At 39.9% G+C, this 115,343-nt stretch carries 98 protein-coding genes, 1 other RNA gene, 3 pseudogenes and 1 riboswitch (1 of these 103 running past the window's edge); of the genes and pseudogenes, 73 read left to right on the top strand and 29 right to left on the bottom strand.

Annotated elements, in window-relative coordinates; genetic code table 11:
- The 4 genes from D2908_RS05785 to pheT form a co-directional block, all read left to right on the top strand.
- A protein-coding gene (locus D2908_RS05785) for a phosphatase PAP2 family protein (RefSeq protein ID WP_117305572.1) crosses the window boundary here: on the top strand, positions 1–76 show its final stretch. 575 nt of this gene lie to the left of the window's left edge; the window shows 76 of its 651 coding nt (coding positions 576–651); its start codon lies beyond the left edge, outside the window; it ends in the stop codon at positions 74–76.
- A 272-nt stretch (positions 77–348) separates the two neighbouring features.
- Positions 349–1,395, top strand: coding sequence for a phenylalanine--tRNA ligase subunit alpha (pheS, locus tag D2908_RS05780; protein ID WP_117305632.1), 1,047 nt, complete (start codon positions 349–351; stop codon positions 1,393–1,395).
- Positions 1,395–1,904 (top strand): GNAT family N-acetyltransferase, encoded by a 510-nt coding sequence (locus tag D2908_RS05775; RefSeq protein ID WP_117305571.1) that lies wholly within the window; start codon positions 1,395–1,397, stop codon positions 1,902–1,904. Before pheS ends, D2908_RS05775 begins: the two co-directional genes overlap by 1 nt.
- A gap of 76 nt (positions 1,905–1,980) precedes the next feature.
- Positions 1,981–4,386, top strand: coding sequence for a phenylalanine--tRNA ligase subunit beta (gene pheT / locus D2908_RS05770; protein WP_117305569.1), 2,406 nt, complete (start codon positions 1,981–1,983; stop codon positions 4,384–4,386).
- A 116-nt stretch (positions 4,387–4,502) separates the two neighbouring features.
- Here the strand turns inward: pheT and D2908_RS05765 are convergent, their stop codons facing one another.
- Positions 4,503–5,408, bottom strand: coding sequence for an alpha/beta hydrolase (locus tag D2908_RS05765; protein WP_117305567.1), 906 nt, complete (start codon positions 5,406–5,408; stop codon positions 4,503–4,505).
- A 439-nt stretch (positions 5,409–5,847) separates the two neighbouring features.
- On the opposite strand from D2908_RS05765, the gene D2908_RS05760 reads away from it, so the two are divergent.
- From D2908_RS05760 to D2908_RS05735, 6 genes are all read left to right on the top strand, one after another.
- Positions 5,848–6,741 carry an ABC transporter ATP-binding protein gene (locus tag D2908_RS05760; RefSeq protein WP_117305566.1) on the top strand — a complete coding sequence of 298 codons (894 nt, stop codon included), beginning with the start codon at positions 5,848–5,850 and terminating at the stop codon, positions 6,739–6,741.
- Positions 6,738–7,937, top strand: coding sequence for an ABC transporter permease (locus D2908_RS05755; RefSeq protein WP_117305564.1), 1,200 nt, complete (start codon positions 6,738–6,740; stop codon positions 7,935–7,937). The genes D2908_RS05760 and D2908_RS05755 overlap by 4 nt, the downstream gene beginning before the upstream one ends.
- Positions 7,938–8,152: 215 nt before the next feature.
- Positions 8,153–8,599: a 50S ribosomal protein L13 gene (gene rplM / locus D2908_RS05750; RefSeq protein ID WP_001044624.1), complete on the top strand. Its 447-nt coding sequence runs from the start codon at positions 8,153–8,155 to the stop codon at positions 8,597–8,599.
- Between the two features lie 18 nt (positions 8,600–8,617).
- On the top strand, positions 8,618–9,010 hold the full coding sequence (rpsI, locus tag D2908_RS05745; protein ID WP_000075973.1) for a 30S ribosomal protein S9: 393 nt from the start codon (positions 8,618–8,620) through the stop codon (positions 9,008–9,010).
- Between the two features lie 316 nt (positions 9,011–9,326).
- A complete protein-coding gene (locus D2908_RS05740; protein ID WP_033678269.1) occupies positions 9,327–10,442 on the top strand; it encodes a hypothetical protein in 1,116 nt (371 codons plus the stop codon).
- An 82-nt stretch (positions 10,443–10,524) separates the two neighbouring features.
- The gene (locus tag D2908_RS05735) at positions 10,525–11,967 is read left to right on the top strand and encodes a HEPN domain-containing protein (protein WP_117305562.1); all 1,443 of its coding nucleotides are present in this window, start codon (positions 10,525–10,527) and stop codon (positions 11,965–11,967) included.
- A 347-nt stretch (positions 11,968–12,314) separates the two neighbouring features.
- Here D2908_RS05735 and D2908_RS05730 read toward each other — a convergent pair whose 3' ends face one another.
- From D2908_RS05730 to D2908_RS05720, 3 genes are all read right to left on the bottom strand, one after another.
- Complete coding sequence (locus tag D2908_RS05730; RefSeq protein ID WP_117305560.1) at positions 12,315–13,523, bottom strand: ATP-binding protein; 1,209 nt, start codon at positions 13,521–13,523, stop codon at positions 12,315–12,317.
- A 404-nt stretch (positions 13,524–13,927) separates the two neighbouring features.
- Complete coding sequence (locus tag D2908_RS05725) at positions 13,928–15,466, bottom strand: helix-turn-helix domain-containing protein (RefSeq protein ID WP_117305559.1); 1,539 nt, start codon at positions 15,464–15,466, stop codon at positions 13,928–13,930.
- Entirely contained in the window at positions 15,447–17,117 is a 1,671-nt protein-coding gene (locus D2908_RS05720; protein WP_117305557.1) for a histidine kinase, read from the bottom strand. Before D2908_RS05720 ends, D2908_RS05725 begins: the two co-directional genes overlap by 20 nt.
- A gap of 202 nt (positions 17,118–17,319) precedes the next feature.
- On the opposite strand from D2908_RS05720, the gene D2908_RS05715 reads away from it, so the two are divergent.
- From D2908_RS05715 to D2908_RS05690, 6 genes are all read left to right on the top strand, one after another.
- The gene (locus D2908_RS05715; RefSeq protein WP_000861541.1) at positions 17,320–18,237 is read left to right on the top strand and encodes an ABC transporter permease subunit; all 918 of its coding nucleotides are present in this window, start codon (positions 17,320–17,322) and stop codon (positions 18,235–18,237) included.
- 17 nt (positions 18,238–18,254) lie between these two features.
- Complete coding sequence (locus D2908_RS05710) at positions 18,255–19,163, top strand: carbohydrate ABC transporter permease (RefSeq protein WP_117305555.1); 909 nt, start codon at positions 18,255–18,257, stop codon at positions 19,161–19,163.
- Positions 19,164–19,172: 9 nt separating this feature from the next.
- A complete protein-coding gene (locus D2908_RS05705) occupies positions 19,173–20,738 on the top strand; it encodes an extracellular solute-binding protein (protein ID WP_117305554.1) in 1,566 nt (521 codons plus the stop codon).
- Between the two features lie 205 nt (positions 20,739–20,943).
- Positions 20,944–21,588 carry a YesL family protein gene (locus D2908_RS05700; protein WP_117305552.1) on the top strand — a complete coding sequence of 215 codons (645 nt, stop codon included), beginning with the start codon at positions 20,944–20,946 and terminating at the stop codon, positions 21,586–21,588.
- Positions 21,585–23,798 carry a TIM-barrel domain-containing protein gene (locus D2908_RS05695; protein WP_117305551.1) on the top strand — a complete coding sequence of 738 codons (2,214 nt, stop codon included), beginning with the start codon at positions 21,585–21,587 and terminating at the stop codon, positions 23,796–23,798. The genes D2908_RS05700 and D2908_RS05695 overlap by 4 nt, the downstream gene beginning before the upstream one ends.
- A gap of 388 nt (positions 23,799–24,186) precedes the next feature.
- A complete protein-coding gene (locus D2908_RS05690; RefSeq protein WP_165847449.1) occupies positions 24,187–25,659 on the top strand; it encodes a peptide MFS transporter in 1,473 nt (490 codons plus the stop codon).
- Positions 25,660–25,791: 132 nt separating this feature from the next.
- Here the strand turns inward: D2908_RS05690 and D2908_RS10125 are convergent, their stop codons facing one another.
- Complete coding sequence (locus D2908_RS10125; RefSeq protein WP_117305549.1) at positions 25,792–25,995, bottom strand: hypothetical protein; 204 nt, start codon at positions 25,993–25,995, stop codon at positions 25,792–25,794.
- Between the two features lie 168 nt (positions 25,996–26,163).
- Here D2908_RS10125 and D2908_RS05680 point away from each other — a divergent pair, with 168 nt between their 5' ends.
- The 8 genes and pseudogenes from D2908_RS05680 (at position 26,164) to D2908_RS09880 (ending at position 31,395) form a co-directional block, all read left to right on the top strand.
- Positions 26,164–26,850, top strand: coding sequence for an XRE family transcriptional regulator (locus D2908_RS05680; RefSeq protein ID WP_117305547.1), 687 nt, complete (start codon positions 26,164–26,166; stop codon positions 26,848–26,850).
- A 3-nt stretch (positions 26,851–26,853) separates the two neighbouring features.
- A complete protein-coding gene (locus tag D2908_RS05675) occupies positions 26,854–28,269 on the top strand; it encodes a Y-family DNA polymerase (protein ID WP_117305546.1) in 1,416 nt (471 codons plus the stop codon).
- On the top strand, positions 28,266–28,631 hold the full coding sequence (locus tag D2908_RS05670; protein WP_117305544.1) for a hypothetical protein: 366 nt from the start codon (positions 28,266–28,268) through the stop codon (positions 28,629–28,631). Before D2908_RS05675 ends, D2908_RS05670 begins: the two co-directional genes overlap by 4 nt.
- Positions 28,621–28,911, top strand: coding sequence for a DUF5960 family protein (locus D2908_RS05665; RefSeq protein WP_049497177.1), 291 nt, complete (start codon positions 28,621–28,623; stop codon positions 28,909–28,911). The genes D2908_RS05670 and D2908_RS05665 overlap by 11 nt, the downstream gene beginning before the upstream one ends.
- Before the next feature lie 155 nt (positions 28,912–29,066).
- Positions 29,067–29,351: pseudogene (locus tag D2908_RS05655) on the top strand (helical hairpin domain-containing protein); the annotation flags it as partial.
- A 169-nt stretch (positions 29,352–29,520) separates the two neighbouring features.
- Entirely contained in the window at positions 29,521–31,071 is a 1,551-nt protein-coding gene (locus tag D2908_RS05650) for a BCCT family transporter (protein ID WP_276308507.1), read from the top strand.
- Between the two features lie 9 nt (positions 31,072–31,080).
- Positions 31,081–31,188, top strand: a pseudogene (locus D2908_RS05645) (LysR family transcriptional regulator); the annotation flags it as partial.
- Positions 31,189–31,194: 6 nt separating this feature from the next.
- Positions 31,195–31,395, top strand: coding sequence for a LysR family transcriptional regulator (locus D2908_RS09880; RefSeq protein WP_133297850.1), 201 nt, complete (start codon positions 31,195–31,197; stop codon positions 31,393–31,395).
- Between the two features lie 172 nt (positions 31,396–31,567).
- Here the strand turns inward: D2908_RS09880 and D2908_RS05640 are convergent, their stop codons facing one another.
- The 6 genes from D2908_RS05640 to D2908_RS05615 form a co-directional block, all read right to left on the bottom strand.
- Entirely contained in the window at positions 31,568–37,318 is a 5,751-nt protein-coding gene (locus tag D2908_RS05640; RefSeq protein ID WP_117305539.1) for an alpha-L-fucosidase, read from the bottom strand.
- A gap of 338 nt (positions 37,319–37,656) precedes the next feature.
- The gene (locus D2908_RS05635) at positions 37,657–38,133 is read right to left on the bottom strand and encodes a glutathione peroxidase (RefSeq protein ID WP_117305537.1); all 477 of its coding nucleotides are present in this window, start codon (positions 38,131–38,133) and stop codon (positions 37,657–37,659) included.
- The gene (locus D2908_RS05630; RefSeq protein WP_117305535.1) at positions 38,130–38,708 is read right to left on the bottom strand and encodes a DUF3278 domain-containing protein; all 579 of its coding nucleotides are present in this window, start codon (positions 38,706–38,708) and stop codon (positions 38,130–38,132) included. Before D2908_RS05630 ends, D2908_RS05635 begins: the two co-directional genes overlap by 4 nt.
- 26 nt (positions 38,709–38,734) lie before the next feature.
- Positions 38,735–39,061: a hypothetical protein gene (locus D2908_RS05625; RefSeq protein ID WP_117305533.1), complete on the bottom strand. Its 327-nt coding sequence runs from the start codon at positions 39,059–39,061 to the stop codon at positions 38,735–38,737.
- 10 nt (positions 39,062–39,071) lie between these two features.
- Complete coding sequence (locus D2908_RS05620) at positions 39,072–39,614, bottom strand: DUF3278 domain-containing protein (protein ID WP_117305531.1); 543 nt, start codon at positions 39,612–39,614, stop codon at positions 39,072–39,074.
- A gap of 15 nt (positions 39,615–39,629) precedes the next feature.
- Positions 39,630–39,824 (bottom strand): helix-turn-helix transcriptional regulator, encoded by a 195-nt coding sequence (locus tag D2908_RS05615; protein ID WP_001082470.1) that lies wholly within the window; start codon positions 39,822–39,824, stop codon positions 39,630–39,632.
- Between the two features lie 165 nt (positions 39,825–39,989).
- On the opposite strand from D2908_RS05615, the gene rsmH reads away from it, so the two are divergent.
- The 5 genes from rsmH (at position 39,990) to D2908_RS05590 (ending at position 47,329) form a co-directional block, all read left to right on the top strand.
- Positions 39,990–40,940, top strand: a complete 951-nt coding sequence (rsmH, locus tag D2908_RS05610) for a 16S rRNA (cytosine(1402)-N(4))-methyltransferase RsmH (protein ID WP_117305530.1) — start codon at positions 39,990–39,992, stop codon at positions 40,938–40,940.
- A 9-nt stretch (positions 40,941–40,949) separates the two neighbouring features.
- On the top strand, positions 40,950–41,267 hold the full coding sequence (gene ftsL / locus D2908_RS05605) for a cell division protein FtsL (RefSeq protein ID WP_000227824.1): 318 nt from the start codon (positions 40,950–40,952) through the stop codon (positions 41,265–41,267).
- A gap of 3 nt (positions 41,268–41,270) precedes the next feature.
- Positions 41,271–43,523, top strand: coding sequence for a penicillin-binding protein PBP2X (gene pbp2X / locus D2908_RS05600; protein ID WP_117305528.1), 2,253 nt, complete (start codon positions 41,271–41,273; stop codon positions 43,521–43,523).
- Between the two features lies 1 nt (position 43,524).
- Positions 43,525–44,505 (top strand): phospho-N-acetylmuramoyl-pentapeptide-transferase, encoded by a 981-nt coding sequence (gene mraY / locus D2908_RS05595; protein ID WP_117305526.1) that lies wholly within the window; start codon positions 43,525–43,527, stop codon positions 44,503–44,505.
- 718 nt (positions 44,506–45,223) lie between these two features.
- The gene (locus D2908_RS05590) at positions 45,224–47,329 is read left to right on the top strand and encodes an ATP-dependent Clp protease ATP-binding subunit (RefSeq protein ID WP_117305525.1); all 2,106 of its coding nucleotides are present in this window, start codon (positions 45,224–45,226) and stop codon (positions 47,327–47,329) included.
- Between the two features lie 58 nt (positions 47,330–47,387).
- Here D2908_RS05590 and D2908_RS05585 read toward each other — a convergent pair whose 3' ends face one another.
- Positions 47,388–47,870 carry an S-ribosylhomocysteine lyase gene (locus D2908_RS05585; RefSeq protein WP_117305523.1) on the bottom strand — a complete coding sequence of 161 codons (483 nt, stop codon included), beginning with the start codon at positions 47,868–47,870 and terminating at the stop codon, positions 47,388–47,390.
- 94 nt (positions 47,871–47,964) lie between these two features.
- Positions 47,965–49,449 carry a DUF1846 domain-containing protein gene (locus D2908_RS05580; RefSeq protein WP_117305521.1) on the bottom strand — a complete coding sequence of 495 codons (1,485 nt, stop codon included), beginning with the start codon at positions 49,447–49,449 and terminating at the stop codon, positions 47,965–47,967.
- 152 nt (positions 49,450–49,601) lie between these two features.
- Here D2908_RS05580 and D2908_RS05575 point away from each other — a divergent pair, with 152 nt between their 5' ends.
- The 5 genes and pseudogenes from D2908_RS05575 (at position 49,602) to D2908_RS05545 (ending at position 58,046) form a co-directional block, all read left to right on the top strand.
- Positions 49,602–51,209, top strand: a complete 1,608-nt coding sequence (locus tag D2908_RS05575) for an alpha-glucosidase (protein ID WP_117305519.1) — start codon at positions 49,602–49,604, stop codon at positions 51,207–51,209.
- A 194-nt stretch (positions 51,210–51,403) separates the two neighbouring features.
- On the top strand, positions 51,404–53,362 hold the full coding sequence (locus D2908_RS05565; protein WP_117305516.1) for a peptide ABC transporter substrate-binding protein: 1,959 nt from the start codon (positions 51,404–51,406) through the stop codon (positions 53,360–53,362).
- Positions 53,363–53,693: 331 nt separating this feature from the next.
- On the top strand, positions 53,694–54,791 hold the full coding sequence (gene glf / locus D2908_RS05555) for a UDP-galactopyranose mutase (protein WP_117305512.1): 1,098 nt from the start codon (positions 53,694–53,696) through the stop codon (positions 54,789–54,791).
- 24 nt (positions 54,792–54,815) lie between these two features.
- Positions 54,816–55,867: pseudogene (locus D2908_RS05550) on the top strand (galactofuranosyltransferase).
- Between the two features lie 199 nt (positions 55,868–56,066).
- Entirely contained in the window at positions 56,067–58,046 is a 1,980-nt protein-coding gene (locus D2908_RS05545; RefSeq protein ID WP_117305511.1) for a peptide ABC transporter substrate-binding protein, read from the top strand.
- Positions 58,047–58,182: 136 nt separating this feature from the next.
- Here D2908_RS05545 and pbp1a read toward each other — a convergent pair whose 3' ends face one another.
- Positions 58,183–60,378, bottom strand: a complete 2,196-nt coding sequence (gene pbp1a / locus D2908_RS05540) for a penicillin-binding protein PBP1A (protein ID WP_117305509.1) — start codon at positions 60,376–60,378, stop codon at positions 58,183–58,185.
- Positions 60,375–60,971, bottom strand: coding sequence for a Holliday junction resolvase RecU (recU, locus tag D2908_RS05535; RefSeq protein ID WP_117305507.1), 597 nt, complete (start codon positions 60,969–60,971; stop codon positions 60,375–60,377). Before recU ends, pbp1a begins: the two co-directional genes overlap by 4 nt.
- Before the next feature lie 66 nt (positions 60,972–61,037).
- On the opposite strand from recU, the gene D2908_RS05530 reads away from it, so the two are divergent.
- The 8 genes from D2908_RS05530 to D2908_RS05495 all read left to right on the top strand — a co-directional run bounded on the left by D2908_RS05530 (position 61,038) and on the right by D2908_RS05495 (position 68,275).
- On the top strand, positions 61,038–61,565 hold the full coding sequence (locus D2908_RS05530; RefSeq protein WP_117305506.1) for an SLOG family protein: 528 nt from the start codon (positions 61,038–61,040) through the stop codon (positions 61,563–61,565).
- A 72-nt stretch (positions 61,566–61,637) separates the two neighbouring features.
- The gene (gene gpsB, locus D2908_RS05525) at positions 61,638–61,967 is read left to right on the top strand and encodes a cell division regulator GpsB (protein WP_165847448.1); all 330 of its coding nucleotides are present in this window, start codon (positions 61,638–61,640) and stop codon (positions 61,965–61,967) included.
- 20 nt (positions 61,968–61,987) lie between these two features.
- Positions 61,988–62,369, top strand: an RNA gene (rnpB, locus tag D2908_RS05520) — RNase P RNA component class B.
- A gap of 84 nt (positions 62,370–62,453) precedes the next feature.
- Positions 62,454–63,611, top strand: coding sequence for a class I SAM-dependent RNA methyltransferase (locus tag D2908_RS05515; RefSeq protein ID WP_117305503.1), 1,158 nt, complete (start codon positions 62,454–62,456; stop codon positions 63,609–63,611).
- Positions 63,612–63,623: 12 nt separating this feature from the next.
- On the top strand, positions 63,624–65,033 hold the full coding sequence (locus D2908_RS05510; protein ID WP_117305501.1) for a cell division site-positioning protein MapZ family protein: 1,410 nt from the start codon (positions 63,624–63,626) through the stop codon (positions 65,031–65,033).
- A gap of 75 nt (positions 65,034–65,108) precedes the next feature.
- Positions 65,109–66,533: an NADP-dependent phosphogluconate dehydrogenase gene (gene gndA, locus D2908_RS05505; protein ID WP_117305499.1), complete on the top strand. Its 1,425-nt coding sequence runs from the start codon at positions 65,109–65,111 to the stop codon at positions 66,531–66,533.
- Positions 66,534–66,544: 11 nt separating this feature from the next.
- The gene (locus tag D2908_RS05500) at positions 66,545–67,234 is read left to right on the top strand and encodes a response regulator transcription factor (RefSeq protein ID WP_117305498.1); all 690 of its coding nucleotides are present in this window, start codon (positions 66,545–66,547) and stop codon (positions 67,232–67,234) included.
- Between the two features lie 99 nt (positions 67,235–67,333).
- Positions 67,334–68,275 carry an N-acetylmuramoyl-L-alanine amidase family protein gene (locus D2908_RS05495; protein WP_117305496.1) on the top strand — a complete coding sequence of 314 codons (942 nt, stop codon included), beginning with the start codon at positions 67,334–67,336 and terminating at the stop codon, positions 68,273–68,275.
- Here the strand turns inward: D2908_RS05495 and D2908_RS10120 are convergent.
- Complete coding sequence (locus tag D2908_RS10120; protein ID WP_117305494.1) at positions 68,247–68,510, bottom strand: hypothetical protein; 264 nt, start codon at positions 68,508–68,510, stop codon at positions 68,247–68,249. The two genes, D2908_RS05495 and D2908_RS10120, sit on opposite strands and share 29 nt — an antisense overlap.
- Positions 68,511–68,549: 39 nt before the next feature.
- Here D2908_RS10120 and mvk point away from each other — a divergent pair, with 39 nt between their 5' ends.
- The 8 genes from mvk to tig all read left to right on the top strand — a co-directional run bounded on the left by mvk (position 68,550) and on the right by tig (position 76,209).
- Entirely contained in the window at positions 68,550–69,428 is an 879-nt protein-coding gene (mvk, locus tag D2908_RS05485; protein WP_117305492.1) for a mevalonate kinase, read from the top strand.
- On the top strand, positions 69,410–70,363 hold the full coding sequence (gene mvaD, locus D2908_RS05480; protein WP_117305491.1) for a diphosphomevalonate decarboxylase: 954 nt from the start codon (positions 69,410–69,412) through the stop codon (positions 70,361–70,363). Before mvk ends, mvaD begins: the two co-directional genes overlap by 19 nt.
- On the top strand, positions 70,350–71,357 hold the full coding sequence (locus tag D2908_RS05475; protein WP_117305489.1) for a phosphomevalonate kinase: 1,008 nt from the start codon (positions 70,350–70,352) through the stop codon (positions 71,355–71,357). The genes mvaD and D2908_RS05475 overlap by 14 nt, the downstream gene beginning before the upstream one ends.
- Entirely contained in the window at positions 71,341–72,351 is a 1,011-nt protein-coding gene (gene fni, locus D2908_RS05470) for a type 2 isopentenyl-diphosphate Delta-isomerase (protein ID WP_117305487.1), read from the top strand. The genes D2908_RS05475 and fni overlap by 17 nt, the downstream gene beginning before the upstream one ends.
- Positions 72,352–72,427: 76 nt before the next feature.
- Complete coding sequence (gene liaF, locus D2908_RS05465) at positions 72,428–73,126, top strand: cell wall-active antibiotics response protein LiaF (protein ID WP_117305485.1); 699 nt, start codon at positions 72,428–72,430, stop codon at positions 73,124–73,126.
- Positions 73,123–74,118 carry a sensor histidine kinase gene (locus D2908_RS05460; RefSeq protein ID WP_117305483.1) on the top strand — a complete coding sequence of 332 codons (996 nt, stop codon included), beginning with the start codon at positions 73,123–73,125 and terminating at the stop codon, positions 74,116–74,118. The genes liaF and D2908_RS05460 overlap by 4 nt, the downstream gene beginning before the upstream one ends.
- A gap of 13 nt (positions 74,119–74,131) precedes the next feature.
- A complete protein-coding gene (locus D2908_RS05455) occupies positions 74,132–74,764 on the top strand; it encodes a response regulator transcription factor (RefSeq protein WP_117305481.1) in 633 nt (210 codons plus the stop codon).
- Positions 74,765–74,925: 161 nt separating this feature from the next.
- Positions 74,926–76,209 (top strand): trigger factor, encoded by a 1,284-nt coding sequence (gene tig, locus D2908_RS05450; RefSeq protein ID WP_117305479.1) that lies wholly within the window; start codon positions 74,926–74,928, stop codon positions 76,207–76,209.
- 47 nt (positions 76,210–76,256) lie between these two features.
- On the opposite strand, the gene D2908_RS05445 is transcribed toward tig, so the two are convergent.
- From D2908_RS05445 to rnhC, 3 genes are all read right to left on the bottom strand, one after another.
- Positions 76,257–78,623: an ATP-dependent RecD-like DNA helicase gene (locus D2908_RS05445; protein WP_117305477.1), complete on the bottom strand. Its 2,367-nt coding sequence runs from the start codon at positions 78,621–78,623 to the stop codon at positions 76,257–76,259.
- A gap of 278 nt (positions 78,624–78,901) precedes the next feature.
- Positions 78,902–79,516, bottom strand: a complete 615-nt coding sequence (lepB, locus tag D2908_RS05440) for a signal peptidase I (RefSeq protein ID WP_004245100.1) — start codon at positions 79,514–79,516, stop codon at positions 78,902–78,904.
- A 3-nt stretch (positions 79,517–79,519) separates the two neighbouring features.
- Positions 79,520–80,401, bottom strand: a complete 882-nt coding sequence (gene rnhC, locus D2908_RS05435) for a ribonuclease HIII (protein WP_117305476.1) — start codon at positions 80,399–80,401, stop codon at positions 79,520–79,522.
- 86 nt (positions 80,402–80,487) lie between these two features.
- Here rnhC and zapA point away from each other — a divergent pair, with 86 nt between their 5' ends.
- From zapA to D2908_RS05400, 7 genes are all read left to right on the top strand, one after another.
- Positions 80,488–80,790: a cell division protein ZapA gene (zapA, locus tag D2908_RS05430; RefSeq protein ID WP_117305474.1), complete on the top strand. Its 303-nt coding sequence runs from the start codon at positions 80,488–80,490 to the stop codon at positions 80,788–80,790.
- Complete coding sequence (locus D2908_RS05425; protein WP_117305472.1) at positions 80,787–81,335, top strand: CvpA family protein; 549 nt, start codon at positions 80,787–80,789, stop codon at positions 81,333–81,335. The genes zapA and D2908_RS05425 overlap by 4 nt, the downstream gene beginning before the upstream one ends.
- Before the next feature lie 218 nt (positions 81,336–81,553).
- On the top strand, positions 81,554–83,890 hold the full coding sequence (locus tag D2908_RS05420; RefSeq protein WP_117305470.1) for an endonuclease MutS2: 2,337 nt from the start codon (positions 81,554–81,556) through the stop codon (positions 83,888–83,890).
- A 163-nt stretch (positions 83,891–84,053) separates the two neighbouring features.
- Positions 84,054–84,142, top strand: a riboswitch (glycine riboswitch).
- A 91-nt stretch (positions 84,143–84,233) separates the two neighbouring features.
- Entirely contained in the window at positions 84,234–85,556 is a 1,323-nt protein-coding gene (locus D2908_RS05415; RefSeq protein ID WP_117305468.1) for a sodium:alanine symporter family protein, read from the top strand.
- 131 nt (positions 85,557–85,687) lie between these two features.
- Complete coding sequence (locus D2908_RS05410; RefSeq protein ID WP_000206768.1) at positions 85,688–86,236, top strand: carboxymuconolactone decarboxylase family protein; 549 nt, start codon at positions 85,688–85,690, stop codon at positions 86,234–86,236.
- A 14-nt stretch (positions 86,237–86,250) separates the two neighbouring features.
- Positions 86,251–87,315, top strand: a complete 1,065-nt coding sequence (locus D2908_RS05405; protein WP_117305466.1) for an acyl-CoA dehydrogenase family protein — start codon at positions 86,251–86,253, stop codon at positions 87,313–87,315.
- A 106-nt stretch (positions 87,316–87,421) separates the two neighbouring features.
- Positions 87,422–88,321: a TDT family transporter gene (locus D2908_RS05400; protein ID WP_117305464.1), complete on the top strand. Its 900-nt coding sequence runs from the start codon at positions 87,422–87,424 to the stop codon at positions 88,319–88,321.
- A gap of 24 nt (positions 88,322–88,345) precedes the next feature.
- On the opposite strand, the gene serS is transcribed toward D2908_RS05400, so the two are convergent.
- From serS to D2908_RS05385, 3 genes are all read right to left on the bottom strand, one after another.
- Positions 88,346–89,620, bottom strand: coding sequence for a serine--tRNA ligase (gene serS / locus D2908_RS05395; RefSeq protein ID WP_117305462.1), 1,275 nt, complete (start codon positions 89,618–89,620; stop codon positions 88,346–88,348).
- 213 nt (positions 89,621–89,833) lie between these two features.
- Positions 89,834–90,205: a DUF956 family protein gene (locus tag D2908_RS05390; protein WP_033689300.1), complete on the bottom strand. Its 372-nt coding sequence runs from the start codon at positions 90,203–90,205 to the stop codon at positions 89,834–89,836.
- Between the two features lie 2 nt (positions 90,206–90,207).
- Positions 90,208–91,572, bottom strand: a complete 1,365-nt coding sequence (locus tag D2908_RS05385) for an aspartate kinase (RefSeq protein ID WP_117305460.1) — start codon at positions 91,570–91,572, stop codon at positions 90,208–90,210.
- 211 nt (positions 91,573–91,783) lie between these two features.
- On the opposite strand from D2908_RS05385, the gene D2908_RS05375 reads away from it, so the two are divergent.
- From D2908_RS05375 to D2908_RS05315, 13 genes are all read left to right on the top strand, one after another.
- Positions 91,784–92,569 (top strand): enoyl-CoA hydratase, encoded by a 786-nt coding sequence (locus D2908_RS05375; RefSeq protein WP_117305457.1) that lies wholly within the window; start codon positions 91,784–91,786, stop codon positions 92,567–92,569.
- Between the two features lie 94 nt (positions 92,570–92,663).
- Entirely contained in the window at positions 92,664–93,098 is a 435-nt protein-coding gene (locus D2908_RS05370; RefSeq protein ID WP_049497085.1) for a MarR family transcriptional regulator, read from the top strand.
- Positions 93,098–94,072 (top strand): beta-ketoacyl-ACP synthase III, encoded by a 975-nt coding sequence (locus D2908_RS05365; RefSeq protein ID WP_117305455.1) that lies wholly within the window; start codon positions 93,098–93,100, stop codon positions 94,070–94,072. Before D2908_RS05370 ends, D2908_RS05365 begins: the two co-directional genes overlap by 1 nt.
- Positions 94,073–94,131: 59 nt before the next feature.
- Positions 94,132–94,356 carry an acyl carrier protein gene (locus D2908_RS05360; RefSeq protein WP_000257838.1) on the top strand — a complete coding sequence of 75 codons (225 nt, stop codon included), beginning with the start codon at positions 94,132–94,134 and terminating at the stop codon, positions 94,354–94,356.
- Between the two features lie 116 nt (positions 94,357–94,472).
- Positions 94,473–95,447: an enoyl-[acyl-carrier-protein] reductase FabK gene (gene fabK / locus D2908_RS05355; protein ID WP_117305453.1), complete on the top strand. Its 975-nt coding sequence runs from the start codon at positions 94,473–94,475 to the stop codon at positions 95,445–95,447.
- Complete coding sequence (gene fabD, locus D2908_RS05350; RefSeq protein ID WP_117305451.1) at positions 95,440–96,363, top strand: ACP S-malonyltransferase; 924 nt, start codon at positions 95,440–95,442, stop codon at positions 96,361–96,363. Before fabK ends, fabD begins: the two co-directional genes overlap by 8 nt.
- A 40-nt stretch (positions 96,364–96,403) precedes the next feature.
- Complete coding sequence (fabG, locus tag D2908_RS05345; protein ID WP_117305450.1) at positions 96,404–97,135, top strand: 3-oxoacyl-[acyl-carrier-protein] reductase; 732 nt, start codon at positions 96,404–96,406, stop codon at positions 97,133–97,135.
- Positions 97,136–97,156: 21 nt separating this feature from the next.
- A complete protein-coding gene (gene fabF, locus D2908_RS05340; protein ID WP_117305448.1) occupies positions 97,157–98,392 on the top strand; it encodes a beta-ketoacyl-ACP synthase II in 1,236 nt (411 codons plus the stop codon).
- Between the two features lie 2 nt (positions 98,393–98,394).
- Positions 98,395–98,880, top strand: coding sequence for an acetyl-CoA carboxylase biotin carboxyl carrier protein (accB, locus tag D2908_RS05335; protein ID WP_117305446.1), 486 nt, complete (start codon positions 98,395–98,397; stop codon positions 98,878–98,880).
- On the top strand, positions 98,877–99,299 hold the full coding sequence (fabZ, locus tag D2908_RS05330; protein ID WP_117305444.1) for a 3-hydroxyacyl-ACP dehydratase FabZ: 423 nt from the start codon (positions 98,877–98,879) through the stop codon (positions 99,297–99,299). Before accB ends, fabZ begins: the two co-directional genes overlap by 4 nt.
- An 11-nt stretch (positions 99,300–99,310) precedes the next feature.
- Complete coding sequence (accC, locus tag D2908_RS05325; protein ID WP_117305443.1) at positions 99,311–100,678, top strand: acetyl-CoA carboxylase biotin carboxylase subunit; 1,368 nt, start codon at positions 99,311–99,313, stop codon at positions 100,676–100,678.
- Between the two features lie 185 nt (positions 100,679–100,863).
- The gene (gene accD, locus D2908_RS05320; protein ID WP_117305441.1) at positions 100,864–101,727 is read left to right on the top strand and encodes an acetyl-CoA carboxylase, carboxyltransferase subunit beta; all 864 of its coding nucleotides are present in this window, start codon (positions 100,864–100,866) and stop codon (positions 101,725–101,727) included.
- Positions 101,727–102,494 (top strand): acetyl-CoA carboxylase carboxyl transferase subunit alpha, encoded by a 768-nt coding sequence (locus D2908_RS05315; RefSeq protein WP_117305439.1) that lies wholly within the window; start codon positions 101,727–101,729, stop codon positions 102,492–102,494. The genes accD and D2908_RS05315 overlap by 1 nt, the downstream gene beginning before the upstream one ends.
- A gap of 226 nt (positions 102,495–102,720) precedes the next feature.
- On the opposite strand, the gene nusB is transcribed toward D2908_RS05315, so the two are convergent.
- The 7 genes from nusB to gatC all read right to left on the bottom strand — a co-directional run bounded on the left by nusB (position 102,721) and on the right by gatC (position 108,866).
- Positions 102,721–103,146 (bottom strand): transcription antitermination factor NusB, encoded by a 426-nt coding sequence (nusB, locus tag D2908_RS05310; protein ID WP_117305438.1) that lies wholly within the window; start codon positions 103,144–103,146, stop codon positions 102,721–102,723.
- Positions 103,139–103,528 carry an Asp23/Gls24 family envelope stress response protein gene (locus D2908_RS05305; protein ID WP_049497064.1) on the bottom strand — a complete coding sequence of 130 codons (390 nt, stop codon included), beginning with the start codon at positions 103,526–103,528 and terminating at the stop codon, positions 103,139–103,141. The genes nusB and D2908_RS05305 overlap by 8 nt, the downstream gene beginning before the upstream one ends.
- A gap of 21 nt (positions 103,529–103,549) precedes the next feature.
- Complete coding sequence (gene efp, locus D2908_RS05300; RefSeq protein WP_049497062.1) at positions 103,550–104,110, bottom strand: elongation factor P; 561 nt, start codon at positions 104,108–104,110, stop codon at positions 103,550–103,552.
- A gap of 376 nt (positions 104,111–104,486) precedes the next feature.
- A complete protein-coding gene (locus D2908_RS05290; protein ID WP_117305436.1) occupies positions 104,487–105,530 on the bottom strand; it encodes a 2,3-butanediol dehydrogenase in 1,044 nt (347 codons plus the stop codon).
- 125 nt (positions 105,531–105,655) lie between these two features.
- Positions 105,656–107,098 carry an Asp-tRNA(Asn)/Glu-tRNA(Gln) amidotransferase subunit GatB gene (gene gatB, locus D2908_RS05285; RefSeq protein WP_117305434.1) on the bottom strand — a complete coding sequence of 481 codons (1,443 nt, stop codon included), beginning with the start codon at positions 107,096–107,098 and terminating at the stop codon, positions 105,656–105,658.
- Positions 107,098–108,564 (bottom strand): Asp-tRNA(Asn)/Glu-tRNA(Gln) amidotransferase subunit GatA, encoded by a 1,467-nt coding sequence (gatA, locus tag D2908_RS05280; RefSeq protein WP_117305432.1) that lies wholly within the window; start codon positions 108,562–108,564, stop codon positions 107,098–107,100. The genes gatB and gatA overlap by 1 nt, the downstream gene beginning before the upstream one ends.
- A complete protein-coding gene (gene gatC / locus D2908_RS05275) occupies positions 108,564–108,866 on the bottom strand; it encodes an Asp-tRNA(Asn)/Glu-tRNA(Gln) amidotransferase subunit GatC (RefSeq protein WP_117305431.1) in 303 nt (100 codons plus the stop codon). Before gatC ends, gatA begins: the two co-directional genes overlap by 1 nt.
- 165 nt (positions 108,867–109,031) lie before the next feature.
- On the opposite strand from gatC, the gene D2908_RS05270 reads away from it, so the two are divergent.
- The 3 genes from D2908_RS05270 to D2908_RS05260 all read left to right on the top strand — a co-directional run.
- Positions 109,032–109,724: a TIGR02206 family membrane protein gene (locus tag D2908_RS05270; protein WP_117305429.1), complete on the top strand. Its 693-nt coding sequence runs from the start codon at positions 109,032–109,034 to the stop codon at positions 109,722–109,724.
- Between the two features lie 141 nt (positions 109,725–109,865).
- Complete coding sequence (locus tag D2908_RS05265) at positions 109,866–111,410, top strand: peptide chain release factor 3 (RefSeq protein WP_117305427.1); 1,545 nt, start codon at positions 109,866–109,868, stop codon at positions 111,408–111,410.
- An 872-nt stretch (positions 111,411–112,282) separates the two neighbouring features.
- Positions 112,283–115,343 (top strand): accessory Sec-dependent serine-rich glycoprotein adhesin (locus tag D2908_RS05260; protein ID WP_117305426.1); only part of this gene is annotated, 3,061 nt, incomplete at its 3' end.

The raw sequence follows: 115,343 nt of genomic DNA, 5'->3' as shown, positions 1-115,343 counted from the left end.
GGGAGTCTTGTTTATCGAATTCCCCTTCTATGACAAGCTTCGCTTCCAATGGCGATTTAAAGGCAAGCAGAAGTGAGATAGGTCTTGCAAGAATAGTAAAAATCTGATAAACTAAGTAGTAATTGAATAGGAATCTGCAAGACTAGTAGCCCAAGGGAAGTATATCAGGGAGGAGAGCCGTGACTGCAAGCTCTCTATATGAAAGCTGGGTGAATTCACTTGCCTATGGATTCAGAAATAAAGGTCTGACTTGTCAGATAAAAACGGATGGTACCGCGTGTCAACGCTCCGAGTGGAGTTTTTGGCATGTGGTTTTCTTTTTATCTACGAGCGACTGATGGAGGAATTATGTCAACTATTGAAGAACAATTAAAAGCGCTTCGTGAAGAAACGCTGGCTAGCTTGAAGCAGATTTCTGCTGAAAAAGAAAAAGAGCTGCAAGATTTGCGTGTCTCTGTCCTTGGAAAAAAAGGTTCGCTTACGGAGATTCTTAAAGGAATGAAAGATGTCTCTGCTGAGATGCGTCCAATCATTGGGAAACACGTCAATGAAGCTCGTGACGTCTTGACAACAGCCTTTGAAGAAACAGCTAAACTCTTGGAAGAAAAGAAAGTAGAAGCTCAACTAGCTAGCGAGAGCATCGATGTGACACTTCCAGGTCGTCCAGTTGCGACTGGTCACCGTCACGTTTTGACACAAACAAGTGAAGAAATCGAAGATATCTTCATTGGGATGGGTTATCAAGTCGTGGATGGTTTTGAAGTAGAGCAAGACTACTATAACTTTGAACGTATGAACCTTCCAAAAGACCACCCAGCCCGTGATATGCAGGACACATTCTATATCACTGAAGAAATCTTGCTTCGTACTCATACATCTCCTGTGCAGGCGCGTGCTATGGATGCCCATGATTTTTCAAAAGGTCCTTTGAAGATGATCTCACCAGGGCGTGTCTTCCGTCGTGATACGGACGATGCGACCCACAGTCACCAGTTCCACCAAATTGAAGGCTTGGTTGTTGGGAAAAACATCTCTATGGCTGACCTTCAAGGAACGCTTCAGTTGATTGTGCAAAAAATGTTCGGTGAAGAGCGTCAGATTCGTCTGCGTCCATCTTACTTCCCATTCACAGAGCCATCTGTTGAGGTGGATGTTTCCTGCTTTAAGTGTGGCGGAGAAGGCTGTAACGTATGTAAGAAAACAGGTTGGATCGAAATTATGGGGGCTGGTATGGTTCACCCACGTGTCCTTGAAATGAGTGGTATCGATGCGACTGTTTACTCTGGATTTGCCTTTGGTCTTGGACAAGAGCGTGTAGCTATGCTCCGTTACGGAATCAACGATATCCGTGGATTCTACCAAGGGGATGTCCGTTTTTCAGAACAGTTTAAATAATGATTAGAAAAGTAGGAATGGCCGATGTTGAGGTGTTGGCTAAAATAGCCAAACAAACCTTTCGTGAAACATTTGCTCATGATAATACAGAAGAGCAGTTACAGGAATACTTTGAAGAGGCTTATAGTCTGAGAGTTTTGTCAACTGAGTTGGAAAATCCAGAATCTGAAACCTATTTCATTATGCATGAAGAGGAGATAGCTGGTTTTCTCAAAGTCAACTGGGGAAGTGCTCAAACTGAGAGAGAATTAGAGAATGCTTTTGAAATTCAACGCCTCTATGTGCTACAAAAATTCCAAGGATTTGGACTTGGTAAGCAGCTTTTTGAATTCGCTCTTGAACTGGCTGAAAAAACTGGTTTTTCATGGGTGTGGCTAGGTGTTTGGGAGCATAATACAAAAGCTCAAGCATTTTATAATCGATATGGTTTTGAAAAATTTAGCCAACATCATTTTATGGTTGGTCAAAAAGTAGATACGGATTGGTTACTGAAAAAGAAATTAAGGTAAGAAGAGGATTCTTCTATTGAAATGATAGGAAAGGAAAAGAACTAGAGTGACAACTGTCATTCTGGAGAACTAAATTATGCTTGTATCTTATAAATGGTTAAAAGAATTGGTGGACATTGATGTGCCATCACAGGAATTGGCTGAAAAAATGTCAACTACAGGGATCGAGGTAGAAGGTGTCGAATCACCAGCTGCTGGTCTCTCAAAAATTGTCGTCGGTGAGGTCTTGTCTTGCGAAGATGTGCCAGAAACTCACCTCCATGTTTGTCAGGTTAACGTTGGCGAAGAAGAAGCCCGTCAAATCGTCTGTGGTGCATCGAATGTGCGTGCTGGTATCAAGGTTATGGTGGCTCTTCCAGGAGCTCGCATCGCTGACAACTACAAAATCAAAAAAGGAAAAATCCGTGGTTTGGAGTCACTTGGAATGATCTGTTCCCTTGGTGAATTAGGGATTTCTGACTCAGTTGTGCCTAAGGAATTCGCAGATGGTATCCAAATCTTGCCAGAAGATGCTGTTCCTGGGGATGAAGTTTTCTCTTACCTAGACTTGGATGACGAAATCATCGAACTTTCTATCACGCCAAACCGTGCAGACGCTCTATCTATGCGTGGAGTAGCGCACGAAGTGGCAGCCATCTATGACAAGGCAGTTAGCTTTAAAGAATTCAGTTTAACAGAAACAAATGAAGCTGCAGCAGATGCCCTTTCTGTAGGCATTGAGACAGACAAGGCGCCTTACTATGCAGTCCGTATCTTGGACAATGTGACCATCGCACCAAGTCCACAATGGTTGCAAAACCTCCTCATGAACGAAGGGATTCGTCCGATTAACAATGTCGTAGACGTAACCAACTACATCCTGCTCTACTTTGGTCAACCCATGCATGCCTTTGACTTGGATACCTTTGAAGGGACTGACATCCGTGTGCGTGAAGCGCGTGCTGGTGAAAAATTAGTGACTTTAGATGGTGAAGAACGTGACTTGGACGTGAATGACTTAGTCATTGCTGTCGCAGACAAGCCAGTAGCTCTTGCAGGTGTCATGGGTGGTCAAGCAACAGAAATCTCTGAAAAATCTAGTCGTGTCGTCCTTGAAGCTGCAGTCTTCAACGGAAAATCAATCCGTAAGACTAGCGGTCGCCTCAATCTTCGTTCTGAGTCATCTTCTCGCTTTGAAAAAGGCATCAACGTGGCAACTGTTAACGAAGCCCTTGATGCAGCAGCAAGTATGATTGCAGAGCTTGCAGGTGCTACAGTGCGGAAGGGCATCGTTTCAGCAGGCCAGTTGAATACCTCAGATGTAGAAGTTTCTTCAACCCTTGCTGACGTCAACCGTGTCCTTGGTACAGAGCTTTCCTACGCAGATGTAGAGGATGTCTTCCGTCGCCTAGGATTTGGCCTTTCTGGAAATGCAGAAGCATTTACCGTCAGCGTTCCACGTCGTCGTTGGGATATTACTATCGAGGCTGACCTCTTTGAAGAAATCGCTCGTATCTATGGCTATGACCGCTTGCCAACTAGTCTTCCAAAAGATGATGGAACAGCTGGTGAATTGACTGCGACACAAAAACTCCGCCGTCAAGTTCGTACCATTGCTGAAGGAGCAGGTTTGACAGAAATCATCACCTACGCTCTGACAACTCCTGAAAAAGCAGTTGAGTTTACGACTGCACCAAGCAACCTAACGGAACTCATGTGGCCAATGACAGTGGATCGATCTGTCCTCCGTCAAAATATGATTTCTGGTATCCTTGATACTGTTGCCTACAATGTGGCTCGTAAGAACAAAAACTTGGCCCTTTACGAGATTGGAAAAGTCTTTGAACAAACAGGCAATCCAAAAGAAGAATTGCCAAATGAAATCAACAGCTTTGCCTTTGCCTTGACAGGCTTGGTTGCTGAAAAAGATTTCCAAACAGCAGCCGTTCCGGTTGATTTCTTTTATGCCAAGGGAATCCTTGAAGCTCTCTTTGCTCGCTTGGGACTAGAAGTGACCTATACAGCAACCTCTGAAATCGCTAGCCTTCACCCAGGACGTACAGCCTTGATTTCACTCGGTGACCAAGTTCTTGGTTTTCTTGGCCAAGTACATCCAGTCACTGCTAAGGCTTACGATATTCCAGAAACGTATGTAGCAGAGCTCAACCTTTCAGCCATCGAAGCAGCGCTTCAACCTGCTGCTCCATTTGTGGAAATCACGAAATTCCCAGCAGTCAGCCGTGATATTGCTCTTCTCCTCAAAGCAGAAGTGACTCACCAAGATGTAGTTGATGCTATCCAAGCTGCCGGTGTGAAACGTTTGACAGCTATCAAACTCTTTGATGTCTTCTCAGGTGAAAAATTGGGACTAGGTATGAAGTCAATGGCTTATAGCTTGACCTTCCAAAACCCAGAAGATAGCTTAACTGATGAAGAAGTCGCACGCTATATGGAAAAAATCCAAGCATCGCTTGAAGAAAAAGTCAATGCAGAAGTGCGTTAAATCATCAATCCATCCTTCGGGATGGATTTTTTAGTAGAAAAAATCATCAAGCTTTAGCCTGATGATTGAATCAAATTGACGGGGAAATACTCCTTTTTAATACTGTAGCAAGAAAATCAGACACCGATATTTTTTGTCATCCAATCAGCTAAGAAGTGGTAAGTATCTTGTCGATTGATTTCGTTCAGAATTTCGTGACGAGCATCTTCAACTAATCGAAGGTTTACTTTCGAATGTGAAGTCTTTAGGAGTTTTACAAATCTTTCTATACCTTTACCATTTTCTCCCAGAGGGTCTTCTTGTCCTGAAATAACGAGAATGGGGAGTTGAGCTGGAATCTCATCGATTACTTGCTTACTAGCTACTTGATTAGAGAAGTAAAAAATGGATCTGTACATAGGAATCGTAGGGATGAATTGACAAAATGGATCCTTCAGATAAGCTTGGTTAGATTCTTCATTTTTTGAGAGCCAATCTACGGATGTTTTAGGATTTTTAATACTACGGTTAAAACTGTCAGTGGACAGGTAGGTTAGAAGTTTACTACGGTGTTTATTCCCTTTTATAAGTCGGATGCATTCTGTTAGGATGAGAGCAAATCGAGTTAGAAACTGAGGTTGTTGACCAGTCGCCATGATAATCAAGGCATTGATAGGTGGTTTTCGCTTAGCTACATAATAGCGACACATAAGAGAACCCATAGAATGTCCTAGAAGGACGATTGGACATTCTGGATAACTTTCTTGAATAAAAGAGGTCACTCTTTCAATATCATCGATGAGTTTCTCGGAAGATTCAGGAAAGACTCCGAGTTGACTTGAATTTTGAGCAGTATAGCCATGGCCAAGATGATCATGGCCGATAACCGTAAAGCCTTCTTTATTCATGGCTAGAGCAAATTCTTCATATCGTTCCACGTACTCTACCATTCCATGTACAAGCTGAAGAATGGCTTTTGGCTGTTCAGCTTCCCAAATGATTAAGTTATTGTTGTTCGGTTCGAGTTTAAGTCTTTTTTTCATATCAGATTCCTTGCCGATGCTAATCTATAGTCTATCAAAACTATACCATAAAATAGCATGATAAGCTAGGCAGGATGATGAAGATTATTAGTAACAATTCAGGATCAAAAATCGACAGTTGAGGAGCGGAGGTGATAAATTGGAGTTTACTACTGTATAATGGATTTATCACTAATACTCTTCGAAAATCTCTTCAAACCACGTCAGCTTAGCCTTGCTGTATATGTGTTACTGACTTCGTCAGTTCTATCCACAACCTCAAAACGGTGTTTTGAGCAACCTGCGGCTAGCTTCCTAGTTTGCTCTTTGATTTTCATTGAGTATAAAAGTTCTCTAGGCCATATTTTACACAGCAATAGTTTTATAAAAATGGACAGAAAATATTGTAAAGGCTATCAAAAAGGAGTATAATAAGTGAAAGAAATTTCGGAGGTGAAAGATGCTAGAAGTAAGAAGTCTAGAGAAAAGTTTTGGACCCAAGCAAGTTTTGTTTGGCATTGACTTTCAAGCGCGATCAGGTCGTATTTTGGGATTAGTCGGGAAAAACGGTGCTGGGAAGACAACGATTTTCCACAGTATTTTGAAGTTTTTAGAATACCAAGGAGAAATCAGTCTAGATGGTCAGGAGATTCGTCAAGAGACCTACGCTCGGATTGGATATCTGCCTGAAGAACGCAGTCTCATGCCTAAATTGACAGTCCTTGAACAAGTTCGCTATTTGGCGACGCTAAAAGGCATGGATGCCAAGGAAATCAAGGAAAAACTCCCTCAATGGATGAAGAGGTTGGAAGTGAAAGGGAAGCTGACAGATAAAATCAAGAGTCTGTCAAAAGGAAATCAGCAGAAGATTCAGCTCATCATTACTCTGATTCATGAGCCAGACTTGATTATCTTGGATGAGCCTTTCAGTGGCTTGGACCCAGTCAATACTGAATTACTCAAGCAAGTCATTTTTCAGGAAAAAGAGCGCGGAGCAACCATTATCTTTTCTGACCATGTCATGACCAATGTTGAGGAACTTTGTGATGATATTCTGATGATTCGAGATGGTCGTGTGGTACTGCATGGGCCGGTCCAGGATGTCCGCAATCAATACGGCAAAACACGTCTCTTTGTTTCAAGTGAACGCAGCAAGGAAGAATTGGAAAACCTTCCTCACGTCAAACAGGTGAGCTTGACTAAGCAAGGCAGTTGGAAATTGATCTTGGAGGATGAGAGTGCTGGAAGGGAACTCTTCCCAATCTTGACTCAGGGGCAATATATCGCAACCTTTGACCAGCAAGCGCCAACAATCGATGAAATCTTTAAACTAGAATCAGGGGTGGAAGTATGAGAAATATGTGGGTTGTAATGAAGGAAACCTATCTTCGACATGTCAAATCGTGGAGTTTCTTCTTTATGGTGATTTCGCCTTTCCTCTTTTTAGCCTTATCTGTAGGAATTGGCTACCTCCAAGGGTCTTCTATGGCCAAGAATAGCAAGATAGCAGTAGTAACAACAGTGCCATCTGTGGAAGAAGAGCTCAAAGGTACTAATGGTATCAACTTTGATTATAAGGATGAAGCCAGTGCCCAAACTGCTATCAAGGATGAGAAAATCAAGGGTTACCTAACCGTCGACCAAGAGGACAGCGTCATCAAAGCCGTCTATCATGGTGAAACCTCTCTTGAAAGTGGTATCAAACTAGCAGTAACCAATAAGCTAAATGAACTGCAATACCAACTCAATCGTTCGGCAGCCAATTTGTCTCAAGAACAGGAAAAACGCTTGAGCCAAACCGTTGACTTTACTGAGAAGATTGATGAAGCTAAGGAAAATAAAAAGTTTATTCAAACCATGGCAGCAGGAGCCTTAGGATTCTTTCTTTATATGATTTTGATTACCTATGCTAGTGTCACTGCTCAGGAAGTGGCTAGCGAGAAAGGCACCAAAATTATGGAAGTCGTCTTCTCTAGTATCCGAGCTAGTCATTATTTCTACGCTCGCATGCTGGCTCTGCTTCTTGTGATTTTGACCCATATTGGCATTTACGTCGTGGGTGGACTTGCTGCCATTCTGCTCTTTAAAGATTTGCCATTCTTGGCTCAGTCTGGTGTTTTAGATCACTTGGGAGATGCCTTCTCACTGAATACCTTACTCTTTATTTTGGTCAGTCTCTTTATGTACGTCGTCTTAGCTGCCTTCCTAGGTTCCATGGTTTCTCGTCCTGAGGATGCAGGAAAGGCCTTGTCGCCATTGATGATCTTGATTATAGCAGGGTTTGTCGGTGTGACTTCTTTAGGTGCTGCTGGTGACAATCTAGTTCTGAAAATTGGTTCCTACATTCCTTTCATTTCGACCTTCTTTATGCCATTTAGAGCCATTAATGGCTATGCAAATGGGTTAGAAGCATGGATTTCGCTTGCGATTACAGTGATTTTTGCAGTGGTAGCAACAATCTTTATCGGGCGTATGTATGCTAGTCTTGTTCTGCAGACAGATGATTTAGGTCCTTGGAAAACCTTTAAACGTGCCTTATCTTATAAATAGAAGAACCTCGCGAAAGCGAGGTTTTATAGAGACAAAAAGAGTGAAATTTAGAAAAATATTTTTCATATCTATTGACTTTTCGGGGTAAAATTTGGTATGATAGTAGGCGGTATTGTTTACCCCATTTGAAAGGCCCCGGAACCTTCCAAATACTTTTCGATGGGAAGGAACACCCATCACCGTAAACAAAAATCGAACTATATATAGGAGAAATCATGAACAAAACAACATTTATGGCTAAACCAGGCCAAGTTGAACGTAAATGGTACGTAGTTGACGCAACTGATGTACCACTTGGGCGTCTTTCTGCAGTAGTTGCTAGCGTACTTCGCGGAAAAAACAAACCAACATTTACACCACACACTGATACAGGTGACTTTGTGATTGTTATCAATGCTGAAAAGGTTAAATTGACTGGTAAAAAAGCAACTGATAAAATCTATTACACTCACTCAAACCACCCAGGTGGATTGAAACAAATCTCTGCAGGTGAACTTCGTTCTAAAAATGCAGTACGTTTGATCGAGAAATCAGTTAAAGGTATGCTTCCACACAATACTCTTGGACGCGCTCAAGGTATGAAGTTGAAAGTATTTGTTGGAGCTGAGCACACTCACGCTGCACAACAACCAGAAGTTCTTGATATTTCAGGACTTATCTAAGGAAAGGAACAATAAAGTATGTCACAAGCACAATATGCAGGTACTGGACGTCGTAAAAACGCTGTTGCACGCGTTCGCCTTGTTCCAGGAACTGGTAAAATCACTGTTAACAAAAAAGATGTTGAAGAGTACATCCCACACGCTGACCTTCGTCTTGTCATCAACCAGCCATTCGCAGTTACTTCAACTGTAGGTTCATACGACGTTTTCGTTAACGTTGTAGGTGGTGGATACGCTGGTCAATCAGGAGCTATCCGTCACGGTATCGCTCGTGCCCTTCTTCAAGTAGACCCAGACTTCCGCGATTCATTGAAACGTGCAGGACTTCTTACACGTGACTCACGTAAAGTTGAACGTAAGAAACCAGGTCTTAAGAAAGCTCGTAAAGCATCACAATTTAGTAAACGTTAATTCGAAAGAATTACTATACTTACAAAGAGCACCTTTCGGGGTGTTCTTTTTGTACTTTCTTACTAAATTGGTGCAATTGACACAGTTGTTGCGACTTTAGTCGCTTACAAATGTGGCTGCAACATGACGAAGTCAGTTGCTTTAAAACGTTAATTGATACGATTATATCAATATTTCAAAGCTATTTGCAAAGTGCTTTTCTAGGTTTACACTTAAAATAATTGTTAAGTTATATAGGAACCTTCTAGATAAAGACTGAGTACTTTTAGAGTATAATATAGTTATGTAGAGTTAAAAAGAATTGAGGAAAGTAATATTGGCTAAATCTCACATATCAGAATTATTACCAACTAAGTATAGAAAACGTCATCAATTAATGCTATATTTGTATGATATACTAGTTGATATTTTGGTTAAAGCTGATAAATATCAATTATCCAGTCTATCTTTTAGATTTACTAATGAGATAAATGATGAAATTGACTTGTTTGATGAACTAGATAGACAAAAAGATTTAGATATTTCTGAATATGTATATATACCTCACATCTTTTTTTCAATTTTACGTGATTTAAATTACTATCTATTTGAATCTCTGAGTTGTATAGAGAGGGGAAAAGTTACTGTTGCATTTTCTCTTGCTAGGAAACCTTTTCAAGATAATTTATTTTATTTAAGTTGGATATTGGTTCAACCACATGATTTCTTAGAAAAAATACAATATGGAGAGCTTAGGGAATATGACGTAAGTGATTTGAAGGGTAAAAAAGAATTTGTTATTGACCTACTTTTAAAAGCAAAAGAATCGATTCAGTATGAAAATGGTTTTTTGGATTTTAGTAGAGAATTACTTGATCCTGAATTACTATATGACATTATATATAATCGAAAGGCAGAAAATAGTTTAACAAGTGTATTTGATCAATCTATTCATTTGGTGACAAAGAATAAAAATTATCCTACGGAAAAGCGAAATCTTAATTTTATATTTTCTGATGATAAGATTTGGGATGATTTTTGGCATTTGTTCTATGAGAAAACACCCTACATTCTAATTTATTTAGTAGAAGTAGCTATTGCTATATTTGAGAAATATTTTGATATTGATTTAGAAATAGTTACCCTTAACCGGTATATTAGAAATTTAAAGATAATTTTAGCTTTATCTGGAGAAGAAAATAAAGAATTAGAAAGTATTTTTGATTTCATATTTAATGGTAATAATCTTAGCATGACATGTGAAGAATGCGGGAGGATATATAAGTTCAATATCAATTTAGTGAGGGAAATAAAAGAAGATTATCTATATACTTGTCAGAATTGTGGTTTTGTAGAGAGACTAGGGCAATATTTTGTGAGTGATGAATTACTGAGTAATAAAAGAAATATTCTGATTGATAACTCGAATGATGAGAATTGGAAGCTGGTCTAATACAATTAAAAGGTAGTACCGACATAAAAATCATAGTTTAGAAAGTTGTGAAGATTTTTGAAAAGTAATCAGAAAGGATAATATGAAATTTAAAGATTACACTTGGGATAAAGAGTTTGAAATAAAAGGGTATTTTTCAGAACGTTCCGACGATATAGTTAGTAAGGATAACTTGAGCGGTATTTTACATTATTCTCCTAGTGAAATTGTATTAGAATTATTTGGTGGATTTGAAGAGGAATCAGGCATTTCATTCGGTTTTGGTAAGTGTTTGGAAAAGATATATGGTTTCTCCAGTAATGGTAATATTTTAATTTTAAATACTTATGGTGAACCAATGGTACATTCCTCATCTCCTGGATTTCCGATAACTAGATATAGAGTAAAAAATTTTAAAATTTACAGTGTATTTTATAATGAGCTTGGAAATTTTGATTATAGTTCTGAGGCCTTTAAAGATTTAATTAATGAATTAGATTCTGAAAAAATCAAGGAATATAAATTTAGCTTTGAACATATTGAGGAATGGATTGAAAAATCATTGGTAACTGTTAAATATAGAGACAATCAAACTATTTTTGAAAGTGCAGCAAGTGAATATCAACCAACAAAAGTGTTAATAAGATCACTAGGAATGAACTTTGAAGATGTGGCAATACTCCATTCTTCATATACAACTACGTCATTTACCAGTGATTATTTTATTAAACTTATTTCAGCTGATTTAAATATAAGATCTTTTGATGAATTTTATCAAGCTTCACATAAGTTTAAGGAATTTATTGAGATTTTATCAAATATACCATTGTCTTTTACTAATATTGAATTTCTTGTTCTTTATAAAATGATAGATGGTAAGCGTATGCCACTTATAAAAGGCAAATTCTTTGTTCAGCATTCTAGAAAATCCCAAAAATGGAAATCGTATTCTCAGCAAGATATTTCTTTGAGGACATTAGAAGATAATTTTGAACATATTTTAAATCATTGGTTTGATAAATCTGAGGAACTTGAATTTATAGTGAGACAATTTTCAAAAAATCTTCATGGTGATTTATATTTGGAAGATCAGTTGGTTGATGCTATTAGGAATTTGGAAGTTTACTCTAGAAATTTTAAGAATTTTAAAAATCCGAAATGTTTATCTGATGTTGAAGAAAAAGCTAGACAATCTTTGTTTGACTTTATAAACACACATCTTTTAGAAGAGGTAAGAAGAAAATTTAGAAATAAATTGAAATTTAATCAAAAAGAGCCTAACCTTGCCGAACGTTTAAAAAATTTATTCGATTCAATTGATGAGCTTAATCTGTCTAAAATTTTTTCGAATAGTGAGAGAGAATTACTAATAATAAAATTAATTCAAACACGAAATTATTATACTCATGGTGATTCGAAAAATAACTATCCAGAAATGATAACAGATATCAGGGAGATGTATGAAACAAAATTACTTCTTCAAGAAGTGCTGAGATATTATATTTATCAAGAATTGGATATGAAATATAAATATAAAAAATTCTAACCTTAAGCCATTAGCTCAATGATTTAGGATGTTTTCATGGAAATTGGAACAATTGACACAGTTGTTGAGACTTTAGTCTCTTATAAATGTGGCTGCAACCTGACAAGGTCAGTTGTCTCAAAACGTTAATCAATATGAGTATATTAACGTTTACAGACATTCAAGAATTTTCTCTTGGATATCTTTTTTGTATCGAAATCAAGAGTTTCTATCATTGATTTTTAGTCTAGTATTAGTTTCTACTGAATAAGCTTTGTCGGCCATAACAAAACACTCCTGTTCATAGTTTCACTAGATTTTGACAGGAGTGTTATTCTTGTGCATCAATTTATGGGTTCAGTACTTATCTACTTTTCTAGTAACCAATCTATGATATTTTTCTTCTCAATACCATTGTAATTGGCTGTTGGCTGAATCGTATCCATTGTTAATAGATATTTTGGGAATTGATCTTTAATGGCTTCTAGTGGTCTAAGTTCTCTTTCTAGTGTTTCTGGAGCAAGTGTTGTTTCACTGACTTGATAATAAGCGTAGTGGCCAAGATCAGTTACAACAACAAAATCAACTTCATATTTATCTAAATTACCAACATATACTTGTGAATATCTACGTCTCAATTCCAAATATACCATATTTTCCAAGATATGCCCAATGTCTTCTTTGTGGTCTGGTAATAAGAGATGTCGTAAACCTAAATCAACGGGATAATATTTTTCTAAGCGTTGCAATAATGCTCTACCTTTTACATCAAAACGTGGAACGGAATAAAAAAGTAAACTATCTGTCAAAGTTGTCAAATAATTTTCCAAAGTATTATGGGATATTGAAACATTTTGGCTGACTAGGGTATTGCGAATCTTATTTGTTGATATTAAGCTACCTGTACTACTGAGAAGGGTTCGGACAATGCGCTCAATAATAGTAGGATTTGGATTTCCCAATCTAGTGACAATATCATTTAACAGTATGGAGTTATATATTCCTCTGAGATAGTCAATTTTTTCAGCGTAAGATGATGTTTGCAATAAGTAAGGGAAAGCACTAAAGAGATAATTGTTAAAAATTTCTATTGTATTCAGATTCTCTGAGAGAGATTGACCTGATAGGTATTCTTCAAATGACAAAGGAAGAACCTCTATCTCAACATAACGCCCAGTCAAATTTGTAGCTAATTGGCTACTCATAAAGTAGGCGTTTGATCCGGTCAAATAGAGGTCAACATTTGGTAAGATGAATAGACTATCTGCTACCAGTTCAAATTTTTCAACATGTTGAATTTCATCTAAAAAGATATAGTATGTTTTTTCCTCAACTAACCGCTCTTTTATATAAGCGAATAATGTTTGAAAATTTCGCAGTTCATAATAACTCAGATCTTCAAAATTGATGGATATAATCTGATCCTCGTCTACCCCAGTTGCTAGTAACTCCTCTTTATAGAGTTGAAAAAGCACAGATTTACCAGCTCGTCTAACTCCACTCACAACCTTAATGATTTGGCGGTCACGATGTCTTCTTAAAAAGTCTAAATAATGTGGTCTTTTAATATAGTTCATAATAGTTACCTCAAAGATAGTATAATACAAATAGAAATTATTTTCAAACATTTAGAACTAAAATAGAATTTATTTTATTATTTCTAAGTATTTGAAAATAATATTTTTATGCAATCAAAAAATAGTCCATTTTGGTATGGCATAATAGTAAATCTTATAAGGTGTTATAGCAAGTATGCAAATAAAAAGCGCATACTATCGGGCGTGTAAAAGCTTGATAGCATAGGTTTTACCCTATTATCCTAGAAATATTTACTGGGTTTTCTTTTCAAACTGACTTTTTAAGAAGTTGCCTTATCAACAATTTTAAAGAAATTTTTGAAGCTATCTTTAGAAAAACTGTAGAATTTCAAAAATTACTACAGACCTTGAATTTTACTTATCATTTCAATGATTTAAATTGCTTACATTTTATTTTGATAAGTTTTACGGTAATCTCCAGGAGAAAGCCCAGTTCTTTGTTTAAAAATTTTAGTAAAGTATGAATAATTATCATACCCTACTTGACAAGATACTTGTGATATCGAGATATTTGTTTGAGATAGGAGAGATTTAGCAGCATTCATGCGCTTATCCGTTATATATTTAACAAGAGTTTCTCCAGTTTCTTTTTTAAAAATTCTAGCTAAATGATCTGCACTGAGATAAACCATATCTGCTAATATAGAACGATTTATATCCTCATGGTAGTGATGATCTATGTATTCGACAATGCGTTGAATACTATTTTTCTGATTTTCAATGTTTGTTGCAAATTTCTTAGCATGTGACCAGTAATAATCAAAGTAATCCTGAAAAGATTCAATTGAATGAAAGCGTCGTTGGAATAAGAAATCATGAGTGCTGTTTTGGAACAATTTATGTGCCGAAATTCCTTTTTGATCTAGATATATTCCTATTTGTTGAGTCCAATCTAGTAAAATTTGTTGTAGTGTGAAAGTAGGAATTTGAGAATTATAAGCAAGTGAATTAATTTTTTCTCTTAATTCGTATTCACTTAAGGTATCTAAAAAAGTAATTGAAAGAGTTTCTGTTTTAAAAGAAGTTGGAAAACTATGTGGAACACATATAATAGTATTCCAATAAGAAACATATTGTTCATTATAAGTGTAGAGTTCTTTCGTATGAAATAAAATATCGGATATTTTATGGCAACTCTTATATATAATATTTGAGTATTTGCTAAAATTATTAGAAATTTGAGAATGAATCTCATATGCCAATTTGTCACTACGTTTGGATGAGTCTACTCTAAATAGACAAACATATTGATCAACTTGGCTTTCCATTTTGAATAGACTTATCAGCTTATAAGAAGATTGTGAAATTCTTTGAAGTTCTCTTTTTAGTTGAGAAGTCCATGATGGAGTTTCTGCAGAATAATCTTCTTCGTTAAGATTGATAGTTAAAACTGCAAGAAAAAAATACTGGTGTTTTTGAAGAATAAAATCCTGTTTGCTTGCTATATTTTCTAGCTCATCAATGCGAGAAATTTGAGGTTTTCTAAGGTAATCATACCAGAAGTTATCTTCTATTTGTAAAAGTGCATCATTTTTGCCGGTTAAGTTATGATTCTCGATTTTACCGATTGCTTTTTGAATAATAAATTCTAATTTTTCAAAGTTAATGGGTTTTAGATAGTATTCGAAGCTTTGCAATTCAATTGCTTTTTGAGCATAGTTGAAGTCGGCGTAATTAGTTAAAAAAATTGTTTTTATATCATATTTTTCATTTCTAATCCATGATAAGAGTTCAAGACCGCTACCTTGAGGCATTTCTATATCACTTATCATGAGATCAATAGGATGCTCTCTAATAATATTTTGAGCTTGAGTGAGGCTATAGGCAACATAAACAATGTCAATGTGTAGTTTATCCCAATTTATTTTCTCTCGTAAAGCTTCAATGATAAAACGATCGTCATCAACTAATAAAATGTTCATTATAACCTCCGTCTATAATCTTGTATGGAATAAGTAAAAGAATTTTAGCTCCACCTTCTTCATTATTTTCAAATGTAATAGTATAGTCGTTGGGATAGAGAAGATTTAAACGTTCGATGGTGTTTGTTATCCCGATATGATGTCCATCTTCTGTTATTAGAGGCTGTTTCTGATTTAGTTTTGATAAAATTTCTTCAGAGAAACCTGGACCATTATCTTCGATACAAATCTGAATATAATCTGAGTCTTCAGTTTTTACTTTTTTTATTGATAGTAAAATTGTAAATAAATCCTGAAATGAAAAACCGTGTTTTATTGTATTTTCAATAAACGTTTGTAATAGTAATGATGGAACAAGAGTATTTTGTAAATCAGAATTGTAGTCTAGTGAAAAGTAGATACTATTTCCATATCGAATTCGTTGTATTTCTAAATAATCTTTAATATGCTGAACCTCATCTTTAAGTTCTGAAAAATCTTGATTAGCCATAAATAAATGACGGAGATAATTTGAAGTTAGAATAGTTAATTCTTCAATTTCCTTATAGTTTTTTGTTTGAAGCATACTATGAATCATTGATAACATATTTAAGTAGAAATGCGGTCGGATTTGATTTTTAAGATAATTAAGTTCAATCTTCTTAAGTTCTAGTTGTGAATGGTATTCTCGTATTTTTAATTCTTGCATGTCAAATATTACTTTATTAAGTTTATCATTTGCCTTATCAATCTCTAGTATACCTTCAGATATAAAAAATTCAGAAGGGGGAATGGAATCCCCAAGTTGAGAGAGTCGTTCAGTGAGTCTTGTTATAGGTTTAATCATCCACTGACGAATATACAGGATAATGATGATTGATAAAATGGTGATAATGATAGGAACAGCTGATAAAAACACTTCTAAGAGTGTGATATTTCTAAAGACTTCGGCATAATCGACTAAAACATAAATATCGAAAGGTAAATGCGTTTTTTCATTTTGAGCATGAATTAGGTAGTTTTCGGAGGGTATATTGTTAGGCTCTTTTAGGGAAAGTTTACCATTATTTCCAATATTGAGTTTTTTGAGAGGTTTTAGGATATCTTCTGAAGATATGACGGCATAAATGATTTTTCCTTCGTAATGAACAGATTTAACTAAGTATTCACTGTTTTTAGTAGTTACATTTTTCCATTTACGGTCACTTATATCACTACGCAATGATTTTAAATTTGATTTTAACAGTAGATAATCTTCATATGGAATATAAAGATTGGAGACATTTATAAAATGATCAGTACTATCGGTTTCTAATAAGAATGTCATATGAGTTTCATTTTGATATTCAAACTCTGTAAAGCTAGTTTGAACTTTTTTAAGATTTTCTTGATACTCAAGAAACGTTTGTACATGATTTAAGTTCTCTAAAGATTCATTATGCGTTATTGTTGAGTACATAAAGCGTTCTACAGAATGCAATTTCTCATTAACAGAATCAGCATAAATTTCAATTGAACTACGTAGGTGTACTATATTTTGGTTTTTAATAAAATTTCTGGTTATGTTACTCATAGCAATATTGATTAAAATATTTATCAATAGTAGTACAAGTAGGAGTTTAAAGAAAAAATGAATGGAATGTTTTTTTGATAAGTCGTGATTTAATTTCATATACTATTCTCCTCTTAAAATTATAGCACTTTGAAAATACGATATCATGTAACAAAACAGATATGTTTTATCAAGATGTCGGAAAAGTAATAGTTTTTAAAATTAAAAAACTGAAAAATTGATAAACCTAGTCCAAAAAGTTATATTAAGGGAATTCTATATGGTGTAAAATAATCGTAGAAAATCAAATAGGAGGAAAAAAATGAAAGTAGCATCTCAACTTCATAAAATAAAATTAAAGCATAGTATTCCGTTATATATATTACTTTTTCCTTCAATATTGCTATTAATTTTATTTTCCTATATTCCCATGTTGGGATTAATTATTGCATTTAAAGACTATTCACCAGCCAATGGTATCTTTGCTAGTCAGTGGGTAGGATTTAAGTACTTTACTCAATTTTTCTCATCATTCCAATTCGGGACAACTATGTTCAATACATTAAAAATTTCACTTTATAGTATTGTAGTAGGATTCCCCTTGCCTATTATACTAGCTATCATTAGTAATCAGTTAAGAGTTGGGAAATTTAGAAAAATATTTCAAGTGACAACTTACTTACCCCATTTTATCTCTACAATGGTTATGTGTGGAATGATTATCTTATTTTTATCTCCTACTAGTGGTTTGTTAGCGAATGTATTTAAGTCTGTTGGAATTACTATTCCAGATTTTTTATCAAAACCTACTAATTTTGCAGGTGTTTATGTTTGGAGTGATGTATGGCAACATATAGGTTGGGATAGTATTATTTATCTAGCAGCCCTTTCTGCAATTGATCCTACATATTATGAGGCTGCAACTATGGATGGTGCCTCTAGATTACAAAAAATTCGGCATATAGAATTACCATTACTTTTGCCGACTGCTATGATTTTACTAATATTAAGAGCAGGTAGTTTATTAAGTGTAGGGTTTGAGAAAGTGTTACTATTACAGAATCCTCTTAATTTAGCAGGAAGTGAGATAATTTCGACCTATGTTTATAAAGTTGGTATGGTGAACTTTCAGTATAGTTATTCGACAGCTATAGGGTTATTTAACACCGTAGTCAATCTAATAATTTTGTTATCTGTTAACTGGTTCTCAAAAAGATATACTAGAACGGGTCTTTTTTAAAGGAAGGAGTGCTTAAAGTGAGATGGTTTCATAAATCAAGAAAAACAAACTCTGAATTATTATTTGATATAGTTACCTATGGTTTAGCAATTTTCCTTATCTTGTTCCTTATCTTGTTAATTGTTTATCCGTTATGGTTTGTAGTGATTGCATCTTTTAGCAATCCTTCAGATGTTGCAAATGGGAAGGTATGGTTTATTCCTAGAGAATGGAAATTAGATGGATATTTACGTCTTATTCAACAACCTTTATTTTTGCGTAGCTATCTAAATACCATTTTATATACTGTTGTTGGTACCTTAGTTGCTTTAGTAGTCAATATTCCAGCTGGTTATGCTTTATCTAGAAAAGAATTAGTTGGTAGAAAGTGGATGAGTATTCTATACATTATTCCTATGTTCGTATCGGGTGGTTTGATTCCTACCTACTTAACAGTAAAGAATGTAGGCTTGATTGATACATTTTGGGTAATGGTAATACCTTTTGCAGTTTCATCATACAATATTATTGTTGCTAGAACTTTCTTTAACAATAGCATTCCAGACGGGATGTGGGAGGCTGCGCAAATTGATGGATGTGGTACAATTCGTTATTTTATTAAGATAGTCGTTCCTTTATCAAAAGCTATTATTGCAGTTATTGGACTTTGGACTGCAGTTGGTATTTGGAATTCGTGGTTTAATGCTTTAATTTATTTAACGAATGAAAATTTACAGCCATTGCAATTAATTTTACGACGTTTACTAATTAGTAATCAAATGTTACAATCGCAAGCAACAGGAGAAGTGGCATCAGATCTTCGTATCAAAGCTGATATGATGAAATATGCAGCAATTGTTATTTCAACCGCTCCGATTATGTTGCTATATCCCTTTGTTCAAAAATATTTTAATCAAGGTGTAATGATTGGCGCCTTGAAAGAATAGGAGAAAAGCATGAAAAATAAATCATTTACATATTTGTTCTTAGGAACAGTTACACTTGCTGGCTTAACAGCTTGTGCAAATTCTAATAATGCGAATAAGGACGATAAGTCTGGAGAAGATTCTTATAAAATCACAACTGTTCGTTGGTCTGACTGGGGGGAAGACTATCATAAAGGTTTTCTAACTGATTCTGCCAAAGAATCAGGTATCGATGTTAAATGGGACACACTTGTAGCTGCAGATTGGGCAGATAAGAAATCTGTGTTGGTTGCTAGCGGAGATTTACCAGATGCATTTTTGGGTTCAAATGCATTTACAGATTCAGAAATTGCTCAGAACCAATCTCTATTTATCCCGTTGGAAGATTTAATCAAAGAAAATATGCCCAATTTAACTAAGGCTATGGAAAAAGAGCCTAAGATTAAAGCTATGATTACTTCACCAGATGGTCATATCTATAGTCTGCCTAAAAAATTACCGATGCGTCCTACTGTAGCTAATCAGCTATTTATTAATAAAAAGTGGCTAGATAATCTAGGATTAAAAGTTCCAGAAACTTATGATGATTTAGTAAAAGTACTACAAGAATTTAAGGATAAAGATGCGAACGGAAATGGAGACGCTTCTGATGAAATTCCATTCGGAGCAGGAAACTTTGATCCAACATTCTCATATATTCTTCCGTTCAATAATCGTTTAGGTGCAGATAATACATATGAAATGTCTGTAAAAGATGGAAAACCAGTCTACCTTCGTACAGAGGAAAGTTATAAGCAAGGGATTGCAGCAATGCACGAATCTTATAAAAAAGGTTTGATTGATCCGGAAATCTTTACAGAAGATACCTCTATGAGTGTTGCGAAACGTATGGATAAGGGAGTATCTAGAGTAGGTGTTTCTAGTGGTTGGACATCAGATGCAACGTTTGGATTACATTCAAGTGAGTATATTGCTCTACCTGCTTTAAAAGGTATGGATGGAAAACAATATGTCTTTTCTGATCCAGATCATTACAACTACGGTCGCAATGAAATTTTGATTACAAATAAGAGTAAAAACCCTGCTAAATTATTGAAATGGTTGGATAAATTATATACAGATGAAGCAAGTATTCAGAATTTCTATGGATCATTTGGAATAGCTACTGAAAAGAATGGTGATAAGTTTAAAGTGTTACCTCCTAAAGATGGTAAATCAGCCGATGAATGGGCATGGATTAATTCACTTCGAGATTTTGGTCCTAAATACGTAAGCGATGATATCAATAGTCGCGTAGAAATCGATCAAACACAAGGTGATGGATTGAAATTGAAGATGGATCAAGATTTGAAACAATTTGCGTTGCCAGCTTACCCTAATGTGATTTATTCACAAGAAGAACTTAACAAATTATCATCAATCTATGTTAGTATTGAATCCTATGTCAAACAACAAGCATCTAAATGGGTAGTTGAAGGTGGCATAGAAAAAGAATGGGACTCATACAAAGAAACTCTTAAGAATATGGGATTGGACGAGTTTATGAAGATTCAACAGGAAGCATATAATCGTTACCAAAAAGAAATAAAAGAGTAATATTTTATATGAACTCTTGGTTGTATGAACAAGAGACTAGCTAATTACAGGAAGCGAGACTGATGACAGCAGATTATCTCGCTTCCTTTATTCTAATTTTTAAAGAAATTTGGAAATGTTTTTTAAATAATTTAGGTAATATTTTTGTACAACTGACATTATAAAATATAGAGTTAAGGCAATCGATTTTATGGAGATATCTATTATGCAAAAATTATTTTCATTAGATGGAAAAATGGTTAGAATTTTAACTTTTTTGACAGATTTAATTATTTTAAATACTCTATTTATTGTTAGTTGTATTCCAATAGTTACAATTGGGGCATCACTAACTTCTCTTACGACAATGTGGTATCGTATTTTAAAAGGTAAAGATACCGATATTGCTTATCATTATTTTCGGATCTTTAGACAAAATTTTAAACAATCAACTTTTATTTGGTTGTTTATCCTCCTAATAGAATTACTTTTATATGTGAACTATTGTCTTTGGGGCTATTCAAGTTTACTTTCAGAGTATAGTTTATTGTTAGTGTTGCCCTTTTTATTTGTTATAATACTTTTTATGAGTGTTGTTTTTCCCTATATTGGTCTATTTAAAGATAATCTAAAAAATAGTATTGTAAATAGCGTATTAATTTGTATTTTAAATCCAATACAAGCTATCATGTTGGTTTTATTTAATATTTCTGTACTGTATATGAGTTTTAGTAGTCCAGAACGAGTTTTAACAGCTATTTATGTATTTACATTTGGGGGCTTTGCTTTTTACGGATTGATGAATGTAACGATAACAAATAAAATGTTTGATAAGGTAAAGAAATTTACTAAAAGGAGGAAAATAAATTGAAAATTTTTAAGGGAGAGTTTTATCGAATCTCTGTATTAACAGATAAGTTAGTAAGGTTAGAATACTCTCAAACTGGAAATTTTGAGGATAGAACGACACAACTTATCTATAATAGAGATTTTGGCCAAGTTTCGTTAGATTATATCGAGACATCAAACGTACTAGATATTATGACGGACTATTTTCATTTACATTTTAATAAAGGAGAATTTAACGCCGAAAATTTATTTATAGAATTAAAAGGAAATTTTGCTGTATATGGTAGTCGCTGGTATTTTGGTGAATCTATTGAAACGTTAAAAGGAACAGCTCGAACTCTGGATGAGGCAGATGGAGCAATCCCATTAGAAGATGGAATTATTAGTCGAAGTGGTATTGCCTTATTGGAGGATTCTCAAGGATTTATTTGGGATGAACAGTCTGGTTATATTGAGAGAGAAAATCAAATTGACCTGTATTTCTTTGCTTATGGGCATGATTATAGAGGAGCAATCAGAGACTTTTACCATTTGACTGGCTCAACACCTTTGTTACCAAGATATGCTTTAGGTAATTGGTGGAGTAGGTATTGGCCTTATACGTCGGATGAATACTTGAATTTAATAGACAGATTTAAAACAGAGAAAATTCCATTATCTATCGGTGTTTTAGATATGGATTGGCATATAGCTGACATTCCATCTCGTTTTGGAAGTGGCTGGACAGGATATAGTTGGAATAAAAACTTAATACCTAATCCAGAACAGTTATTGCAAGAACTTCATGATAGGAAGTTAAAACTCTCTTTAAATGTCCATCCTGCTGATGGTATACGGGCTTATGAAGAAGCTTATCCTCGAGTCGCCAAACGATTAGGGTTAAATGTAGAACTAGAAGAACCTGCTATTTTTGATTTTTTTAATCCCTCTTTTAGGGAAGCTTACTTTAAAGATGTTCATTATGAGCTAGAAAAGCAGGGAGTAGATTTTTGGTGGATTGACTGGCAACAAGGGACACAAGGTATGTTGGATCCACTATGGCTTTTAAACCATTATCACTATCAGGATAGCTGTAAACATTCAGAAGGTGGTTTGATTTTATCAAGATATGCAGGACCTGGTAGTCACCGCTACCCTGTTGGTTTTTCAGGAGATACCATTATTAGTTGGGATTCCTTAAGATTTCAACCTTATTTTACAGCGACAGCATCTAATATCGGTTATAGTTGGTGGAGTCATGATATCGGTGGACACATGCTGGGGGATTATGACGAAGAGTTACAAACTAGATGGCTACAGTTTGGTGTTTTTAGTCCGATAACTCGATTACATAGTTCTAGAAGTCCCTTTAATAGCAAAGAACCTTGGTTTTTTTCAGAAACAACATCTAAGATTATGAAGAAATACCTTCGTTTGAGACATCAGATGATTCCATATCTATATACCATGAATGTAAAGACACATGAAGAAGGTGCCCCATTAATTAGTCCAATGTATTATTTCTACCCAGAGAATGATGAGAGCTATAATATTCCAAATCAATACTTTTTTGGAACAGAACTGATGGTGGCTCCCATTGTAGAAAAGATGGATTTGACATTCCAATCTGCAAAAGTGGATGTATGGTTCCCTGAAGGTGAATGGTATGACTTCTTTTCAGAGAAAAAATATACAGGTGGTGTGAAGTTAAGTGTTTATAGGGATATTTCGACTATACCTGTGTTTGCAAAAAGTGGTGCAATCATTCCCTTGATTGGTTCTGAGATAGATATGGGTGTTGACTTACCTGAGGTTATAGATTGGTATGTATTCCCAGGCAAACAACATTCTTTTGAAATGATTGAAGATCAAAATGGTCAAAGATATAAAACAAGATTATCGATTGATTGGGAAATGGGAATGGTGGAGTTAGCATTACAAGGAGATTCTAGTATCGTTCCAAGTAATAGAAGGCATAGAATTCATTTTAAAGGAACGAATGTGTCTATAATTGAATTGGCAAATAAGAGTGATACAGCTAGATTTGAATGCAAAGATAATAAAATGCCATCTCTAAATGACGAAGTTTTTAGACTACTAAAGACGGCTTCTCTTCCATATGAATTAAAAGATAGATTGTTAAATCAATTCATCAATGCGAAAAATTCTCATGAGTTAATGAATATCTTGCATCATCAGGATAAGGAATTGAGAGGGCGTTTGTTGGAAATGATATTTACTAGCGAAAACTAATTAAGACATTTCGTACACAATTGTTATTCTTTAATAACTAATCATGTTTTAATGCGTAATAGTTTTACATCTCTATGCTTATTGGCTTGTATTGCACTAGCTACAAGCTTGGTATAGGGGTGTTTTTGTTTACTGAAGAAGATAAGTATGTTTTAAAGTTTGAAAAACTATTTTAAACTAAACAAAAGCAAATTTTTAAAGGTGATTGCTCAAAGCAACTTTCGCTTGCCTGACCGAAGTGGAAGTTAGTCTGAAATGGATTTTATGATGGAATTAAGTATGAGACGCGTGGTTTTGTCAGAAAATTTTCTAAAACAAATAGGATTTGTTTGACATTTATTTGAAAATCCTGTAAAATGAATTGTTATATCGTTAAAGGAGAATATATATGGAGAAACAGAAAACATTTTTTGGACATCCTATGGGCTTGTCCACCCTCTTCTTTACAGAAATGTGGGAACGCTTTTCTTACTATGGGATGCGAGCTATCCTACTTTACTATATGTACTATAGTGTGCAAGATGGTGGATTGGGGATGGAGAAGACCACAGCTGCATCGGTTATGGCGATTTATGGTTCGCTGGTATTTTTGTCCTCGGTTGTCGGTGGATTTGTCAGCGACCGTATTTTAGGAAGCCGTAAGACTGTCTTTTACGGTGGGATTCTGATTATGCTAGGGCATATTGCTTTGGCAACACCTTTTGGACAAGCGGCTCTCTATTTCTCTATTGCCTTGATTATCTTTGGAACTGGATTTTTAAAACCCAATATCTCAGATATGGTTGGGGGAATTTATGAGAAAGAGGATGATAGACGGGATGCAGGTTTTAGTATCTTTGTCTTTGGGATTAACTTAGGTGCCTTCGTTGCCCCTTATCTAGTGGGTTATCTAGGTCAGGAAGTCAATTTCCACCTAGGTTTCTCACTAGCTGCCATTGGGATGTTCTTTGGTCTGGTGAAGTATGTTTTAGATGGGAAGAAATATCTGCCTGAATCAAGTCTTTACCCCACTGATCCCCTTTCACAGAAGGAGCAGCAGACCTTGGTTAAACGCTTGCTGCTTACACTTGTTATGGTTATTCTTGTGGTTATAGGTTTAGTCTTTACTCACCAGTTTAACGTGGATATGATTGTTAATATCTTTACAGTGATTGCGGTAATCATTCCAATCTACTATTTCTTCAAGATTTTATCTAGTCAGAAAATAACTGCCACTGAGAGATCCCGAGTATTTGCCTACATTCCTTTATTTATCGCTGGAGTACTCTTCTGGTCTATTGAGGAGCAGGGGTCTGTTGTTCTCGCTCTATTTGCGGATGATCAAACTCGACTTTACTTTGATGTATTTGGGAATCAGATTCATTTCCCATCTAGCTTTTTCCAAAGTATCAATCCACTTTTCATTATGATTTATGTACCGATTTTTGCATGGTTATGGGGGAAAATGGATAAAAAGCAACCATCCTCTGCTAAGAAATTTGCTTACGGTTTATTTGTGGCAGGTTTATCCTTCTTGTGGATGATGTTACCAGGGATGCTCTTTGGGACAGATGTTAAGGTCAGTCCTTTCTGGTTGATTATGAGTTGGGCTATTGTGATTGTGGGGGAAATGTTGATTTCGCCGATTGGTCTATCAGTCACTAATAAGCTAGCACCAAAATCCTTCCAAGCACAAATGATGTCTATCTGGTTCTTGAGTAATGCTGCTGCCCAAGCCATCAATGCTCAAATTGTAAAATTTTATACAAGCGAAACTGAAGTTGCTTACTATGGAATTGTTGGAGGGATTACAATTGTATTCGGTATTATCTTACTCTTCTACGTTCCACGTATTGAAAAACTAATGTCTGGTATCAAATAGAGAAAAACTGGAATTTCTGTAGGGATTCTAAAAGTTAGATCAATTATTTATTCAAAGGATTTAGTTCTGTATGGTACAGGGCTAGGTCCTTTTAGTTTGATTAATACTCTTCGAAAATCTCTTCACACCGCGTCAACGTCGCCTTGCCGTATATATGTGACTGACTTTGTCAGTCTTATCTACAACCTCAAAGCAGTGCTTTGAGCTGACTTCGTCAGTTCTATTTGCAACCTCAAAACGGTATTTTGAGCTAACTTCGTCAGTCTTATCTACAACCTCAAAACAGCGTTTTGAGCAACCTGCGCCTAGTTTCCTAGTTTGCTCTTTGATTTTCATTGAGTATAAAACTCACGATGTTTTTGATTTTCCTAGTAGACATTTGTCTACATTTTTTATATAATAAAATTAAACCAAATTGGTTGAGTTTTATAAAGTGACGCAACTAAAGATTAGTCTTTCTAAGTGAGATATTCTCCATTAAAGCATTACAATAGGAGGTGAAGTATGTATCAGCCAGAAAAACTCAAGGCTCGTAGGAAAGAGTTAAAATTAACACAGAAGGAAATTGCAGAGCAACTTGGGATTAGCTTCCAAGCTTACTCAGCTTGGGAACGTGGAATCAAGGAACCATCCAAGGAGAAGGTAGCCCAGCTAGAAAACATTTTAAAAGTCGCAAAAGGCTATTTCACTCAGATTGAGATTGTCCGTCTCTACCATAGCCTCTCCAAACAAGGGAAGGAGAAGGTTGTTCTCTATGCTCGCAACCTGGCTAAAGAGGAACAAGCTCAGAAAGCGACAGCTATGCCAGAGCGTCTCTACGAGTACCGTGTCTACGAACGCATGTCAGCAGGGATTGGAGCTTCAGTCTACGATGATCGGAATTTTGATACGGTTTACTTTAATGAGGAGTTGGCTCATGATTTTGCATCATGGGTATCTGGAGACTCCATGGAACCTAAATACCAAAATGGTTCAGTAGCTCTGATTCGAGAGACAGGATTTGACTATGACGGGGCGGTTTATGCAGTGGTTTGTAACAACCAGACCTATATCAAGCGGGTCTATAGGGAGGAAGATGGCTTGCGTCTGGTCTCTATCAATCCTAAATACAAGGATATTTTCATCTCCTATGAGGAAGATCCTCGGATTGTGGGGATTATCGTTGGGAACTTTGTGCCGATGGAGGGCTAGCCAATGGGCTACTTTGATTATTCCAGAGAGCCTAAAAGTGACATTGCCTTTGTCGATATGAAATCCTTTTATGCCAGTGTTGAGTGCGTGAAAAGGGGCTTGCATCCGCTGAAAACCTCGCTTTGTGTCATGAGTCGCGCGGATAATTCAACTGGTCTTATCCTAGCCTCTTCTCCGCTGTTTAAGAAGATTTTTGGCAAGTCAAATGTTGGTCGGGCCTATGATCTGCCTTTTGATATCAAAACACGAAAATTTTCCTACTATAATGCCAGAAAGCAAGGGTTACCTACCGACTCGGACTATGTTCGCTACATCGAAGAATGGGCTCAAGTCACTTTAATTGTGCCACCTCGGATGGGCGAGTACATCGCAGTCAATATGGAAATTCAGCGAATCTTTCAGAATTATGGCAGTCCAGATGATATTTATCCTTACTCGATTGATGAGGGCTTTATTGACCTGACTAGTTCGCTCAATTATTTCGTCCCAGACAGACAGATTTCTCGCAAAGACAAGCTGGATTTGCTATCTGCTCGTATTCAGAGGGATATTTGGAGGCAGACAGGAATTTACTCAACAGTAGGTATGTCCAATGCCAATCCCTTACTGGCCAAGTTGGCTCTGGATAATGAAGCCAAGCACACTCCGAGCATGAGGGCCAACTGGTCTTACCAGGATGTGGAAGAGAAGGTCTGGGCCATCGCTAAGATGACGGATTTTTGGGGAATTGGCAGGCAAATGGAGAAACGCTTGCATGCTTTGAGGATTTATTCTATCAAGGAGTTGGCAACCAGCAATCCCGACCAGCTAAAGAAAGCTCTGGGTCAGGCTGGTCTGCGTTTGTGGTTTCATGCTAACGGGATTGATGAGAGCAATGTTCATAAGCCCTATAAAGCCAAATCCAAGGGCTTGGGGAATTCTCAAATCTTGCCGAGAGACTACGTGAAGCTACGGGATATTGAAATTATTCTCCGAGAAATGGCGGAGCAGGTGGCTATTAGACTGAGAAGGGCGGGTAAGAAAACAAGCCTTGTCTCTATCTATGTCGGTTTCTCTAAACAGGAGGTCAGACCGTCTATTCACACACAAATGAAGGTCGAGCCGACCAATAATACTGCAGTCTTAACGAATTATGTTTTGAAGCTATTTCATAATAAATACACCTCTGGGGCGGTCAGAAGGGTCGGAGTCAACTATTCAGGATTTGTGGACGAGTCCTTTGGTTTGATCTCCCTCTTTGATGATGTTGACAAGTTAGAAAAAGAAGAAAGGCTCCAGACGGCTATCGACTCCATTCGGGAACAATTTGGTTTCACTTCTCTCCTAAAGGCCAATGCACTGGAAGAAGCCTCTAGGAGCCTTGCCAGAAGCAAGCTGATTGGGGGACATTCTGCTGGGGGATTAGATGGATTACAATGATTGATCGTTCTTATTTACCCTTTCAATCTGCGCGAGATTATCAAGATCCAGGGATGCAGAAATGGATGGGATTTTACCTTTCAGAACACAGCAGTTCGCTTAGTGAAGAAAAAAATAGAGAAGATATGTCCATTTCTCTCTCAATGGAAGAGAAAGTTTTACTTGTTCGGCAGCTTTATACGAATGCATTTCCTGCAACGTTTGTTTTTAAGTTTTCTAATCAAAGAAAAGTAGTCTCAGGTACTATTAAAGAGATTGGGAAAGAGTTTATATCTATTAAGTCAGAAACTAGTTTTCTTCGTTTAAGAAGGGAAGATATACTCGATATCCAGATAGAAGGTGAGGAATTACATGAATCGTAAAGAATTATATGATGATAAATTGCAGCTAGATTATTTTTCTGATTCTTATTTACGGTTTGAATCAGATTTTTACAAGTATTCCGCTCTAGATATACCATTAACATTTATCACTGATGATATTTTACGCACAATGGCTATGTCTCAAAAACATTATTTTAAACTGAACAAAAACAAATCTTTAGACGGTCGTGACCATTATTTTGTTTTTTCTATCAAGATGAACAAAGACAGTAGTGGCATTAGACAGTATGAATATCAGAGACATTGTTTTAGTTTGTAAGAGTCCAATAGGGCTCTTTTTTCTGTGATAATTTTATCAAAAAATATTTGTTATACTTTTTGTAATTTAGATTTATATTGAGGGTTTGGGGACGAAGCCACCAAGTTATCTTAACGTTAGCTGTCAAAACTGGAAAGTTTTGGCCAGCTGGCAATTTGACAAATCTGCAAGAAAATACTGCCACTTTAAACAAGATGGCAGAGGTCGTTGTAAACTTACAAAGTGAGAATCAAGATATCAAGAGACTAGCTAAGTATGAATGTTCTAAAATGAATTTATCGCAGGACATAACGATTGGACAGATTGAATCTGAGATTAAATGGTTACAGAATCAGCTAGACAATAAAATCGAAGAATACGAAAATGCGGTGAGGGAGTTGGAGGAATTAGTGAAGATATTAAATAAAAGGTACTTGAGTAAAACAAAAAATACTAGATGAGCTTTGATATTACAAAATTATTGCTATTTGTACCGAGAGAACAAAAAAGAAATTGTCATCCGCTTATACAAACTATATCTAAAAGGTTTTGTGTTATAATAAAATTATATAGAATTTTAAGTTTTCTCAAAAACTTTCTATAACTAAGAACACATAAGGAGGTAAAATGGTGAAGCGTTCTAAAATAACAAAAGTTTTTCAGCTTTCACTCGTCATCATATTTATTTTAGTCTTGTTAGGGCTCTTTGTTCCCCAGCAATTTCAAAATATTAGTTCTTACTTAAAAAATCTCTTAACAACTGGTGTTGGCTGGTTTTACTTGTTATTGGTTACGGGGATTTTAATTTTTTGTGTCTTTTTAATTGTAAGTCCGATAGGGCAGATTCGTTTGGGTAATCCCACGAGTCGACCAGAGCATTCGACGACGTCATGGATTGCCATGATGTTTTCTGCTGGAATGGGGATTGGTCTGGTCTTCTATGGGGCAGCAGAGCCTTTGAGTCACTTTGCTATCTCGACGCCCAATGCAGAAATAGGCAGTGCGGATGCTCTCGCAGATGCTTTTCGTTTTACTTTTTTTCACTGGGGATTTCATGCTTGGGCGGTCTATGCCCTGGTGGGATTGTCTTTGGCTTATTTTGGCTTTCGTAAACGGGAGAAATATCAGCTCTCAGTCGTCTTTAAGCCTCTTTTTGGAAAATATGCGGACGGACCAATAGCAACCATTATCGATACCATCACCATTATTGCGACAGTGATCGGAGTAGCGACAACGCTCGGCTTTGGTGCCTCACAAATCAATGGTGGTCTCTCCTATGTCTTTGGTATTCCTAATAATAGTCTTGTGCAAGTCATCATTATCATCATTGCGACAATTCTTTTTCTTATTTCTGCCTTATCAGGTTTAGGAAAGGGTGTTAAAATCCTATCTAATACAAACTTGATTTTAGCTGTTGTCTTGCTTGCTGGAGTTATAGTTTTGGGGCCAACGGTTAAGATATTTGACACCATGACAGACTCTATCGGCCTTTATTTTCAAAACTTCTTCCGTATGAGTTTTCGGGCGGCGGCTTTTGATGAGACCAAGCGGGATTGGATTAACCAATGGACCATTTTTTACTGGGCATGGTGGATTTCCTGGTCACCTTTTGTGGGCGTCTTTATTGCCCGTATCTCAAAAGGTCGGACTATTCGCGAATTTTTGACAGTAGTGCTTTTGACACCAACAGTCCTTAGTTTTATCTGGTTTTCTGCTTTTGGTACCTTATCTACTTCACTACAAGATTCGGGGGTTGATTTGATACGTTTTACCACAGAAGAAATTCTTTTTGCCTCTTTTAATGAATATCCTCTGGGAAGTGTCCTTTCACTCTTGGCAATTATTTTAGTTTTAACCTTCTTTGTGACCTCGGCGGATTCTGCCACCTATGTTTTGGCCATGTTGTCTGAAGATGGCAATCTAAAACCAAGTAATCGTAAAAAGGTGATTTGGGGTGTCATGCTGGCCTTGATTGCTATTGCACTCATGTTTTCTGGTGGATTGACAGCTTTACAAAACACGCTCATTATTGTCGCTTTGCCATTTTCCATAGTACTAGTGTTGATGATGTGGTCGCTTATGAAAGAGTTATATCACGAAAAAGAGCAAATGGGACTCGCCATTACACCAGATCGATATCCTGAGAAGAATCAACCGTTTAAATCTTATGAGGAAAATTAAGAGGATGGCATAGAGTTGAGAATGCTTCGTTATTTTATTACTATTGCTGAGGAGGGGAGTATCTCCAAGGCAGCTGAGAAGCTGATGATTACTCAGCCGACACTCAGTCGTCAGTTATAGGATTTGGAGCAGGAACTTGGGGCTCTAGTCTGTATTGAGGGGGCTGTCAAAAACAGAATCGATGCTGAGGTAACTTTTGTACCTATGGAGCCTTCTCTCTACTCTGAGACGATATTGGTCTGGAAGGAAAGTCGCTATCTTTCTCTTGTGGCGCAAGAATTTTTAAAGCGGATTAAAGTTTATTATCCAGCAGAGTTATTCTAAATAAATAATAAACTAGTAACGCGGCGGCCAGAATCATTCTGTTTTATATATACTAAGACATCCATAGAAATTTATGGATGTTTTTTGATTTATATATAGAAAAAGAGAAGACCGGCTGGTCTTCTCTTTGGGAGAACTAGAATCATTGAAAAGAATGAAGTAAAGATTTTAATTAGTCTTTGAAATTCTTTTGGAAGATGAGTAGAGACAATACTGAAGTAATAGTAGCCAAGAATAAGAAGGCATTTGCTTCTTGCTCTCCAGTTTCTGGGAGTTGCTTTTCCTTGTCTTGTTTAACAGTAGTGGTAACAGGGGCTTTTTCACCTTTTGCTGGTGAATCCTCTGTTATAACGATAGGAGCTACTTTTTCAGTTTTTGTTGCTGAATCTTCTGTCACAACAGCAGGAGAAGGTTTTTCTGCTTTTCTTGGTAGCTCAGTCTCAGGAAGAGTCACAACTGGTGGAGTATCTGTTCCTACAGAGCTTTGTTTAGTTCCAACTTCAATCACTCGGTCTAGAGCTGGAGTTGATTCAGTTTGAACTACCTTACGATTGCCGCCATCTACTTCGACATACTCAATTAGCAGGCCGTCTTTCCCTTCTGCTAGAACTTTCTCTTTACCTTTATCTAAGTTTGGATTTTCACGACGGATAGTATTAAATGGAATTGTTCTTTTAACAATTTCTAAACTTGGAAGTTGGAAGATAAGGTCCTTGACTCCTTCTTCAGGACTTGAAGAAGTAATTGGTTTTTCAGGCTCTTTTGGTAGAAGGTACTCAGGGAGAGTCACAACTGGTGGAGTATCTGTTCCTACAGAGCTTTGTTTAGTTCCAACTTCAATCACTCGGTCTAGAGCTGGAGTTGATTCAGTTTGAACTACCTTACGTTTGCTATCATCAACTTCGATATACTCGATTATAGCTCCCTCTTTCCCTTCTGCTAGAACTTGTTCTTTCCCTTTCTCTAATTGTGGATTTTCACGATGAATAGTCTTGAATGGTACTACCTTTTTAACAATTTCTAAACTTGGGAGTTGGAAGACAAGATCCTTGACTCCTTCTTCAGGAGTTGAGGTAGAAATTGGTTTTTCAGGTTGTTTAGGTTCTACAGGTTGATCAGGTTGTTCAGGTTGATCAGGTTGATCTGAAGTTGGATCATCACCAGGTTTTTGGTAATTTTCATCCTTGCTAAGAATATCTTGTAAGGTAGTGACTGTTAACATCACATCTTGTACATTTACAACATCAGAATTTAGCTGTCTAGTAAGTCTATTAAGGTTAGACTTAAATGCTTGGCGTGCAGTTGCTGTATTTTTCAAACCACTTGGATCAAAGTTAGATAAGTCGTCTTTCCATTTAGAGAGAGAGCGAATAATATCTTCTTTGCTATATAGTTCTCTACCGTCTCCAAAAGTGATGAATCGGTCAACTTGGATACCAATATTTTGTGTTGTATCGTTATGGTTAGAATCAAGTTGTAAGGTTACTGCATGTAAATTTTCATCAAGTCCTTTTAAGCTGACCAAAGTTTGATCGCCTTGGCGTTCAACAGCATGTCCACTAAAGTATTTTTTACCATTCACAATTGACGAATTACCCATTCCATCTTGGTATTGGACTTCCTTACCATCAAGCAATACTTTATAGATACCATGACCTGGATCGACAAAACCTTTGATTTCTAGTCCTGTACCGTAAAAGTAAGCTGTTACAGCTGTCGTAGTCTTTTGATCATCTGTTAAATGATTAAATGAAGCCCAAGACTCAGTTTGTTTGTACTTATCTGGGGAATTTGTTTCATGCTTCCATCCAGGGCTATAATCCAATTGGCTAACTTGGTCATCATAACTAGTCTGGTCTTTCTTGAGTAACTCAGCATTCATTACTTGAATAGTAGAGTCAGTAGTGAAGCCGAGTAAGGCTCCATCAGATACAGAAGTGAGTTTAGCTTTGAAATCGAAGATTGCATCTTCTTGTTCTTTGAAGTCGATAGTTGGGACAGTAACTATTTTTTCTGTTTCCCCATCATTAAATGTGACATCCTTTGTAGTGTCTTGGTAGACTTTCCCGTGAACCCCTGTTCCAGGTTCAGTGATAAAGCGAACAGTGGCTAACCCTTTGCTTCCACCTACACGTTTAATCTTAACAGTGACTGGTTTTCCTTTTTCGATGTCGTAGCTAGCAGACTCTAGTTCAAACATACCTCTACTATCATTATTTAAGGAATAGATTCCTTCTGTAGCTATTGGTTCACCTGTTTTATTAACGAGAGTAATAGTATGTTCTCCTGGTTCCAAATCACCTGTTTCAAAGACTTTTTGGCTACGTTTGCGAGTACTGTTTTTAGTCTGTACATCAGCAACCTTTTGTCCGTCAACATACACGGACATTTCTCCGTGTCCTGGGTCCACTGTCGAGACTACATATGCTTTAGTTCCTGTGAAATGATAGGTTGCTTTAGCATCTTTCTGATTCGTCCACATAGAAGTGCCACGAATACCCTCAGATTCATTATTCCAAGTTGTTTCAGCTGTATTTGCTGTTGTGTTTGAGTGGTATTCTAGTCCAAGAGGATAACCGTCAGTCTTTTCGATATTACTTGGTGTCTTATAGACTGAGAAGTTATTTAAGATAGGGGTAGCCTGTGCTCCTGTGATAGTAACACGGATTTTTTGTGCTTCGATAGGTTTTCCTTGGACTAAGCGCCGGTAGCCAACTGTTGCACCTTCTCCATAAGTGACCCAGCGACCGTTGATTTCAACTTCAATCTTAAATCCAGAAATACGTTGTCCCTTAGCGATATCCTCTTTAAATTCAACGACATCAAAGCGTCTCTTTTGACCTAAATCTACTGTGAAGCTACCAGTTGTAGCATCGTTTGAGAGAGCCCAGCTGGTATCGTCTTTGCCGTCTGTAAGGTTACTTGCTTTATATAAGTGGTTTTGACGAGTAGAACTTGCTGTGACAGTCGCTCCTTTGGCGAAATCAGTTGCATACATTTGGTCTAGGGTCGCCTTGAATTCTTTCAAGCGAGCTACGTCGGCATCTGCAAATTTACCCTCTCTATTTGGTGGAATATTGAGTAGAAGCGGGGTTCCACGACCTACAGATTTGAAGTAGATATCCATCAAGTCTTTGAGTGACTTTGGTTGTTGGTTATCATGATAGAACCAACCAGAACGGATCGAAACATCAGCTTCACCTACAGAGTACATATCGCCATCAGGGTCTCCATGGTTGAGGTATTCATTTTTTACATCTTCTGTGATGTTTGCTTTTTTAACTTTGTGCCATACAGGGTCACCTGCGATACCACGTTCATTTCCGATCCAACGAATACTTGTTGGTTGTGAAGAGAAGATAGCGATATCTCCTTCAGCTTCCTTAATGTATTTGAACCATTCGTCAAAGGTGTAGGTTACTTTCTGGGCACCGCTACCACGCGCACCATCCATCCAAACTTCAATGAATTTACCTTTGTTTCCGTATTTTGGATTTCCAAGAATTTCTTTTAGTTGGTTGAGATAATATTCGTTGTATTCTTTTTCTGTATCAACCTTGTATTTAGGACTATTAACATCCCATGGAGATAGATAAACCCCCATATTCATATCGTATTTAGTGGCTGATTTTGAAACTTCTTCTAAAAGGTCTCCCTTACCATCTTTCCAAGGGCTAGCAGCTACGGTATGATTTGTATATTTAGATGGGTAAATAACGAAACCGTCGTGGTGTTTCGCTACCATAATGGTGCGTTTGAAGCCAGTTTCTTTAAGAGTACGAATCCATTGATCGGTGTCTAAGTTCGTTGGATCAAAGTATCCTGGATCTTCATTCCCGTGTCCCCACTCAGAGTCAGTGTAGGTATTCATTCCGTAGTGGATGAAAGCAGCTAATTCTTCTTTATGATAGTCTAATTGTGCTTTGCTTGGGAGAGGGCCGTAGTTACCGATTTCGGTTTCTTTATCTTCTGGATGGGTGACGGGCGAATCATTTGTAGTTGGATTGGAGTTATCAGAGATTGATTCATATTCAAATACGACCGAATTTACTCCTTTGTGCTGAATGCTTGATTCCAATGTTGTCTTAACTGGACGGTAGCCAGCGATTTCTTTTGCATGGAAAGTGTTGACAAAAGAAACATCGTATTCCATTCCATTATTGTTGTCCGCAGTTACTTCTGTTAGATCTTTTTCGGATCCTTTCAAGCGATAGTGGATTTCGAAAGAACCTTTATTCACTTTATAAACCACCTTGATGACACGTGTACCAGCAGGAACTTTGCTTACAACACTGTGGTCTTCAGTCCAGGTATCTTTTAGTTGTTTGTTGACTTTGACACCATCAATTGATACGATTTCGTATTTTTCTTTATTTTTCTCATAGAAATCAGTTTTTTCAATTTCTTTTTTGAAATTGTAAGTAAATGGGGAGTCAATCGTTGTTGATTCAATAAATTTGTCGTTTTCTTTGACAAGATTACCTTCCTCATCTTTGTGTTGGACAAGAACGCTACCGTACTCTACCCCTTTAGTTAAAGTAGCAACTCCATCTTCATTGAAAGAATATTCATTGTTACCAATTACAGCTTTTTCATTACGAAGCATATGACCTTCATTAGTGAAATAATAACGATTTCCATTATCTCCTTGGTACCAGCCCTTGATCCCATATTGGGCAATCATATCTTTAACCCATTTAAGTTGCTCAGGTGAAAGAACGAGTCCACCACCAAATCGGTCTTTTTCAGGGACTCCATTGTCAACTGTTCCGTGTTGGTGAATACCGATAACTTTTCCTTGGCTATCCAAAATACCGCCTCCAGATAAACCAGATACAGAAGTAGTTTGGTAGGTGATTCCAGTAGCTCCTTGCTCATTATAGGATTCAACAGAGCGAATAGTACCATCCGCTTTATAAAGTTGACCAGCTACTATTGGTTGTTTGAGTTCTTTTGAGCTAGAATCTGTCGGATACCCAATCGTACTAATAGCTTCTCCGGGCTGATAGGTTTTATGATTAGCTAAAGGTGCAAAGGTTGCAGATTTATTTGGACTGGCAATTGGAAGAGGGACAGGAGTTGTTACTAAAGCAAGATCATTCTTGTATCCTTGTCCGAAGTCTTTTTTATTCCAGAAATGGATATCTTTTTCTTCGAATAAAACAGTTGTTCCAGAAGATGGGAGAGAGTTTTTCTTTTCGCTATTTGATCCAACATTATAGTAGAATTGTGCGGAATTTCCACCGCGAATCTGTCCTTCTCTAGTTTCCTTGTTTTCTTCTAAGAAATTATGAGCAACTGTAAGAATTAAATTAGGTGCAACAAAAATACCAGAGCCTGAAACGATATAGCGTTGAGAGTCTCCATTATATGTAGTGTAAATCATACTAGCAGCAGTAGCGGGTTGACCATCATAGTTGATGTGTTTAAGATCTTCACCGCCATTAATGATGGCACGATTTTCATTTCTAACTTCTTTTTTAGTTTCTTCCTTTTTTTTCAAAATGCTCTTAGTTGCAACTTGAGGACTGTCTTTCGTTTCAACAATTGCGGATGTATTTAATTGTTTTACAGGTGTATCGGGATAAGCCTGATCATTGATTTCCTCAGGAAGTAAGTCGGAAGTGGAAGTATTTGGTACAGATGTTTCTTCTACTGATTTCGCCGTATTTTCTTCCTTTTTCTCGTCCAATTCTTGAGGTGTAGAGATTAGAGGGCTTTCATTCTTGATTTCAGGTTTTGGAGTCTCAACCTCTGCGAGTTTTTCCACGTTTGGTTGAGAAGTTGGAGTTTCAATTTTTGTTTCGTCAGCGAGTGCGGTTCCAGAAGCAAAGAAAGCAAGACCAACCATGATTGAAGCAACTCCAACGGTTAATTTTCTAATGCTAAAAGTTTGTCCTTTTTCAAAAAGGTATCGATTCATAATGTACTCCTAGTTTTTATAAAAGACAGTCAGCTACTGTTTGAGCCCAAGCCTTACTTGGTATCGATCTTATTCAACAAAAAACTTCTAGTTTCTGGTTTCTTTTCACCTCATCTCTTAAATATAAAACGCTTATATTTTTGAAGAAAAAATTTAATTCTTCTGTTCCGAATACAACATAAATAATTCTATATTATAAACACATGGTAAATATACTAGATTATCAGGAAAAATGCAATAGAGAAAGTAGACCTAATTTAAAGAAATTCTTTCACTTTTTAAAGAAAAAATACATCCTTTCAAGAATTAAACTAAATGAAAGAATGTATTCAAAAAAATTATAGTAGATTTTGTATGGCCTCTTCAATTTGTTTTGGGTCTGTTTTTGAAGAGAAGCGTTCAAAGACTTGCCCATCTCGACCGATGAGAAACTTAGCGAAATTCCATTCGATTCGTTTTCCTAGTGGGCCAGATTTTTGGTCTTTTAACCAAACATAGAGAGGGTCTGCCTCCTTGCCGTTGACCTTGATTTTTGCAAAACGTGGGAAAGTGGTTTGATAGTGTAGGCTACAGAAACTGTTGATTTCCTCTGCGCTGCCTGGTGCTTGTCCCATAAACTGATTGCAAGGGAAGTCTAAAATCTCAAAACCTTGGTCTTGATAACGATCATAGAGTTCTTGGAGACCTTGGTACTGGGGCGTTAAACCGCATCCAGTAGCAGTATTGACAACCAAGAGAACCTTACCACGATAGGCATCTAGTGAGGTTTCTTGATTGTCTTGGTTCAAAACGGAAAAATCGTAAAGTGAAGTCATTGATTGCTTTTCTCCTTCTGTTTGGTATTTTTAGGAGTTTTCTCCTCTTGTAGTGATAGAAATCCGTAGGTCAGGATTCCGAAGATACTACCGATAATCAACCCATACATCAGGAAAGGACCACTTTTATCGAATTGCAAGAGTAACTTCCCAAAATCTGAAAGGGACATCTGCTGAACGAAGACTTTGTGAAAGATGAGTAAGGTAAAGAGACCAATCTGAATACCGATAAACACAATCCAACTTCGAAATTTGATTTGGACTTTGCTGTAGGTCTTGAGGATGATTTCTGATTTGTCGTCTTTTTCCAGATGGAGTTCTTGGACGGCTTTTTGAGCTTTTATACTCATGAACAAAATGAGTCCAAAATAGATGTAGGGCATGGCATAGCGAACGGCCTCTATGAAGCGTCCAAATAACAGATAAAACAAGAAGAGGAAGAAGGAAGAATAAACGATTTGAACCATAGAACGGGCACAAGCCTTGTAGATAATCTCTTGTCGGCATTCATCAAAAGGGCCTTGGATGTGAAAGAGATTTCGAAGTAGGCGAGTGGTTAAGTCTTCTTTTTTCATGCTAGTAACCTCCTAAATCAGCAGTTTTACTGACTTTCTTTTACGAATTGATAGAGATAATAAAGATAAGTGATAGAAGAAAGGATAGCGATAGTTAACAGTAAATAATATTTCCAACCGCTTGATATGAGCATCAGTTGTGGAAAAGATAGAATCATAAAGTATAGTGCTAAGTTAAGTGTGCGCGTTTTTGGGGAGTCAATCTTTAGATAAGTCAGTACTTTGTTAAGTGCTAGAATAAAGACTAGCACGAGGAATGTCTCGTCGATTGGCAAGTTCCCTGAAACGATGATGAAGATGAGCAGTGAAGCAAACAAAAGATGATAGGTAAGTAAAGTTACTAGTGATTTCATAGGGCACCTCCTAATCCTCATCTTGCTCTTTTTTAGTTTTTGCAATGCGACGGGAGATGAGGAACTGTATGCTTGCTCCGAAGAAGATAGAACCAAGAATGCTTGATACACCATTTCTTATAGTGAGAAGAGAATGAAAATAGTCCTGACTGTCACCTATGAATATATCGAGAAGAGGAGTTATAAAAAATATCCATAGGCCAAAGAACAAACCGGCTTTCAGACCAGGGTAGTGTAGTTGCTTACTTTCTTTCTCATTCAGCATATCTGGTTCAATAGTTGTAATCCCTGTTTTTTTCATTTGGTAGGTGACATAGCCAGCAGCGATGAGGGCAATCACTAAAATCAGAGGAGGATAGACCAGCGCCACTTCTTGAGGGTATTTATAGGCCAGAAGGAGTGGAATAAGATTTCCGAAAATCATCAGATAAAAGAGGACGATAAAGACTTGGTTCCCAATACGATCGGCCTCACGCCGTTTGTATTCGTCAAGGGGACCAGAAATACCGTATGTGCGTTTGATCAGTTTTTCAGTGAGAGTTTCTTTTTTCATATGTTTGCTCCTTTTTTAAAAATCGTCTTCCCAAAAGAGACTGTTGAGGTCAGTTTGGAGACTGCGGGCGAGATTGAGGCAGAGTTCCAGAGTTGGATTGTACTTGTCGTTTTCAATCATATTGATGGTTTGTCTCGAGACACCGATATCCTTGGCGAGTTCGAGCTGGGAAATGCCCAGTTCCTTGCGAAATTCTTTCACACGATTCATCTGTTCTCCTTTCTGATGTGTGTCGTATATATTTGACTATATTATATTCTTCTATGGAGTAAATGTCAAGCATATTTGACATATTTCTTAAAGAAATCTTACTTTTTTTGACCTATTTGTCTGACAAGTGCAAGCTGGTTGGATTTGTGGTAAAATAGATAGGATATGACAAAAGAATTTCATCATGTAACGGTCTTACTCCACGAAACGATTGATATGCTCGACGTAAAGCCTGACGGTGTCTACGTTGATGCGACTTTGGGTGGAGCGGGCCATAGCGAATATTTATTAAGCAAATTAAGTGAAAAAGGCCATCTCTATGCCTTTGACCAGGACCAGAATGCCATTGACAACGCGCAAAAACGCTTGGCTCCTTACATTGAAAAGGGAATGGTGACTTTTATCAAGGATAATTTCCGTCATTTACAAGCACGTTTGCGCGAAGCTGGTGTTCAGGAAATTGATGGAATTTGTTATGACTTGGGAGTGTCTAGTCCTCAATTGGACCAGCGTGAGCGCGGTTTTTCTTATAAAAAGGATGCGCCCCTGGACATGCGGATGAATCAGGAAGCTAGTCTGACAGCCTATGAAGTGGTGAACGACTATGACTATCATGACTTGGTTCGTATTTTCTTCAAGTATGGCGAGGATAAATTTTCTAAACAGATTGCCCGTAAGATTGAACAAGCGCGTGAAGTCAAGCCAATCGAGACGACGACTGAGTTGGCAGAGATTATCAAGTCGGCTAAGCCTGCCAAGGAGCTCAAGAAAAAGGGCCATCCTGCCAAGCAGATTTTCCAGGCTATTCGAATTGAAGTCAATGATGAACTGGGAGCGGCAGATGAGTCTATCCAGCAGGCTATGGATATGTTGGCTTTGGATGGTAGAATTTCAGTCATTACCTTTCATTCATTAGAAGACCGCTTGACTAAGCAATTGTTCAAGGAAGCTTCAACAGTGGAAGTTCCCAAAGGTTTGCCTTTCATCCCAGATGATCTCAAGCCCAAGATGGAATTGGTGTCCCGTAAGCCAATCTTGCCAAGTGCAGAAGAATTAGAAGCCAATAACCGCTCGCACTCAGCTAAGTTGCGCGTGGCCAGAAAAATTCACAAGTAAGAGGAAAAAATGGTAGATAAGAAAGAAACAACCAGTCAATTCTTGCAGAATCGTATAAAAAAATTCTCACGTGTGGAGAAGGCTTTTTATCTTTCCATCGCTTTTACGGCTCTCGTTTTAGCAGTGAGCATTATCTTTATGCAGACACGGCTCTTGCAAGTGCAAAGTGATTTGACAAAAATCAATGCGCAGATAGAGGAAAAGAAGACAGAGCTCGATGATGCTAAGCAGGAAGTGAATGAATTGATTCGTTCAGAGCGCTTGAAAGAGATTGCGGATAAAAAAGATTTGAAATTGAATAATGAAAATATCCGAACAGCGGAGTAAGATATGAAATGGACAGAAAAAATAACCCGATTTGCGATAAAAAATCGTAAATCTCCGGCAAAAAACCGTAGGATAGTTGGCAAGTACCTCAGCTTTGTAGCTGTTGCCCTTTTTGCCCTCTTTTTAGCCAATTTTGCTTATATTATCGCAAAAGGTAATATATTTGGTACTGACTTGGTAAAAGAGGCTAAAAAGGTTCACCAAACAACTCGAATGGTTCCTGCCAAACGCGGGACTATCTATGACCGAAACGGAGTACCGATTGCTGAGGATGCGACTTCTTATAACGTCTATGCTGTTATTGATAAAAAATACAAGTCAGCAACTGGAAAAATTCTTTATGTAGAGGATTCGCAATTTAATAAGGTAGCTGAAGTTTTTCATAAGTATTTGGATATGGAAGAAGCTTATGTAAAAGAACAACTGGCTCAACCAAATCTGACCCAGGTTTCCTTTGGTGCAAAAGGAAATGGGATTACCTATGCCAATATGATGGCTATTAAAAAAGAGTTAAAAGATGCTAGTGTGGAAGGGATAGACTTTACAACTAGCCCTAACAGAAGCTATCCAAATGGCCAATTCGCTTCTAGTTTTATTGGCTTAGCCCAACTCCATGAAAACGAGGACGGCAGTAAGAGTTTATTAGGAACTTCTGGTCTGGAGAGTTCGTTACATACCATTCTAGCTGGGACAGACGGTATTATCACCTATGAAAAAGACCGTGTAGGAAATATCGTCCCAGGTACAGAGCAGGTTTCCCAACAAACGGTAGATGGCAAGGATGTTTATACGACTATTTCCAGCACCCTTCAGTCCTTCATGGAGACCCAGATGAATGCCTTTCAAGAAAAAGTAAAAGGCAAGTATATGACAGCAACCTTGGTTAGTGCTAAAACAGGGGAAATTCTTGCAACAACGCAACGGCCGACCTTTGATGCAGATACTAAGGAAGGGCTGACTAAGGATTTTGTCTGGCGTGATATCCTCTATCAAAGTAACTATGAGCCAGGGTCAACCATGAAGGTCATGACGCTCGCTGCTGCTATTGATAATAACACTTTCCCAGGAGGAGAAGTTTTCAATAGTAGTGAGTTAAAAGTAGCAGATGCTACTATCCGAGATTGGGACGTCAATGAAGGATTGACCGGTGGCAGAATGATGACTTTCTCTCAAGGGTTCGCTCACTCAAGTAACGTTGGGATGACGCTTCTTGAGCAAAAGATGGGAGATGCGACTTGGCTCGATTATCTCAATCGCTTTAAGTTTGGGGTGCCGACGCGTTTTGGTCTGACTGATGAGTATTCAGGTCAATTGCCTGCAGATAATATTGTTAATATTGCCATGAGTGCATTTGGTCAGGGGATTTCTGTAACGCAGACCCAGATGCTACGTGCTTTTACAGCCATTGCCAACGATGGGGTTATGTTGGAGCCAAAATTTATCAGTGCCCTTTATGATCCAAATGACCAGTCTGTCCGTAAGTCTCAAAAGGAAATAGTCGGGAATCCTGTATCGAAAGAAGCGGCATCAGTCACGCGTGACTACATGGTTATGGTTGGAACAGACCCTACATATGGAACCATGTATAACCACAGTACAGGCAAGGCAACTGTCAATGTTCCTGGGCAAAATGTAGCCCTCAAGTCTGGTACGGCCGAAATTGCTGATGAGAAAAATGGAGGCTACTTGGTTGGTTCTACCAACAACATTTTCTCTGTTGTGGCTATGAACCCTGCTGAAAATCCGGATTTTATCTTGTATGTAACGGTTCAACAGCCTGAACATTATTCAGGTATCCAGTTGGGAGAATTTGCCAACCCAATCTTGGAGCGGGCTTCAGCTATGAAAGAATCTCTCAATCTTCAATCTCCTGCTAAGAATTTAGATCAAGTGATGACAGAATCTTCTTATGCAATGCCTAGTATCAAGGACATTTCACCTGGTGAGTTGGCGGAAGCCTTACGCCGAAATATTGTGCAACCAATCGTTGTTGGTACTGGAACAAAGATTAAGGAGACTTCTGTAGAAGAAGGGACCAATCTTGCGTCAAACCAACAAGTTCTCCTTTTATCAGATAAGGTAGAAGAAATTCCAGACATGTATGGTTGGAAAAAAGAGACTGCAGAGACCTTTGCTAAATGGTTGGATATTGAGCTAGAATTTGAAGGTTCAGGTTCTGTTGTTCAGAAGCAAGACGTTCGGACCAATACAGCTATCAAAAACATTAAAAAAATTAAATTAACTTTAGGAGACTAATATGTTTATTTCCATCAGTGCTGGAATTGTGACATTTTTACTAACTTTAGTAGGAATTCCGGCCTTTATCCAATTTTATAGAAAGGCGCAAATTACAGGCCAGCAGATGCATGAGGATGTCAAACAGCACCAGGCAAAAGCTGGGACTCCTACAATGGGAGGTTTGGTTTTCTTAATTGCTTCTGTCTTAGTCGCTTTCTTTTTCGCCCTATTTAGTAACCAACTCAGTAATAATGTCGGTATGATTTTATTTATCTTAGTTCTTTATGGTTTAATCGGATTTTTAGATGACTTCCTCAAGGTCTTCCGCAAAATCAATGAGGGGCTTAATCCTAAGCAGAAATTTGCTCTTCAGCTTCTAGGTGGTGTTATTTTCTACCTTTTCTATGAACGCGGTGGTGATATGCTTTCTGTCTTTGGCTACCAAGTGCATTTAGGGATTTTCTATATTGTCTTCGCTCTTTTCTGGCTAGTCGGTTTTTCAAACGCAGTCAACCTGACAGACGGAATTGATGGTCTAGCTAGTATTTCCGTTGTGATTAGTCTATCTGCTTATGGAGTTATTGCCTATGTGCAAGGTCAGATGGATATTCTTCTAGTGATTCTTGCCATGATTGGTGGTTTGCTTGGTTTCTTCGTCTTTAACCATAAGCCAGCTAAGGTCTTTATGGGAGATGTTGGAAGTTTGGCCCTAGGTGGAATGTTGGCAGCTATCTCGATGGCTCTCCACCAAGAATGGACTCTCTTGATTATCGGAATTGTTTATGTTTTCGAAACAACTTCGGTTATGATGCAGGTCGGTTATTTCAAACTGACAGGTGGCAAACGTATTTTCCGTATGACGCCTGTGCATCACCATTTTGAGCTTGGAGGATTGTCTGGTAAAGGAAATCCTTGGAGCGAGTGGAAGGTTGACTTCTTCTTTTGGGGAGTGGGGCTTCTAGCAAGTCTCTTGACCCTCGCAATTTTATATTTGATGTAAGAATGGCACCCTGATGTTTCAGGGTGTTTTTGCGTTTAAATAGTCAATGAAAATCAGAAGGTAAACTAGGAAAGTTGACGAAGTCAGCTCAAAACACTGTTTTGAGGTTGTATATAAAGTAAATCTGACATGATTTGAAGAGATTTTCGAAGAGTATAAAAAATATTGGTCAATTAAAGTCAAATACCTTGACCTTTTCTGACCAATGTAGTATATTATAAACGTAAGGTAAATGAAAGCCTTACTAGAATACTTATAATCAAGGAAAATCAAAGATCGAACTAGGAAGCTAGTCGCAGGCTACTCAAAACATAACTGAGAGGTCGTAGATAAAACTGGTGAAAGTCAGTCACATATACCTATAATACTTAGGTTCAGCCGAATTTGACGTATTTTGAAGATAGTTTCGAAGAGTATAAAAATTATTGGTCAATTAAAGTCAAATTTCTTGACCTTTTCTGACTAATGTAGTATATTATAAACGTAGGGTAAATGAAAGCCTTACTAGAACGCTTATTTAAAGTAAAATTGAAAGAGGTGGGTCTATGTTTAATCTAGAAGTTTTCAGAAGTAAAGATAGTCTACTCCTGCTTGAAAAAGAAAAACCAGAAATAGTACGTAGAGTAGCGAGTTAGCTAGTCTAAATTTTTTAAAACAAAGGTCAAAGATAGTCAATATCAGTAATCATAACGAAGAACAACAAAATGAGGTAACAAATATGAACAACAACTTTAATAATTTTAACAACATGGATGATTTATTTAACCAATTGATGGGCGGTATGCGAGGATACAGTTCTGAAAATCGCCGTTACTTGATTAATGGACGTGAAGTAACACCTGAGGAATTTGCTCACTATCGTGCAACTGGTCAATTGCCAGGAAATGCAGAAACTGATGGACAAATGCCACAACAGACTTCAGGTATCAAACAAGATGGTGTCCTTGCTAAACTGGGTCGAAACTTGACAGCGGAAGCTCGTGAGGGCAAGTTGGATCCTGTTATCGGACGAAACAAGGAAATTCAAGAAACATCTGAAATTCTTTCACGCCGTACCAAGAACAATCCTGTTCTAGTCGGAGATGCAGGTGTTGGTAAGACAGCCGTTGTCGAAGGTCTAGCGCAAGCCATTGTGAATGGTGATGTTCCAGCAGCAATTAAGAATAAAGAAATTATCTCTATTGATATTTCAGGTCTTGAAGCTGGTACTCAATATCGTGGTAGCTTTGAAGAAAATATTCAAAACTTGGTAAATGAAGTTAAAGAAGCAGGAAATATTATCCTCTTCTTCGATGAAATCCACCAAATCCTAGGTGCAGGTAGCACAGGTGATGGTCAAGGTTCTAAAGGTCTTGCGGACATCTTGAAACCAGCCCTTTCTCGTGGTGAATTGACAGTGATTGGTGCAACTACTCAGGATGAATACCGTAACACTATTTTGAAAAATGCTGCCCTTGCTCGTCGTTTCAATGAAGTCAAGGTCAATGCTCCTTCAGCAGAGGATACCTTCAAGATCCTCCAAGGAATTCGTGACCTCTATCAACAACACCACAATGTTGTCTTGCCAGATGAAGTCTTGAAGGCAGCAGTGGATTACTCTGTTCAATATATTCCTCAACGTAGTTTGCCAGATAAGGCTATCGACTTGGTCGATGTGACAGCTGCTCACTTGGCGGCTCAACACCCAGTGACAGATGTACATGCTGTTGAACGTGAAATTGAAGCAGAAAAAGACAAGCAAGAAAAAGCAGTTGAGGCAGAAGATTTTGAAGCAGCTCTAAACTATAAAGCACGCATTGCAGAATTGGAAAAGAAAATCAAAAACCATACAGAAGATATGAAAGTGACTGCAAGTGTCAACGATGTGGCTGAATCTGTAGAACGAATGACCGGTATTCCTGTGTCACAAATGGGAGCATCAGACATCGAACGTTTGAAAGATATGGCTCATCGCTTGCAAGATAAGGTAATCGGTCAAGATAAGGCCGTTGAAGCAGTAGCAAAAGCTATCCGTCGTAACCGTGCTGGTTTTGATGAAGGTAGTCGCCCAATCGGTAGCTTCCTCTTTGTAGGTCCAACTGGAGTTGGTAAGACTGAGTTGGCTAAACAATTGGCCCTTGATATGTTCGGTACTAAAGATGCGATCATTCGTTTGGATATGTCGGAATACAGTGACCGAACAGCTGTATCTAAATTGATTGGTACCACTGCCGGCTACGTTGGTTACGATGACAACAGCAATACCTTGACAGAACGTGTACGTCGCAATCCTTACTCAATCATCCTTCTTGACGAAATTGAAAAGGCGGATCCACAAGTCATTACCCTTCTCCTCCAAGTCTTGGATGATGGTCGTTTGACAGATGGTCAAGGAAATACAGTAAACTTCAAGAATACTATCATTATCGCAACTTCAAATGCTGGGTTTGGTTATGAAGCCAACTTGACAGAAGATGCAGACAAACCAGAACTCATGGACCGTTTGAAACCATTCTTCCGTCCAGAATTCTTGAACCGTTTCAATGCTGTGATCGAATTCTCACACTTGAGCAAGGAAGCTCTTTCTAAGATTGTTAATTTGATGTTAATTGATGTCAATAAGACCCTTTCTAAGAAAGAAATCGACCTAGCAGTGAGTGATGCAGCCAAAGAATATATGACCGAAGAAGGTTACGATGAAGTCATGGGTGTTCGTCCACTCCGTCGTGTAGTTGAACAACAAATTCGTGACAAAGTCACAGACTTCCATTTGGATAATCTTGATGCTAAACACCTAGAAGCTGATATGGAAGATGGCGTTTTGGTCATTCGTGAAAAAGCCTAAATCAAGATCTTGAAAATAAAAAAAGGAACCAGTTCAAAAGCTGGTTTCTTTTTTATTATTAGATGACATGACGTTCAAAGGCATCATCTGAAATACCTCGTTCTAGGATGAGTTTCGCCCATTCTTTAGCAGAAAAGAGGCTGTGATCCTTGTAGTTTCCGCAAGATTCAATAGTTGTTCCTGGGACATCTTCCCAAGTTGTTGTCTCAGCGATTTCTTTTAATGAATCCTTGATAACTGCTGCGATTTCAGCGCTAGAATGACGTCCCCACATAATCATATGGAAGCCTGTACGGCAACCAAATGGTGAACAGTCAATCATACCGTCGATGCGGGTACGGATGAGTTTTGCCAGGAGGTGCTCAATTGTGTGAAGACCAGCGGTAGGGATAGAGTCTTCATTTGGTTGCACCAAGCGAATGTCATAATTGGAGATGATATCACCTTTTGGTCCTGTTTCTTCCCCAATCAATCGAACATAGGGTGCTTTAACAATGGTGTGGTCAAGTTCAAAACTTTCAACAATAACTTCTTTTGACATGGTAGATCCTTTCAGTTTTCTTTTTTTATTATAACATAAAGCTGGCTCTTGAGACAGAGAGAAAACCCCTCCGAGGGTGGAGAGGTTCGAATCGTTATTTACGATACAAGCGGTCATATTGGTAGTAAGGGTCAAAGGTTACATTGATACCCAATTTACGAAGGACATTCTTGTCTTCATCTGTCAAGATGATAGTTGAGTGGGCTTCGCTTCCTTTGAGGTTGCCAAGTTCTTCCATAGCGCGGGCAGCGTCAGGATTTTCCATAGCTGTGATAGCAAGTGCAATCAGGATTTCATTTGAATGCAGGCGTGGATTCCGACTACCGAGATGATCGATTTTAAGACCTTGGATTGGCTTAACAACTTCAGGTTCGATTAGTTTTACTTCTTTAGCAATGTCAGCTGATTTCTTGATGGCATTGATCAGAGCAGCTGCTGTAGGGCCAAAGAGTTCTGAGTTCTTACCTGTGACGACTTCACCAGTTGGCAATTCAAGGGCTAGGGCTGGTCCACCAGTTTCTTCAGCTTTTTGACGTGCAACGACAGCAACCTTACGGTCTGCAGGTGTGATACCGAGGTCGTTCATGAGAAGTTCAATCTTCTTAACAGCAGATTCGCCTACTTTTTCGGCTTTGAAATCAAGAACGGTTTGATAGTAACGACGGATGATTTCTTGCTTGGATGCTTCAATGGCAGCGTCGTTATCAGTGATTGCAAAGCCAACCATGTTGACTCCCATATCTGTTGGAGAAGCGTATGGAGATTCTCCAAGGATACGTTCTAACATGCGTTTGAGAACTGGGAAAATTTCAATATCACGGTTGTAGTTGACAGTGGTTTCTCCATAAGTTTGGAGATGGAATGGGTCAATCATGTTGACATCATCTAGGTCTGCTGTGGCAGCCTCGTAGGCTAAGTTGACTGGATGATGAAGTGGGAGATTCCAAACTGGGAAGGTTTCAAATTTAGCGTAACCAGATTTGATGCCATTGATTTGGTCGTGGTACATGTTAGACATACAGGTTGCCAACTTACCTGAACCAGGCCCAGGAGCAGTCACGACAATCAAGTTACGACTGGTTTTGATGTAATCATTTTTCCCCATACCATCAGGAGAAATGATGTGATCCATATCCGTCGGATATCCTTTGATTGGATAATGAAGATAAGAATCAATCTCGTTTTTTTCGAGTTGGTTGCGGAAGGCATCTGCAGCTGGTTGGCCAGCATACTGTGTGATGACAACGGAACCAACAAAAATCCCAAGTTCGTTGAATTTATCAATCAAACGAAGGACCTCTTGGTCGTAGGAAATGCCCAAGTCACCACGTGCTTTAGAATGCTCGATGTTGCTCGCATTAATGGCAATCACGACCTCAACTTGCTCTTTCAATTCTTGCAAGAGTTTGATTTTGTTGTCAGGCTCATAACCAGGGAGGACACGAGCAGCGTGGAAATCTTCTAACATTTTGCCACCAAACTCCAAGTAGAGCTTGCCGTCAAATTGGTTAATGCGCTCCAAAATATGGTCGCGTTGTAGATTCAAATATTGTTCAGAACTAAAAGCTTGTTTTTTCATTTTTTTACCTCTGACCTCTATTATAATAAAAAATTGGAAGTTAGGAAACTATGGAGTTAAAAAAGAAATCAAAAAGATTAGGCAAACGCTTGCACAAAGTTCTGAAAAGCGCTATCATAGACTATAGATTATTAAAATAATGAGGTAAGAAAATGCAAGAAAAATGGTGGCACAATGCCGTAGTCTATCAAGTCTATCCCAAGAGTTTTATGGATAGTAACGGAGATGGAATTGGTGATTTACCAGGAATTACCAGTAAGTTAGACTATCTAGCCAAGTTAGGGATTACAGCGATTTGGCTTTCTCCCGTTTATGACAGTCCGATGGATGATAATGGCTATGATATTGCTGATTATCAAGCGATTGCAGCTATTTTTGGGACCATGGAGGATATGGACCAACTGATCGCAGAAGCTAAGAAGCGTGATATTCGTATCATCATGGACTTGGTGGTCAATCATACATCGGATGAACATGCTTGGTTTGTCGAGGCTTGTGAAAATCCTGATAGCCCTGAGCGTGACTACTATATCTGGCGGGATGAGCCTAACGAATTGGAATCAATTTTCAGTGGTTCTGCCTGGCAATATGACGAAAAGGCTGGTCAATATTACCTGCACTTTTTCAGTAAGAAACAACCAGACCTTAACTGGGAAAATGAAGAACTACGACAAAAAATCTATGAAATGATGAATTTCTGGATTGATAAAGGGATCGGTGGATTTCGTATGGACGTTATTGACATGATTGGGAAAATTCCTGATCAGAAGATTGTCAACAATGGGCCCATGCTTCATCCCTATCTCAAGGAAATGAATCAGGCAACTTTTGGAAATAAAGAGCTCTTGACAGTAGGGGAGACATGGGGAGCAACGCCCGAGATTGCTAAGCTCTACTCGGATCCAAAGGGGCAAGAATTGTCTATGGTCTTCCAGTTTGAACATATCGGTCTTCAGTATCAGGAAGGTCAGCCTAAGTGGCACTATCAAAAAGATTTAAATGTAGGGAAGTTAAAAGAAATCTTCAATAAATGGCAGACAGAGTTAGGAGTTGAAGATGGCTGGAATTCGCTCTTCTGGAATAATCATGACCTCCCTCGTATCGTCTCAATCTGGGGAAATGACCAAGAATACCGCGAAAAATCTGCCAAAGCCTTTGCGATCTTACTTCATCTCATGAGAGGAACTCCTTATATCTACCAAGGTGAGGAGATTGGGATGACCAACTATCCGTTTGAAACACTGGACCAAGTAGAAGATATTGAATCCCTCAACTATGCGCGTGAGGCTCTTGAAAAAGGCGTTCCGATGGAAGAAATCATGGACAGTATCCGTGTTATTGGACGCGACAATGCGCGTACTCCAATGCAATGGGATGAGAGCAAAAACGCTGGTTTCTCAACAGGTCAACCTTGGTTGGCTGTTAATCCAAACTATCAAGCAATCAACGTTCAGAAAGCACTGGCAAACCCAGATTCTATTTTCTATACTTATCAAAAATTGGTAAACATTCGTAAGGAAAATAGCTGGTTGGTGAGAGCTGATTTTGAACTCCTTGAAACGGCTGAAAAAGTCTTTGCTTACATCCGTAAAGATGGCGATCGTCGATTCCTAGTTGTGGCTAACTTGTCCAACCAAAAGCAAGAGTTTGCGGTTGAAGAACCAACCACATCTGTCTTGATTGAAAATACCTCAGTAGAAGCAGCTTTAGCTACACAGACCTTGGCTCCGTGGGATGCTTTTAGTGTGGAATTACTATAAGCATTTTTTACGGAAAAATTTAAAAATGATATCGTATAAAAATAAGGGAGGACTGTATGAAAGACAGAAATCCTTTATTTTTTATGACCTACATTTAGAAGCTTTGATTCTCAAAATTAAATTAACTTTACAAATCCTAGTTATTTTGGTAAAATAAATGTATGTTATAAAAACTAACATAAAGGAGAAAGAAGATGAATACAAAAAAGCGTGTCCTTAGTGCAGGTTTGACTTTTGCGGCTGCATTGCTATTAGCTGCTTGTGGACAATCAGCTCCAGATACAAAAACTTACTCATCAACCTTTAGTGGAAATCCAACTACATTTAACTATTTATTGGACTACTACGCTGACAATACAGCCATCATTACTAACCTAGTTGACGGTCTGCTTGAAAATGACAATCATGGAAATCTAGTTCCGTCTCTGGCAGAAGATTGGTCTGTTTCAAGAGACGGTCTGACCTATACCTACAAATTGAGAAAAGATGCCAAATGGTTCACAGCTGATGGTGAAGAGTATGCTCCAGTCAAGGCACAGGATTTTGTGACAGGTATCAAGTACGCAGTGGATAATAAATCACAGGCCATTGACCTGATTCAAAACTCTATCAAGGGCTTGAATGATTATATTACAGGAGTAAATTCTGACTTTTCTAAGGTTGGGGTGAAGGCGATTGATGACCAGACTGTGGAATATACTTTGGCACGTCCGGAACCTTACTGGAACTCAAAAACAACAAATAGTATTCTTTTCCCAGTAAACGAGGAGTTTTTAAATTCAAAAGGGAAAGATTTCGGTACCTTATCTCCAGATAGCATTCTCTATAGCGGACCTTATTTGTTAAAAGATTTCACATCAAAATCATCTATCGAGTATGTGAAGAATCCACATTACTATGATCATGGCAAAGTATCGATTGAACACGTGAAATTGGCTTATTTTGATGGCTTAGACCAAGAATTGACTATCCGTAACTTTGAAAATGGAGCTTATTCTATTGCGGGGGTTTATCCAAATAGTTCAAACTTCGCCAAGACCAAGGAGAAATACAAGGATAATATCGTCTATAGTTTGCAGGATAAGACATCTTGGTACTTCAATTTCAATGTCAATCGTAAGGCCTACAACTATACATCTAAAACGACAGATGAGCAGAAGAAGTCAACTGAGGAAGCTGTCTTGAACAAAAATTTCCGTCAAGCAGTGAACTTTGCCTTGGATCGCACAGCCTATTCTGCTCAGTCAAATGGAGAAGAAGCAGCTAGCAAGACCCTTCGCAATACCCTAGTGCCTCCTACATTTGTCCAAGTTGGAGACAAGACCTTCGGAGAAGTAGTCGCTTCTAAATTGGTCAACTATGGCACAGAATGGTCAGAAATAAACCTAGCTGATGCACAGGATGCCTATTTCAATCAAGAAAAAGCCCAAGCAAAATTTGCGGAAGCTAAAAAAGAATTGGCAAGTCAAGGTGTGACTTTCCCAATTCACTTGGATGTGGCAGTTGATCAGACGAATAAAAATGCTGTGGCAGGTATGAACTCAGTTAAACAGACCATCGAGTCAGTTTTAGGTGATGATAATATTGTCATTGATGTTCAGCAATTGTCAACAGATGATTTTAATAATGTAGGCTTTTTGGCGCCGACACCAGCTGATCGAGACTACGATTTAAACTTTGATGGTTGGGTGGGTGACTACCAAGATCCATCAACTTATCTCAATCCTTTCAATGCAGAGGATGGATTCTACCTCAAAATCTTTGGTTTAGATGCCAAGGAAGATAAGGCAAAAATTGCTAGTCTAGGGCTGGATACCTACACTAAAATGCTTAAGGAAGCGGATGGTGAAAACAAAGATGTAGCGAAGCGTTATGAAAAATACGCTGAAGCACAGGCTTGGATGATTGATAATTCTCTTATTATGTCAGTTATGTCAAATGGTGGAACAGCATCTGTAACTAAAGTGACACCATTTACAAGAGGATATTCATTGGTTGGTATCAAGGGAGATGGAAATAACTACAAGTACATGAAACTGCAAAAAGATACTGTAACAACAAAACAGTTTGAAGAAGCGAAGACCAAATGGGAGCAAGAAAGCAAAAAAGCAATCGAAAAAGCTCAAAAAGAAGCAGAAAAGCATGTTAAATAATGAGAAATAGCTTTTTAAGAAGAATCATAAAGACAAACATCAATTTTGGTGCTTGTCTTTTTAAATCACTCGGCTATTGAAAACTGAGAAATGATTTGTTTTGTGCTAAAATAGATTGAAACTAATACTCAATAAAAATCAAAGAGTAACTGAGAAGTTAGCTCAAAGTACAGCTTTGAGGTGGTAGATAGAACTGACGAAGTCAGCTCAAAATACTGTTTTGAGGTTGCAGATGGACGCTGATGTGGTTTGAAGAGATTTTCGAAGAGTATAAGATTCTCTCTTTTACTGTAGTTAAGGAGATGTAAAGATAAATGATAAGGAAGCGACTATGTACGATTATCTTATTGTTGGTGCAGGTTTGTCTGGCGCAATCTTTGCACACGAAGCAACAAAACGTGGTAAAAAAGTGAAAGTGATTGACAAACGTGATCACATCGGTGGAAATATCTATTGTGAGAATGTAGAAGGTGTTAATGTTCATAAATATGGTGCCCACATCTTCCATACTTCTAACAAGAAAGTTTGGGATTATGTTAATCAATTTGCTGAATTTAACAACTACATCAACTCGCCTGTGGCTAACTACAAGGGTAACCTTTATAATCTACCTTTCAATATGAATACTTTCTATGCTATGTGGGGGGCAAAAACTCCGCAAGAGGTCAAAGATAAGATTGCTGAGCAAACAGCTGATATGAAGGATGTTGAACCTAAAAACCTGGAAGAGCAAGCAATTAAGTTGATTGGTCCAGATATTTATGAAAAGTTGATCAAGGGATACACTGAAAAGCAATGGGGACGTTCTGCGACTGATCTTCCACCCTTTATCATCAAGCGCCTTCCAGTTCGATTGACTTTTGATAATAACTACTTTAATGACCGTTATCAAGGAATTCCAATCGGTGGTTACAACGTCATCATTGAAAACATGCTAGGCGACGTAGAAGTAGAACTTAGAGTTGACTTTTTTGCCAATCGGGAAGAGCTCGAAGCTTCAGCTGAAAAAGTTGTCTTTACAGGAATGATTGACCAATATTTCGATTACAAACATGGTGAATTAGAATACCGTAGCCTTCGTTTTGAGCATGAAGTTCTAGATGAAGAAAACTATCAAGGAAACGCAGTTATAAACTATACAGAACGAGAAATTCCTTATACTCGCATTATTGAGCATAAACATTTTGAGTATGGTACGCAAAATAAAACGGTCATTACTCGTGAATACCCAGCTGATTGGAAACGTGGTGATGAACCTTATTATCCAATCAATGATGAAAGAAACAATGCTATGTTTGCTAAATATCAAGAAGAAGCAGTACAGAATGATAAGGTCATTTTCTGCGGACGTTTGGCCGATTATAAATACTACGACATGCATGTGGTTATTGAGCGTGCTCTTAGTGTAGTAACGGATGAGTTTAAATGAGATAATGAAGGATAAAATTGATCGATGAAATATTATCTAAAAGAAGAATTTCTGAAGTATTCTGGTGCACGAAATACGGGGAATAAGGCTTGAAATGATGTCGAAGAAATAGTGGTTCGTGAGGGCTATACTCCTTTGTTATTCATGGTAGATGATTGGTATCAAATGGGGACTATTAGAGCCCAACGCCACAAGGCTAAAGCCCTATCCAAAGCTATCTCTAAGTTGAAGGAAGGGGATCGGCTACTTATTCGATTTCCTATGCTTCATCATCGTTTCTTTACGACTCATTTAGTTAAAAGAATACAATGTAAAGGAGTGAGGGTTCACTTTATTATCCATGATTTAGAAGTTTTGCGCTATGCTAATTTGGATACAGTACCCTGAAGCATAAGATTCGTGTTCACCTTCAAGAGTCTAGTCTTTTGAAACAAGCTGATGGTCTTATTGCTCATAATCCAGTTATGAAATCAGTGCTTGTTGATAAGGGGATTTCTGAGAAGAAAATAGTTAGTTTAGGCATTTTTGACTATCTTATCCCAAATTATCAGGACAAAGAAGATTTATCGAAGGAAGGGGCTATTATTGTAGCTGGAAATTTAGCCCAAGAAAAAGCAGGTTACTTATATGAGTTGTCTGCAAGACCGGCATATAACCTCTATGGTGTTGGTTTTGATGAGTCTAGAAAGCTATCAAATGAAACCTATTTTGGTTCATTTCTTCCAGATGAATTACCGTCAGCGTTAGAAGGAAGCTTTGGTTTAGTTTGGGATGGTGATAGTTCTAAAACTTGTAGCGGAGTGTTTGGTGAGTATTTGAGATACAATAATTCCCACAAGGCCTCCCTTTATTTGGCCTCTGGTTTTCCTATTATTGTTTGGAAGCAATCTGCTTTGGCTAATTTCGTCTTAGAAAAAGAGTGTGGAATTAGTGTTGAGAATTTACTTGACTTGGAAGAAGTATTGGACAATTTGTCTCAAGACGAGTATCAGGTTTTGGTCAAAAATGCTAAGGCCGTAGGTCAAAAAATTCGTGAGGGTTCTTATCTTCTTTCCGCATTGCAAGCTTTAAATTAATAAATTTAAAAATGACTTAAATAGATGGATGAGGGAGTTACTGAATCCCCCCTCTTTTTTATAGTTAAAAAGAGATTAAAAAATGAAATAACATTCAATGCTTATCAGAAAATAACAACTAAAAATGAAAATTCTGAAAATTCTGTTGACAAGGTTTGAAAAAGGGGCTATAATGGATAGAAAAACAAAGGAGAATACGATGAAAACAAGGAAAGTATTGGCTCTTGCGGGGGTCACTTTATTAGCAGCTGGTGTCTTAGCGGCTTGTTCTGGTGGTTCTGCTGCTAAAGGTGAGCAGACTTTTGCATTTACCTACGAGACAGACCCAGATAACCTCAATTATTTAACAACTGGTAAGGCAGCGACTGCTGACATTACTAGTAATGTGATTGATGGTCTGTTGGAGAGTGACCGCTATGGAAATTTGGTGCCATCAATGGCAGAGGACTGGTCAGTTTCTAAAGATGGTTTGACTTACACTTATAAGATTCGTCAGGATGCCAAGTGGTACACATCTGAAGGAGAAGAGTATGCTCCTGTTAAGGCTCAGGACTTTGTGACAGGTCTTAAATATGCGACAGATAAGAAATCAGAAGCCCTATACTTGGTACAGGACTCAATCAAAGGACTGGATGCCTACGCTAAAGGGGAAAATAAAGATTTCTCTCAAGTTGGGATTAAAGCACTTGATGATCAAACAGTCCAATACACTTTGAACAAACCTGAAAGTTTTTGGAATTCTAAAACAACAATGGGTGTCTTAGCACCAGTCAATGAAGAGTTTTTGAACTCAAAAGGGGATGATTTTGCCAAAGCTACGGATCCAAGCAGTATCTTGTATAATGGTCCTTATTTGTTGAAATCGATTGTGACCAAATCTACTCTTGAATTTGCGAAGAATCCTAATTACTGGGATAAAGACAATGTCCATATTGACAAAGTCAAATTGTCATTCTGGGATGGTCAAGATACTAGTAAACCTGCAGAAAACTTTAAAGATGGTAGCCTTTCAGCAGCTCGTCTCTATCCAACAAGTGCAAGTTTCGCAGAGCTTGAGAAAGAGATGAAGGACAACATTGTCTATACGCAACAGGACTCTACGACTTATGTAGTAGGAACAAATATTGACCGTCAGTCCTATAAATATACTTCTAAGACTAGCGAAGAACAAAAGACTTCAACTAAAAAGGCTCTCTTAAACAAGGATTTCCGCCAGGCTATTGCCTTTGGATTTGACCGTACAGCCTATGCTTCTCAGCTAAATGGACAAACTGGAGCAAGCAAAATTTTACGTAATATCTTTGTTCCACCAACATTTGTCCAAGCAGATGGAAAAAACTTTGGTGACATGGTCAAAGAAAAATTGGTGACTTATGGTGATGAATGGAAGGATGTCAATCTTGCTGATGCCCAAGATGGTCTCTATAATCCAGAGAAAGCCAAGGCAGAATTTGCTAAGGCTAAGGCTGCTCTTCAAGCAGAAGGAGTACAGTTCCCAATTCACCTAGATATGCCTGTTGACCAAACAGCAACTACAAAAGTTCAACGTGTCCAATCTATGAAACAATCTTTGGAAGCGACTTTAGGAACTGATAATGTCATTATTGATATTCAACAATTGCAAAAAGATGAAGTGCTTAATGTTACTTTATTTGCACAAACTGCTGCTGGTGAGGATTGGGATATTTCTGATAACGTTGGATGGGGACCAGACTTCTCAGATCCATCAACTTATCTTGATATCATCAAGCCTTCTGTAGGGGAAAATACGAGAACTTACCTAGGATTTGATTCAGGAAAAGACAATGAGGCGGCTAAGAAGGTTGGTCTCAATGATTATGATAAAATGGTCAATGAAGCAGGAGAAGAAACTACAGACGTTACAAAACGGTATAACAAGTATGCTGAAGCTCAAGCATGGTTGACAGATAGTGCCCTAGTCATTCCAACGACATCTCGTACAGGGCGTCCAATCTTGTCTAAGATGGTACCATTTACTTTACCTTTCTCTTTCGCAGGTAACAAGGGAACAAGCGATCCGCTCCGATACAAATATCTTGAACTTCAAGACAAGGCAGTCACAGCAGATGAATATCAAAAAGCTCAAGATAAATGGGTGAAAGAAAAAGAAGAATCCAATAAAAAAGCGCAAGAAGAACTCGCAAATCATGTGAAATAAAATAAAAAGAAGTTAGCTGTTCGCTAACTTCTTTTAGTTTATCGAAAGTGAATTGAAACCTATCCTCTCTTTCAAAGATTATGACGTTAAGTTTTTGTAGAAAAAATCCTGAGTTTTGCTTCTCAGGATTTTCTTTTTACTGTTGTGGTTGCTGTTGAACTTGTGGATTTTGTGGCGTTGGTTGTACTGGTTGTGTCGGTTGACCAGCCTGACTAGCCTGACCAGCTTGTCCTTGATTAGGATCGGTTGCTGGAGCATTATTGGATTGTTGACCAACCGTCGTACTTGCCTGTGTAGTTGAACTTTCAGCTGTTGTGCTTGGAGTTTCTACTGTTTGTGTTTGTTGTGTTACTGAATTATTCCCTGTATTCTTTGCGTTATTCTGGAAGATGAATTCTCCATTTCTATACAAGCCATCTGGCATTGTCCAGTCTCCAGGATTGTCATCTTCAGAAAGGTAAGTTATCATTGAGCGATAAACCTTACCAGCAACAAGGAAACCATCTCCGATGATTGGAGTTAGACGATTTGAGTATCCTGTCCAAACGGCCATTGCATATTTGCGGGTATAACCAACAAACATTTCATCTGGAGCTACGTAACCACCGTTTTTGATATACTTTTCAATTTCTTCGTCAGTATAGTTAGAAGTACCTGTCTTACCTGCTTGTGGAAGCCAAGGTAGGTAGGCTCCACGTCCGGTTCCGTATAATAAGACAGTTTTCATCATTTCGGTCATCATATAGGCAGTAGTTTCTTTCATAGCCCGAGTACCGGCATCAGAAAATTCTTTTTCACTACCATCACTAAAGACGATTTTATTGATATACATTGGTTTGTGGTAAGTACCACCATTAGCAAAAGCTGCGTAGGCAGCGGCCATTTTTTCACTACTTGCTCCGTACTTTTTGTTGGATTCAGTTGTGTTACTTGAAATGGCGTTTGCATAAAGCATGCTTGGATAATCGATACCAAGCCCATTGAGGAAGGTTTTAGCTCTATCTAGACCGACCTTATTCAAAGTCTCAACGGCTGTGACATTTCGTGATTGTTGAAGAGCATACTGGACTGTAATGTTTCCAAAGTAGCCATGATCCCAGTTGTAGACTGGGGTATCAGTGCCAGGATAGTTATAAGGAACATCATGTACAATAGAAGCAGTAGAGTCATAGACTCCATATTCTAAAGCGGGAGCATAGTCAGTGATTGGTTTCATCGTAGAACCCCAGTCACGGTTGGTTTCAACGGCTTGGTTAACACCGAAAGATACATTACTTGATTGGTGACGTGCCCCTAACTGAGCAATGACTTTACCATTTGTTACATCCACGATGGTTGAAGCTACTTGGAGTTCATCATCTGGGTAGGCAACATATTCATCTGTATTGTAAACATCCCAAAGTCGCTGTTGAACATCTTTGTCCACATTTGTGTAGACATCCATACCTGTAGTAAGAAGGTTGTAACCTGTTTCTTGTTCAACTTGATCAATTACTTCTTTGAGGTAATTGTCCATATAAGCAGGATAACTATTGGCTGACTTCAAGCTTTGGAGACCATCAGTGATAGGAGTATTAATAGCTTTTTCGTAATCTTCTGCACTGATGTAATTTTGCCCCTTCATTTCTGAAAGTACCAAGTTCCGACGTTCGAGAGCAGCTTCTGGATGGGAATAAGGATCATATTGGTTTGGTGCTTGAGGCATTCCAGCTAGAAGTGCTAACTGTGGCAAGCTTAAATCCTTCAAGTCTTTTCCATAGTAATTTTGAGCTGCGGTTTGCATTCCATAGTTACCGTTAGACATGTAGACTTTGTTTATGTAGTAGGTCAAGATTTCTTGCTTGGTTGCTTTTTGCTCTAGTTGAACAGCTAGCCAAGCTTCCTGAGCTTTACGTGACAGGGTTTGATCGGCAGTTGAGGTAGAGAAATAGGTCAATTTGATCAATTGCTGAGTCAAAGTTGAAGCTCCTTGGAGCCCTCCTTTCCCTTGGAGGTTTCTCAATGCCGCACCCATGATACGAATGGTATCAACACCTCTATGGTCAAAGAAACGATGATCTTCGATAGACACGATGGCCTTTACCAAATCAGTAGGGATTTCATTTGCTTGAGCATTTACGCGACGTTCAGAACCAAGGTCAGCAATTAGTTCGTTCTTATTGTCGTAAATCTTGCTAGAGGTCGTCGCAACTAATTTACTTTCAGATAAGGCTGGGGCCTTGCTAACAAAGTAGAGGAAGACCCCTCCACCTAATAGAAATAACGCGATAAATAAGGTAAGAAATGTAATTCCAATATACTTTAAGAATCGCAGAATAGTTTGTTTGTTCATCTTGTTTTACCACCTAGTAAGTGTTCTTTGATAATGTCGAGATAGGGAATTTGAGGGAAAGCTCCTTGCTTTACTAAATATCCGTATTCTTGAATATATCCAAGTGGCATTGATTTTTGACCCTTATCTTGATGATAAAAGCGAATCAAATCAAGTGCCGGCAACAAATAAGTTTCTTGTTGAGAAGAAAAATGAAGCAGTACGAAGCAAATGCCCTGCTGTTCTAGAACTTGTTCCATATGTTGAATCTGGTGAAGATGGAAGTTCTTTAGTGGAATAGCATTCTTTTGTCGCGTTTCCTTGGCTTCAAAGTCAATGTAATATCCTTTATACACGCCAGAGTAATCTGTTGTGGAAGCTTGTCTAAAGTAGGCTTCTACAATTTTGGCTCGACTACGTTGAGGATAGTCTACTCGAACGATCTGAACAGGCGTTGGTTTTTTATGGATAACCGCCATGCCATGCGTCAGATAGTAATCGTTTGTAGCGTTGATCATCTTTTCAAAAGTCATTCCTCGATTTGCGAAATTTTTTGGTTGAGAAATGGATGTTTGGCTTTTTTTTGATGAAATTTTATGAGGATAGTTGACCATATTTCTCCTTATTGGTACAATAACATCACTCTATTATACCATAAAAATAGAAAGAAAGGTGTAAAAATGACTACAGCTTTAATTATGGGATATTCTAATTTTGACTTGGGTTTGTTTAATGAAAAAGATTTCAGGTTAAAAATTATAAAAAAAGCCATTCGCCGTGATTTAGAAAGTTTAGCAGAAGAAGGAATTAAATGGCTGGTCTTTACAGGGAATTTGGGATTTGAATCCTGGGTTCTTGATGTCGCAAATGAAATGAAATATGAGTATGATTTTAACCTAGCGACCATTTTTGATTTTGAAACACACGGGGAAAATTGGAATGAAGCGAATCAGCTTAAACTGAGCCAATTTAAGCAGGTAGATTTTGTCAAATATGCCTATCCGAAATATGAACATATGGGGCAACTACGAGACTACCAACGATTTTTGCTGGAAAATACTGATTTAGCTTATTTTTTCTATGACCCTGAAAATGAGACCAAATTAAAATTTATAGACAATTTGATGAAAAATCAGGAAGGTTATCGTATCAAAAGGCTAACCTTTGAAGACTTAAATGAGTTAGCAGAAAATTTTTCTGAAAAGTAAGCCTTTGACCTTGATTTTTGTTTGTCTTTTTTTATATAATAATACTATTAGAAACCGAGAATGGAGAGAGTGATGGCAAGTATTATTTTTTCAGCAAAAGATATTTTTGAGCAAGAGTTTGGACGTGAAGTCCGTGGATATAGTAAGGTTGAAGTTGATGAATTTTTGGACGATGTCATCAAGGACTATGAAACTTATGCTGCCTTAGTCAAGTCTCTCCGTCAAGAAATTGTAGAGTTGAAGGAAGAATTGTCTCGCAAACCTGAATCTGCACCGGTTCAAGCAGAACCTCTTGAAATGACATCTACCACTTCTATGACGAATTTTGATATTTTGAAACGACTAAATCGTCTTGAAAAAGAAGTGTTTGGTAAACAAATTTTGGATAACTCTGATTTATAAGAGCTTATTTGAAAAGTGCAATTTTTGGATAATCGCGTGAGGAGAATTTCTTTTCATGAGGAAAGTCCATGCTAGCACAGGCTGTGATGCCTGTAGTGATTGTGCTAGGCGAAACCATAAGCCTAGGGACGAGAAATCGTTACGGCAGTTGAAATGGCTAAGTCCTTGGATAGGCCAGAGTAGACTTGAAAGTGCCACAGTGACGGAGTCTTTCTGGAAACAGAGAGAGTGGAACGCGGTAAACCCCTCAAGCTAGCAACCCAAATTTCGGTCGGGGCATGGAGTACACGGAAACGAACGTAGTACTCTGACTGCTAGCAGCTATAGGCTGTTAGTGGTAGACAGATGATTATCGAAGGGAGTGGTCCTAGTCACTTCTGGAACAAAACATGGCTTATAGAAAATTGCATATAGGTTGGGGCTGAGAAAACTTTCTCAACCTCATTTTTTAAAGTGGACATATAGAAAGGTCTTATAAGACTGAAAATGAAAAAAGAATTTAATTTAATCGCTACTGCTGCAGCGGGCCTTGAGGCTGTTGTGGGACGTGAAGTGCGAGAGTTGGGCTACGATTGTCAGGTTGAAAATGGGCGTGTTCGTTTTCAAGGAGACGCAAGAGCTATTATTGAAACCAACCTCTGGCTTCGGGCAGCAGATCGTATCAAAATCATTGTAGGAAGTTTCCCAGCTAAGACTTTTGAGGAGCTCTTTCAGGGAGTTTTCGCTCTAGATTGGGAACATTATTTACCACTTGGGGCTCGTTTTCCGATTTCGAGAGCCAAATGTGTTAAGTCTAAACTACACAATGAACCCAGTGTTCAGGCAATTTCAAAGAAGGCTGTTGTTAAGAAGTTGCAAAAATACTATGCCCGTCCAGAAGGTGTTCCTCTGATGGAGAATGGTCCTGAGTTTAAGATTGAGGTCTCTATTCTGAAAGACATTGCAACTGTCATGATTGATACGACCGGATCCAGCCTCTTTAAACGTGGCTATCGTACGGAAAAAGGTGGTGCTCCTATCAAGGAAAATATGGCGGCAGCCATTTTGCAACTTTCTAACTGGTATCCAGACAAGCCCTTGATTGATCCAACCTGTGGTTCAGGAACTTTTTGTATCGAAGCAGCTATGATTGCTAGAAAGATGGCTCCTGGTCTTCGTCGCTCTTTTGCTTTTGAGGAATGGAACTGGATTAGCGATCGCTTGATCCAAGAAGTGCGCACAGAGGCAGCTAAGAAAGTGGATCGTGAACTTGAGCTTGATATCATGGGCTGTGATATCGATGCACGTATGGTGGAGATTGCTAAGGCCAATGCTCAGGCAGCAGGGGTTGCAAGAGATATTACCTTTAAGCAGATGCGCGTGCAGGATTTGCGTTCTGACAAAATCAATGGAGTGATTATCTCTAACCCACCTTATGGTGAACGCTTGTCAGACGATGCAGGAGTTACCAAGCTTTATGCTGAGATGGGGCAAGTATTTGCACCGCTGAAAACGTGGAGCAAATTTATCCTAACTAGTGATGAAGCCTTTGAGACCAAGTATGGTAGTCAGGCGGATAAGAAACGTAAGTTGTACAATGGGACCTTAAAAGTTGATTTATATCAATATTTTGGTCAGCGTGTTAAACGTCAGGAAGTAAAGTAGGAAGGAAAACTCATGAGTGAGAAAGGACGTAATCATCATAATGCAGAACATCAAGAAGCTCAATTTGATTTTGATGATGCTAAAGAGCTAACAGTTGGAGAAGCCATGCGAAAAAATGAAGAGGTGGAAGCAGGTGTATTGCCTGGAGATTCTATCTTGGACAAGTATGTGAAAAAACATAAAGATGCAATTGATGCAGATAAGTTTGAAACACGTCAGTTTAGCAAGGATGATTTAGTTGAAAAAGAAGAGGTAGAGGAGACTCAGACTCTGGATAATTTGCTTCAAGAGCTTCGTGAGGATACAGAAGTAACTCCTCCTGATCCAGAAGATGAATTAAGTCAGTTTGATGATTTAGAATTAACACGAGTTTCAGAAGCTCCTCTTGTCGAAGAACTTGAGACGGAAGAGGTACCATTGGTCGGAGCGGAAGAGGTTCCGATACGTTCTCGAGTGACAGATAGTGAAGATGGAAACAGTAAGAAGAAATGGATGCTTTACGGTATTCTAGCAGCTTTAGTGGTTCTTATCCCTGGGACTGCTTATTATGTTTATCGTCAAGTGGCTCGTTCGACCAAGGAAATCCAAACTTCTCAATCAACTACAAATACGCAGTCAGATGTGGAAGAATTCAATAATTTATATGATGCCTTCTATACAGATAGCAACAAAACGGCTTTGAAAAATAGCCAGTTTGATAAACTAAGTCAACTAAAAACCTTACTTGATAAGCTAGAAGGTAGTCGTGAATATACGCTTGCAAAATCTAAGTATGATAGCCTAGCAACTCAAATCAAGGCCATTCAAGATGTCAATGCTCAATTTGAGAAGCCAGCTATTGTGGATGGTGTTTTGGACACTAACGCTAAAGCTAAATCAGATGCTAAATTTACAGATATTAAAACTGGAAATACGGAACTTGATAAAGTGCTAGATAAGGCTATCAGCCTTGGTAAGAGCCAGCAAACAAGTACTTCTAGCTCAAGTTCAAGTGAAACTAGTAGCTCAAGTTCAAGTCAAACAAGCTCAAATACGACTAGTGATACAAGCCCAAGTAGTTCAAATGCTACCTCAAATGAGACTAGAAGTTCTCGTAGTGAAGTCAATATGGGTGTATCAAGTGCAGGAGTCGCTGTTCAAAGAAGTGCCAGTCGTGTTGCCTACAATCAGTCTGCTATTGATGATAGCGATAACTCTGCCTGGGATTTTGCAGATGGTGTCTTGGAACAAATTCTAGCGACTTCACGCTCACGTGGTTATATCACTGGAAATCAATACATCCTTGAACGTGTTAATATTATTAATGGCAATGGCTATTACAACCTCTACAAGCCAGATGGAACCTATCTCTTTACCCTTAACTGTAAGACAGGATACTTTGTTGGAAATGGCGCTGGTCATGCGGATGACTTGGACTACTAAGTAGCCGTTACAAAATTCTTTCTTTTCAAAAGTAAAAATGATAAAATAAAACAAATCAAACAAGAGGAGTGTCAAATGACAAAAGCTAACTTTGGTGTTGTTGGTATGGCCGTAATGGGTCGTAACCTTGCCCTTAATATTGAATCTCGTGGCTATACAGTTGCTATCTACAACCGTAGTAAAGAAAAAACGGAAGATGTGATTGCTTGCCATCCTGAAAAGAACTTTGTACCAAGCTATGACGTTGAAAGTTTTGTAAACTCAATTGAAAAGCCTCGTCGTATCATGCTTATGGTTCAAGCTGGACCTGGTACAGATGCTACTATCCAAGCTCTTCTTCCACACCTTGACAAAGGTGATATCCTGATTGACGGTGGAAACACTTTCTACAAAGATACAATCCGTCGTAGCGAAGAATTGGCAAACTCAGGGATCAATTTTATCGGTACTGGGGTTTCTGGTGGTGAAAAAGGTGCTCTTGAAGGTCCTTCTATCATGCCTGGTGGACAAAAAGAGGCCTACGAATTGGTGGCTGATGTTCTTGAAGAAATCTCAGCTAAAGCACCAGAAGATGGAAAACCATGTGTGACTTACATCGGTCCTGATGGAGCTGGTCACTATGTGAAAATGGTCCACAATGGTATCGAGTATGGTGATATGCAATTGATTGCAGAAAGCTACGATCTTATGCAACACTTGCTTGGGCTTTCAGCTCAAGATATGGCTGAAATCTTTACTGAGTGGAACAAGGGTGAATTGGACAGCTACTTGATTGAAATCACAGCGGATATCTTGAGCCGTAAAGACGATGAAGGTCAAGATGGACCAATCGTAGACTACATTCTTGATGCTGCAGGTAACAAGGGAACTGGTAAATGGACTAGCCAATCAGCTCTTGACCTTGGTGTGCCATTGTCACTCATCACTGAATCAGTATTTGCGCGTTACATTTCAACTTACAAAGAAGAACGTGTACATGCTAGCAAGGTTCTTCCAAAACCAGCTGACTTCAAATTTGAAGGAGACAAGGCTGAGTTGATTGAAAAAATCCGTCAAGCTCTTTACTTCTCAAAAATCATCTCATACGCACAAGGTTTTGCTCAACTGCGTGTAGCTTCTAAAGAAAACAACTGGAACTTGCCATTTGCAGAGATCGCATCTATCTGGCGTGCTGGCTGTATCATCCGTTCTCGTTTCTTGCAAAAGATTACAGATGCCTACAACCGTAATGCAGATCTTGCTAACCTTCTTTTGGATGAGTACTTCTTGGATGTTACTGCTAAATACCAACAAGCAGTGCGTGATATCGTAGCTCTTGCGGTTCAAGCTGGTGTGCCAGTGCCAACTTTCTCAGCAGCTATCACTTACTTTGATAGCTACCGTTCAGCTGACCTTCCAGCTAACTTGATCCAAGCGCAACGTGACTACTTTGGTGCCCACACTTACCAACGTAAAGACAAAGCAGGAACCTTCCATTACTCTTGGTATGACGAAAAATAAGTAGGTTTGTTATGGGGAAACGGATTTTATTACTTGAGAAAGAACGAAATTTAGCTCATTTTTTAAGTTTGGAACTCCAAAAAGAGCAATACCGTGTTGATCAGGTAGAAGAGGGGCAAAAAGCCCTCTCCATGGCTCTCCAGACAAACTATGACTTAATTTTACTGAATGCTCATCTGGGGGGTATGACGGCCCAGGATTTTGCAGACAAACTGAGTCGAACAAAATCAGCCTCAGTGATCATGGTATTGGACCATCGTGAAGAATTGCAAGGGCAGATTGAGACAATCCAACGCTTTGCCGTTTCTTACATCTATAAGCCAGTTATTATTGAGAATTTGGTAGCTCGTATTTCAGCGATTTTCCGAGGTCGGGATTTCATTGACCAACACTGTAGTCAGATGAAGGTTCCAACGTCTTACCGCAATCTGCGTATGGATGTAGAACATCATACCGTTTATCGTGGCGAGGAGATGATTGCTCTGACCCGTCGTGAGTATGACCTTTTGGCTACTCTTATGGGAAGCAAGAAAGTCCTGACTCGTGAGCAGTTGTTGGAAAGCGTATGGAAGTATGAAAGTGCGATCGAAACCAATATCGTGGATGTCTATATCCGTTATCTACGTAGCAAACTTGATGTAAAAGGTCAAAAAAGCTACATTAAAACCGTGCGTGGTGTTGGTTACACCATGCAAGAATAGCAAGCAGTTGCAGTTATGTAACTGCTTTTTTACATGAGTTCTTTATATGTTGACATGCGATTTTGTATTTGCTACAATCAGTTATGGAGGATAGGTCTAATGAAAAAAATAAAAAAATTGATGCAAATTGCATTAGCAGTCTTTTTCTTTGGTTTGCGAGCGACAAGTGCAGTATTGGCGGATGATACTGATTCAGAAGGCTGGCAATTTGTCCAAGAAAATGGTAGAACCTACTACAAGAAGGGGGATCTCAAAGAAACGGCCTGGCGAGTGATTGATGGGAAGACCTATTATTTTGATCATGTATCAGGAGAGATGGTTGTCGGCTGGCAATACATCCCGTTTCCATCTAAAGGGAGTACCATTGGTCCTTACCCTAATGGTATGAGGTTGGAATTGATGCCAATGCCAAGATGGTACTACTTTAACCAAGATGGGATTCTTCAAGAATTTGTTGGCAAGCAAGTTTTAGAAGCAAAAACTGCTACCAATACCAACAAACACCATGGTGAACAATATAATAGTCCAGCAGAGAAACGAGTCTATTATTTTGAAGATCAACGTAGTTATCACACTTTAAAAACTGGTTGGATTTATGATGAGGGGCATTGGTATTATTTACAAAAGAGTGGTGGCTTTGATACTCGTATCGACAGTTTAACGGTTGGGGAGCCAGTGCGTGGCTGGAGCAATGATAACCCAACTTGGTACTATCTCGATCCAACAACTGCTACAATGCAAACTGGTTGGAAACAACTTGGCAATAAGTGGTACTACCTCCGTTCATCAGGAGCTATGGCAACCGGTTGGTATCAGGAAGGCTCCACTTGGTATTATTTAGATGTTCAAAATGGTGATATGAAAACTGGCTGGCAATACCTTGGTAACAAGTGGTACTATCTCCGTTCATCAGGAGCTATGGTCACTGGTTGGTTCCAAGTTAATGGTAAATGGTACTATGCCTATAGCTCAGGTGCCTTAGCAGTGAATACGACCGTAGATGGCTATTCTGTCAATTATAATGGCGAATGGGTTCAATAATGAAAGAGGCGATTGTGAAGGAAACAATCGCTTTTTTTGTGAAAATATAATAAAATAGATAGGAGAGAATAAATACTTGTAGGAAAAAATAATACTCTTCGAAAATCTCTTCAAACCACGTCAGCGTCGCCTTACCGTAGCTATGGTTACTGACTTCGTCAGTTCTATCCACAACCTCAAAACAGTGTTTTGAGCAACCTGCGGCTAGCTTCCTAGTTTGCTTTTTGATTTTCATTGAGTATGAGACGGCTTTTTCGTCTAGTAAAAGGTAAATATGATAAAAAAAGTTGGTGTTGGTCAGGCACATAGTAAGATTATTTTAATAGGAGAGCATGCGGTCGTTTACGGTTATCCTGCTATTTCCTTGCCACTTTTGGAGGTGGAAGTGACTTGTAAGGTGGTCCCTGCTGAAAGTCCTTGGCGTCTCTATGAGGAGGATACCTTGTCCATGGCGGTCTATGCTTCACTGGAGTATTTGGAGATCACGGAGGCCTGCATTCGCTGTGAGATTGACTCGGCTATCCCTGAGAAGCGAGGAATGGGTTCGTCAGCTGCTATCAGCATAGCGGCTATACGTGCTGTATTTGACTACTATCAAGCAAATCTACCTCATGATGTACTAGAAATCTTGGTCAATCGGGCGGAGATGATTGCTCATATGAATCCAAGTGGTTTGGATGCTAAGACCTGTCTCAGTGACCAGCCTATTCGCTTTATCAAGAACGTTGGATTTACAGAGCTTAAGATGGACCTATCCGCCTATTTGGTGATTGCTGACACGGGCGTGTATGGTCACACTCGTGAAGCCATCCAAGTAGTTCAAAGTAAGGGGAAGGATGCCCTACCGTTTTTGCATGCCCTAGGAGAATTGACCCAGCAAGCAGAAAATGCGATTTTACAAAAAGATGCTGAGGGGCTGGGGCAAATCCTCAGTCAAGCGCATTTACATTTAAAAGAAATTGGTGTCAGTAGTCCTGAGTCAGATTCTTTGGTTGAAACGGCTCTTAACCATGGTGCTCTGGGTGCTAAGATGAGTGGTGGTGGGCTAGGAGGCTGTATTATCGCCTTGGCAGTCAATTTGACTCAAGCTCAAGAACTAGCAGAAAGATTAGAAGAGAAAGGAGCTGTACAGACATGGATCGAGAGCCTGTAACAGTACGTTCTTACGCGAATATTGCCATTATCAAATATTGGGGAAAGAAAAAAGAAAAAGAGATGATACCTGCTACTAGCAGCATCTCTCTGACTTTGGAAAATATGTACACGGAGACGACCTTGTCGCCTCTACCGACGACTGCGACTGCTGATGCCTTTTTTATCAATGGTCAGCTACAAAATGAGGCAGAGCATGCCAAGATGAGTAAGATTATTGATCGCTATCGTCCAGCTGGTGAGGGCTTTGTCCGTATCGATACTCAAAACAATATGCCAACCGCAGCAGGTCTGTCCTCAAGTTCTAGTGGTTTGTCTGCCTTGGTCAAGGCTTGTAATGCTTATTTCAAGCTTGGTTTGAATCGGAGCCAGTTGGCGCAGGAGGCTAAGTTTGCCTCAGGCTCTTCTTCTCGGAGTTTTTATGGACCATTAGGTGCCTGGGACAAGGATAGCGGAGAGATTTACCCGGTAGAGACAGACCTGAAACTAGCTATGATGATGTTGGTGCTAGAGGACAAGAAAAAACAAATCTCTAGCCGTGATGGGATGAAACTTTGTGTGGAAACTTCGACGACTTTTGACGACTGGGTGCGTCAGTCTGAGAAAGACTATCAGGATATGCTGGTTTATCTCAAGGAAAATGATTTTGCCAAGGTTGGGGAATTAACGGAGAAAAATGCCCTGGCTATGCACGCTACGACCGAAACAGCATCACCAGCTTTTTCTTATCTGACTGATGCGACTTATGAAGCCATGGACTTTGTTCGTCAGCTTCGTGAACAAGGAGAAGCCTGTTACTTTACCATGGATGCTGGTCCCAATGTCAAGGTCCTCTGTCAAGAGGAAGACTTGGAGCATTTATCTGAAATCTTCGGTCAACATTACCGCTTAATTGTGTCAAAAACAAAGGATTTGAGCCAAGATGATTGCTGTTAAAACTTGCGGAAAACTCTATTGGGCAGGTGAATATGCTATTTTAGAGCCAGGGCAGTTGGCCTTGATAAAAGCCATCCCCATCTATATGAAGGGCGAGATTGCTTTTTCTGATAGTTACCGTATCTACTCAGATATGTTTGATTTCGCAGTGGATTTGACGCCAAATCCTGACTATAGCTTGATTCAAGAAACGGTTGCTTTAGTGCAAGATTTCCTCGTTCATCGTGGGCAGACCTTACGACCATTTTCTCTAGAAATCCGAGGAAAAATGGAACGAGAAGGGAAAAAGTTTGGTTTAGGTTCTAGTGGCAGCGTCGTTGTCTTGGTTGTCAAGGCTTTACTAGCTCTATATGATATTACGGTTGATACGGAGCTCTTGTTCAAGCTGGCTAGTGCCGTCCTACTCAAGTGCGGTGACAATGGTTCTATGGGGGACCTTGCCTGTATTGTGGCAGAGGATTTAGTTCTCTACCAGTCTTTTGATCGCCAGAAGGTGGCTGCGTGGTTGGAAGAAGAAAACTTGGCGACTATTTTAGAGCGTGATTGGGGCTTTTCTATTTCACAAGTAAAACCAGCTCTAGAGTGTGATTTCCTAGTGGGATGGACCAAGGAAGTGGCTGTATCGAGTCACATGGTCCAGCAAATCAAGCAAAATATCAATCAGGATTTCTTAACTTCCTCAAATGAAACGATAGCTGCTTTAGTAGAAGCCTTGGAGCAGGGGAAAGTAGAAAAAATCATCGAGCAGGTGGAAACAGCCAGCAAGCTCTTAGAAGGCTTGAGCACAGATATTTACACACCTTCGCTTAGACAACTGAAAGAAGCCAGTCAAGATTTGCAGGCCGTTGCCAAGAGTAGCGGTGCTGGTGGTGGTGATTGTGGTATTGCCTTGAGTTTTGATGAGCAATCAACTGAAACCCTAAAAAACCGTTGGGCCGATCTGGGGATTGAGCTCTTATACCAAGAAAGGATAGGACATGACGACAAATCGTAAGGACGAGCATATCCGCTATGCCCTTGAGCAGAAAAGTTCTTATAATAGCTTTGATGAGGTCGAGTTGATTCATTCTTCCTTGCCTCTTTACGACCTGGATGAAATCGATCTGTCAACAGAGTTTGCTGGTCGAAAGTGGGACTTTCCTTTTTATATCAATGCTATGACAGGTGGAAGCGATAAGGGAAGAGAAATCAATCAAAAGCTGGCTCAGGTGGCGGAAGCCTGTGGTATTTTGTTTGTAACGGGTTCTTATAGTGCGGCTCTCAAAGATCCATCAGATGCCTCTTTTTCTGTCAAGACTAGTCATCCAAATCTCCTTCTTGGAACCAATATTGGATTGGACAAGCCTGTTGATTTAGGCCTTCAGACTGTAGATGAGATGACCCCTCTTCTCCTGCAGGTGCATGTCAATGTCATGCAGGAATTGCTCATGCCCGAGGGAGAAAGAAGGTTCAGAAGTTGGCAATCGCATCTAGCAGACTACGGCAAGCAAATCCCCGTTCCGATTGTCCTAAAAGAAGTGGGCTTTGGAATGGATGTGAAGACCATCGAAAGAGCCTATGAACTGGGTGTTCGTACAGTGGATCTATCGGGTCGTGGTGGCACCAGCTTTGCTTATATCGAAAACCGTCGCAGTGGTCAACGTGATTACCTCAATCAATGGGGCCAGTCTACCATGCAAGCCCTTCTCAATGCCCAAGACTGGAAAGACAAGGTCCAACTCTTGGTCAGTGGAGGGGTTCGGAATCCGCTGGATATGATTAAGTGCTTGGTCTTTGGTGCCAAGGCTGTAGGACTGTCACGTACCGTTCTGGAATTGATTGAAACCTACACAGCTGAAGAAGTGATCGGCATTGTCCAAGGCTGGAAAGAGGATTTACGCTTGATTATGTGTGCTCTTAATTGTGCAAGTATAGCAGATTTGCAAAAAGTAGACTATCTTCTTTATGGAAAATTAAAAGAAGCAAATGATCAGATGAAAAAGGCGTAACCAGCGCCTTTTTTCCATCTTCAGACCGAGGTGACTTTTTTGAATTGTGATAAAATAGAAGGGAGAGGATGAACCTATGAGAAAATTTAAAATCTTTTTATTTATCGAAGCCTGTCTTTTGACAGGAGCTCTGATTTTGATGGTATCAGAGCATTTTTCGCGTGTTCTGCTGATTCTATTCCTCTTTTTGCTTTTGATTCGCTATTACACTGGTAAAGAGGGCAATAATCTTCTTTTAGTAGTGGCAAGCATTCTCTTCTTTTTCATCGTCATGCTCAATCCTTTTGTGATTCTAGCTATTTTTGTTGCGGTTATCTATAGTCTCTTTCTTCTTTATCCGATGATGAACCAGGAAAAAGAGCAGACCAATTTGGTTTTTGAAGAGGTGGTAACGGTTAAGAAGGAGAAAAATCGTTGGTTTGGAAATCTCCATCATTTTTCAAGCTACCAGACTTGCCAGTTTGATGATATCAATCTCTTTCGTCTCATGGGCAAGGATACCATTCATCTGGAGAGGGTCATCTTAACCAATCACGATAATGTCATTATCCTTAGAAAGATGGTAGGAACGACTAAAGTCATTGTACCTGTAGATGTGGAAGTCAGTCTTAGCGTTAACTGTCTCTATGGAGATTTGACTTTTTTCAACCAGCCCAAGCGAGCCCTTCGAAATGAACACTATCATCAAGAAACAAGAGACTATCTCAAGAGTAACAAGAGTGTCAAGATTTTCTTGACCACTATGATCGGGGATGTGGAGGTGGTCAGAGGATGAAAAAACAAGCTTATGTAATGATTGCTCTCACCTCCATCTTGTTTGTCTTATTTCTCTCCCACAGCTTGCTGGACATCCTTGACTTGGACTGGTCTATTTTCTTGCACGATGTCGAAAAAACAGAAAAATTTGTCTTTTTGTTGTTGGTATTCAGCATGTCCATGACCTTTCTCTTAGCCTTGTTTTGGCGAGGTATCGAAGAGCTATCTCTAAGAAAAACGCAGGCTAATCTTAAGCGTTTATTGGCAGGTCAAGAAGTGGTTCAGGTTGCAGATCCAGATTTGGATGCCAGTTTCAAGTCCTTGTCAGGTAAACTTAACCTCTTGACAGAAGCTCTTCAAAAGGCTGAAAATCACAGCATTGCTCAGGAAGAGGAAATCGTCGAGAAGGAACGAAAGCGGCTTGCTCGGGATTTGCACGATACAGTCAGTCAGGAGTTATTTGCAGCTCACATGATTTTGTCAGGTGTCAGTCAGCAGGCTTTGAAATTGGATAGAGAAAAGATGCAGATCCAGTTGCAGAGCGTCACAGCTATTTTAGAAACTGCCCAGAAGGATTTGCGGGTTTTAGTCTTGCATTTGCGGCCTGTTGAACTGGAGCAGAAGAGTTTGGTAGAGGGAATTCAAATTCTCTTAAAAGAGCTTGAGGACAAGAGTGATCTCAAGGTTGGTTTCAAGGAAAATATCACGAAATTGCCTAAGAAAATCGAGGAGCATATCTTCCGTATCCTGCAAGAGTTAATCAGCAATACCCTCCGCCATGCCCAGGCATCTTGTCTGGATGTCTATCTCTATCAGTTAGATTTTGAATTGCAACTGAAAGTGGTGGATAATGGGATTGGTTTCCAGTTAGATAGTTTAGATGACCTGAGTTATGGACTCCGTAATATCAAGGAGCGAGTCGAAGATATGGCAGGGACGGTTCAGCTTTTGACAGCTCCTAAGCAAGGGCTGGCAGTTGACATCCGCATTCCCCTGCTTGATAAGGAATGATAAAGGAGTAAAGATGAAAATTTTACTAGTAGATGACCATGAAATGGTCCGATTGGGCTTGAAAAGCTATTTTGACCTCCAAGACGATGTAGAAGTTGTGGGTGAGGCAGCCAATGGGGCTCAAGGCATTGAGTTAGCCTTGGAATTGCGTCCAGATGTTATTGTCATGGATATTGTCATGCCGGAGATGAATGGGATTGATGCGACCTTGGCCATCCTCGAAGAATGGCCTGAAGCTAAGATTTTGATTGTGACTTCTTATTTGGACAATGAAAAAATCATGCCGGTCTTAAATGCAGGTGCTAGGGGATATATGCTCAAGACTTCTAGTGCAGACGAACTACTCCATGCAGTCCGTAAGGTTGCTGCTGGTGAGTTGGCTATTGAGCAAGAAGTCAGCAAGAAGGTCGAATACCAGCGCAATCACATAGAACTACATGAGGACTTGACTGCGCGTGAACGAGATGTTCTTCAACTCATCGCCAAGGGCTACGAAAATCAGCGTATCGCAGATGAACTTTTTATCTCTCTCAAGACGGTCAAGACCCATGTGTCTAATATCCTAGCCAAGCTGGAGGTCAGTGATCGCACCCAGGCAGCAGTTTATGCTTTTCAACATCACTTGGTCGGGCATGAGGACTTTTAATAGTTATGTAAAAACAATATTGGAGAAGTGACTGAATTTAGTATCAAAGAAGCAAGCAACTAGCTCCCCCATCATTGAAAAGCGCAGTCATTACTTGAAAAAATTCGCTCATTTATGTTATAATAGACTGTATTTAAAAAATTTTAAGGAGAAATGACAGAATGTCTGTATCATTTGAAAACAAAGAAACAAACCGTGGTGTCTTGACTTTCACTATCTCTCAAGACCAAATCAAACCAGAATTGGACCGTGTCTTCAACTCAGTAAAGAAATCTCTTAATGTTCCAGGTTTCCGTAAAGGTCATCTTCCACGTCCTATCTTTGACAAGAAATTTGGTGAAGAGTCACTTTACCAAGATGTTATGAATGCTCTTTTGCCAAACGCTTATGAAGCAGCTGTTAAAGAAGCTGGTCTTGAAGTCGTTGCACAACCAAAAATTGACGTAACATCAATGGAAAAAGGTCAAGATTGGGTTATCACTGCAGAAGTTGTTACAAAACCTGAAGTTAAATTGGGTGACTACAAAAACCTTGAAGTATCAGTTGATGTAGAAAAAGAAGTAACTGACGCTGACGTTGAAGAGCGTATCGAACGTGAACGCAACAACTTGGCTGAATTGGTGATCAAAGAAGCTGCTGCTGAAAACGGCGATACTGTTGTTATCGACTTCGTTGGTTCTATCGACGGTGTTGAATTTGACGGCGGAAAAGGTGAAAACTTCTCACTAGGACTTGGTTCAGGTCAATTCATTCCTGGTTTCGAAGACCAATTAGTTGGACATTCAGCTGGTGAAACTGTTGATGTTATCGTAACATTCCCAGAAGACTATCAAGCAGAAGACCTTGCAGGTAAAGAAGCTAAATTCGTAACAACTATCCACGAAGTAAAAGCTAAAGAAGTTCCAGCTCTTGATGATGAACTTGCAAAAGACATCGACGAAGAAGTGGAAACACTTGCTGAATTGAAAGAAAAATACCGCAAAGAGTTAGCTGAAGCTAAAGAAGAAGCTTACAAAGATGCCGTTGAAGGTGCAGCAATTGATAAAGCTGTAGAAAACGCTGAAATCGTAGAACTTCCAGAAGAAATGATACACGAAGAAGTTCACCGCTCAGTAAACGAATTCCTTGGAAACTTGCAACGTCAAGGTATCAATCCTGACATGTACTTCCAAATCACTGGAACTACTCAAGAAGACCTTCACAAACAATACGAGGCAGAAGCTGAGTCACGTACGAAGACTAACCTTGTTATCGAAGCAGTTGCCAAAGCTGAAGGATTTGATGCTTCAGAAGAAGAAATCCAAAAAGAAATCGAGCAATTGGCTGCAGATTACAACATGGAAGTGGCTCAAGTTCAAAACTTACTTTCAGCTGATATGTTGAAACACGACATCACAATCAAAAAAGCTGTTGAATTGATTACAAGCACAGCAACAGTTAAATAATCTTAATAGACAAAAATCCCACCTGATTAGGTGGGTTTTCTTGTGCACTATTTTTCAAAAATCTCTTTGAGGTCTGCGTCTGTAATCCCAATCATGGCTGGAATATTAGACCAGTTGTCTTCGGTTAGAATGTAGGATTGTTCAGAATCTGTTGAAGTTGTAATATCGGTAGCAAGTTGGTTTGTTTCCTCGGCATTCTCCATTAGGTCAGCGAAGCGTTCAATCAGATAGGTTTTTCGGGCTGTTCCGATGTGTTGGGTAGCATAGTCGAAAGCCTGTAATTCGCCTAGTAAGATAAGCTTGCTTTTGGCGCGTGTAATAGCTGTATAGATAAGATTGCGCTCCAGCATACGCCTGCTAGCACTGGTGATAGGTAGGATAACAACAGGGAACTCACTTCCTTGGGACTTATGGATACTCATGGCATAGGCCAAGCGAATCTTGTACCATTCGTTACGTGGGTAATAGACCTCATTGCCATCAAAATCAATGACAATCTCGTCTTGTTTCGACTCCGTGTATTTACCAGGAATCAGGTCTGTGATAGCTCCCAAATCTCCATTAAAGACATTGATTTCAGCATCGTTGACCAAATGAATGACCTTGTCTCCCTTACGATAGTGACACTGGGGAGCTTCAAAACTGAGTTGATCTTTTTGTGGTGGATTGAGAAGGTTTTGCATGAGCTGATTGATAGCATCAATCCCTGCTGTCCCTCGGTACATGGGAGCCAGAACCTGAATATCACGAGCAGGGATGCCACTTCTGAGGGCTGCGCCTAAAATCTTTTCAATAGTAGCAGGAATATGGCCACTAGCAATTTCAAAGTAGGAACGATCTGCTTTTTTCTGGGTGAAATCGGCTGGCAAGATGCCCTGTCGAATCTGGCTAGCTAGGGTGACGATGGTTGATTCTTCGCTTTGCCGGTAAATTTTTTCCAAACGAGTCTGAGGAATCAAAGGAATATGAAGCAGATCCGCTAGAACCTGTCCAGGGCTGACAGAAGGCAACTGATCGCTATCACCTACGATGAGGATCTTACTGTTAGAAGAGATGTTGGAGAAGAGTTGATTAGCCAGCCAAGTATCCACCATGGAAAATTCATCCACGATGATAAAGTCAGCATCCAGATAATCTTCCAGATGACTGGTATCATCGTCCCCTGTCATTCCTAAATGACGGTGTATGGTCGCGCTAGGCAAGCCTGTCAATTCATTCATGCGCCGAGCAGCTCGTCCAGTTGGAGCAGCAAGAAGAATCGGCAAGTTGCTTTTTTTCCTGAGATCAAGTCCTTCTAAAAGAGCATAAACAGCGATGATCCCATTGATAACAGTTGTTTTACCAGTACCAGGCCCACCTGTCAGGATAAAGACCTTATTTTGGATAGCGTCGCAGATAGCCTGTTTTTGAATGCTATCATACTCAATCTCCAGATCTTCTTCGACAGTAGCGATATGTTTTTGAATGATTTCTAAATCATGACTCTTCTGTTTTCCTTTTTCAAGGATACGAACCAAGTGACTGCGGATACCTTCCTCAGCGAAAAAGAGGCTGTTGTCAAAAATCTTGGTATCAATCTGCTGAACCTTGTCTTCTTCGATTAGGTAGGAGAGTTCTTGGGCTACTTGGCTGGGGTCCAATTCCACGGGACGGGATGATTCAAGAAGGTTGAGGGTTTGTTCTAACAAGTCTCTAGCTTCCATATAGGTATCTCCTGTCTCCATGCAACCTTGAAAGAGACTATGGACAAGACCCGCACGGAAGCGTTCAGGAGCTTGACTTTCGATACCTAGTTCTTCCGCTAATTGGTCAGCAATGGTAAATCCCAATCCCTTGATATCCTCAACCAGTTGGTAGGGATAATTTTCAACCACATCAAGGGTTTCTTCCTTGTAAACGTCTTGAATCTGAAAGGCTAGTTTATTGGGGATGCCGTAGTTGGCTAGTTTGGCCAAGATCATCTCCGTTCCGTAGTTGAGACGAAGAGTGGAGACGAAAGCCTCGCGATTTTTGGCAGATAGTCCTGCGATGCCTTCTAGCTTTTCTGGGTGTTGCAGAATTTCGTCAATGGTATTGTCACCATAGATGTCCACGATTTTCTGTGCTGTCTTGAGACCAATTCCCTTGAAATGGCTACTTGAAAAGTACTTAACCAAGCCCTTGCTAGTTGGTTTTGCGCGTTCATACCGGCTGATTTGTAGTTGTTCCCCATACTTGGTGTGCTGGACAATTTGTCCCCAAAAAGTATAGTCTTCTCCCTCAATCACGTCGGCCATAGTACCGGTGACAATAATTTCAAAATCATCAAAATCTTCTGCGTCCGTATCTTCGATTTCTAGGAGGAGGATGCGATAAAAATTGCTGGGATTTTCAAAAATAATCCGTTCAATGGTTCCTGAAAAATAAACTTCCATAAGATTCCTTTGCATAAATAGGTGAGAGTTAATACTCTTCGAAAATCTCTTCAAACCACGTCAGCTTCGCCTTACCGTATATATGTTACTGACTTCGTCAGTTCTATCTACAACCTCAAAGCAGTGCTTTGAGCAACCTACGGCTAGCTTTCTAGTTTGCTCTTTGATTTTCATTGAGTATAACTTTGTTTCTATCTTAATCAAACTGGATAGTGAATAATCACTTCTCACGATAGAAGAAGAGGCTGAGATTGGTGATTCTCGGCCTCTTCGATTTCTTAAAATGTTCCGATACGGGTGATTGGCCAGAAGCGGAATTTAGCTTCTCCTGTGATATCTTTTGCTTTGAAGGTACCTACGTGGCGGCTGTCGCTCGAAACCAAGCGGTCGTCTCCAAGGAGAAGGTATTCTCCTTCTGGGACAGTAAAGCTAAAGTTGGTATTGTAGTTGACATCAACGGTGAAGGCTTGGGCTTTTTCAGCAATACTTCTAAAGAAAGTGCCTTTATTTCCTTCAAATCCCTTGCCTGAGTAGGTGCTTTGGAGTTTGTCATCCTTGAAGCGTTTGATATAGTCAGCTAGGTAAGGTTCATCTGTCTCTTTGTCATTGATGTAAAGTTTATCATTTTCGTAACGGATAGTATCTCCTGGCATACCGATTACACGTTTGACAATGTCCTTATTGCCGTCTTCCTCATGGGCCACCACGATATCAAATCGGTCAATAGGGAGGTGTTTGACCACAAAGAGGATTTCGCCATCCGCTAGGGTAGGATCCATGGAATGTCCTTCTACGCGAACATTGCTCCAAAAAAAGATACGACTTAAAGCTAGTAATGACAGAATTAGGAGGAACAATCCCCACTCTTTTAAGAAATTTTTAAATGAATTCATAACTTACCTTTCTAAGCGTTTTTTCGCTTTTTCAGTATTTTTAAAGTGCAGTTTGGCGCAGAAATTGAGTCCCTGCATTCCATAGGCCTGCAAAATCTGGCTAGCCACCTTATCAGAAGCCGTTCCAGCTCCACTTGGAAGTTGATAGCCCAGCTCTCGTCCCAGATTTTCAAGATTTTCCAGAAAGAGATCACGCGCAATGATGGAAGAAACAGCTACAGCCAAGTATTTGCCCTCAGCCTTTTCTTCTAGGCTGATCGGATTGCTGAAGCGATTGGCCTCTTGTGCCAAATACTTGTCATAATTTTTAGCACTGGTAAAGGCATCAATCACAATTTTCTCAGGCTGAATGCCTTTTTGAAGGAGGAGATAGATAGCCTGATTATGGAGGGCTACCTTAACCGAAACAGCATTGTAGCGGTCTCCGATGACCTCGTTGTACTTGCTGGGTGAGAGAAGGAGTGCCTGATGCTGGATTTTTTCCTTGAGGATAGGGGCAATCTGACGAATCTTTTGGTCGGTCAGAGTTTTAGAATCTCCCACATCGAGTTTTCGCAAGAAGTCATGCTGGTCAGGTGTGACAAAGGAAGCCACTACTGCAAGCCCACCAAAGTAGGAACCATTCCCCACTTCATCTGTCCCAATTAAAGGGAAATTTTGTCCCCTGTTTTCCTCTACAACTTGATAGCCAAAGAAACTGGCGTATTTCTCAGCTCCCTCCCCCTGAAGCAAGACCTTTCCAGAAGTATAGATAGAAACTGTAGCTTGAGGTAATCGTAAAAAGTAGCGAATATAGGGATTCTTGCTGGGAGCCAGACTGGTTTGATAGTGTTCAAGAAAAGCCTGGATCTCCTTTTCGCTTGGTGTGAGTGTTATACTTGCCATAGTTTCTATTGTACCATAAAAGCAGGCAAATTTGTAAAAACTGACAAAGTTCGCGAATTTTGGTATAATACAGTGAGGTGAATTTTATGGCAAATCTAAATAGATTCAAATTTACATTCGGGAAAAAATCATTAACCTTGACAACCGAGCATGATAATCTCTTTATGGAGGAAATCGCCAAGGTTGCGACAGAAAAATACCAAGCAATTAAAGAACAAATGCCAAGTGCAGACGATGAAACCATCGCTCTTTTGTTGGCAGTCAACTGTTTGTCAACTCAACTCAGCCGTGAGATTGAATTTGATGATAAGGAGCAAGAATTAGAAGAACTCCGTCACAAGCTTGTGACTTGCAAGCAAGAACAGAGTAAAGTTGAGGATTCCTTATGATTTCAATCCTTCTTCTATTGGTCTTGGCTTGGGGATTTTATATCGGCTATCGGAGAGGCCTGCTCTTACAGGTTTATTACTTGATTTCAGCCATGGCATCTGCTTTTGTGGCTGGCCAGTTTTACAAGGGACTTGGAGAGCAATTCCATTTGCTGGTCCCTTATGCAAATCCGCAGGAAGGTCAGGGGACTTTCTTTTTCCCATCGGATAAACTCTTTCAGTTGGATAAGGTCTTTTACGCAGGAATTGGCTACTTACTTGTATTTGGGATTGTCTATAGCATCGGTCGTTTGCTTGGTCTCCTCTTACACTTACTTCCTAGTAAAAAACTAGGTGGCAAGTTGTTCCAAGTTTCAGCAGGGATTTTGTCCATGTTGGTGACCTTATTTGTCTTGCAGATGGCCTTGACAATCTTAGCGACCATCCCCATGGCAGCTATACAAAATCCTCTTGAAAAGAGTATCGTCGCAAAACATATCATCCAGAGCATACCAGTAACAACCAGTTGGCTCAAACAAATCTGGGTGACAAATTTAATCGGATAAAAAGGGCAGGAGTTTTCCTAGCCCTTTGTTTACAGATTTGACTCGAATCTATCAGAATGTAAAAAGCTACTATTCTTCGAAAATCTCTTCAAACCACGTCAGCTTCCATCTGCAACCTCAAAACACTGTTTTGAGCAACCTGTGGCTAGCTCCCTAGTTTGCTCTTTGATTTTCATTGAGTATACCAGACCTAGACATTCAAAGACAAGGAAATAAAGATGAACAAGAAAATACTAGAAACATTAGAGTTCAATAAGGTCAAGGCCTTGTTTGAACCTCATTTGTTGACCGAGCAGGGCTTGGAGCAACTGAGACAGCTAGTTCCGACTGCCAAAGCAGATAAAATCAAACAGGCCTTTGCTGAGATGAAGGAAATGCAGGCTCTTTTTGTTGAGCAACCGCATTTCACTATTCTCTCAACCAAGGAAATTGCAGGAGTTTGCAAACGATTGGAGATGGGGGCGGACCTCAATATCGAGGAGTTCCTGCTCTTGAAGCGCGTGCTTCTTTCTAGCAGAGAACTGCAAAGTTTTTATGCCAATCTGGAAAATGTCAGTTTGGAAGAATTAGCCCTTTGGTTTGAGAAATTACATGATTTTCCGCAATTACAAGGAAATCTCCAAGCCTTTAATGATGCAGGTTTCATTGAAAATTTTGCCAGTGAAGAATTAGCGCGCATTCGCAGGAAAATTCAAGATAGCGAGCGTCAGGTACGCGATGTTTTACAGGACCTACTTAAGCAAAAAACGCAGATGTTGACAGAAGGAATCATTGCTAGCAGAAATGGCCGTCAGGTTTTACCTGTCAAAAACACCTACCGCAATAAGATTGCTGGTGTCGTTCATGATATTTCTGCTAGTGGAAATACCGTCTATATCGAACCCCGTGAGGTGGTTAAACTGAGCGAAGAAATTGCCAGTTTGCGAGTAGACGAGCGTTATGAAATGCTTCGCATTCTCCAAGAAATTTCTGAGCGTGTTCGCCCTCATGCGGCTGAGATTGCCAATGACGCTTGGATTATCGGTCATCTGGACTTGATTCGTGCCAAGGTCCGCTTTATTCAAGAAAGGCAAGCAGTCGTACCTCAGCTATCTGAAAATCAAGAGATTCAATTGCTTCATGTCTACCATCCTTTGGTCAAAAATGCCGTCGCAAATGATGTCCATTTTGGCCAAGATTTAACAGCCATTGTCATTACAGGTCCCAATACAGGTGGGAAAACTATCATGCTCAAAACTCTGGGTTTGACGCAGGTTATGGCTCAGTCTGGTTTGCCGATTTTAGCAGATAAGGGAAGTCGTGTTGGTATTTTTGAAGAAATCTTTGCTGATATTGGCGATGAGCAATCTATTGAGCAGAGCTTGTCTACCTTTTCTAGCCACATGACCAATATCGTGGATATTCTTAGCAAGGTCAACCAACATTCGCTCTTACTCTTGGATGAGTTGGGAGCTGGTACAGACCCTCAAGAAGGAGCCGCTCTTGCCATGGCTATTCTGGAAGACCTTCGCCTGCGTCAAGTCAAGACCATGGCGACGACCCACTATCCAGAGCTCAAGGCCTATGGTATCGAGACAGCCTTTGTGCAGAATGCCAGCATGGAGTTTGATACTGCAACTCTACGCCCGACCTATCGCTTTATGCAGGGCGTGCCTGGTCGAAGCAATGCCTTTGAAATCGCTAAACGTCTAGGCCTATCTGAAGTCATCGTAGGGGATGCCAGCCAGCAGGTCGATCAGGACAATGATGTCAACCGAATTATTCAACAATTGGAAGAGCAGATGCTGGAAAGTCGCAAACGTTTGGACAATATCCGTGAGGTGGAGCAAGAAAATCTCAAGATGAACCGTGCTCTCAAAAAGCTTTATAATGAGCTTAATCGTGAAAAGGAAACGGAGCTCAATAAAGCGCGTGAGCAAGCTGCTGAGATTGTTGACTTGGCTCTGACTGAAAGTGACGATATTTTAAAAAATCTTCACAGTAAATCTCAACTGAAACCGCACGAGATTATCGAAGCCAAGGCTAAACTCAAAAAATTAGCCCCTGAAAAAGTAGACCTTTCTAAAAATAAGGTCCTCCAAAAAGCCAAGAAAAAACGAGCTCCAAAGGTGGGAGATGATATCGTGGTTCTCAGTTATGGCCAGCGTGGTACCTTGACCAGTCAACTCAAGGACGGCCGCTGGGAAGCCCAGGTCGGCTTGATTAAGATGAACTTAGAAGAGAAAGAGTTTGACCTCGTTCAAGCCCAGCAAGAAAAGCAAGTTAAGAAGAAACAGGTCAATGTCGTGAAACGAACTTCTGGTCGTGGCCCACAAGCCAGACTGGACCTTCGAGGCAAGCGTTATGAAGAGGCTATGAATGAGCTAGATGCCTTTATCGACCAAGCCTTGCTTAATAATATGGCTCAAGTTGATATCATCCATGGTATCGGAACAGGTGTCATCCGTGAAGGTGTCACCAAATATCTACAAAGAAACAAGCATGTCAAGAGTTTCGGCTATGCCCCACAAAATGCTGGAGGCAGTGGCGCGACTATTGTGACCTTTAAAGGATAGCAGTATTCTGGACTTTACAGAGTAAAAATTGTTGAACTAATTTTTACGAATAAACACATTGACAAAAGCCAACATTTTTTGTAAAATAAGAATCAATTAAATACCAACACCGAATGAAGTTTAATAGAAGTGGGGAATCGTTTGATTTTCCATGACTGTAAATGGACGGAACTCTGGAGAGACCGTAAAGGCACCGAAGGGGCAAGGCAGGTAACTGCTCAAACTCTCAGGTAAAAGGACAGAGCTAGGATAGACCGCTTTTTTAGCATTTATCTAAGCATTCCAGAGTACATGTATCTTGCATGTGCTCTTTCTTTTGGGGTTGAAAAGATAGGAGAATGAAATGTTAGAATTGCTTAAATCAATCGATGCTTTGGCTTGGGGCCCACCTCTTTTGATTTTATTGGTCGGGACAGGGATTTACCTAACTACCCGTCTAGAACTCTTGCAGGTTTTGCGTCTGCCCAAGGCCTTCCAGCTTATTTTTACTAAGGACACGGGGCATGGCGATGTATCCAGTTTTGCTGCCTTGTGTACAGCCCTCGCAGCAACAGTTGGTACGGGAAATATTATCGGGGTGGCGACAGCTATCAAGGTCGGTGGTCCAGGAGCTCTCTTTTGGATGTGGATGGCCGCTTTCTTTGGAATGGCTACCAAGTATGCGGAAGGCCTCTTGGCGATTAAATACCGCACAAAGGACGACCATGGTGCAGTAGCGGGAGGTCCCATGCATTATATCCTTCTGGGGATGGGAGAAAAGTGGCGACCACTTGCTATCTTTTTTGCCCTGGCAGGTGTATTAGTAGCTTTGCTGGGAATTGGGACCTTTACCCAAGTCAACTCGATTACAGAATCTATCCAAAATACAACCGCTATTTCGCCAGCTATCACCACTCTCGTCTTGTCTGTGTTTGTAGCGATTGCAGTCTTTGGTGGCCTCAAGTCCATTTCAAAGATTTCAACTACTGTTGTTCCTTTTATGGCTATCATTTATATTTTAGGGACTCTTACAGTTATTTTCCTTAATATCGGGAAAATTCCTGCCACAATCGCTTTAATCTTGACATCAGCTTTTAGTCCGGTTGCTGCAGTAGGTGGATTTGCTGGTGCTAGCATTCGGATGGCTATCCAAAATGGTGTGGCGCGTGGTGTCTTCTCAAACGAATCTGGTCTGGGTTCTGCTCCCATTGCAGCGGCTGCAGCTAAGACAAATGAACCAGTAGAGCAAGGCTTGATTTCTATGACAGGAACCTTTATTGACACCCTCATTATCTGTACTTTGACTGGTTTGACTATCTTGGTGACTGGCGTTTGGAGTGGCGACCTAAATGGGGTTGCCTTGACTCAGTCTGCTTTCTCAACAGTCTTTTCACACTTTGGATCTGCCCTCTTAACCATCTTCCTTGTGCTTTTTGCCTTCACGACAATTCTAGGTTGGAACTATTATGGAGAACGCTGTTTCGAGTTCCTCTTTGGGGTTCGTTTTATCTGGCTTTACCGTGTGGTCTTTGTGCTCATGGTCTTGTTGGGAGGATTTATCGAGTTGGATATGGTTTGGATGATCGCAGATATTGTCAATGCCTTGATGGCTCTACCAAACTTGATTGCCCTCTTAGTTTTATCGCCAGTCGTTATTGCTGAGACTAAAAAGTATTTTAATAAATAATGGAATCACACATCGCGTGTGATTTTTTGCTTTCATAAAAAATTTCTATCGATGCAATTTAAAATATATATTATACACGGTATAGAATCTGTGATAGACTAGGTTTCAATAAAATGAAAAGAGGTCTTATGATGACAACATTTACTATCCATACAGTCGAATCAGCACCAGCAGAAGTGAAAGAAGTTCTTGAAACAGTAGAAAAAGATAATAATGGCTATATTCCCAACCTAATCGGTCTCTTAGCTAATGCACCGACTGCCTTAGAAGCCTACAGAACTGTCGGAGCTATCAACCGTCGCAACAGCCTGACACCCGTTGAGCGCGAAGTGGTGCAAATCACGGCAGCTGTAACCAATGGTTGTGCCTTTTGCGTCGCAGGTCACACAGCTTTTTCGATCAAGCAAATCCAGATGAACGATGACCTTCTTCAAGCCCTTCGCAATCGTACTCCAATTGAAACAGATCCTAAATTGGACACCCTAGCTAAGTTTACTTTGGCCGTTATCAATACCAAGGGTCGTGTAGGAGATGAAGCCTTGGCTGAGTTTTTAGAAGCTGGCTATACTCAACAAAATGCCTTGGATGTGGTTCTTGGTGTCAGCCTAGCAAGCCTCTGTAACTATGCGAATAATCTAGCTAATACCCCAATTAATCCAGAATTGCAACCTTATGCCTAGAAGGAGGAAAGAGTATGGGATTTTTTTCAGAAGAATTTTTGAGCTGGTTAGACCAGCATGCTGATGAAATCGACAAGCAGTCTTGTCAAGCTGGAGAGCAGTTGATTGAGAAAATTGCAGCAGAGGGAGCTTTTCGTGTGGGGGTTCCTGCATCTCTTGGGGGTTCAGGAGGAAGTGACCAGGATGTTATTAATATCCTGGCAGAGCTCGCACAACATTCTTTAACAGCCTCTTTTATTTCATGGGGGCAACGCACTCTAATTGACAATATCCTTCATACGGATAACTCCTATTTTAAGGAAATCTATCTGGAAAAACTCTTGTCTGGAGAATATGCAGGTGCGACTGCCTTGTCCAATGCTGTCAAATATCTATCTGACCTAGAGGAACTGAATGTTCGCATTCTTGAAGAAAATGGACAATTGTATCTAAAAGGAAGACTGCCATGGGTAACGAATGCTCGAAGAAATCGATTTTTAACTATTTTTGTGGCAGGTTTTACAGATGATTCAAGTACAAGTTATGTGGTTGCTGTACCATCAGACGCAGAGAATTTTAGTCGTTCTGAAGACTTAGAATTTGTTTCTCTTCAAGGAGGAAACACAGCTGCTCTGACTTTTAATAAGGTCCTTTTAAAAGAGGAATGGATTCTATCAAAAGATGCTCATCAATTTTTGGCACAAAATCGTCCCGCTTTCTTAGGTTACCAATTTGGTCTAGCTTTTGGTTTAGCTGAACGTTCTCTATCAGAAGTAGAGAAAGAATTGGGGCAACGCAGTGTGTTAACAGATGAATGGAAACATCAGGTAGAACAGTTAGATGCTATTCGCCGAGAGCTTTATCAAGGTTTGTCTGATAGGTCTTATTTTGTTACCAATCCGCGTGAACTCTTTCAGTTAAGGATAGACATTGTAGATGTTGTTGCTCAAAGTCTTCTATTAGAGTTACAAGCAGGTGGAGGTAGAGGCTACTTTAGTAAATCAACATCTGGATTTATTCGTCGTTGGAATGAAGGAGCCTTTCTTCCAATTGTTTCTCCAAGCGCTGTTCAATTGCGCCATATTTTAGCGACGAGTTAAAACATAGTAAAATAAAAACGAAGTTTGAATTTTTAACTTCGTTTTTATTCTCTCATTTAAGCGCTTTTATGCTATACTGAAACTAACATGATTATTGGAGGTTAGGATGAAAAAACTCCCCTTAGTATTTTCTGGTTGTTTGTTAGGTTTGGCAGGAGCTGGAAATCTCGTTTTAGATACGTTGCCGATCCTGTCCCATCTATTGAGTTTTACTGGTTTGATTTTGTGGATTTACTTTCTACTTCTGCATCTCTTTAATTGGAAAGAAATCAAAGAAGAGTTGACCAAGCCTCCTCTTTTGTCAGGAATGGCGACCTTTCCTATGGCTGGGATGATTTTATCAACTTATGTCTTTCGCGTATTCCCTCATCTTCCTTTGGTTGCGCAAGGACTTTGGTGGTTTTCATTTCTCTTGGATGTGGCCTTGATTGCTGGTTTCACCATCAAATTTGTTTGTCCGGGTCGGAGGGTTCATGCGACTCCAAGCTGGACTGTGCTTTATGTAGGGGTAGCAGTCGCTGCCTTGACCTATCCTCTGGTAGGCATCATCGAAATTGCCTATGCAACCTTGAGTTTTGGATTTCTTCTTACCTTCTATCTCTATCCCCTTATTTATAGCGATTTAAAGAAACAACCACTCCCCGTAGCCATGCTTGGACAAGAAGGAATCTACTGTGCTCCTTTCTCTCTACTCTTGGCTTCCCTAGTTCGAGTTGGAGAAGCTAGCTTACCGACTTGGGTCTTAATCGTCATGATTCTGTCTTCCCAATCTTTCTTTTTCTTTGTTTTGACTCGCCTACCCAATATTTTAAAACAAGGTTTTCAACCAGCCTTCTCAGCCCTCACCTTCCCAACCATTATCACAGCTACTTCGCTCAAGATGGCTCAGGGAATCTTGAAACTTCCATTTCTTGATTACCTGGTATTAGTTGAAACCATTATATGTCTAACTATTTTATTCTTTGTGTTAGGTGCTTATCTGATTTGGTTACGAAAAAAGGTCTAGCTAGAAATAGCTAAACCTTATTTTTTATGGTTTAATGACTTCGGATCCACCCATATATGGACGAAGAACTTCTGGGATGGTCACAGATCCATCTTCATTTTGGTAGTTTTCAAGAATAGCAGCCACTGTACGTCCAACTGCTAGTCCAGAACCGTTTAAGGTGTGGAGCAATTTAACCTTGCCGTCTGCTTCATCACGGTAACGGATTTGGGCACGACGGGCTTGGAAATCTTCTGTGTTTGAACAGCTTGAGATTTCACGGTAATTGTTTTGCGCTGGAATCCAAACTTCCAAGTCGTAAGTCTTGGCAGCAGAGAAGCCCATATCTCCAGTAGAGAGAGCAACGACACGGTATGGCAAGTTTAGTCTTTGGAGAATGTTTTCAGCGTTGGCTGTCATTTTTTCCAATTCTTCGTAAGATTCTTCTGGTTTGGCAAATTTGACCATTTCAACCTTGTGGAATTGGTGCAAACGAATCAAGCCACGAGTATCACGACCAGCTGAACCAGCCTCAGAACGGAATGATGGACTCATAGCAGTGAAGTAGATTGGCAGGTCTTTACCGTCAAGGATTTCATCACGGTAGTAGTTTGTCAGAGGAACTTCAGCAGTAGGAATAAGGACGTAATTACTGTCGCTCAATTCAAAAGTATCTTCCTTGAATTTTGGATATTGACCAGTCCCAAACATAGAATCATGGTTAACCATGTAAGGCGTGATGACTTCAGTATAGTCTTCTTTACCATGTTCATCCAACATAAAGTTGTAGAGAGCACGTTCCAAACGAGCACCGAGACCTTTATAGAAGAGGAAGCGAGCGCCTGTTACCTTACCACCGCGTTCCCAGTCAAGGATATCCAAGTCTTCACCAAGATCCCAGTGAGCTTTTGGTTCAAAGTCAAACTCGCGCGGACTACCCCAACGGCGAACTTCTACATTGTCATCCTCGTCAGCCCCAATAGGAACGCTGTCAGCTGGGATATTTGGAAGAGTAGTGGTAAATTCTGTCAATTTAGCATCGATGTCTGCCAATTCCGCATCCAAGGCTTTGACCTCAGCAGATAGACTTTGCATGGCAGCAATCTTGTCATCTGCATTTTCCTTGTTACGCTTAGCTTGGGCAATTTCAGCAGAAACTGTGTTGCGTTCTGCTTTTAAAGTCTCAACCTTGACCAAGATGTCACGACGTTTAGCATCGATTTCTTTCATTTCATTCAAGACAGCAGCATCTACACCACGTGTAGCCAATTTTTCTGCGACAGCATCAAAGTCTGTACGAATACGTTTGATATCTAACATAAGAACTCCTTTATGAAAAAAGCACACCTGACAAAGCGTTGGAGTGGCAGGGCCACGGTTCCATCCAACTTCACAGGTGTGCACTTGATTGTGTATATAATTGTTACTAACGGTAGAATTTCACCTATCCCTCCTATCTGCTCGCAGCACCCGCAGACTTTCTGAAAGAAGAAGATAACCTACTTATCCGTTGCTATGATTATACTAAAGTTTTTACTTTTTTGCAAATAGATTTTTAAATTTTTGACCAATGGTCTGGAGTAGGGTAGGAAGTTTCACAACCTTGTCATTTCCCAGTTTTTCACGAGCAATTTTGAGAATGGCACCTGAGTCTTTTGAAGCAAAGAGGAATTTACCTCTGTCTGTAAAGACTTCGAAGTGGCGACTGATTTTGCGACCAGTGACATTGGCGCCAATTTGGTTGATATGACTCCAAGGAATCTGGATAAATTGTTCGACATTGACATCTGGGTAAAATTCCAGAGCCTGATCTCCGACAAGGAATTTTCCAACTTTACCAGCTATAGAGAGATAGGAAGTTCCTGTCGTATTGAGGAGCACTGTTTTGTTAAGTGATTGAGCCATGATTAGTCTTCCTTACTTTCGCCGAAAAATGCATTGTAGAGGGCTTTGATTGCTGCTTTTTCTTGGTCTTTATCGACAACGAACATGATAGATACTTCACTAGAGCCTTGAGACATCATCTGGATATTGATCTTGTTTTCAGACAGAGCACGTGTTGCAGTAGCTGTTACACCGATATGACTCTTCATCTTTTCTCCAACAATCATAATGATAGAAAGGTCGTGTTCGATTTCTGCATGGTCTACTTCAGCTTTTTGAACCAATTGACGTAGGATTTCTTCTTCCTTGATAGGAGTTAGTTCGCGAGAACGGAGGATGATTGAAAGATCGTCGATACCTGTTGGCATATGTTCCCAACCGATGTTAAGATCCTCAAGGATTTGCAGAACCTTGCGTCCAAAGCCAACCTCACGGTTCATGAGGTATTTCGACATGTTGATGCTGACAAAGCCTGAGTCACCAGCAATTCCCACAACAGGGAACTCGTCACTACTATGTTTTAGAACAATACGTGTACCTGGATGGTCAGGGTTGTTGGTATTCTTGATAACTAGAGGAATTTTTCCACGGTAAGCAGGTAGAAGAGCCTCGTCATGAAGAACTGAGAAGCCTGCATAGGCCAACTCGCGCATTTCACGGTAGGTCAACTCAGGGATTGAGTGTGGTTGGTTGATAATACCAGGGTGGGCTGCAAAGATACCATCAACATCCGTAAAGTTTTCATAGAGGTCAGCTTTAACACCTGCAGCAATAATCGAACCTGTAATGTCAGAGCCTCCGCGCGAGAAGGTACAGATTTGATTTTCCTTGGTAACCCCAAAGAAACCAGGAATGACCAGAACTTCATTTGCATTTGTCAATTCTTCAATTTTGTCATAACTTGATGGAATGATGCGAGCGTTACCAGGTTCACTTGTGACCACAATACCAGCTTCTCTAGGGTGCACATAGCGTGCATCGATACCATTTTGATTAAAGTAGGCAGCAATCAATTTAGCATTGTTGTTTTCACCGGCAGCTAGGAAAGTATCGTAGAGAAATTCATTTTCTTCGATAGGAAGAGTGGCCAAAGCACGAATGCTTTTTGAAATTTTCTCAAGAACAGCTGGTTTCAGTTCTAATTCACTAACCATACCGGCATAGCGGTCGATAATCCAATTTTGGCTCTTGCTAATATCGTTACCAGCAACATAATCGCGGTAGTATTTAATCAAGGCATCTGTAACCTTAGTGTCTTCAGCATTACGTTTACCAGGCGCAGAAACAACTACAAAACGACGCTCTGAATCGCTTTTTACGATGTTTAAAACTTTTTCTAATTGACTAGCAGAGGCAAGAGAGCTACCTCCAAATTTAACAACCTTCATAAGAACTCCTAAAGTAAGTGTTTTATACGATTATAGCAGAAAGAAAGCCTTTTTTCAATGAAGAAAACAAGATGCTTTCTAGGATAAAGCGAGCCTTTCTAATCGGCTGAGACACTTTCAGTCGATTTTTCCTTGCTTTCTGATTTTAAAAAAGATATACTTTGACAATAAAATAATTTAAACTGCATATAAAAATAAAAAAGGAGTCCTGATGGAACACATTATTTATCAGCTTGAAGAGGACTTGGCAATCCTTACCTTAAACCGTCCTGATGTTGCAAATGGTTTTCATATTCCTATGTGTGAGGAGATTTTAGAAGCCTTAACCTTGGCAGAAGAGAATCCAGCTGTTCAGTTTATCCTAATCAATGCGAACGGTAAAGTCTTTTCAGTTGGGGGAGATTTAGTAGAAATGAAGCGTGCAGTGGATGAGGATGATATTCCATCATTGACGAAAATCGCAGAATTGGTCAATACAATTTCTTATAAAATCAAGCAAATAGCAAAACCTGTTTTAATGGAAGTAGACGGGGCTGTTGCAGGTGCTGCAGCAAATATAGCTGTTGCGGCAGATTTCTGTCTTGCAACGGATAAGGCTAAGTTTATCCAAGCCTTTGTTGGAGTTGGCTTGGCTCCAGATGCAGGAGGAATTCATCTCTTGAGTCGAAGCATCGGTGTGACGCGTGCTGCTCAATTAGCTATGACAGGTGAGGCTTTGACGGCAGAAAAAGCCCTAGAGTGGGGCCTGGTTTACCGTATCTCTGAAGCTGATAAGTCAGAAAAAACCAGAGAACAGCTTCTTAAAAAATTGAGACGTGGGTCAAGCAATTCCTATGCTGCCATTAAGAAGTTGGTATGGGAGAGCCAATTTAAAGATTGGCAAGATTATGCTACTTTAGAACTGAACCTCCAGGAATCCTTAGCTCAAACAGAAGATTTCAAAGAGGGAGTTCGAGCTCATTCGGAGAGAAGAAGACCTAAATTTACAGGAAAATAAAAAAAATACTTGCGCCATTCTTTGAACTTTGATATAATTCTTTTGTCAAATGTTTTGATTCTAAAAGTTTTTTTGAAAAGGAGGGAAGGAAAGATTGGACTACCAACGAATTAATGAATATTTAACGTCTATATTTAACAATGTCCTCGTTATCGAGGAAGTTAGCTTGAGAGGTAGTCGTTTCAAGGATATCTCCATCAAAGAAATGCATACGATTGATGTGATTGGGAAAGTTCCAGATGTGACACCAAGTCACGTGTCAAAAGAGTTGATGGTGACTCTTGGGACAGTTACGACTAGTTTGAATAATCTCGAACGCAAAGGTTACATTGAACGCATTCGCTCAGATCAGGATCGTCGTGTGGTGCATCTGCATTTGACAAAGAAGGGTCGCTTGGTTCATAGGCTACATAAACGCTTTCACAAGGCCATGGTTGAAAAAATCATTGATGGTATGAGTAAGCAAGAAATGGAGGTTATGAGCAAAGGTTTGACCAATCTTTATCAATTTTTGGAGGATTTGAAATAATGGCTTTTGCAAAAATAAGCCAGGTTGCTCATTATGTGCCAGAGCAAGTGGTTACAAATCATGATTTGGCTCAGATTATGGATACCAGTGATGAGTGGATTTCAAGTCGGACGGGAATACGACAAAGGCATATTTCAAGAACAGAATCTACCAGTGATTTGGCTACAGAGGTTGCTAAGAAACTGATGGAACAAGCTGGAATCACAGGGGATGAGTTGGATTTTATCATCCTAGCTACCATTACTCCAGATTCGATGATGCCCTCTACAGCTGCTCGTGTCCAAGCTAATATTGGTGCAAAAAAAGCTTTTGCTTTTGACCTGACAGCGGCTTGCAGTGGATTTGTATTTGCGCTTTCAACTGCTGAAAAGTTTATCGCTTCTGGTCGCTTTCAAAAAGGCTTGGTCATCGGTGGTGAAACCATGTCCAAAACCTTGGACTGGACAGATCGTTCAACAGCTGTCCTATTTGGAGATGGAGCTGGTGGCGTCTTACTAGAAGCAAGTGAACAGCCACATTTCCTAGCGGAGAATCTCAATAGCGATGGAAGTCGCAGCGACTGTCTAACTTATGGATATTCAGGCTTGCATTCTCCATTTTCAGATCAAGACAATGCAGATTCATTTTTGAAGATGGATGGACGTGCAGTCTTTGATTTTGCCATTCGAGATGTAGCCAAGTCTATCAAGCAGACCATTGAAGAATCTCCAGTAGAGGCGACAGACTTGGATTACCTGCTACTTCATCAGGCAAATGACCGTATTTTGGATAAGATGGCTAGAAAAATCGGTGTCGACCGAGTCAAACTTCCAGCCAATATGATGGAATATGGCAATACCAGTGCAGCCAGTATCCCGATTTTACTTTCAGAGTGTGTAGAACAAGGTCTCATCCGTTTAGATGGTAGCCAGACGGTTCTTCTATCAGGCTTCGGTGGAGGCTTGACATGGGGCACGCTCATTCTTACAATTTAGGTAATCATGTGGTGAACACATTGTTATAAAAAAACTATTTATTTTAAAGGAGTCCTATCATGGCAGTATTTGAAAAAGTACAAGAAATTATCGTTGAAGAACTTGGAAAAGACGCATCAGAAGTAACACTTGAATCAACTTTTGATGATTTGGACGCAGATTCATTGGACTTGTTCCAAGTAATCTCAGAAATCGAAGATGCTTTTGATATCCAAATCGAAGCAGAAGATGACTTGAAAACAGTTGGTGACTTGGTCGCCTACGTTGAAGAGCAAACAAAATAAGCAGAATATAAATAGAAGGAGTAGGGAAACCCGCTCCCTCTTGTTTAGGCAATAGTTTAATTGTCAAATTATGACGGTATCGAACTATTACGTAAGCAAGAAACGATGGAGGCACTATGAAAACACGTATTACTGAATTATTGAATATTAAATATCCTATCTTTCAGGGTGGTATGGCCTGGGTTGCTGATGGTGATTTGGCAGGGGCTGTTTCCAAGGCTGGAGGACTAGGGATTATCGGTGGGGGAAATGCCCCGAAAGAAGTTGTCAAGGCAAATATTGATAAAATCAAATCATTGACTGATAAACCCTTTGGTGTCAACATCATGCTCTTGTCTCCATTTGTTGATGATATTGTTGACCTCGTCATTGAAGAAGGGGGTAAGGTAGTGACAACAGGTGCAGGAAATCCAAGTAAATACATGGAACGCTTCCATGAAGCTGGTATTACGGTTATTCCTGTTGTACCAAGTGTTGCCCTAGCTAAACGCATGGAAAAAATCGGTGCGGACGCTGTCATTGCTGAAGGAATGGAAGCTGGGGGACATATTGGTAAACTAACAACCATGACCTTGGTGCGCCAGGTTGCTGCTGCTGTATCGATTCCTGTTATTGCTGCAGGAGGGATTGCGGATGGTGAAGGTGCTGCGGCTGGCTTTATGCTAGGGGCAGAGGCTGTTCAGGTTGGAACTCGCTTTGTAGTTGCTAAAGAATCTAATGCCCATCCAAATTATAAGGCAAAAATTCTAAAAGCTAGAGATATTGATACTACGATTTCAGCTCAACACTTTGGACATGCTGTTCGCGCTATTAAAAATCAGTTGACTCGTGATTTTGAACAAGCTGAGAAAGATGCCTTTAAACAAGAAAATCCTGATTTGGAAATTTTTGAACAAATGGGAGCAGGTGCACTAGCCAAAGCAGTTGTTCACGGTGATGTGGATGGCGGATCTGTCATGGCAGGTCAGATTGCAGGGCTTGTTTCCAAAGAAGAAACCGTTGAAGAAATCCTAAAAGATTTGTATTACGGAGCAGCTAAGAAAATTCAAGAAGAAGCCTCTCGTTGGGCAGGAGTTGTAAGAAATGACTAAAACAGCCTTTTTATTTGCTGGCCAAGGTGCCCAGTATCTAGGTATGGGCCGTGATCTCTATGATCACTACCCTATTGTCAAAGAAACGATTGATCAAGCGAGTCAGGTACTCGGTTATGATTTGCGTTATCTCATTGATACGGAAGCAGAAAAACTCAATCAGACTCGCTATACGCAACCAGCCATTTTAGCAACTTCTGTTGCTATTTACCGTTTATTACAAGAAAAGGGCTATCAGCCTGATATGGTTGCTGGTTTGTCACTTGGAGAGTACTCTGCCTTGGTAGCCAGCGGTGCCTTGGATTTTGAAGAAGCGGTAGCCTTGGTTGCTAAGCGTGGATCCTATATGGAAGAAGCTGCCCCTGCTGGTTCTGGCAAGATGGTGGCAGTTCTCAATACACCAGTAGAGGTTATTGAAGAAGCCTGTCAAAAGGCTTCTGAACTTGGAGTGGTTACCCCAGCCAACTATAATACACCTACACAAATCGTGATTGGTGGAGAAGGGGTTGCAGTTGATCGAGCTGTAGAACTCTTGCAAGAAGCAGGTGCCAAACGCTTGATTCCTCTCAAGGTGTCAGGGCCCTTTCATACCACTCTCCTTGAGCCTGCTAGCCATAAACTAGCTGAAACTCTAGCTCAGGTAAATTTTTCAGATTTTACTTGTCCCCTAGTTGGTAATACAGAAGCTGCAGTTATGAAAAAAGAAGACATTGCTCAACTTTTGACGCGTCAGGTCAAAGAACCAGTTCGTTTCTATGAAAGTATTGGGGTCATGCAAGAAGCAGGTATAACCAACTTTATCGAGATTGGTCCGGGGAAAGTCTTGTCAGGCTTTGTCAAAAAAATTGATAAGACCGCTAAACTAGCCAATGTTGAAGATCAGGCTAGCTTGGAAGCCTTGCTAGAAAACAAGTAATCCCTTCTCCCATACATACAAGAGGAAACAGGAGAAAAGAATGCAACTAGAAAATAAAAATATCTTTATTACAGGTTCGAGTCGTGGAATTGGTCTTGCCATTGCCCACAAGTTTGCACAAGCAGGAGCCAATATTGTTTTAAACAGTCGCGGGGCAATCTCAGAAGAATTGATCGCTGAGTTTGCAGACTATGGTGTCAAGATAGTTCCTATTTCAGGAGATGTATCAGATTTTGCAGACGCTAAGCGTATGGTTGAGCAAGCTATTGCAGAGCTGGGTTCAGTAGATGTTTTGGTCAACAATGCAGGGATTACCCAAGATACCCTGATGCTCAAGATGACAGAAGCAGATTTTGAAAAAGTGCTTAAGGTTAACCTGACTGGTGCCTTTAATATGACACAATCAGTCTTGAAACCGATGATAAAAGTCAGAGAAGGTGCTATCATTAATATGTCTAGTGTTGTTGGTTTGATGGGGAATATCGGTCAAGCTAACTATGCAGCTTCTAAGGCTGGTTTGATTGGTTTTACCAAGTCTGTAGCGCGTGAAGTAGCCAATCGCAATATCAGGGTTAATGCTATTGCTCCTGGAATGATTGAGTCCGATATGACAGCTGTTCTATCAGACAAGGTAAAAGATGCCATGCTGGCGCAAATTCCCATGAAAGAATTTGGGCAGGCAGAGCAGGTTGCAGATTTGACAGTATTTTTAGCAGGCCAAGATTATCTAACTGGTCAAGTGGTTGCCATTGATGGTGGCCTCAGTATGTAGCAGAAGCTAGAGGTAAAAAAGATGAAACTAAATCGCGTAGTAGTAACAGGTTATGGAGTAACATCTCCAATCGGAAATACACCAGAAGAATTTTGGAATAGTTTAAAAACTGGTAAGATTGGAATTGGTGAAATTACTAAGTTTGATCATAGTGACTTTGATGTGCATAATGCGGCAGAAATTCAAGATTTTCCTTTTGATAAATACTTTGTTAAGAAAGATACCAATCGTTTCGATAACTATTCTTTATATGCCTTGTATGCAGCTCAAGAAGCTGTCAATCATGCAGGTCTTGATGTAGAAGCTCTTGACAGGGATCGTTTTGGTGTTATTGTGGCATCTGGGATTGGTGGAATCAAAGAAATTGAAGACCAAGTGCTTCGCCTAAATGATAAAGGGCCAAAACGTGTGAAACCATTGACCCTTCCAAAAGCCTTGCCAAATATGGCTTCAGGAAATGTTGCTATGCGCTTTGGGGCAAATGGGATTTGTAAATCTATCAATACAGCTTGTGCTTCATCAAATGATGCTATCGGGGATGCCTTCCGTTCTATCAAATTTGGTTTCCAAGACATCATGCTAGTTGGTGGTTCAGAATCTTCTATTACTCCATTTGCCATTGCTGGTTTCCAAGCCTTAACAGCTCTTTCAACAACAGAAGACCCAACTAGTGCTTCTATTCCATTTGATAAGGATCGTAATGGATTTGTCATGGGAGAAGGTTCAGGGATGTTGGTTCTTGAAAGCCTTGAACACGCTGAAAAACGTGGGGCAACTATCCTTGCTGAAGTGGTTGGTTATGGACACACCTGTGATGCCTACCACATGACTTCTCCTCATCCAGAAGGTCAAGGGGCTATTAAAGCTATCAAACTAGCCTTGGAGGAAGCTGAGATTACACCAGACCAAGTAGCCTATGTCAATGCTCACGGTACTTCAACTCCTGCTAATGAAAAAGGAGAAAGTGGAGCAATCGTAGCTATTCTTGGTAAGGAAGTACCTGTATCGTCAACCAAGTCATTTACAGGTCACTTACTTGGTGCTGCAGGTGCAGTAGAAGCTATTGTCACAATTGAAGCTATGCGTCATAACTTTGTACCAATGACAGCTGGGACAAGCGAAGTATCAGACTATATCGAAGCCAATGTCGTTTATGGACAAGGCTTGGAGCAAGAAATTCCATACGCTATTTCAAATACCTTTGGTTTTGGTGGCCACAATGCAGTTCTTGCTTTCAAACGTTGGGAGAATAAATAAGTATGAATTTAAACGATATTAAAGACTTGATGGCCCAATTTGACCAGTCAAGTTTGAGAGAATTTTCTTATAAAAATGGGACGGATGAGTTGCAGTTTAGCAAGAATGAAGCGAGACTGGTGTCTGAAGCTGCAGCTCAAGTCGCTCCAGCGCCCGTTCTAGCAACACCAAGTCCAGTAGCTCCTACATCTGCTCCAGCAGAAACTGTAGTGGAAGAGGTTCCAGCTTCAGCAGAAACAAGTGTTGTTGCTGAGGGAGATGTTGTAGAGAGTCCACTTGTTGGGGTGGCTTACTTGGCTGCTGGTCCTGATAAACCTGCCTTTGTTACAGTTGGTGATAGTGTCAAAAAAGGTCAGACATTGGTGATCATCGAAGCTATGAAAGTCATGAATGAAATCCCAGCTCCTAAGGATGGTGTGGTAACGGAAATTCTTGTTTCTAACGAAGAAATGGTTGAGTTTGGTAAAGGATTGGTACGTATCAAATGATCGATATTCAAGGAATCAAAGAAGCTCTTCCCCACCGTTATCCTATGCTCCTAGTAGATCGTGTCTTGGAAGTGAGCGAGGACACTATTGTTGCTATCAAAAATGTGACCATCAATGAGCCCTTCTTTACCGGCCATTTTCCTCAGTATCCAGTTATGCCAGGTGTTCTGATCATGGAAGCCTTGGCGCAAACTGCTGGTGTCTTGGAGTTGTCAAAACCTGAAAATAAGGGAAAATTGGTCTTTTACGCTGGTATGGATAAGGTTAAATTTAAGAAGCAAGTTGTACCAGGCGACCAATTAGTAATGACGGCAACCTTTGTCAAACGTCGTGGCACGATTGCTGTGGTTGAAGCAAAGGCTGAAGTGGATGGCAAGCTTGCAGCTAGTGGTACTCTTACCTTTGCCATAGGAAACTAAGGAGGTTCTCCATGTTTCGAAAAATTTTAATTGCCAATCGTGGTGAAATTGCGGTTCGTATTATCCGTGCGGCGCGTGAACTGGGGATTGCGACGGTGGCGGTTTATTCAACTGCTGATAAGGAAGCCCTTCATACGCTTTTGGCAGATGAGGCAGTTTGTATCGGACCTGGCAAGGCAACAGAGTCTTATCTCAATATCAATGCGGTTCTATCAGCTGCAGTCTTGACTGAGGCAGAAGCCATTCACCCTGGTTTTGGATTTCTCAGTGAAAATTCAAAATTTGCTACCATGTGTGAAGAGGTGGGAATCAAGTTTATCGGCCCATCTGGTCATGTCATGGATATGATGGGAGATAAGATCAATGCGCGTACTCAGATGATTAAAGCAGGCGTACCTGTCATTCCAGGTTCAGATGGAGAAGTGCATAACTCTGAGGAAGCCTTGATTGTCGCTGAAAAAATTGGCTATCCTGTTATGCTTAAGGCTTCAGCAGGTGGAGGTGGTAAAGGAATTCGTAAGGTTGAAAAACCAGAAGACCTCGTTTCCGCCTTTGATACTGCCTCTAGTGAAGCCAAGGCCAATTATGGCAATGGTGCCATGTACATAGAACGGGTCATCTATCCAGCTCGTCACATTGAGGTTCAAATCCTAGGAGATGAGCATGGACATGTTATTCACCTTGGTGAACGGGATTGTTCGCTTCAGCGAAATAACCAAAAAGTTTTAGAAGAAAGTCCTTCCATTGCTATTGGGAAAACACTTCGTAATGAAATTGGTGCTGCGGCAGTTCGTGCTGCAGAGTCTGTTGGTTATGAGAATGCAGGGACCATTGAGTTTCTACTAGATGAAGCAAGTGGTAAATTCTACTTTATGGAGATGAATACACGTGTCCAAGTGGAACACCCAGTAACTGAATTTGTTTCGGGTGTGGACATTGTAAAGGAACAGATTCGTATTGCGGCAGGTCAGCCCCTGTCTGTTAAGCAAGAAGATATTGTCTTACGCGGTCATGCCATCGAGTGTCGTATCAATGCAGAAAATCCAGCCTTTAATTTTGCTCCAAGTCCAGGTAAGATTACTAATCTCCATCTGCCAAGTGGTGGTGTCGGCTTGCGTGTTGACTCTGCAGTTTATCCAGGTTATACCATTCCGCCATACTATGATAGTATGATTGCTAAAATCATCGTTCATGGCGAAAATCGTTTTGATGCTCTCATGAAAATGCAACGTGCGCTCTATGAATTAGAGATTGAAGGAGTGCAGACCAATGCAGATTTCCAGCTTGACCTCATTTCAGATCGTAATGTCATTGCTGGAGATTACGATACTTCCTTCTTGATGGAAACCTTCTTACCTAAATATCAAGAAAAAGAATAATGTAATACTCTTCGAAAATCTCTTCAAACCGTGTCAGCTTCGGCTTGGATTATATATGAGACTGACTACATTAGTCCTATCTACAACCTCAAAGCAGTGCTTTGAGCAACCTGCGGCTAGCTTCCTAGTTTGCACTTTGATTTTCATTGAGTATAAAAATAGTATAAGACTGAAAAGGGGGATGTATGGCTCTATTTAGTAAAAAAGATAAATATATTCGAATCAATCCCAATCGTTCGACTGTAAATCAACCTCAGAACAAGCCAGAGGTTCCGGATGAATTATTCTCCCAGTGTCCAGGTTGCAAATATACGATTTACCAAAAGGACTTGGGGAGTGAGCGTATATGCCCTCACTGTGGTTATACCTTCCGTATTTCAGCTCAAGAGCGTTTAGCTTTAACCATTGATATGGGTACGTTTTTGGAAATGTTTAAAGGAATTGAGACTCAGGATCCTTTGAATTTTCCTGGCTATCGTAAAAAATTGACTTTGATGCGTGAAAAGACAGGTCTTGATGAGGCTGTTGTAACAGGAACAGCTTTGATTAAGGGAGAGAAGGTTGCCCTTGGCATCATGGATTCTAATTTTATTATGGCGTCAATGGGGACAGTAGTTGGTGAAAAAATCACTCGCTTGTTCGAATATGCGACCGCTGAAAAATTGCCTGTCGTATTGTTTACAGCTTCTGGTGGAGCACGCATGCAGGAAGGAATCATGAGCTTGATGCAGATGGCCAAAATCTCTGCAGCAGTCAAACGTCATTCCAATGCAGGTCTCTTTTATCTGACAATCCTTACAGACCCGACGACTGGAGGAGTAACAGCTTCCTTCGCTATGGAAGGGGATATCATCTTGGCAGAACCCCAAAGCTTGGTAGGTTTTGCTGGACGCCGTGTGATTGAAAATACAGTAAGAGAAGACCTACCAGAAGACTTCCAGAAAGCAGAGTTTTTACTGGAACATGGTTTTGTAGATGCAATTATTAAACGGCGAGAATTGCCAGATACGATTGCTCGATTAGTAAGACTACACAGGAGGGAGAGTTGATGAATATTGCGAAAATCGTTAGAGAAGCTCGTGAACAAACTCGCCTAACAGCCTTGGACTTTGCAACAGGAATTTTTGATGATTTTATTGAGCTGCATGGGGACCGTTCCTTCCGTGATGATGGTGCTATTATTGCTGGTATCGGTTGGTTGGGAGACCAAGCAGTGACTGTTGTTGGAGTCCAAAAAGGTAAAAGTTTACAAGATAATCTTAACCGTAACTTTGGTCAACCTCATCCTGAAGGTTACCGAAAAGCCCTTCGTTTGATGAAGCAAGCAGAAAAATTTGGTCGTCCAGTTGTAACCTTTATCAATACTGCGGGTGCCTATCCTGGTGTAGGCGCAGAAGAACGTGGTCAAGGTGAGGCCATTGCTCGTAACCTCATGGAGATGAGCGACCTCAAAGTGCCCATTATCGCCATTATTATCGGTGAAGGTGGTTCAGGTGGGGCTCTGGCTCTAGCAGTGGCTGACCGTGTTTGGATGCTAGAAAATTCTATCTATGCCATTCTCAGCCCTGAAGGCTTTGCTTCTATCTTGTGGAAAGATGGCACGCGTGCCATGGAAGCAGCTGAGTTGATGAAAATCACTTCTCATGAACTGTTAGAAATGTACGTGGTAGATAAGGTGATTTCTGAAGCAGGACTTTCTAGTAAAGAACTGATTAAGAGTGTCAAAAAAGAACTCCAAACTGAGCTAGCTCTACTTTCACAAAAACCGCTAGAAGAGTTGCTTGAAGAACGCTATCAACGATTTAGAAAATACTAATACTTTCGAAAATCTCTTCAAACTAAGTCAGTTCTATTCACAACCTCAAAATCGTGTTTTGAGCAGCCTACGGTACGATTTCTAGTTTGTACTTTGATTTTCATTGAGTATCATTCTTCAGAATACACAAAAACTAGAACTGAGTATCAGTTCTAGTTTTTGTGTGGTTCTTACTCTGCGCAGAGCTGAAGTTCAAAAGGTGTTGGAAGATCAAACACCTTTTCGATTATTCATTTTCTTCAGTTACAAATTGACTAAGCAGTCCGTTGATAAAGCGGGCTGATTTTTGATCTGAAAAATTCTTAGCAAGTTCAATAGCTTCATTGACTGCTACCAACTGAGGTGTATCAAATGATGTAATTTCAAAGATCCCCAAGCGTAGTAAGTTTTTTTCGACTAAAGTCAAGCGTTCAACTGTCCATCCTGACTTTAGGTGCTGGTTGATTTGTTTATCCAACTCGTCTTTTTGAGCTTGAACGCCAGAAACCAAGTTCATAAGAAAGGCAGGGATTTGCACATCTGCATCTTCACGGTCGTGTGTGTAGGCAAAGCGACAAGCCGTTTCCATATCTGTGCCGAATTCAAGACTCATAAGAGCTTGAAAAGCACATTTTCGAAGTTCGCGTCTAGATTCTAATAGTGGACTAGTCATTGAGAAAGTCCTCGTCAAATAGATCCTTCAACTCAGGTTTTGGAGTTTTATCTGGAACGATTCCGGTAACATGGATGTTAACAGCAGCAAGTTCTACATCAGCCATATCACGGACAGCATCTTTGACTGCTTTTTGAATAGCCAGAGCCACTTTTGGTACTTTCACACCGTACTCAAGATAGAGATAGATGTCAGCAGTTAGCTCTTCGTTGCTTTCTTTTAAGTAGACGCCACGACCAAGAGAGAGTTTTGATAGGGTATCAGATACGGATTTATTTGAAAATGAGTGGATACCTTCAACTTTAGCAGTTGCGATGGCAATGATTTTTTCAAGTACACGTGGAGCGATAACGATTTCGCCAAATTGTTCTTCAATTCCCATAGAATGACCTCTTTCTAGAGATTAGGCACGAGAAACGTAAGTTCCTTCTGCAGTGTTGATGATCAATTTTTGTCCAGCTTCGATGAAGTCTGGAACGTTGACAACCAGTCCAGTTTCCATAGTTGCTGGTTTACCAGAACCTGTAACAGTAGCACCTTTGATAGATGGTTGTGTTTCAGCCACTGTCAATTCTACAGTAGTAGGTACAGTTACACCGATTACTTCAGTTCCGTAGAATTGGATTTTCACATCAGAGTTTTCAAGGATGTAAAGCAATTCATTTTCAACGTTTACGACTGGAATTTCGTATTGGTCGTAAGTTTCAGTGTTCATGAAGTAGGCAGTCTCATCCATTTTATATAAGTATTGAGCAGGAACAGTTTCGATAATGGCTTGTTCGAATTTTTCTTCTGGGCGGTAGCTTGTATCAAATGTAGAGCCAGTACGGACATCACGTAATTTCATACGCATGATTGTGTTTCCTTTACCTGGTTTGTGGTGGCTAGCTTCCAAAACGCGGATCAATTTTCCGTCTGTAGTTTCAAATGTCATACCAGCTTTCAATTTGCTTGCTTCAATCATGTTTTTACCTCTTTAATAAATATTATTACTCTTCATTTTACCATAAAATCTTCTGGAAATAAAGCCTAAATAGTTATTGGGAGATGGTAGGGGAGAAAAAGAATATTGCCTAGTCAGGGTGAGTGGTTAATGTTAAAGAGTATCCACTATATTTCTTCTCATACTCAATGGAAATCAAAGAGCAAACTAGGAAGCAAGCCGCAAGCTGCTCAAAACACTGTTTTGAGGTTGTGGATAGAACTGACGAAGTCAGTAACCATATATACGGTAATGTGACGCAGACGTGGTTTGAAGAGATTTTCGAAGAGTATTATATTTCAAAAGGCCGAAGTAAGCTTACTCCGACCTGTTAGTATTGTCTTAAAAAGATTGATTTTTATTCTGGTTCCACCAAAATTTTAATTTGTGACTTATCTTGAGTTAATTCGATAAAGCCTTTTTCGACGATATTTTCCAATTTAATTTTCTTAGTAACTAATTTTTCAGCAGAGAAGTAGCCTTGTTCCATCAATTCTAATACTTTAGGGAAGATATGACGATAAGCAATGATTCCTTTTAGTGTCTTTTCTTGGATTGCAAATTCATTCGGATTAATATTTGCTTCTCGTTCCCAGATAGAGACCACCATGCACTCACCTGCTTTATGTACGGCAGCTAAGGCTTGTCCTAAAACTACTGGCACACCCGTTACTTCATAAGAAACATCTACACCACCGTTTGTTAAACGATGAATAGCTTCAACAGCTGTTTCACCTTCTTCCGGACGGATAACGATAGCTCCTAACTCTTCAGCTTTTGCTTGACGTTCAGGTGATAGTTCAACAGCATAAATCTTAGAAGCACCCGCTGCACGAAGGGCTTCTAAAATCAAGAGACCAATCGGACCTAAGCCAAATACAGCAGCAGTATCACCAGCTTTTAGTGTTGATTGACGAACTGCATAAACTGCAACAGCAGCTGGCTCAGTGAGAGCAGCTTGCTCATAGCTTAAGCTATTTGGAATGACATGTACTAAGTCACCGTCTAAAACACAATATTTGGCAAATCCACCGTCTGCAGCCAAACCGACAAAATTAAGGTTTGGATCCAAATTATAATTACCAACTAAGTTATTCTTAGCTAGAATTGGTTCTACAGCAACACGATCACCAACTTTAACACGAGTAACATCGCTTCCGACTTCTACAATTTCACCAGAAAATTCATGTCCCAGTGTTACTGGTGCTTTTTGGCCAGAATAGACATGTTCTTCTGTTGGGATGAAGATAGGGCCATCTAAAAATTCGTGGAGGTCAGTACCACAAATTCCTGTGAATTTAACAGCAACTTTTACTTGGTGCGGAAGTACCTCAGGGATTTCTACTTCTTGAATACGAACATCTTTTGCTGCATGCCAGCGAGCTGCTTTCATTGTAGTCATATGAATAACTCCTTATTGTTGCGATTTTTAGTTTTCCGTTTAGGAAACTTTACATGTAATATTGTAAACGCTTTCCTTGTGTTTGTCAAGAAAAAACCAACCTCAGGGCTGGTTTCTTTTACATATTAATCTTCTTTCAACTTGGCCAATTCTTGGGCAAGGAGTTTAAGGGCGACTTGTGGGTTGGCTTGGCCTTTGGTCGCTTTCATGAGGAATCCTGTGAAGGCCTTGTCAGCGTTACGTTTGCCTGACTTGAAGTCGGTAACTGCGGCTTCGTTATCCGCAAAGACTTGGTGGATGATTGGAATCAAAACAGCTGGATCTGAGATTTGAACTAAACCAGCTTTTTCCACGTATTCACGCGCTCCGCCACCATTTTTAGCTAGGTGAACAAAGACTTTCTTGGCAATCTTAGATGAAATCGTACCATCTTCGATGATAGCAATCATTTCTACCAAGTTTTCTGGTGTTAATTCGATTTGTTCCAGTGTCTTGCCTTCAGCGTTCAAGAACTGAGCGACTTCACCTTGGAGCCAGTTTGAGACTTGTTTGGCATCGCCACCAAGGGCAACAGCTTTCTCAAAGAAGTCAGAAGTGGCTTTGTTTGCTGTCAACTGACTAGCATCATAGTCTGATAGACCGAGTTGAGAGACATAGCGAGCACGGCGTTCTTTTGGAAACTCTGGTAGCTCCGTACGCATTTCCTCAATCCACTCGTCTGAGATTTCAAAGAGGGGTAGGTCTGGTTCTGGGAAGTAGCGATAGTCTGCAGCACCTTCCTTGACACGCATGAGGATGGTTGCCTTGTTGGCTTCATCGTAACGGCGTGTTTCCTGGCGGATTTGACCACCTGAGCGAAGGATTTCAGCTTGACGTTGGACTTCGTATTCAAGACCCTTGCGAACATTTGAGAAGGAATTCAAGTTCTTCAACTCAGTCTTGGTACCGAATTTCTCTTGACCATAAGGACGAAGAGAGATGTTGGCATCCACACGCATAGAACCTTCTTCCATTTTAACGTCAGAAATACCAGCGTACTGGATAACTTCCTTGAGAGCAGTTAGGTAAGCGTAGGCTTCCTCTGGGGAACGCATGTCTGCTTCAGATACAATCTCAATCAATGGCACACCTTGGCGGTTGAGGTCAACATAAGAGTAGCCATCAGTTCCGTGTGTATTTTTACCAGCGTCTTCTTCTAGGTGAGCACGTTCGATACCGATTTTCTTGGTCGTACCGTCTTCTAGCTCAACCTCAATCCAGCCATTGTAGCCGATTGGTTCATCAAACTGAGAGATTTGGTAGGCTTTGGGATTATCAGGATAGAAGTAGTTTTTGCGGTCGAAGTGCATCTTTTTATGGATATCCATATTGAGGGCAAGAGCAGCCTTGATCCCAGCATCGACAACACCTTTATTGAGAACTGGCAGAACTCCTGGGAAGGACCAGTCAATCACGTTGGTATTGGCATTTTGGTCATTTCCAAAGTGGGCAGAAGTAGGTGAGAAGATTTTTGAATTGGTGTTGAGCTCTACGTGGACTTCAAGTCCAATGACTGTTTCAAAGTTCATTAATTATCACCTCCAAAAATCACGGGTTGTTGTTTGTGGTAGTCTGTTGTCGCTTCAAAAGCAGCAGCAGCTTGGTAAATGGTTTCCTCAGAGTACTTAGGACCAATCAATTGGAGACCGACAGGTAGACCTTGGGCAAATCCTGCAGGAATCGAAATTCCTGGAAGTCCAGCCAGATTGACTGGGATGGTCAAGAGGTCAGCCAAGTACATGGCAACTGGATCGTGGTTGAGTGAGTCCAAATCATAAGCAACACTTGGTGCAGTTGGACCCAAAATCAAGTCGTAATCCGCGAAGACTTTTTCAAAATCTTGGATAATGAGTGTACGGACCTGACCAGCCTTTTTGTAGTAGGCATCGTAGTAACCAGATGAAAGGCTGAAAGTACCCAGCATGATACGACGTTTGACCTCATCACCGAAACCTTGGCTACGGCTGTTTACATAGATTTCATCAAGATTAGTCGCATCCTCTGCGCGGTAGCCGTAACGGATGCCGTCAAAACGTTGTAGGTTTGAGGATGCTTCTGATGAAGCGATGATGTAGTAGACTGCCACACCGTATTTAGAGTGAGGAAGGCTGACTTCTTCGACAGTAGCACCAAGTTTTTCAAAGTGTTTGGCTGCGTTAAGAATGGTTTCTTTAACCTCTGGGTCAATCCCTTCACCAAGGTATTCCTTAGGCAAAGCGATTTTCATACCCTTGATGTCTTGACCGATTTTTGAAGTAAAGTCGGCGATGCGGACAGGAGCAGAAGTAGAGTCTTTAGCGTCTTCGCTGGCAATAGCGTTGAGCAAGAGAGCATTTTCCTTAACAGTAGGAGCAAAAGGTCCAATCTGGTCTAATGAGCTACCAAAGGCAATGAGACCGAAACGTGAAACCGTTCCGTAGGTTGGTTTGAGACCAACGATCCCGTTGAAGGCGGCTGGTTGGCGGATAGAACCACCAGTATCAGAACCAAGTGACAAGCGGATTTGGCCTGAGGCTAAAGCTGCGGCAGAACCGCTTGATGAGCCACCAGGAACCTTGCTGTGGTCCCAAGCATTTTTGGTTGCACCGTAGTAAGAAGTCTCACCTGATCCACCCATGGCAAATTCGTCCATGTTAGTTTTCCCTACGACAATCATGCCTCTCGCTTTTGCATTGGAGACGGCTGTCGCATCAAAAATTGGCTCGTAGTTGTAGAGCATTTTTGAGGCAGCAGTTGTGAGAATACCGTCTGTAGAGATATTATCCTTAACAGCAAGCGGAATTCCTGAAAGGACATTGTCAGCGTCAATTCCAGCTTCGTCAATAGCTTTAGCTTGAGCAAGAGCTTGATCTTCAGCGATAGTTACAAAGGCATTAATAGCCTCTTCGCGAGCCTTAATATCTTCCAGCGTTGCTTGTGTTAATTCAGTTGCTGAAATTTCCTTAGAAACAAGGAGATTATGCAAGTCTTCAATGGTTTTATTGTTGAAAGTCATTAGGCATCTCCTCCATCATCTAGGATAGCTGGCACCTTGATATAGTAGTTTTCTTTTTCAGGTACATTTTTAAACAAGCGGTCGCGGTCTGTTCCTTCTTCGGCTACATCAGGGCGGAGTACGGTCTTGCGGTCTGCCATGGTCGTAGTAGGTGCGACACCAGTTGTGTCGACTTCGCCCAGCAACTCAACCATGTCAACAATTTTAGACAAGGTTGTCGCAAAGGCAGTAGTTTCTTCTTCAGAGAATCTTAATTTTGAAAGATTGGCAACGTGTGTTACCTCTTCTTGCGTAATTTTCATCTTGCATCCTTTCGTGAAATGATGATTTTTAGTCTGTTCTATTTTACCATATTTTCCTATAAATAAGGGAGGGAAACTAAAAAGAAATAGAAATTGAAAAATCGTTTTTAATTCGCTATAATGGTTAAACTAGAAAAAAGAAAAAATAAGAGTTAGGATAGAAACATGTTCCATCAAATTATCACCAGAACTCAGACGGTCCCTCCTCCCATTTCGCTTTTTTGGTATGGGATTATGATGCTTGTCTTAGTGCTTTGTATTTATGGGGCACTTGCTTATCACAAAAATCCAAAATTTGTCCACTTGTTTAAGGGGATTCAGATCCTCCAGTTACTAGCCTTATATAGTTGGTATGTTGGTTTTGGTATTCCCTTTTCTAATAGCCTCCCTTTTTATCATTGCCGTTTGGCTATGTTTGCGGTGGTTTTCTTGCCTGATAAATGGCGGAGCAAGCAATATTTTGCCCTCTTAGGAGCAAGTGGAGCGGTCTTTGCCTTGGTTTACCCGGTTTTTGACCCCTATGATTTCCCCCATATCACCAGTTTTTCATTTTTGATTGGGCACTATGCCCTTTTGGTGAATTCCTTGGTTTACTTGATGAATCACTATGACAAGACCTTGCTCAAGAAATATATGATTGTGGCCTATACCTTTATTCTCAACCTCTTTCTAGTTGTGGTTAATCAGGTGACGGGTGGAAATTATGGTCTCTTAAGAGATATACCGTTTATCTCGAATGCTCCTCTGTGGCTAAAGTACCTCCTTGTGTCGGTCATCCTTTCACTGGCTCTTGTTCTCTTTGATATCTTGTTCAAGAAACGGTGGAAAAAGAGAAATCAGGTAAAATCTATACTCTAGCTGCCTTTTCATCAGATGAGCAATTGAAAAACTCCCCAAAATCCGATATAATGAAATATTGAAAGGAATGGTAAAATCCAATGTAAAAATCATTCTTAGCTATTGAAACAAGAAAAATAGAGAATCAAAGAAAGAGAACTTATGAATATTCAAGAAGAAATTAAGAAACGCCGTACCTTTGCCATCATCTCCCACCCGGACGCGGGGAAAACTACCATTACTGAGCAGTTGCTCTACTTCGGAGGTGAGATTCGTGAAGCTGGTACCGTAAAAGGGAAGAAAACAGGAACTTTTGCCAAGTCCGACTGGATGGATATCGAGAAACAACGTGGGATTTCGGTTACTTCGTCTGTTATGCAATTTGACTACGATGGTAAGCGCGTGAACATCCTAGACACACCAGGGCACGAGGACTTCTCAGAAGATACTTATCGTACCTTGATGGCGGTAGATGCTGCGGTCATGGTTGTGGACTCTGCCAAGGGTATCGAGGCCCAAACCAAAAAATTGTTTGAGGTTGTCAAACACCGTGGGATTCCCGTCTTTACCTTTATGAACAAGCTAGACCGTGATGGTCGTGAGCCACTGGACCTCTTGCAAGAACTGGAAGAAGTTTTGGGCATTGCTAGCTATCCGATGAACTGGCCAATCGGGATGGGGAAAGCATTTGAGGGCTTATATGATCTTTATAACCAACGCTTGGAGCTTTATAAAGGGGATGAGCGTTTTGCCAGTCTAGAAGATGGCGATAAACTCTTTGCCAGCAACCCATTCTATGAACAAGTTAAAGAGGATATCGAGCTCTTGAATGAAGCAGGAAATGAATTCTCAGAGGAAGCCATTCTTGCAGGTGATTTGACTCCGGTCTTCTTCGGTTCAGCCCTGACTAACTTTGGTGTGCAGACTTTCCTTGAGACCTTTCTCAAGTTTGCTCCAGAACCACACGGACACAAGAAAACAGACGGAGAAATTGTGGATCCTTACGATAAGGATTTCTCAGGCTTTGTCTTTAAAATCCAAGCCAACATGGACCCTCGTCACCGTGACCGTATCGCCTTTGTCCGTATCGTATCGGGTGAATTTGAGCGTGGCATGAGTGTCAATCTACCTCGTACTGGTAAGGGTGCCAAGCTGTCGAATGTTACCCAGTTTATGGCGGAAAGTCGTGAGAATGTGACCAATGCTGTAGCAGGTGATATTATCGGGGTTTACGATACAGGTACCTATCAGGTTGGAGATACCTTAACAGTTGGAAAAAACAAGTTTGAATTTGAACCCCTGCCAACCTTTACACCTGAGATTTTCATGAAAGTCTCAGCTAAGAATGTCATGAAGCAAAAATCCTTCCACAAGGGGATTGAGCAATTGGTGCAAGAAGGTGCCATTCAGCTTTACAAGAATTACCAAACAGGTGAGTATATGCTGGGAGCTGTTGGTCAACTTCAGTTTGAAGTCTTTAAGCACCGTATGGAAGGCGAGTACAATGCGGAAGTGGTCATGAGCCCAATGGGTAAAAAGACTGTTCGTTGGATCAAGCCTGAGGATCTAGATGAACGGATGTCATCAAGCCGCAATATCTTGGCTAAAGACCGTTTTGACCAACCAGTCTTCCTCTTTGAAAATGACTTTGCTCTCCGCTGGTTTGCGGATAAGTATCCAGATGTAGAGTTGGAGGAAAAAATGTGATTCAGTAAGTCTACTTGATTGCAAAGCAATCTAAGTAGACTACGGCAAGTCCTATTGGACTTGCCTAACTGCCTCACTAACTGAGTTTTACAAATGGAATCGATTTGTAAAACTCAGTGTCGTAATCTAACAATCGGTAATCTCTATGGAGATTTACCTAAACGCTTCGCTAGGAAAAATCCACGAATATTATCGATTCGTGAATTTTTTCGTCGTAGATAAAAAGGGGTAACTGCCTTACTAACTATATTTGGCAAATGGAATCGATTTCTCAAACTACGTGTTGTAGTGTAAAAAAACGCTTCACTTAAACGCTTCACTTGGAAAAGTCCATAAAGTCAGTTTGTGGGCTTTTTTGTTGCAATAGATAGAGTTTTTAATTGGGTTTCGGGCTGATAATATGAGTCTGTAAAATTAGCTGCCTCTCGTTTTAGTTTCTTTAGTGGGAGCCTTATAAGATACAAGGTACAAATGTTTTTGTTTTTTTTTGATTTTTTGAATTTCCTACTGTTTTTTAATGCACTGTATTGTGCATATTGAAATCTAGAATCCAAGGCAAATTTTTGGGAGAAATAGAAAAACAGTCGCTAAAAATATAAATTTTTAGTAATTTTAAATGAAAAAAACCCTAGTATAGTATAATTTTAAAAATGCACAGTTTTAATGATTTAGTTATACAATTAGTGTTATAAATATATTAAATATATTTTATAAACCTTGTTCCAATAGGCTTGCTAAAGAAAAAATGTAATAATAATTTTAAAATCCAAAGTCAAATCAATTGATTTTTTTTAATATTTATTCTATAATTAAAAAGTTAATGTAAAATTGGTACTTTGTACCTTTTTTGATAAAAAAATAAGGAGTAAAGCATGTTTTTTAGACGCCAGAATGGTAAGTATAGAGAAACCGACCGTGTGACGCGGTATAAGTTAATTAAATCGGGTAAACATTGGTTGCGAGCTTCAACCTCTCTTTTTGGATTATTTAAGGTTTTGCGGGGTGGTGTAGATACTACTCAAGTCATGACTGAGGTAGTAGAGGATAAAGTGAATCCTTCTATTACAGGTCTGGATATTATCAAGGGACTTGCCGCCACAGGGGCAGTTTTAGGTGGTAGTGTTGCTACGCAAACAAAAGTGTTTGCAAATGAAACGGTAGCAATGGAAAAAACACTGGAAAATCCAGATCTTTTGGTTACAAATGATACAGCAGTTTTGGGGACGACATCTGTAAGTAATTCAGAGAATTCTGCTAGCTTGTCAGCTTCTATGAGCGAAAGCACTTCAATGTCAGAATCTGTGTCTAAGAGTTCGTCAACCAGTGCTTCAATGAGTACTTCTGCCAGTGCCTCAGCAAGTACTTCTAATAGTACTTCGACAAGTGCCTCTGTCAGCAGTTCTACTAGTGTTAGTCAATCAACAAGTGAGCCGGAGAGCTTTTCTGCAACGTCAAGTCTATCAGTTGAACAGAGTACTTCTGCAACAGTAACTGTTCAAGACTCTTCTGCATCAACAGAATCAACTGGCCTTAAAATCGATTCTGCTCTACTAAAGGCAACTGAAATTGATGGGAAGGTTAGTGCGAGCGCTACTCAGTCAACTTCTGACACAACTAGTATCGTAGGAGTTACTGCCGGTGCTGTCGCAACAGCAGAAGTTTCTGCGAAACAAAATGATGAAAATCGTAAGAAGTTGACAAAACTTTCAGCTGAGATTGGTGAGTATCTAGCTAAGGCTGTTGACTTACCAAATGCTGATTCAGCTATCGCTAAGGTTAATGCTGCGGTAACTGAGATTGAAAAAGCCTTGGCTGACCCAACTAGTGACTTGACAGCAGTGGTTCAAAAAGCAACCTCTGCACGTGATGCTATTGCTGAGAGAGTTGCTCAGATTGATTCTGAAGAAGAATCTACAAATACTAACAATATTTTAAAAGATGCAGAAGAAAAGGAACAAGATCCGTCCTCTGCTTCTAAACTACTTTTAGATCAGAATTTATCTGAAGCAGAAATTCTAGAGAATATTGCTAATAATTATGCTTCAAAAGTAAAAGATTTAGGTCAAAAAGCTACTCTAAATGCAGCGCTTTCTAAATTACAATTTGAAATATCAAAAAGTAGTGATTTATTGACTGCAAAAGCGACATCAGAACAATTTGTTAGCCAGCGTGAGAAGCTAGGTTCTTCCGTAGATGAATTAATGTCAGCTTTGCGTAGAGCTGGGTTTGATGGAAATACTGTTGTCAATGGAGAGACAGCAATAAGTGCTAATTTAGCTGTGGCTACAGGGAAAACAAAAGTTTACACGGGTAAAGGTACAGACTTAGCAAATCATATTCCGATTTATTATAAGTTAACCGTGACAAATGATGGTTCAAAACTAACTTTTGTTTATACAATTACGTATGATAATCCTGAAACCAAGGCTCTTGAGAAGGCACCAGCTACAGTAAATAACAATCATACCATCTACAATACTGGTAGTTCAAGACAAACTATGTTTACCTTGGGTAGTGGACTTGGTACTCCTTCAAGTGTAACAAATTATCTTACAGATCCTTCAGGGAAAAAATTCACCCTAAATGGTAGACTGAAAGATACTGAATCAGCTATAACTACCAATGGACCTGGTAATTACACATGGGCGAATGGTGCCCAGATGACTGGTTATTATTCAAAAAAAGGTTATGGTTTAACGTCAACTTGGACTGTTCCAATAAATTCTGAAAGTGACACTTCCTTTACTTTTAGACCGTTTGCGGCTTGTGATGATGATCATAACTTTGCTAATTACTTCAATGTAATTGAGGAAGAGAAAGATAATACTGACCGATCAGCGGAGCCAGACTCATCAGCATCAACAAGCGCGTCAGAATCAGCAAGTACATCAGCATCAGAGTCAGCAAGTACATCGGCTTCTGAATCTACATCAACAAGCGCGTCAGAATCTGCAAGTACATCAGCTTCTGAATCAGCGTCAACAAGCGCATCAGAATCAGCAAGCACATCGGCTTCTGAATCAGCAAGTACAAGTGCATCAGAGTCAGCATCAACAAGCGCGTCAGAATCAGCAAGTACATCAGCATCTGAATCTGCATCAACAAGCGCATCAGAGTCAGTAAGTACATCGGCTTCTGAATCAGCAAGCACAAGTGCATCAGAATCTGCGTCAACAAGTGCTTCTGAATCTACATCAACAAGCGCATCAGCCTCTGAATCAGCAAGCACAAGTGCATCAGAGTCAGCAAGTACATCAGCTTCTGAATCTACATCAACAAGCGCGTCAGAATCAGCAAGTACATCAGCATCAGAGTCAGCAAGTACATCGGCTTCTGAATCTACATCAACAAGCGCATCAGAATCAACAAGTACATCAGCTTCTGAGTCAGCATCAACAAGTGCATCAGAGTCAGTAAGTACATCGGCTTCTGAATCAGCAAGCACAAGTGCATCAGAATCTGCGTCAACAAGTGCTTCTGAATCTACATCAACAAGCGCGTCAGAATCAGCAAGCACATCAGCTTCTGAATCTGCGTCAACAAGTGCATCTGAATCTGCATCGACATCGGCTTCTGAATCAGCAAGCACATCGGCATCTGAATCTACATCAACAAGCGCATCAGAATCAACAAGTACATCAGCTTCTGAGTCAGCATCAACAAGTGCATCAGAGTCAGTAAGTACATCGGCTTCTGAATCAGCAAGCACAAGTGCATCAGAATCTGCGTCAACAAGCGCATCTGAATCTACATCAACAAGCGCGTCAGAATCAGCAAGTACATCCGCTTCTGAATCAGCGTCAACAAGCGCATCAGAGTCAGCAAGTACATCAGCATCTGAGTCTGCATCAACAAGCGCGTCAGAGTCAACAAGCACATCGGCTTCTGAATCAGCAAGCACAAGTGCATCAGAATCTGCATCAACAAGCGCGT

The sequence above is a fragment of the Streptococcus sp. LQJ-218 genome (assembly GCF_003428885.1).
In the GTDB taxonomy this organism is placed as follows: Bacteria; Bacillota; Bacilli; order Lactobacillales; family Streptococcaceae; genus Streptococcus.
Note: the sequence above shows the minus strand (reverse complement) of the source record. Positions and strands in the feature narration are given on the sequence as shown.

What these genes read in the sequence shown, in the direction of transcription:
- D2908_RS05460 (WP_117305483.1), top strand. Translation starts at nt 73,123, where the DNA reads ATGAAAAAACAAGCTTATGTAATGATTGCTCTCACCTCCATCTTGTTT.
- D2908_RS05305 (WP_049497064.1), bottom strand. Translation starts at nt 103,528, where the DNA reads ATGGGAATTGAAGAACAATTTGGCGAAATCGTTATCGCTCCACGTGTA.
- mraY (WP_117305526.1), top strand. Translation starts at nt 43,525, where the DNA reads ATGTTTATTTCCATCAGTGCTGGAATTGTGACATTTTTACTAACTTTA.
- recU (WP_117305507.1), bottom strand. Translation starts at nt 60,971, where the DNA reads ATGGTCAACTATCCTCATAAAATTTCATCAAAAAAAAGCCAAACATCC.
- D2908_RS05715 (WP_000861541.1), top strand. Translation starts at nt 17,320, where the DNA reads ATGAAAGTAGCATCTCAACTTCATAAAATAAAATTAAAGCATAGTATT.
- D2908_RS05585 (WP_117305523.1), bottom strand. Translation starts at nt 47,870, where the DNA reads ATGTCAAAAGAAGTTATTGTTGAAAGTTTTGAACTTGACCACACCATT.
- rnhC (WP_117305476.1), bottom strand. Translation starts at nt 80,401, where the DNA reads ATGGCAAGTATAACACTCACACCAAGCGAAAAGGAGATCCAGGCTTTT.
- fabF (WP_117305448.1), top strand. Translation starts at nt 97,157, where the DNA reads ATGAAACTAAATCGCGTAGTAGTAACAGGTTATGGAGTAACATCTCCA.
- gndA (WP_117305499.1), top strand. Translation starts at nt 65,109, where the DNA reads ATGACAAAAGCTAACTTTGGTGTTGTTGGTATGGCCGTAATGGGTCGT.
- fabZ (WP_117305444.1), top strand. Translation starts at nt 98,877, where the DNA reads ATGATCGATATTCAAGGAATCAAAGAAGCTCTTCCCCACCGTTATCCT.
- D2908_RS05270 (WP_117305429.1), top strand. Translation starts at nt 109,032, where the DNA reads ATGTTCCATCAAATTATCACCAGAACTCAGACGGTCCCTCCTCCCATT.
- D2908_RS05720 (WP_117305557.1), bottom strand. Translation starts at nt 17,117, where the DNA reads ATGAAATTAAATCACGACTTATCAAAAAAACATTCCATTCATTTTTTC.
- pbp1a (WP_117305509.1), bottom strand. Translation starts at nt 60,378, where the DNA reads ATGAACAAACAAACTATTCTGCGATTCTTAAAGTATATTGGAATTACA.
- D2908_RS05615 (WP_001082470.1), bottom strand. Translation starts at nt 39,824, where the DNA reads ATGAATCGTGTGAAAGAATTTCGCAAGGAACTGGGCATTTCCCAGCTC.
- D2908_RS05675 (WP_117305546.1), top strand. Translation starts at nt 26,854, where the DNA reads ATGGGCTACTTTGATTATTCCAGAGAGCCTAAAAGTGACATTGCCTTT.
- D2908_RS05640 (WP_117305539.1), bottom strand. Translation starts at nt 37,318, where the DNA reads ATGAATCGATACCTTTTTGAAAAAGGACAAACTTTTAGCATTAGAAAA.
- D2908_RS05385 (WP_117305460.1), bottom strand. Translation starts at nt 91,572, where the DNA reads ATGAAGGTTGTTAAATTTGGAGGTAGCTCTCTTGCCTCTGCTAGTCAA.
- rplM (WP_001044624.1), top strand. Translation starts at nt 8,153, where the DNA reads ATGAACAAAACAACATTTATGGCTAAACCAGGCCAAGTTGAACGTAAA.
- D2908_RS05635 (WP_117305537.1), bottom strand. Translation starts at nt 38,133, where the DNA reads ATGACTTCACTTTACGATTTTTCCGTTTTGAACCAAGACAATCAAGAA.
- pbp2X (WP_117305528.1), top strand. Translation starts at nt 41,271, where the DNA reads ATGAAATGGACAGAAAAAATAACCCGATTTGCGATAAAAAATCGTAAA.
- D2908_RS05405 (WP_117305466.1), top strand. Translation starts at nt 86,251, where the DNA reads ATGGGATTTTTTTCAGAAGAATTTTTGAGCTGGTTAGACCAGCATGCT.
- glf (WP_117305512.1), top strand. Translation starts at nt 53,694, where the DNA reads ATGTACGATTATCTTATTGTTGGTGCAGGTTTGTCTGGCGCAATCTTT.
- D2908_RS05400 (WP_117305464.1), top strand. Translation starts at nt 87,422, where the DNA reads ATGAAAAAACTCCCCTTAGTATTTTCTGGTTGTTTGTTAGGTTTGGCA.
- fabD (WP_117305451.1), top strand. Translation starts at nt 95,440, where the DNA reads ATGACTAAAACAGCCTTTTTATTTGCTGGCCAAGGTGCCCAGTATCTA.
- D2908_RS05390 (WP_033689300.1), bottom strand. Translation starts at nt 90,205, where the DNA reads ATGGCTCAATCACTTAACAAAACAGTGCTCCTCAATACGACAGGAACT.
- D2908_RS05420 (WP_117305470.1), top strand. Translation starts at nt 81,554, where the DNA reads ATGAACAAGAAAATACTAGAAACATTAGAGTTCAATAAGGTCAAGGCC.
- D2908_RS10125 (WP_117305549.1), bottom strand. Translation starts at nt 25,995, where the DNA reads ATGAAAATCAAAGAGCAAACTAGGAAACTAGGCGCAGGTTGCTCAAAA.
- D2908_RS05680 (WP_117305547.1), top strand. Translation starts at nt 26,164, where the DNA reads ATGTATCAGCCAGAAAAACTCAAGGCTCGTAGGAAAGAGTTAAAATTA.
- fni (WP_117305487.1), top strand. Translation starts at nt 71,341, where the DNA reads ATGACGACAAATCGTAAGGACGAGCATATCCGCTATGCCCTTGAGCAG.
- D2908_RS05700 (WP_117305552.1), top strand. Translation starts at nt 20,944, where the DNA reads ATGCAAAAATTATTTTCATTAGATGGAAAAATGGTTAGAATTTTAACT.
- D2908_RS05575 (WP_117305519.1), top strand. Translation starts at nt 49,602, where the DNA reads ATGCAAGAAAAATGGTGGCACAATGCCGTAGTCTATCAAGTCTATCCC.
- D2908_RS05725 (WP_117305559.1), bottom strand. Translation starts at nt 15,466, where the DNA reads ATGAACATTTTATTAGTTGATGACGATCGTTTTATCATTGAAGCTTTA.
- pheS (WP_117305632.1), top strand. Translation starts at nt 349, where the DNA reads ATGTCAACTATTGAAGAACAATTAAAAGCGCTTCGTGAAGAAACGCTG.
- zapA (WP_117305474.1), top strand. Translation starts at nt 80,488, where the DNA reads ATGGCAAATCTAAATAGATTCAAATTTACATTCGGGAAAAAATCATTA.
- D2908_RS05455 (WP_117305481.1), top strand. Translation starts at nt 74,132, where the DNA reads ATGAAAATTTTACTAGTAGATGACCATGAAATGGTCCGATTGGGCTTG.
- D2908_RS05445 (WP_117305477.1), bottom strand. Translation starts at nt 78,623, where the DNA reads ATGGAAGTTTATTTTTCAGGAACCATTGAACGGATTATTTTTGAAAAT.
- D2908_RS05630 (WP_117305535.1), bottom strand. Translation starts at nt 38,708, where the DNA reads ATGAAAAAAGAAGACTTAACCACTCGCCTACTTCGAAATCTCTTTCAC.
- gpsB (WP_165847448.1), top strand. Translation starts at nt 61,638, where the DNA reads ATGGCAAGTATTATTTTTTCAGCAAAAGATATTTTTGAGCAAGAGTTT.
- D2908_RS05670 (WP_117305544.1), top strand. Translation starts at nt 28,266, where the DNA reads ATGATTGATCGTTCTTATTTACCCTTTCAATCTGCGCGAGATTATCAA.
- liaF (WP_117305485.1), top strand. Translation starts at nt 72,428, where the DNA reads ATGAGAAAATTTAAAATCTTTTTATTTATCGAAGCCTGTCTTTTGACA.
- D2908_RS05315 (WP_117305439.1), top strand. Translation starts at nt 101,727, where the DNA reads ATGAATATTGCGAAAATCGTTAGAGAAGCTCGTGAACAAACTCGCCTA.
- accB (WP_117305446.1), top strand. Translation starts at nt 98,395, where the DNA reads ATGAATTTAAACGATATTAAAGACTTGATGGCCCAATTTGACCAGTCA.
- fabK (WP_117305453.1), top strand. Translation starts at nt 94,473, where the DNA reads ATGAAAACACGTATTACTGAATTATTGAATATTAAATATCCTATCTTT.
- D2908_RS05365 (WP_117305455.1), top strand. Translation starts at nt 93,098, where the DNA reads ATGGCTTTTGCAAAAATAAGCCAGGTTGCTCATTATGTGCCAGAGCAA.
- rpsI (WP_000075973.1), top strand. Translation starts at nt 8,618, where the DNA reads ATGTCACAAGCACAATATGCAGGTACTGGACGTCGTAAAAACGCTGTT.
- gatC (WP_117305431.1), bottom strand. Translation starts at nt 108,866, where the DNA reads ATGAAAATTACGCAAGAAGAGGTAACACACGTTGCCAATCTTTCAAAA.
- gatA (WP_117305432.1), bottom strand. Translation starts at nt 108,564, where the DNA reads ATGACTTTCAACAATAAAACCATTGAAGACTTGCATAATCTCCTTGTT.
- mvk (WP_117305492.1), top strand. Translation starts at nt 68,550, where the DNA reads ATGATAAAAAAAGTTGGTGTTGGTCAGGCACATAGTAAGATTATTTTA.
- D2908_RS05410 (WP_000206768.1), top strand. Translation starts at nt 85,688, where the DNA reads ATGACAACATTTACTATCCATACAGTCGAATCAGCACCAGCAGAAGTG.
- D2908_RS05500 (WP_117305498.1), top strand. Translation starts at nt 66,545, where the DNA reads ATGGGGAAACGGATTTTATTACTTGAGAAAGAACGAAATTTAGCTCAT.
- D2908_RS05265 (WP_117305427.1), top strand. Translation starts at nt 109,866, where the DNA reads ATGAATATTCAAGAAGAAATTAAGAAACGCCGTACCTTTGCCATCATC.
- lepB (WP_004245100.1), bottom strand. Translation starts at nt 79,516, where the DNA reads ATGAATTCATTTAAAAATTTCTTAAAAGAGTGGGGATTGTTCCTCCTA.
- D2908_RS05290 (WP_117305436.1), bottom strand. Translation starts at nt 105,530, where the DNA reads ATGACTACAATGAAAGCAGCTCGCTGGCATGCAGCAAAAGATGTTCGT.
- D2908_RS05580 (WP_117305521.1), bottom strand. Translation starts at nt 49,449, where the DNA reads ATGAAAAAACAAGCTTTTAGTTCTGAACAATATTTGAATCTACAACGC.
- D2908_RS10120 (WP_117305494.1), bottom strand. Translation starts at nt 68,510, where the DNA reads ATGAAAATCAAAAAGCAAACTAGGAAGCTAGCCGCAGGTTGCTCAAAA.
- ftsL (WP_000227824.1), top strand. Translation starts at nt 40,950, where the DNA reads ATGGTAGATAAGAAAGAAACAACCAGTCAATTCTTGCAGAATCGTATA.
- D2908_RS05545 (WP_117305511.1), top strand. Translation starts at nt 56,067, where the DNA reads ATGAAAACAAGGAAAGTATTGGCTCTTGCGGGGGTCACTTTATTAGCA.
- fabG (WP_117305450.1), top strand. Translation starts at nt 96,404, where the DNA reads ATGCAACTAGAAAATAAAAATATCTTTATTACAGGTTCGAGTCGTGGA.
- nusB (WP_117305438.1), bottom strand. Translation starts at nt 103,146, where the DNA reads ATGACTAGTCCACTATTAGAATCTAGACGCGAACTTCGAAAATGTGCT.
- efp (WP_049497062.1), bottom strand. Translation starts at nt 104,110, where the DNA reads ATGATTGAAGCAAGCAAATTGAAAGCTGGTATGACATTTGAAACTACA.
- D2908_RS05565 (WP_117305516.1), top strand. Translation starts at nt 51,404, where the DNA reads ATGAATACAAAAAAGCGTGTCCTTAGTGCAGGTTTGACTTTTGCGGCT.
- D2908_RS05755 (WP_117305564.1), top strand. Translation starts at nt 6,738, where the DNA reads ATGAGAAATATGTGGGTTGTAATGAAGGAAACCTATCTTCGACATGTC.
- D2908_RS05775 (WP_117305571.1), top strand. Translation starts at nt 1,395, where the DNA reads ATGATTAGAAAAGTAGGAATGGCCGATGTTGAGGTGTTGGCTAAAATA.
- D2908_RS05705 (WP_117305554.1), top strand. Translation starts at nt 19,173, where the DNA reads ATGAAAAATAAATCATTTACATATTTGTTCTTAGGAACAGTTACACTT.
- D2908_RS05765 (WP_117305567.1), bottom strand. Translation starts at nt 5,408, where the DNA reads ATGAAAAAAAGACTTAAACTCGAACCGAACAACAATAACTTAATCATT.
- D2908_RS05360 (WP_000257838.1), top strand. Translation starts at nt 94,132, where the DNA reads ATGGCAGTATTTGAAAAAGTACAAGAAATTATCGTTGAAGAACTTGGA.
- D2908_RS05625 (WP_117305533.1), bottom strand. Translation starts at nt 39,061, where the DNA reads ATGAAATCACTAGTAACTTTACTTACCTATCATCTTTTGTTTGCTTCA.
- accC (WP_117305443.1), top strand. Translation starts at nt 99,311, where the DNA reads ATGTTTCGAAAAATTTTAATTGCCAATCGTGGTGAAATTGCGGTTCGT.
- D2908_RS05590 (WP_117305525.1), top strand. Translation starts at nt 45,224, where the DNA reads ATGAACAACAACTTTAATAATTTTAACAACATGGATGATTTATTTAAC.
- accD (WP_117305441.1), top strand. Translation starts at nt 100,864, where the DNA reads ATGGCTCTATTTAGTAAAAAAGATAAATATATTCGAATCAATCCCAAT.
- D2908_RS05690 (WP_165847449.1), top strand. Translation starts at nt 24,187, where the DNA reads ATGGAGAAACAGAAAACATTTTTTGGACATCCTATGGGCTTGTCCACC.
- tig (WP_117305479.1), top strand. Translation starts at nt 74,926, where the DNA reads ATGTCTGTATCATTTGAAAACAAAGAAACAAACCGTGGTGTCTTGACT.
- D2908_RS05665 (WP_049497177.1), top strand. Translation starts at nt 28,621, where the DNA reads ATGAATCGTAAAGAATTATATGATGATAAATTGCAGCTAGATTATTTT.
- D2908_RS05515 (WP_117305503.1), top strand. Translation starts at nt 62,454, where the DNA reads ATGAAAAAAGAATTTAATTTAATCGCTACTGCTGCAGCGGGCCTTGAG.
- D2908_RS05475 (WP_117305489.1), top strand. Translation starts at nt 70,350, where the DNA reads ATGATTGCTGTTAAAACTTGCGGAAAACTCTATTGGGCAGGTGAATAT.
- D2908_RS05375 (WP_117305457.1), top strand. Translation starts at nt 91,784, where the DNA reads ATGGAACACATTATTTATCAGCTTGAAGAGGACTTGGCAATCCTTACC.
- pheT (WP_117305569.1), top strand. Translation starts at nt 1,981, where the DNA reads ATGCTTGTATCTTATAAATGGTTAAAAGAATTGGTGGACATTGATGTG.
- D2908_RS05510 (WP_117305501.1), top strand. Translation starts at nt 63,624, where the DNA reads ATGAGTGAGAAAGGACGTAATCATCATAATGCAGAACATCAAGAAGCT.
- mvaD (WP_117305491.1), top strand. Translation starts at nt 69,410, where the DNA reads ATGGATCGAGAGCCTGTAACAGTACGTTCTTACGCGAATATTGCCATT.
- D2908_RS05735 (WP_117305562.1), top strand. Translation starts at nt 10,525, where the DNA reads ATGAAATTTAAAGATTACACTTGGGATAAAGAGTTTGAAATAAAAGGG.
- D2908_RS05415 (WP_117305468.1), top strand. Translation starts at nt 84,234, where the DNA reads ATGTTAGAATTGCTTAAATCAATCGATGCTTTGGCTTGGGGCCCACCT.
- D2908_RS05530 (WP_117305506.1), top strand. Translation starts at nt 61,038, where the DNA reads ATGACTACAGCTTTAATTATGGGATATTCTAATTTTGACTTGGGTTTG.
- D2908_RS05730 (WP_117305560.1), bottom strand. Translation starts at nt 13,523, where the DNA reads ATGAACTATATTAAAAGACCACATTATTTAGACTTTTTAAGAAGACAT.
- D2908_RS05495 (WP_117305496.1), top strand. Translation starts at nt 67,334, where the DNA reads ATGAAAAAAATAAAAAAATTGATGCAAATTGCATTAGCAGTCTTTTTC.
- rsmH (WP_117305530.1), top strand. Translation starts at nt 39,990, where the DNA reads ATGACAAAAGAATTTCATCATGTAACGGTCTTACTCCACGAAACGATT.
- D2908_RS05620 (WP_117305531.1), bottom strand. Translation starts at nt 39,614, where the DNA reads ATGAAAAAAGAAACTCTCACTGAAAAACTGATCAAACGCACATACGGT.
- gatB (WP_117305434.1), bottom strand. Translation starts at nt 107,098, where the DNA reads ATGAACTTTGAAACAGTCATTGGACTTGAAGTCCACGTAGAGCTCAAC.
- D2908_RS05425 (WP_117305472.1), top strand. Translation starts at nt 80,787, where the DNA reads ATGATTTCAATCCTTCTTCTATTGGTCTTGGCTTGGGGATTTTATATC.
- D2908_RS05760 (WP_117305566.1), top strand. Translation starts at nt 5,848, where the DNA reads ATGCTAGAAGTAAGAAGTCTAGAGAAAAGTTTTGGACCCAAGCAAGTT.
- serS (WP_117305462.1), bottom strand. Translation starts at nt 89,620, where the DNA reads ATGTTAGATATCAAACGTATTCGTACAGACTTTGATGCTGTCGCAGAA.